Source organism: Paenibacillus sp. sg306046, from assembly GCF_059821225.1.
Genome location: NZ_JCAMRT010000015.1, coordinates 1 through 115,343, shown reverse-complemented (window position 1 = coordinate 115,343; position 115,343 = coordinate 1). Strand labels below are relative to the sequence as shown.

Annotated in this window: 98 protein-coding genes, 6 tRNA genes, 1 pseudogene and 1 riboswitch (1 of these 106 running past the window's edge); of the genes and pseudogenes, 19 read left to right on the top strand and 86 right to left on the bottom strand. The window is 56.7% G+C overall.

The genetic code is table 11. The features are described 5' to 3' along the window. Both AC6ROY_RS16495 and pdxR read right to left on the bottom strand, forming a co-directional pair. A protein-coding gene (locus tag AC6ROY_RS16495) for a 5'-nucleotidase C-terminal domain-containing protein (protein WP_500101665.1) crosses the window boundary here: on the bottom strand, positions 1–252 show its 5' portion. Its footprint begins 7,650 nt before the window's first position; only the first 252 of its 7,902 coding nucleotides appear in the window; its start codon is at positions 250–252; its stop codon lies beyond the left edge, outside the window. A 116-nt stretch (positions 253–368) separates the two neighbouring features. Continuing rightward, on the bottom strand, positions 369–1,835 hold the full coding sequence (pdxR, locus tag AC6ROY_RS16490; protein ID WP_500101664.1) for a MocR-like pyridoxine biosynthesis transcription factor PdxR: 1,467 nt from the start codon (positions 1,833–1,835) through the stop codon (positions 369–371). Between the two features lie 208 nt (positions 1,836–2,043). On the opposite strand from pdxR, the gene AC6ROY_RS16485 reads away from it, so the two are divergent. After that, complete coding sequence (locus AC6ROY_RS16485) at positions 2,044–2,559, top strand: GNAT family N-acetyltransferase (protein WP_500101663.1); 516 nt, start codon at positions 2,044–2,046, stop codon at positions 2,557–2,559. Between the two features lie 6 nt (positions 2,560–2,565). Continuing rightward, positions 2,566–3,186: a pyridoxamine 5'-phosphate oxidase family protein gene (locus AC6ROY_RS16480; RefSeq protein ID WP_500101662.1), complete on the top strand. Its 621-nt coding sequence runs from the start codon at positions 2,566–2,568 to the stop codon at positions 3,184–3,186. Between the two features lie 73 nt (positions 3,187–3,259). On the opposite strand, the gene AC6ROY_RS16475 is transcribed toward AC6ROY_RS16480, so the two are convergent. After that, positions 3,260–4,978: an ABC transporter ATP-binding protein gene (locus AC6ROY_RS16475; protein ID WP_500101661.1), complete on the bottom strand. Its 1,719-nt coding sequence runs from the start codon at positions 4,976–4,978 to the stop codon at positions 3,260–3,262. A gap of 244 nt (positions 4,979–5,222) precedes the next feature. Here AC6ROY_RS16475 and glsA point away from each other — a divergent pair, with 244 nt between their 5' ends. Further along, positions 5,223–6,170, top strand: a complete 948-nt coding sequence (gene glsA, locus AC6ROY_RS16470) for a glutaminase A (RefSeq protein WP_500101660.1) — start codon at positions 5,223–5,225, stop codon at positions 6,168–6,170. 72 nt (positions 6,171–6,242) lie between these two features. Here glsA and AC6ROY_RS16465 read toward each other — a convergent pair whose 3' ends face one another. The 3 genes from AC6ROY_RS16465 to kduI form a co-directional block, all read right to left on the bottom strand. Then, positions 6,243–6,365, bottom strand: coding sequence for an Rpn/YhgA-type helix-turn-helix domain-containing protein (locus tag AC6ROY_RS16465; RefSeq protein WP_500101695.1), 123 nt, complete (start codon positions 6,363–6,365; stop codon positions 6,243–6,245). 268 nt (positions 6,366–6,633) lie between these two features. Further along, positions 6,634–7,119: an Rpn family recombination-promoting nuclease/putative transposase gene (locus tag AC6ROY_RS16460; RefSeq protein WP_500101659.1), complete on the bottom strand. Its 486-nt coding sequence runs from the start codon at positions 7,117–7,119 to the stop codon at positions 6,634–6,636. Between the two features lie 52 nt (positions 7,120–7,171). Next, a complete protein-coding gene (gene kduI / locus AC6ROY_RS16455) occupies positions 7,172–8,005 on the bottom strand; it encodes a 5-dehydro-4-deoxy-D-glucuronate isomerase (RefSeq protein WP_500101658.1) in 834 nt (277 codons plus the stop codon). 400 nt (positions 8,006–8,405) lie between these two features. On the opposite strand from kduI, the gene AC6ROY_RS16450 reads away from it, so the two are divergent. Then, positions 8,406–9,713: an aminotransferase class I/II-fold pyridoxal phosphate-dependent enzyme gene (locus AC6ROY_RS16450; RefSeq protein ID WP_500101657.1), complete on the top strand. Its 1,308-nt coding sequence runs from the start codon at positions 8,406–8,408 to the stop codon at positions 9,711–9,713. A 164-nt stretch (positions 9,714–9,877) separates the two neighbouring features. Here the strand turns inward: AC6ROY_RS16450 and AC6ROY_RS16445 are convergent, their stop codons facing one another. The 7 genes from AC6ROY_RS16445 to AC6ROY_RS16415 form a co-directional block, all read right to left on the bottom strand. Beyond that, positions 9,878–10,372 (bottom strand): hypothetical protein, encoded by a 495-nt coding sequence (locus tag AC6ROY_RS16445; RefSeq protein WP_500101656.1) that lies wholly within the window; start codon positions 10,370–10,372, stop codon positions 9,878–9,880. Between the two features lie 181 nt (positions 10,373–10,553). Next, on the bottom strand, positions 10,554–11,069 hold the full coding sequence (locus AC6ROY_RS16440; RefSeq protein WP_500101655.1) for a hypothetical protein: 516 nt from the start codon (positions 11,067–11,069) through the stop codon (positions 10,554–10,556). A gap of 57 nt (positions 11,070–11,126) precedes the next feature. After that, a complete protein-coding gene (locus AC6ROY_RS16435; RefSeq protein WP_500101654.1) occupies positions 11,127–13,274 on the bottom strand; it encodes an ABC transporter transmembrane domain-containing protein in 2,148 nt (715 codons plus the stop codon). A 99-nt stretch (positions 13,275–13,373) separates the two neighbouring features. After that, positions 13,374–14,543: a Ger(x)C family spore germination protein gene (locus AC6ROY_RS16430; RefSeq protein WP_500101653.1), complete on the bottom strand. Its 1,170-nt coding sequence runs from the start codon at positions 14,541–14,543 to the stop codon at positions 13,374–13,376. After that, entirely contained in the window at positions 14,530–15,630 is a 1,101-nt protein-coding gene (locus AC6ROY_RS16425; protein ID WP_500101652.1) for a GerAB/ArcD/ProY family transporter, read from the bottom strand. The genes AC6ROY_RS16430 and AC6ROY_RS16425 overlap by 14 nt, the downstream gene beginning before the upstream one ends. Positions 15,631–15,650: 20 nt before the next feature. After that, entirely contained in the window at positions 15,651–17,279 is a 1,629-nt protein-coding gene (locus tag AC6ROY_RS16420; protein WP_500101651.1) for a spore germination protein, read from the bottom strand. A gap of 81 nt (positions 17,280–17,360) precedes the next feature. Next, complete coding sequence (locus tag AC6ROY_RS16415; protein WP_500101650.1) at positions 17,361–18,263, bottom strand: helix-turn-helix transcriptional regulator; 903 nt, start codon at positions 18,261–18,263, stop codon at positions 17,361–17,363. 126 nt (positions 18,264–18,389) lie between these two features. On the opposite strand from AC6ROY_RS16415, the gene AC6ROY_RS16410 reads away from it, so the two are divergent. Next, a complete protein-coding gene (locus AC6ROY_RS16410; protein ID WP_500101649.1) occupies positions 18,390–19,427 on the top strand; it encodes a Gfo/Idh/MocA family protein in 1,038 nt (345 codons plus the stop codon). A 210-nt stretch (positions 19,428–19,637) separates the two neighbouring features. On the opposite strand, the gene AC6ROY_RS16405 is transcribed toward AC6ROY_RS16410, so the two are convergent. The 3 genes from AC6ROY_RS16405 to AC6ROY_RS16395 form a co-directional block, all read right to left on the bottom strand. Beyond that, a complete protein-coding gene (locus AC6ROY_RS16405) occupies positions 19,638–19,847 on the bottom strand; it encodes a hypothetical protein (RefSeq protein WP_500101648.1) in 210 nt (69 codons plus the stop codon). 105 nt (positions 19,848–19,952) lie between these two features. After that, positions 19,953–21,206: a threonine ammonia-lyase IlvA gene (ilvA, locus tag AC6ROY_RS16400; protein ID WP_500101647.1), complete on the bottom strand. Its 1,254-nt coding sequence runs from the start codon at positions 21,204–21,206 to the stop codon at positions 19,953–19,955. A 143-nt stretch (positions 21,207–21,349) separates the two neighbouring features. Then, entirely contained in the window at positions 21,350–22,609 is a 1,260-nt protein-coding gene (locus tag AC6ROY_RS16395) for an S-layer homology domain-containing protein (protein ID WP_500101646.1), read from the bottom strand. A 307-nt stretch (positions 22,610–22,916) separates the two neighbouring features. Here AC6ROY_RS16395 and AC6ROY_RS16390 point away from each other — a divergent pair, with 307 nt between their 5' ends. From AC6ROY_RS16390 to AC6ROY_RS16380, 3 genes are all read left to right on the top strand, one after another. Next, positions 22,917–24,548 carry an FAD-dependent oxidoreductase gene (locus tag AC6ROY_RS16390; RefSeq protein WP_500101645.1) on the top strand — a complete coding sequence of 544 codons (1,632 nt, stop codon included), beginning with the start codon at positions 22,917–22,919 and terminating at the stop codon, positions 24,546–24,548. Between the two features lie 204 nt (positions 24,549–24,752). Continuing rightward, the gene (locus tag AC6ROY_RS16385) at positions 24,753–25,187 is read left to right on the top strand and encodes a MarR family winged helix-turn-helix transcriptional regulator (RefSeq protein ID WP_500101644.1); all 435 of its coding nucleotides are present in this window, start codon (positions 24,753–24,755) and stop codon (positions 25,185–25,187) included. A gap of 79 nt (positions 25,188–25,266) precedes the next feature. Beyond that, the gene (locus tag AC6ROY_RS16380; protein WP_500101643.1) at positions 25,267–26,781 is read left to right on the top strand and encodes a DHA2 family efflux MFS transporter permease subunit; all 1,515 of its coding nucleotides are present in this window, start codon (positions 25,267–25,269) and stop codon (positions 26,779–26,781) included. Between the two features lie 270 nt (positions 26,782–27,051). Here AC6ROY_RS16380 and AC6ROY_RS16375 read toward each other — a convergent pair whose 3' ends face one another. The 6 genes from AC6ROY_RS16375 to AC6ROY_RS16350 all read right to left on the bottom strand — a co-directional run bounded on the left by AC6ROY_RS16375 (position 27,052) and on the right by AC6ROY_RS16350 (position 32,269). Then, positions 27,052–27,600, bottom strand: a complete 549-nt coding sequence (locus AC6ROY_RS16375) for a hypothetical protein (RefSeq protein ID WP_500101642.1) — start codon at positions 27,598–27,600, stop codon at positions 27,052–27,054. Positions 27,601–27,647: 47 nt separating this feature from the next. Next, positions 27,648–29,153 (bottom strand): DEAD/DEAH box helicase, encoded by a 1,506-nt coding sequence (locus AC6ROY_RS16370; RefSeq protein WP_500101641.1) that lies wholly within the window; start codon positions 29,151–29,153, stop codon positions 27,648–27,650. Positions 29,154–29,190: 37 nt separating this feature from the next. Beyond that, positions 29,191–30,192: an alpha/beta hydrolase family protein gene (locus AC6ROY_RS16365; RefSeq protein WP_500101640.1), complete on the bottom strand. Its 1,002-nt coding sequence runs from the start codon at positions 30,190–30,192 to the stop codon at positions 29,191–29,193. Between the two features lie 27 nt (positions 30,193–30,219). Further along, a complete protein-coding gene (locus AC6ROY_RS16360) occupies positions 30,220–30,996 on the bottom strand; it encodes an SDR family NAD(P)-dependent oxidoreductase (protein ID WP_500101639.1) in 777 nt (258 codons plus the stop codon). Positions 30,997–31,090: 94 nt separating this feature from the next. Continuing rightward, positions 31,091–31,549 carry a chemotaxis protein CheX gene (locus tag AC6ROY_RS16355; RefSeq protein WP_500101638.1) on the bottom strand — a complete coding sequence of 153 codons (459 nt, stop codon included), beginning with the start codon at positions 31,547–31,549 and terminating at the stop codon, positions 31,091–31,093. Between the two features lie 273 nt (positions 31,550–31,822). Beyond that, positions 31,823–32,269: an NUDIX hydrolase gene (locus AC6ROY_RS16350; protein ID WP_500101637.1), complete on the bottom strand. Its 447-nt coding sequence runs from the start codon at positions 32,267–32,269 to the stop codon at positions 31,823–31,825. Positions 32,270–32,590: 321 nt separating this feature from the next. Here AC6ROY_RS16350 and AC6ROY_RS16345 point away from each other — a divergent pair, with 321 nt between their 5' ends. The 4 genes from AC6ROY_RS16345 to AC6ROY_RS16330 all read left to right on the top strand — a co-directional run bounded on the left by AC6ROY_RS16345 (position 32,591) and on the right by AC6ROY_RS16330 (position 36,720). Next, positions 32,591–33,283, top strand: coding sequence for a response regulator transcription factor (locus AC6ROY_RS16345; RefSeq protein ID WP_500101636.1), 693 nt, complete (start codon positions 32,591–32,593; stop codon positions 33,281–33,283). After that, complete coding sequence (locus tag AC6ROY_RS16340) at positions 33,276–35,117, top strand: sensor histidine kinase (protein WP_500101635.1); 1,842 nt, start codon at positions 33,276–33,278, stop codon at positions 35,115–35,117. Before AC6ROY_RS16345 ends, AC6ROY_RS16340 begins: the two co-directional genes overlap by 8 nt. Before the next feature lie 19 nt (positions 35,118–35,136). Continuing rightward, positions 35,137–35,931 (top strand): HAD-IIA family hydrolase, encoded by a 795-nt coding sequence (locus AC6ROY_RS16335; RefSeq protein WP_500101634.1) that lies wholly within the window; start codon positions 35,137–35,139, stop codon positions 35,929–35,931. 357 nt (positions 35,932–36,288) lie between these two features. After that, complete coding sequence (locus tag AC6ROY_RS16330; RefSeq protein ID WP_500101633.1) at positions 36,289–36,720, top strand: MarR family winged helix-turn-helix transcriptional regulator; 432 nt, start codon at positions 36,289–36,291, stop codon at positions 36,718–36,720. Between the two features lie 47 nt (positions 36,721–36,767). On the opposite strand, the gene AC6ROY_RS16325 is transcribed toward AC6ROY_RS16330, so the two are convergent. Beyond that, positions 36,768–37,625 carry a helix-turn-helix transcriptional regulator gene (locus AC6ROY_RS16325; RefSeq protein ID WP_500101632.1) on the bottom strand — a complete coding sequence of 286 codons (858 nt, stop codon included), beginning with the start codon at positions 37,623–37,625 and terminating at the stop codon, positions 36,768–36,770. Positions 37,626–37,782: 157 nt separating this feature from the next. On the opposite strand from AC6ROY_RS16325, the gene fabF reads away from it, so the two are divergent. After that, on the top strand, positions 37,783–39,021 hold the full coding sequence (fabF, locus tag AC6ROY_RS16320) for a beta-ketoacyl-ACP synthase II (protein WP_500101631.1): 1,239 nt from the start codon (positions 37,783–37,785) through the stop codon (positions 39,019–39,021). A gap of 750 nt (positions 39,022–39,771) precedes the next feature. On the opposite strand, the gene AC6ROY_RS16315 is transcribed toward fabF, so the two are convergent. Then, a complete protein-coding gene (locus tag AC6ROY_RS16315; protein WP_500101630.1) occupies positions 39,772–40,341 on the bottom strand; it encodes a PadR family transcriptional regulator in 570 nt (189 codons plus the stop codon). A 12-nt stretch (positions 40,342–40,353) separates the two neighbouring features. Continuing rightward, on the bottom strand, positions 40,354–41,919 hold the full coding sequence (locus AC6ROY_RS16310; RefSeq protein WP_500101629.1) for an MDR family MFS transporter: 1,566 nt from the start codon (positions 41,917–41,919) through the stop codon (positions 40,354–40,356). A 177-nt stretch (positions 41,920–42,096) separates the two neighbouring features. On the opposite strand from AC6ROY_RS16310, the gene AC6ROY_RS16305 reads away from it, so the two are divergent. Both AC6ROY_RS16305 and AC6ROY_RS16300 read left to right on the top strand, forming a co-directional pair. After that, positions 42,097–42,999 (top strand): LysR family transcriptional regulator, encoded by a 903-nt coding sequence (locus tag AC6ROY_RS16305; protein WP_500101628.1) that lies wholly within the window; start codon positions 42,097–42,099, stop codon positions 42,997–42,999. 8 nt (positions 43,000–43,007) lie between these two features. After that, positions 43,008–43,814, top strand: coding sequence for a histidinol-phosphatase (locus AC6ROY_RS16300; RefSeq protein WP_500101627.1), 807 nt, complete (start codon positions 43,008–43,010; stop codon positions 43,812–43,814). Between the two features lie 227 nt (positions 43,815–44,041). Here the strand turns inward: AC6ROY_RS16300 and AC6ROY_RS16295 are convergent. From AC6ROY_RS16295 to AC6ROY_RS16170, 26 genes and pseudogenes are all read right to left on the bottom strand, one after another. Further along, positions 44,042–44,185: pseudogene (locus AC6ROY_RS16295) on the bottom strand (SMR family transporter); the annotation flags it as partial. A gap of 85 nt (positions 44,186–44,270) precedes the next feature. Then, positions 44,271–44,369: riboswitch (guanidine-I (ykkC/yxkD leader) on the bottom strand. A gap of 133 nt (positions 44,370–44,502) precedes the next feature. Beyond that, positions 44,503–45,051: a hypothetical protein gene (locus AC6ROY_RS16290; protein ID WP_500101626.1), complete on the bottom strand. Its 549-nt coding sequence runs from the start codon at positions 45,049–45,051 to the stop codon at positions 44,503–44,505. A 127-nt stretch (positions 45,052–45,178) separates the two neighbouring features. Next, complete coding sequence (locus AC6ROY_RS16285) at positions 45,179–46,972, bottom strand: response regulator (RefSeq protein ID WP_500101625.1); 1,794 nt, start codon at positions 46,970–46,972, stop codon at positions 45,179–45,181. A gap of 19 nt (positions 46,973–46,991) precedes the next feature. Next, positions 46,992–48,704: an ABC transporter substrate-binding protein gene (locus AC6ROY_RS16280; RefSeq protein WP_500101624.1), complete on the bottom strand. Its 1,713-nt coding sequence runs from the start codon at positions 48,702–48,704 to the stop codon at positions 46,992–46,994. Next, a complete protein-coding gene (locus AC6ROY_RS16275; protein WP_500101623.1) occupies positions 48,701–50,479 on the bottom strand; it encodes a cache domain-containing sensor histidine kinase in 1,779 nt (592 codons plus the stop codon). Before AC6ROY_RS16275 ends, AC6ROY_RS16280 begins: the two co-directional genes overlap by 4 nt. 91 nt (positions 50,480–50,570) lie before the next feature. Next, on the bottom strand, positions 50,571–51,413 hold the full coding sequence (locus tag AC6ROY_RS16270) for a carbohydrate ABC transporter permease (RefSeq protein ID WP_500101622.1): 843 nt from the start codon (positions 51,411–51,413) through the stop codon (positions 50,571–50,573). Continuing rightward, the gene (locus AC6ROY_RS16265) at positions 51,413–52,351 is read right to left on the bottom strand and encodes a carbohydrate ABC transporter permease (protein WP_500101621.1); all 939 of its coding nucleotides are present in this window, start codon (positions 52,349–52,351) and stop codon (positions 51,413–51,415) included. The genes AC6ROY_RS16270 and AC6ROY_RS16265 overlap by 1 nt, the downstream gene beginning before the upstream one ends. Before the next feature lie 119 nt (positions 52,352–52,470). Further along, positions 52,471–53,808, bottom strand: coding sequence for an ABC transporter substrate-binding protein (locus tag AC6ROY_RS16260; RefSeq protein ID WP_500101620.1), 1,338 nt, complete (start codon positions 53,806–53,808; stop codon positions 52,471–52,473). A gap of 243 nt (positions 53,809–54,051) precedes the next feature. After that, a complete protein-coding gene (gene ptsP, locus AC6ROY_RS16255; RefSeq protein WP_500101694.1) occupies positions 54,052–55,785 on the bottom strand; it encodes a phosphoenolpyruvate--protein phosphotransferase in 1,734 nt (577 codons plus the stop codon). A 1-nt stretch (position 55,786) separates the two neighbouring features. Then, positions 55,787–56,053, bottom strand: coding sequence for an HPr family phosphocarrier protein (locus tag AC6ROY_RS16250; RefSeq protein ID WP_500101619.1), 267 nt, complete (start codon positions 56,051–56,053; stop codon positions 55,787–55,789). 40 nt (positions 56,054–56,093) lie between these two features. Further along, complete coding sequence (locus AC6ROY_RS16245; protein ID WP_500101618.1) at positions 56,094–56,549, bottom strand: PTS sugar transporter subunit IIA; 456 nt, start codon at positions 56,547–56,549, stop codon at positions 56,094–56,096. A 70-nt stretch (positions 56,550–56,619) separates the two neighbouring features. Continuing rightward, on the bottom strand, positions 56,620–58,014 hold the full coding sequence (locus AC6ROY_RS16240; RefSeq protein ID WP_500101617.1) for a PTS fructose transporter subunit IIC: 1,395 nt from the start codon (positions 58,012–58,014) through the stop codon (positions 56,620–56,622). 1 nt (position 58,015) lies between these two features. Then, the gene (gene pfkB / locus AC6ROY_RS16235; protein WP_500101616.1) at positions 58,016–58,984 is read right to left on the bottom strand and encodes a 1-phosphofructokinase; all 969 of its coding nucleotides are present in this window, start codon (positions 58,982–58,984) and stop codon (positions 58,016–58,018) included. A 1-nt stretch (position 58,985) separates the two neighbouring features. Continuing rightward, on the bottom strand, positions 58,986–59,765 hold the full coding sequence (locus tag AC6ROY_RS16230) for a DeoR/GlpR family DNA-binding transcription regulator (protein WP_500101615.1): 780 nt from the start codon (positions 59,763–59,765) through the stop codon (positions 58,986–58,988). A 212-nt stretch (positions 59,766–59,977) separates the two neighbouring features. Then, entirely contained in the window at positions 59,978–60,337 is a 360-nt protein-coding gene (gene cyoD / locus AC6ROY_RS16225; protein WP_500101614.1) for a cytochrome o ubiquinol oxidase subunit IV, read from the bottom strand. A 1-nt stretch (position 60,338) separates the two neighbouring features. Then, complete coding sequence (gene cyoC, locus AC6ROY_RS16220; protein ID WP_500101613.1) at positions 60,339–60,956, bottom strand: cytochrome o ubiquinol oxidase subunit III; 618 nt, start codon at positions 60,954–60,956, stop codon at positions 60,339–60,341. Next, positions 60,956–62,950 (bottom strand): cbb3-type cytochrome c oxidase subunit I, encoded by a 1,995-nt coding sequence (locus AC6ROY_RS16215; protein WP_500101612.1) that lies wholly within the window; start codon positions 62,948–62,950, stop codon positions 60,956–60,958. Before AC6ROY_RS16215 ends, cyoC begins: the two co-directional genes overlap by 1 nt. Positions 62,951–62,965: 15 nt before the next feature. After that, positions 62,966–63,916 carry a ubiquinol oxidase subunit II gene (gene cyoA / locus AC6ROY_RS16210; RefSeq protein ID WP_500101611.1) on the bottom strand — a complete coding sequence of 317 codons (951 nt, stop codon included), beginning with the start codon at positions 63,914–63,916 and terminating at the stop codon, positions 62,966–62,968. A 285-nt stretch (positions 63,917–64,201) separates the two neighbouring features. Then, complete coding sequence (locus AC6ROY_RS16205; RefSeq protein WP_500101610.1) at positions 64,202–64,462, bottom strand: hypothetical protein; 261 nt, start codon at positions 64,460–64,462, stop codon at positions 64,202–64,204. A 353-nt stretch (positions 64,463–64,815) separates the two neighbouring features. Continuing rightward, positions 64,816–65,898 (bottom strand): beta-galactosidase BglB, encoded by a 1,083-nt coding sequence (bglB, locus tag AC6ROY_RS16200; RefSeq protein ID WP_500101609.1) that lies wholly within the window; start codon positions 65,896–65,898, stop codon positions 64,816–64,818. Next, positions 65,895–68,426: a hypothetical protein gene (locus AC6ROY_RS16195; RefSeq protein WP_500101608.1), complete on the bottom strand. Its 2,532-nt coding sequence runs from the start codon at positions 68,424–68,426 to the stop codon at positions 65,895–65,897. The genes bglB and AC6ROY_RS16195 overlap by 4 nt, the downstream gene beginning before the upstream one ends. 7 nt (positions 68,427–68,433) lie before the next feature. Beyond that, the gene (locus tag AC6ROY_RS16190) at positions 68,434–69,249 is read right to left on the bottom strand and encodes a carbohydrate ABC transporter permease (RefSeq protein ID WP_500101607.1); all 816 of its coding nucleotides are present in this window, start codon (positions 69,247–69,249) and stop codon (positions 68,434–68,436) included. Further along, on the bottom strand, positions 69,249–70,097 hold the full coding sequence (locus tag AC6ROY_RS16185) for a carbohydrate ABC transporter permease (RefSeq protein ID WP_500101693.1): 849 nt from the start codon (positions 70,095–70,097) through the stop codon (positions 69,249–69,251). The genes AC6ROY_RS16190 and AC6ROY_RS16185 overlap by 1 nt, the downstream gene beginning before the upstream one ends. 175 nt (positions 70,098–70,272) lie before the next feature. Beyond that, a complete protein-coding gene (locus tag AC6ROY_RS16180) occupies positions 70,273–71,136 on the bottom strand; it encodes an AraC family transcriptional regulator (RefSeq protein WP_500101606.1) in 864 nt (287 codons plus the stop codon). 301 nt (positions 71,137–71,437) lie between these two features. Next, positions 71,438–72,739: an ABC transporter substrate-binding protein gene (locus AC6ROY_RS16175; RefSeq protein WP_500101605.1), complete on the bottom strand. Its 1,302-nt coding sequence runs from the start codon at positions 72,737–72,739 to the stop codon at positions 71,438–71,440. A gap of 244 nt (positions 72,740–72,983) precedes the next feature. Continuing rightward, entirely contained in the window at positions 72,984–74,975 is a 1,992-nt protein-coding gene (locus AC6ROY_RS16170; RefSeq protein WP_500101604.1) for an ATP-dependent DNA helicase, read from the bottom strand. A 238-nt stretch (positions 74,976–75,213) separates the two neighbouring features. Between AC6ROY_RS16170 and AC6ROY_RS16165 the strand changes: the two genes are divergently transcribed. Then, positions 75,214–75,744 carry a DinB family protein gene (locus tag AC6ROY_RS16165; protein WP_500101603.1) on the top strand — a complete coding sequence of 177 codons (531 nt, stop codon included), beginning with the start codon at positions 75,214–75,216 and terminating at the stop codon, positions 75,742–75,744. A 219-nt stretch (positions 75,745–75,963) separates the two neighbouring features. On the opposite strand, the gene odhB is transcribed toward AC6ROY_RS16165, so the two are convergent. The 29 genes from odhB to AC6ROY_RS16020 form a co-directional block, all read right to left on the bottom strand. Beyond that, positions 75,964–77,385, bottom strand: a complete 1,422-nt coding sequence (gene odhB, locus AC6ROY_RS16160) for a 2-oxoglutarate dehydrogenase complex dihydrolipoyllysine-residue succinyltransferase (protein WP_500101602.1) — start codon at positions 77,383–77,385, stop codon at positions 75,964–75,966. 5 nt (positions 77,386–77,390) lie between these two features. Further along, on the bottom strand, positions 77,391–80,303 hold the full coding sequence (locus AC6ROY_RS16155; protein ID WP_500101601.1) for a 2-oxoglutarate dehydrogenase E1 component: 2,913 nt from the start codon (positions 80,301–80,303) through the stop codon (positions 77,391–77,393). Positions 80,304–80,704: 401 nt separating this feature from the next. Further along, the gene (locus tag AC6ROY_RS16150; protein WP_500101600.1) at positions 80,705–81,634 is read right to left on the bottom strand and encodes an ABC transporter substrate-binding protein; all 930 of its coding nucleotides are present in this window, start codon (positions 81,632–81,634) and stop codon (positions 80,705–80,707) included. A 97-nt stretch (positions 81,635–81,731) separates the two neighbouring features. Continuing rightward, a complete protein-coding gene (locus AC6ROY_RS16145) occupies positions 81,732–82,751 on the bottom strand; it encodes a FecCD family ABC transporter permease (protein WP_500101599.1) in 1,020 nt (339 codons plus the stop codon). Then, positions 82,748–83,719, bottom strand: coding sequence for a FecCD family ABC transporter permease (locus AC6ROY_RS16140; protein WP_500101692.1), 972 nt, complete (start codon positions 83,717–83,719; stop codon positions 82,748–82,750). The genes AC6ROY_RS16145 and AC6ROY_RS16140 overlap by 4 nt, the downstream gene beginning before the upstream one ends. 215 nt (positions 83,720–83,934) lie before the next feature. Beyond that, a complete protein-coding gene (locus AC6ROY_RS16135) occupies positions 83,935–85,584 on the bottom strand; it encodes a helix-turn-helix domain-containing protein (RefSeq protein WP_500101598.1) in 1,650 nt (549 codons plus the stop codon). Between the two features lie 48 nt (positions 85,585–85,632). Then, a complete protein-coding gene (locus AC6ROY_RS16130; protein WP_500101597.1) occupies positions 85,633–86,472 on the bottom strand; it encodes a glycerophosphodiester phosphodiesterase in 840 nt (279 codons plus the stop codon). A 302-nt stretch (positions 86,473–86,774) separates the two neighbouring features. Beyond that, positions 86,775–87,299 carry a DUF420 domain-containing protein gene (locus tag AC6ROY_RS16125; protein ID WP_500101596.1) on the bottom strand — a complete coding sequence of 175 codons (525 nt, stop codon included), beginning with the start codon at positions 87,297–87,299 and terminating at the stop codon, positions 86,775–86,777. A 208-nt stretch (positions 87,300–87,507) separates the two neighbouring features. Next, positions 87,508–88,173 carry an HAD family hydrolase gene (locus tag AC6ROY_RS16120; RefSeq protein ID WP_500101595.1) on the bottom strand — a complete coding sequence of 222 codons (666 nt, stop codon included), beginning with the start codon at positions 88,171–88,173 and terminating at the stop codon, positions 87,508–87,510. Beyond that, a complete protein-coding gene (gene rpiA, locus AC6ROY_RS16115) occupies positions 88,170–88,853 on the bottom strand; it encodes a ribose-5-phosphate isomerase RpiA (protein ID WP_500101594.1) in 684 nt (227 codons plus the stop codon). Before rpiA ends, AC6ROY_RS16120 begins: the two co-directional genes overlap by 4 nt. A 176-nt stretch (positions 88,854–89,029) precedes the next feature. Continuing rightward, a complete protein-coding gene (locus AC6ROY_RS16110; protein WP_500101593.1) occupies positions 89,030–89,362 on the bottom strand; it encodes a cupin domain-containing protein in 333 nt (110 codons plus the stop codon). A gap of 126 nt (positions 89,363–89,488) precedes the next feature. Then, on the bottom strand, positions 89,489–89,884 hold the full coding sequence (locus AC6ROY_RS16105) for an RDD family protein (RefSeq protein WP_500101592.1): 396 nt from the start codon (positions 89,882–89,884) through the stop codon (positions 89,489–89,491). A gap of 174 nt (positions 89,885–90,058) precedes the next feature. Next, positions 90,059–90,826 (bottom strand): uroporphyrinogen-III C-methyltransferase, encoded by a 768-nt coding sequence (cobA, locus tag AC6ROY_RS16100; RefSeq protein ID WP_500101591.1) that lies wholly within the window; start codon positions 90,824–90,826, stop codon positions 90,059–90,061. Continuing rightward, on the bottom strand, positions 90,823–91,731 hold the full coding sequence (locus AC6ROY_RS16095) for a formate/nitrite transporter family protein (protein WP_500101590.1): 909 nt from the start codon (positions 91,729–91,731) through the stop codon (positions 90,823–90,825). The genes cobA and AC6ROY_RS16095 overlap by 4 nt, the downstream gene beginning before the upstream one ends. Positions 91,732–91,744: 13 nt before the next feature. Next, complete coding sequence (nirD, locus tag AC6ROY_RS16090; RefSeq protein ID WP_500101589.1) at positions 91,745–92,056, bottom strand: nitrite reductase small subunit NirD; 312 nt, start codon at positions 92,054–92,056, stop codon at positions 91,745–91,747. Positions 92,057–92,163: 107 nt separating this feature from the next. Beyond that, on the bottom strand, positions 92,164–94,596 hold the full coding sequence (nirB, locus tag AC6ROY_RS16085; RefSeq protein ID WP_500101588.1) for a nitrite reductase large subunit NirB: 2,433 nt from the start codon (positions 94,594–94,596) through the stop codon (positions 92,164–92,166). Positions 94,597–95,032: 436 nt separating this feature from the next. Then, positions 95,033–98,326, bottom strand: coding sequence for an OmpL47-type beta-barrel domain-containing protein (locus tag AC6ROY_RS16080; protein WP_500101587.1), 3,294 nt, complete (start codon positions 98,324–98,326; stop codon positions 95,033–95,035). Positions 98,327–98,413: 87 nt separating this feature from the next. Then, positions 98,414–99,316, bottom strand: a complete 903-nt coding sequence (locus AC6ROY_RS16075; protein WP_500101586.1) for a TIGR02452 family protein — start codon at positions 99,314–99,316, stop codon at positions 98,414–98,416. A 136-nt stretch (positions 99,317–99,452) separates the two neighbouring features. Further along, positions 99,453–99,947, bottom strand: coding sequence for a riboflavin biosynthesis intermediates N-glycosidase (gene ybiA / locus AC6ROY_RS16070; protein WP_500101585.1), 495 nt, complete (start codon positions 99,945–99,947; stop codon positions 99,453–99,455). A 55-nt stretch (positions 99,948–100,002) separates the two neighbouring features. Beyond that, positions 100,003–100,911 carry an NUDIX hydrolase gene (locus AC6ROY_RS16065; protein WP_500101584.1) on the bottom strand — a complete coding sequence of 303 codons (909 nt, stop codon included), beginning with the start codon at positions 100,909–100,911 and terminating at the stop codon, positions 100,003–100,005. Positions 100,912–101,093: 182 nt separating this feature from the next. Continuing rightward, on the bottom strand, positions 101,094–101,978 hold the full coding sequence (locus tag AC6ROY_RS16060; RefSeq protein WP_500101583.1) for an ADP-ribosylglycohydrolase family protein: 885 nt from the start codon (positions 101,976–101,978) through the stop codon (positions 101,094–101,096). Between the two features lie 209 nt (positions 101,979–102,187). After that, positions 102,188–102,676, bottom strand: a complete 489-nt coding sequence (locus AC6ROY_RS16055) for a NanQ anomerase/TabA/YiaL family protein (protein ID WP_500101582.1) — start codon at positions 102,674–102,676, stop codon at positions 102,188–102,190. A gap of 154 nt (positions 102,677–102,830) precedes the next feature. Next, entirely contained in the window at positions 102,831–104,534 is a 1,704-nt protein-coding gene (locus tag AC6ROY_RS16050; RefSeq protein WP_500101691.1) for a ribulokinase, read from the bottom strand. 108 nt (positions 104,535–104,642) lie between these two features. After that, positions 104,643–106,436 carry an L-fucose isomerase gene (locus AC6ROY_RS16045; RefSeq protein WP_500101581.1) on the bottom strand — a complete coding sequence of 598 codons (1,794 nt, stop codon included), beginning with the start codon at positions 106,434–106,436 and terminating at the stop codon, positions 104,643–104,645. After that, on the bottom strand, positions 106,433–107,395 hold the full coding sequence (locus AC6ROY_RS16040; RefSeq protein ID WP_500101580.1) for a dihydrodipicolinate synthase family protein: 963 nt from the start codon (positions 107,393–107,395) through the stop codon (positions 106,433–106,435). The genes AC6ROY_RS16045 and AC6ROY_RS16040 overlap by 4 nt, the downstream gene beginning before the upstream one ends. A gap of 417 nt (positions 107,396–107,812) precedes the next feature. Further along, positions 107,813–108,850: a LacI family DNA-binding transcriptional regulator gene (locus AC6ROY_RS16035; RefSeq protein WP_500101579.1), complete on the bottom strand. Its 1,038-nt coding sequence runs from the start codon at positions 108,848–108,850 to the stop codon at positions 107,813–107,815. 213 nt (positions 108,851–109,063) lie between these two features. Continuing rightward, a complete protein-coding gene (gene acpP / locus AC6ROY_RS16030) occupies positions 109,064–109,303 on the bottom strand; it encodes an acyl carrier protein (protein ID WP_500101578.1) in 240 nt (79 codons plus the stop codon). A 65-nt stretch (positions 109,304–109,368) separates the two neighbouring features. Further along, positions 109,369–110,595 (bottom strand): RtcB family protein, encoded by a 1,227-nt coding sequence (locus tag AC6ROY_RS16025; protein ID WP_500101577.1) that lies wholly within the window; start codon positions 110,593–110,595, stop codon positions 109,369–109,371. A 67-nt stretch (positions 110,596–110,662) separates the two neighbouring features. Continuing rightward, positions 110,663–111,502 carry a nucleotidyltransferase domain-containing protein gene (locus AC6ROY_RS16020; protein WP_500101576.1) on the bottom strand — a complete coding sequence of 280 codons (840 nt, stop codon included), beginning with the start codon at positions 111,500–111,502 and terminating at the stop codon, positions 110,663–110,665. Positions 111,503–111,648: 146 nt separating this feature from the next. On the opposite strand from AC6ROY_RS16020, the gene AC6ROY_RS16015 reads away from it, so the two are divergent. The 3 genes from AC6ROY_RS16015 to AC6ROY_RS16005 are packed head-to-tail and all read left to right on the top strand — an operon-like array spanning position 111,649 to position 114,459. After that, positions 111,649–112,995 (top strand): helix-turn-helix transcriptional regulator, encoded by a 1,347-nt coding sequence (locus AC6ROY_RS16015; RefSeq protein ID WP_500101575.1) that lies wholly within the window; start codon positions 111,649–111,651, stop codon positions 112,993–112,995. After that, positions 112,943–113,785: a WYL domain-containing protein gene (locus AC6ROY_RS16010; RefSeq protein WP_500101574.1), complete on the top strand. Its 843-nt coding sequence runs from the start codon at positions 112,943–112,945 to the stop codon at positions 113,783–113,785. The genes AC6ROY_RS16015 and AC6ROY_RS16010 overlap by 53 nt, the downstream gene beginning before the upstream one ends. A gap of 50 nt (positions 113,786–113,835) precedes the next feature. After that, positions 113,836–114,459 carry a TetR/AcrR family transcriptional regulator gene (locus AC6ROY_RS16005; RefSeq protein ID WP_500101573.1) on the top strand — a complete coding sequence of 208 codons (624 nt, stop codon included), beginning with the start codon at positions 113,836–113,838 and terminating at the stop codon, positions 114,457–114,459. 266 nt (positions 114,460–114,725) lie between these two features. Here AC6ROY_RS16005 and AC6ROY_RS16000 read toward each other — a convergent pair. The 6 genes from AC6ROY_RS16000 to AC6ROY_RS15975 all read right to left on the bottom strand — a co-directional run bounded on the left by AC6ROY_RS16000 (position 114,726) and on the right by AC6ROY_RS15975 (position 115,242). After that, positions 114,726–114,799, bottom strand: a tRNA-Pro gene (locus AC6ROY_RS16000). A gap of 8 nt (positions 114,800–114,807) precedes the next feature. After that, positions 114,808–114,882: transfer RNA gene (locus AC6ROY_RS15995), tRNA-Gly, on the bottom strand. 31 nt (positions 114,883–114,913) lie between these two features. Continuing rightward, a tRNA-Asp gene (locus AC6ROY_RS15990) sits at positions 114,914–114,990 on the bottom strand. 13 nt (positions 114,991–115,003) lie between these two features. Beyond that, a tRNA-Met gene (locus AC6ROY_RS15985) sits at positions 115,004–115,080 on the bottom strand. A 6-nt stretch (positions 115,081–115,086) separates the two neighbouring features. Then, a tRNA-Val gene (locus tag AC6ROY_RS15980) sits at positions 115,087–115,162 on the bottom strand. Positions 115,163–115,167: 5 nt separating this feature from the next. Further along, positions 115,168–115,242, bottom strand: a tRNA-Glu gene (locus AC6ROY_RS15975). Between the last annotated feature and the right edge of the window lie 101 nt (positions 115,243–115,343).

Genomic DNA, 115,343 nt, shown 5'->3' with positions numbered 1-115,343 from the left:
GCGCACCTTCCAACCGCTCAGATTAATCGGCGTACTCGTCGGATTATATAATTCGATGAAGTCGTTTTTGTACTCAGCCCCGGAGTTGCCCCCGCCGCCAAACACTTGTGAAATGATCACCTGGCTGCCATCCGGCTTCGCCTGCGCAACTGGAGCAGCCGGCAGAACGAGTCCTGCTACCAGCAAAGCCGACAGCATGACGCCCATCCATTTTTTTACTCTGTTCAAAGAGCCAAACATTACAGAAATCATCCCCTATCCCACTTTTTCAGATTCGGACACCGTTAATTAGCCTAGCATCTGATTGTTATCGGGATGTAAAATTTTCTATTAAAATCAGGTAAATGGTCGAAGAATGAAGAAAACATTCAACCTTCGTTCAATAGTTGGCTCATTCGTTCGATGCCGTCCCGCAGCTCCTCCTCGCTCACGTTCGAGAAATGGAAGTAAGCCCCGAGGCGTCCAGGCTGCATTCCGTCAGCCGCAAGCTCCGTATCGGCCCAAATCACGCCCGCTGCCCGGCAAGCCCCTCGATAGGCGACATAAGCTTCCGCGCTACCCTTCCACCAGCCGAACATATGCAGCCCGGCGTCGCTCGGCACCCAGTCGAAGCCGTCCGCCAGCTTCGCCTGCAGCAGCGCCGCAAGCAGCGTAAATTTGCGGCCGTAGCTGCGCTTCATCCGCCGCAGATGGCGCTCGTAGCCGCCGCTTGCCATAAATTCAGCCAAGGCCCGCTGCTCCAGCCCGTTGACTGCTTGCGGCTCATACAGCGCCTGCGCGCGCACAAACGGCTTCACCAGCGACTCCGGCAGCACGGCATAGCCGATCCGCACTGACAGCGGCATCGACTTGGAGAAGCTGCCGACGTAGACGACCCGTCCGTCGCGGTCCAGCGCCTTCAACGGCTCGATGCTCCGCCCGCGATGACGGTACTCGCTGTCGTAGTCATCCTCAACGATGACGGCGCGCTGCCGCATCGCCCAGGCCAGCAGCGCCTGGCGGCGCTCCAGGCTCAGCACCGCGCCGGTCGGAAACTGGCGCGACGGCGTTACAAACAAGGCTCGCGCCTCCCATTCGGCCGGTATAATCCCCGCTTCATCCAGCTGTGCGCCCAGCACAACGCCTCCCGCCGAGCGAATCGCCCGCCGCATGCCCGAATAACCCGGCGTCTCGGCTACCGCCGCGTCCCCCGGGTTCAAGACCAGCTGCGCGATCAGCGCGAGCGCCTGCATCGAGCCATGTACGATCGCAATTTGCCCGGCAGAGACACGCAGGCTGCGCGTACGGCGCATGTACAGCGCAATCGCCTCGCGCAGCCGGTAATCGCCCTGCGCTTCGACCCGCTCATTCGGGCCGTCCGCAGCTTGCCGAATTTGCGCATACAAGCACCGGTTCCACTCCGCATGCGGAAACAAACGCTCATCGGGCCTGCCGGAGGCCAGATCAATGAAGGCCGACGGCCCTGCTGCGGCAGGCGGCCGTTCTTCCAGAGGCGGGTCCGTCAGCCGGCTCGCCCAGCTCGACAAGCGAAAATCAGGGAGCGTCGCCGTCTCCGCTCCGGTCTGCTCCTTGACCGGCTGGACATGCCGGTAAGCGACGGTCGTGCCGCTGCCGACCGCTCCGACCACATACCCTTCGGCCGCCAACATTTCATAGACGTGATTGACCGTGCCGCGCGACAGCCCGTAAAGCGCCGCCAGCTTGCGCGTCGCCGGCAGCTTCATGCCAAACGTCAGGCGTCCGTCCAGCATCGCATCGCGCAGCGCCTCATACAGCGCCGTATGTTTGGTCGGATACCGTCCGACATAGGCTTCGTAAGGAATGAGAAACTCCAAGCCGTCTTCCCCCTTTGCAACTTCTAGATTTGTTCCCGATAATTTGGTTCCATCGAGCTTCATTTGGCAGGCTGTTAAAGCTCTTCTAGCAGTTGCCCTCGATTCTTCAAAATTGGTCTAATTAAAATTAACATAAGTGGATCTTTTCTCTATCCAATATATTCAGTATAGTACCACTATCCGCTAGTTTGGAAGGGGCTTGTTTGAAATGAACGATCGTGAAGCTGTAGAGTATCGACGGGCGGTGCTGGCTGATTTACCTGCGCTTGCGTGGTTGTTTGACGCCTATCGCCAATTTTACGATCAGGCGGCGGATCTTCCCGGGGCAGAAGCCTTTCTGCAAACCAATCTGGAGCAGCAGCGCTCCGTGGTGTACATCGCCAGCGCGCTGGTGAACGGCAGCGCGGACGCTGGGTTCGAGCTGGATGCGGGCAGCGGCGGCATCGCTTGCCTGGGCTTTGTTCAGCTGTATCCGACCTTGTCTTCGATTTCGATGAAGCCGGTCTGGACGCTGAATGACCTGTTTGTGCAGCCGCAAGCGCGTGGGCGCGGGATCGGCTCGCGGCTGCTGGCCGCAGCAGCCGAGCATGCGGCCCGTACAGGGGCGAAGGGGCTCCAGCTTTCCACGGCTGCCGACAACTTGACGGCTCAGCGGCTTTATGAGCGGGCGGGCTACGTTAGGGACACCGACTTTTTAACCTACTTTTTACAGGTGGAGGCATGATAAACGATGCGCAGAAACGAATTTGCAATGGATGAGCAGCAGGAGCTTGAACAATTTTTGGGAGAAATGAGCTTTGGCGTGCTTGGCACGCAAGGAGAGGACGGCTGGCCGGAGCTGACGCCGCTAAACTTTGTTTACGACAACGGAGCTATTTATTTTCATGGCAGCCGGGCTGGCCGGAAGATGGCTAACTTGAAAAAAGATACACGGGTCACCTTCTCCGTCGCACAGGAGTTCGCCCGCATCCCATCCTATTTCCTCGACCCGAAGCTGGCCTGTCCGGCAACTGCCTATTTCAAATCGGCGCTGGTCAAAGGGTACGGCGAGGTGCTTGACGATCTGGAGGAAAAAGCGTCCGCATTATCGGCTTTCATGCGCAAGCTGCAAGCCGAAGGCGGCTACGAGGTTATTGATCCGGAGGACCCGGATTACCTCGGTCAGCTCCGCGCAACCGCCGTCGTCCGCATCCGCATCGAGACGATCACCGGCAAGTTCAAATTCGGTCAAAATTTGACCGAGGAAAAACGCGCCAAAGTGACGGCCGGCCTCGAAGGCCGCGACGGTTCGCTGGACGCGGAAACACTGACGCTGATGAAGCAATATTGCCCGCATCACCGGGAGGGATAAACGTAAGGACCTCAAGCTCCACTGCAAAGTGCCAAGTGGAGGCTGAGGTCCTCTTTTTCAAGCAAAATCGGTCTTACGTAATGGCCGTTTGAGCCAGATGCAAGCGGCTGTAGGCGCCGCCGGAGGCGATCAAATCCTGGTGCTTGCCCTGCTCGGCGATGCCTTGCTCGTTAACGACAACAATGCGGTTCGCATTGCGGATCGTCGTCAGCCGGTGCGCAATAACAAGCGTCGTGCGGCCCGCCGACAGCTCGGACAGCGCTTGCTGGATCGCCGCCTCCGTCTCCGTATCCAGCGCCGAGGTCGCCTCGTCCAAAATAAGAATCGGCGGGTTTTTCAAGAACATGCGGGCAATCGAAAGCCGCTGCTTTTGTCCTCCGGACAGCTTCACGCCGCGTTCGCCGATGACGGTGTCCATCCCCTCCGGCAGCCTGCGGATCAATTCCTCCAACGACGCTCTCCGTGCGGCCTCCCAGATTTGCTCATCGGTCGCATTCAAGTCGCCGTAGGCGATATTCTCACGGATCGTCCCGGAAAACAGAAACACATCCTGCTGCACGATCCCGATATGCCGCCGCAGCGCATGCAGCTGGATTTGCCGGATATCCATGCCGTCCACCGTAATGCGTCCGCCCGTCACCTCATAGAAACGCGGCAGCAAGCTGCAGATCGTCGTTTTTCCCGCGCCCGATGGACCAACAAATGCAACCGTTTCACCGGCCCGGATGCTCAGGTCAATGTTGCGCAAAATATCCCGGCCCGGCTCGTAGCCGAACGTCACGCTCTCAAACCGGATATCTCCCTTCATGCCCTTCATATCCACCGCATCCGGAGCATCGGCAATGTCCGGCTCCGTGTCCATAATTTCCGTATAACGCTTAAAGCCAGCAATCCCCTTCGGATAGCTTTCAATTACCGCATTAATCTTTTCGATCGGCCGGAAAAATAGGTTGGATAGCAGCAAAAACGCCATAAATTCGCCCATCTCCAGCTTGCCCTGAATAAAAAACCAGGCGCCGCAGATCATCACAAACACCGTAATGAGCCGCATCATCATGTAGCTGACGGAAATGCTTTTGGCCATCGTTTTGTAAGCAAGCAGCTTGGTCAGGCGGAAGTTCTGGTTATCCACGGCAAACAGCTTCTTTTCATGCTGCTCATTGGCAAATGACTGAACAACGCGAATCCCGCCGACATTATCCTCGATTCGCGCATTGAAGTTGCCGACATCGCCAAACAGGCGGCGGTACGTTTTGGTCATGCGGCGACCGAAAAAAATGATCAGCCACGCCATCAGCGGAATAATAATAAAGGTCAGCAGCGCTAGCTCCAAGTTGATGTACGCCATCAGCGTAAACGCCCCGGCCAGCGTCATCACCGCAATAAACACATCCTCCGGCCCATGATGGGCCACCTCGCCGATATCGTTCAGGTCGTTCGTGATTCGTCCGATCAGATGACCGGTCTTGTGATTGTCGAAAAACCGGAACGAGAGCTTCTGAATATGCTCAAACATGTTGCGGCGCATATCCGTTTCGATATTGATGCCAAGCATATGGCCCCAATAGGTCACGATATATTGCAACGCCGTATTCAGCGCATAAATTGCCAGTAGCCCCAGGCAAGCCAGCACGATAATTTGCCAGTTCTGGCTCGGCAGCAGCTCATCAATAAATGTACTGACCGCCAGCGGGAACGCCAGCTCCAGCAGCCCCGCGATAATCGCGCAGGCGAAGTCCAGTATAAAGAGACCTTTGTACGGACGATAATACGAGAAAAAACGACGAATCATTATGAACTCCTTTCGAGGCTCGCAATCTGTATCTTTTATACTACGATATACTGCACGGCCGATTCAGGCAAGAACCTTTAGTCTGCATGCAGCTCAATCGCCTTAGCTCAACGCTTGGCAGACAACAACGCCGCGGCCCCTCGTAAGCGCTTGCTGTGTTTATCCACTTGGCAAGCGGCTTCCCGCAGGAGTATGCTATATAAGTTGAACAGACGACGACTCGATCGCGCAAGGAGGCTCCGACATGTTTGTACATAAGCAAGAATGGGCCACGCTGCAGGAAAAGCTTCCTTTGTGGCTGGAGGCTAGCCGCGCGCAGGCCGTTCACGGCGCCCCGGCTAGCTATATCCCGGAGCTGGCGCATGCCCAGGCCGACGCTCTAGGCATTGTCATCGTCGCGGCTGACGGCAGCGAGCTGACGGCCGGCGATGCGGGACTGCCGTTTACGCTGCAGAGCATTTCCAAAGTATTTACCTTAATTTTGGCGCTGATGGACCAGGGAGAAAGCCACGTGTTCAGCAAGGTCGGTATGGAGCCGACCGGCGATGATTTCAACTCGATGCTCAAGCTGGAGCTGGTCGAGCCGGGGATCCCGTTTAATCCGCTGATCAACGCCGGTGCGATCACCGTCTCTTCCCTGATCAGCGGACGGACGCCGACCGACAAGTTCGAGCGGATTCTGGCGTTTTTCCGCATGCTGACCGGCAATCCATTACTCGACTGCAACGAGCAGGTACGCTCCTCGGAAGCGGCCACCGCCAACCGCAACCGTTCGCTCGCTTATTTTCTCAAGGACAACCAGGTGCTGGAGGGCGATGTGGAGGAGGTGCTGGACGTGTATTTCCGGCACTGCTCCATCGAAGCCACATGCCGGGATGTGGCCCGGCTGGCGTGGGTGCTGGCGATGGATGGCATGGACCCGTTCTCCGGACAGCAGCTGATTCCCCGCCGATATGCGCAAATCGCCAAAAGCTTCATGGTGACATGCGGCATGTATAACGCGTCCGGCGAATTTGCCATCCAGGTCGGCATTCCGGCCAAAAGCGGCGTTGCCGGCGGTATTCTCGCCGTTTCGCCGCGCCGCTACGGAATCGGAGTGTTAGGACCTGCGCTTAACGACAAAGGCAACAGTATTGCTGGCGTCCATCTGCTGCGCACGATGTCGGAGGCTTGCAATTGGCATATGTTTTAACGTGAAAAGCGTCTGTGCCGGGAACCCTTCCCGCACAGACGCTTTTGTTCGCCGTTCGATTGCGCTTGACGACTACAGCTTGTGCTGCAGCTGTTCGACCTCAGTCAGGGTCAGACCTGTGGCCTCAGCAATGGTCGCAAGGTCCAGCCCTTTTCTCAACAGATTAAGCGCTACTTCGTTTTTCGCCTCACGCATGCCTTCTTGCTTGCCCTCCTGCTTGCCCTGACGTATTCCCAGCGCCAGCCCTTGCTCGATCCCTTGCTCGATCCCTTGTTCGATCCCTTGTTCGATCCCTTGTTCGATCCCTTGTTCAATGCCTTGTGCCACGCCTCGCTGCAGCACTTTGTCTTCAAAGCCCGCAAATTCCTTCTGGAATCTCGATATCATCGCCTTAACCTCCCCTGGCTGCTCGTAATGATCCATGATTTCCTTCACCCTCTCCCGGCTCACTTCCGACAGCCCTTCATAGGTGACAAGCCTGACCCACGAACGAAATAACGGATACAGCTCCGCATCCATCTGCTCCAGCACGTCTCCCAATTGCTCCAACTGCTGCACAAAACCTTGAATGTCCCTCGTCCGCTCCAAACATTTCCTCTCCAGCCAACGTTTTACGGAAGCTCCGTGCTGCTGTCCATTTGGCATCACCGTTATAGACCACCATCGGCACGACAGCAGGCAACTGAAACTCCTTGCGCGCCGCTTCCTGCCTGCTTGTGTTTTTCAGCACATCCCACCATATTTCCATCATATACTGCAGCAGCCTGTACGGCATCTGGTAATCTACCTTGGATTGCAGTTCCAGCAGCACATATGATTTATCCACCTTAGTCAGCTGAGCTTCGTCAATCTGGTTCACCCAGCTCTCATTAACAAAGCTTTGCAGCAGCTCAATAAGCAGCCGCTTGCTTGATAGCAAAAACATGTAGGCCTTATCAAAAAAAGCCATCTCTCCGGCCCCGTACAAACGAGTCCGAAGAGATGGCCGCAGCCGCGAAGGCTTAGCGGATATCAGTCATGGCAACGTGGTCCATATCGGAGAACTCCTGGTTTTCTCCGGCCATGGCCCAAATAAACGTATAATTGCTTGTTCCTACGCCGCTGTGGATCGACCAGCTCGGGCTGATGATCGCCTGCTCGTTGCGCACGACCAGATGCCGCGTTTCCGTAGGCTCGCCCATCATATGGAACACCACGCCATCTTCCGGCATATCGAAGTACAGATACACCTCAGAGCGGCGGTTATGCGTATGGCACGGCATCGTATTCCACATGTTGCCTGGCTTGAGCAGCGTCATCCCCATCACGAGCTGACAGCTTTGCACGCCGTTCAGGTGAATGTATTTATAGATCGTACGCTCGTTCGAGTTCGTGATCGAACCGAGATGAGCCGGCTCAGCTTCGCTGATCGCAACCTTCACCGTCGGGTAGTTTTTGTGCGCCGGCGTGGAGCTCAGGTAGAAGCGCGCCGGATTCGCGGCGTCTGCGCTTGCAAATTGCACATCCTGGTTGCCAAGTCCAACGTACAGGCAGTCTTTGCTTTCCAGCACATACTCCGTGCCGTCTACCGTAACAACACCGGCTGCGCCAATATTGATAATCCCGATCTCGCGGCGTTCCAGAAAGTAATCCGCGCCCATATCGTGCTTAGGCGCTTCCAGCTTGATCGGAGCGTCTGTCGGTACAGCGCCACCAGTAATGAAGCGGTCGACGTGGCTGTAGACAAGCTTCAGCTCGCCAGGTACAAACAATTGCTGGATCAAAAACTCCTGGCGCAAACGTTCCGTATCATAAGCTTTCGTTTCAGTCGGGTTAGTCGCGTAACGGATTTCCATGAACTTGTGTCCTCCTTAGACTTCTTGCGTTAGATTTGGATGGAACAACTGCGGAAGCTGGCAGCTTGTTCGCCCGCTGCTTGCGAGCGTCTGGGTAACGGGCAGCCCTTTAATTGCATTAAATTGAAACGTTTCAATCGGGTTTAAAACCCACTCCGCGCCAGCCCCGGATGTACCCTTATCGTATCACAGTTGACTCCGCCGTGCCAAGCTGGAAAATGCCCCTCAGAGCAATCGCAATGCTCTTGTCCGAAGCCGCTTTGGCTTTCCTAATCCACCTTTCGGACCCGCGGCCGCTCAAATGTCCGGTTTTGGAAAAACCACCGTGACGCTCCTGCTTTAAAGTGTTATAATATGGGCTGACTATGCAAGTAATGATTAGCTGGAAGGAAGGAATTCCATGAACCCTCTTGCTCAGAAACTGAACGAGACGATCAGCCAACAAAACCCGCACGTATACGAGATGCTGTCGGACATTGGCCGCCAGATTTATTTCCCTAAGGAAGGCATCTTGAGCCAGTCCGCAGAAGCGAAGGCCAAGGCGAAGAAATTCAATGCAACCATCGGCACGGCGCTGGAAAACGGCCAGCCGATGCATCTCAAGGTGATCCAAGACACATTGTCCGCCTACCAGCCCAAGGACATTTACGAATATGCACCGCCTGCAGGCAAGCCTGAGCTGCGCGCTGCCTGGCGTGCCAAAATGCTGGAGGAAAACCCTTCGCTCCAAGGTAAAAGCGTCGGTAACCCGCTTGTGACCAACGCGCTGACCCACGGCCTCAGCATTGTCGCCGACTTGTACGCCGGGCCTGGCGATGCCGTCGTGATCCCGGATAAAAACTGGGAAAACTATGAGCTGACCTTCGGCATCCGCCGCGGCGCCGAGCTGGTATATTACCCACTGTACAACGAAGAGCGCCGCTTCAATGCGCAAGCTCTCCGCGATGCGCTGCTGGCGCAGAAGGACAAGGGCAAAGCGATCGTTGTGCTGAACTTCCCGAACAACCCGACAGGCTACACGCCGGACGCAGAAGAAGGACGTTCCATCGTCGAGGCGATTCGCGAGGCGGCGGAAGCCGGCATCAACGTCGTAGCGGTTACCGACGATGCCTATTTCGGTCTGTTTTTCGAAAATTCGCTCCAGGAATCGCTCGCCGGGCATCTGGCTGAGCTGCACCCGCGTATTTTGTCCATCAAAATCGACGGAGCGACGAAAGAGGAGTATGTGTGGGGCTTCCGCGTCGGCTTCATCACCTATACGGGCCAGAGCGACGCCGTGCTTGCCGCACTGGAGCAAAAAACAATGGGGATTATCCGCGCGACTATTTCCAGCGGACCGCATCCGTCGCAGACCTTTGTCCTGCACGCGCTGCAATCTCCTGATTTCCAGGCGCAAAAGCAGGAGAAATTCGACATCATGAAAGGCCGCGCCAACCGTGTCAAGCAGCTGCTGGACAGCGGGAAATACGGCGAGGTGTGGGAATACTATCCGTTTAATTCCGGCTATTTCATGTGCCTCAAGCTGAATACAGTCACGGCTGAAGCGCTGCGTGTGCATCTGCTTGAGCAATACGGCATCGGCACAATCGCACTCGGCGACACCGATTTGCGCGTTGCCTTTTCGTGCATTGAGGAAGCGAATATTGACGAGCTGTTTGATACGATTTATCAAGGCGTGCTGGACCTGCAAGGTGTCGCCGCCAAGTAAATGTCAACTTCCCGGAGGGCGTAAGCCCTCCTTTTTTGTTGCCTAAGCTGCCCTCTGCCCGAACAGGCCGGGGAGCCGGGTTAACGCAAAAAGACCATCGCACGCAGCTCCGACGGCCTCGTTTTTTTAGAGCTTCCTGTGAGGACGCCCCGCTTCGCTTAACATCAAGTCTCTTCCTTTATGCCAAACCTTCTGCAATAGGCCTCCAGCTCAACAAAAGGAAGCTTGTACAACGCCAGCTTGTTCACGATCGTCCGGCTGCCCCCCGGCAGGGAGCTGAACTTGGCCAGCAGCCCGGTCAGCTTCCCCGATTCGGAAGCAGCCCAAAACTGGACGTGCTGCACCTCACAATTTTCCCGCCGGATCAGACAAACCAGCTCTTGCAGCATACGCAGAAACACACGCGGCCTCCGATGCTCGTTCGCAATAAAGACCGTTTCAATCTGGCAAATATGCCGATCCTCGTATTGCCCAGGGCCAGTACCGAGCACGAAACCGGCTGCACCAACAGGCTGATGCAGCTCCTCGTCGTAAATCAGCAGCGCCTTGCCAAACATGAGCGGACTGCTGAAAAAGCTAAGCTTCGTGGCAAACGGGTACGGCAAGTTTAATTCATCATGATGCGTAAGCATGTACTGCGTGTAAGAGCTGAAATGCATCTCCAATTCGCAGGGCCGAACAACATAAGTCATGATTGCGGTTGTACGCGAAGCGTATCGTTCAGAATCGAAATTTTCCCGAACCCGCTCCCCTTCTTCGTGTCCTTGCTGCCGAAACCGATTGGTGGAAACATCAGGATCACCTCCTTGTGTGTTTATGCAAAGACCTATCTGTCATTTATTATACGCGATTCCATTTTTGGAGGGTAGTCCTCAAGCTGTTAACTTTACCACAAAACACAATTTCTTCTCCCAGCTCACCTTGGCGGGTTCCATGCTTTTGCAAAAGCTTCCCGTACAATCGGCACAAGTACCCGTTTTCCGACTGCGCCGCCAATCGAATTTCCTGCACCTGCGGATGTTTCTTGACGATCTCCCTGGTCAGGTAGGATAACCCGTTCACAAACAGCCGCGTTCCGCGATACGCCTGGCCAAACAGCGCCATATCTAAAAAAGCGACATCCTTATCCGCAAACGCCTGCTCCCGTGTTCCGTGAAAATAAGCGGCGATTCCCATCATCTGCCCTCCCCTGTCCACAGCCTGCAGCAGATACCCCTCCGTCATATAGCTATACAGCAAGGCCACCGTATCCAACGTGTTGAAGGAAGGATGCAGATCATGCCGATGCTGCAGCATAAACAAGCTCGCCTGCGCCAGCTCCTCCTCGCTTTCACACCACATGAAGCGTGTCGTCATCGTCAATCGACTTCCTTTCCATACGTGGGTTGCCCTTCGAAATCGGTTCGCACTCGCTTATGACCGCAGCTCCAGTGTCCGTTTCAGCTCGGCCATCAGCTGCGGAGCCCGGGCCGTCAAGCTGTGGAAATCGTCCCTCCGCACCGCCAGCAGCACCGCAGGCCCCATCGCTTTCACCGTGGCATTGCGGGGAGCGTTGCGCAGCAGCGCCACTTCGCCGAAGTGATCGCCATCCTGCAGCACAGCCACACGCTGCTCCGCGCCCCCGGCCATTCGCTTGATCACCTCAAATTTGCCGCGCACGATAATATAAAACTTGCTGCCCTCATCGCCCTCGCGCACAATGGCTTCGCCGTCCTGACACTGCTCCGTCCCAAATAGCCCGGCCAGCTCATGAAGCAGCGGGAGCTCCACCTCGCGGAAAAATGGCAGCTTCGCCAGCCGTTCGACATCCACGGACGCATGCAGCCCGTCCCGCGACAATTGAAAGCCCTGTTGCTTCTCCCACAACTGTGCATACAGTCCCTGACGCTCCAGCAGCTCCGGATGCGTGCCGGATTCCACAATCCGCCCCTCCTGAAACACATGAATCCGATCCGCCTGGACAACGGAAGCAAGCCGATGGGTCACGGCTACAATCGTCTGCCGCCCCCGGATACGGTGAATCAGCGCATGGATATCCGCTTCGGACACCGGATCCAGCGCCGAAGTCACTTCATCCAGCAGCAGCACCTCCGGCTGCCGCAGCAGGGCGCGGGCCAGCGCCAGACGCTGCCGTTCGCCGCCGGACAACGTCGCCCCTTCCTGCTGCACCAGCGTGTCATAGCCCGCAGGCCAGCTGGCGATAACCGGATGAATCCGCGTCTTCGTCGCCGCCTCCACCAGCTCGGCCTCCGTCGCCTTGTCGTTGTCCAGCAGCAAATTATCCCGGATCGTCGCGTTAAACAGAAACGTATCCTGCGTCACCAGCACAGCCAGCTTGCGCAGCGAAGCTTCGCTTGCCTCACGAAGATCATGCCCGTTAACGGTCACCTTGCCTTCGCGCGGGTCGTAGAACCGGGACAGCAATTGAAGCGCCGTGCTTTTACCGGAGCCGCTTGGGCCGACAAAGGCGGTGTAGCTGCCCGCAGGAATGTGCAGACTGATCTGGCGCAGCTGATCGGCGGCTTCGGTATATCCGAATGTCACGCCGGTCATGCGCAGCTCAGCCACCGGCGGCTGCAGCGCAATCGGTTTCGCCGCCTCCGGAATATCCGGCTGATGCTCCAGCATATCGCCGATCCGCCCGAAGCTAACCTTTGATTCGATCAAGGCCGGGACCAGGTAGGACAAATTGGCGCCCGCCTGACCAACACTCATAAACAACGTAAAAAACGCTATAAATCCGCCGATTGTCAGCTGATCGCCAAAAATCAAGTAGCCGCCGAAGCCAAGCATCGTCCCGTTAAGCAGCATCAGAGAAGCCAACGGCACCCGCTCCAGCAACGAATTGGTCATATGCAGCTTGAAGCCCGCTTCCAGCAGCTTGCCGATCTGCCGGCCGGCCTGCTGGCGGAACCGGCCCTGCTGGTGCAAGCCTTTGATCGTCTTATGGCCTTTGATCATTTCATCAATGGTGTTGGCAAAGCGCTCCTGGGCCTCCTTGTAGGCTGTATTATCCCGCTCGGCCCGTCCTTGCAGCAGCCGGGGACCGACCAGCAGCAGCGCAGAACCGGCCACCATCACCAGCGTCAGCCTCCATTCGATCGACAGCAGCATGCCAAGCCCGAGCAGCACCGCCAGCGACTCCTTCAGCAGCAGCGGGCTGGAGCCGCGAATGACCCGTTCCACCGACGCCATGTCGGAGGTAAAACGGGTGACCACATCGCCGATGCGGTAACGCTGAAAAAACGGCAGCGACTGCCGCTGCACATGCGTCAGCAGCTCTGTCCGCAGGTAATAAATCACCCTGCTGCCGAGCAAGCCAAGCGCGTAATCGCCCGCAAGGCTGGCGCCGACCATCAGCAGACCGCCTCCGAGCAGGACACCGAGGATGAACAAAAACACTTGAAAATCCCGGGGCGTGAACGCTTCGTCCACCAAATATTTCAAGCTGAGCGGAGCCGCCACCCCATACGCGACCTCAATCAACGTGCCGATTAAAAAAACGCCGCCAAGCAGCTTATGCCGCTTCACATACCCGAGCATCCTCCGCGCCACATTCACGTTTGCCTACGCCCCCTCTGTAGAATTAAGCTTACAGCAGATCGAGCAGGCTGTAAATGCCGCGCCTGGACGCACGGCGCCAGTCGGTTCGGAGGGCCGTCACTCTGCCCGTTTTGTACCGCGAATGCCATACTCCACGATTTTGGCGTCTACGCTAACTTGCACCGGTACTTTACTGAACACGTCCTCCCAATTCGGCTTTATTTGCTTCCAAAGCTTCGGATAGGAAATCGCCAGCTTTTCACCAAACCCAAACACATCGGCCTTGTAGTTGCGCTGCGCCGCAGCAAGCGCTTGCTTCGTGTACCGCTGGATGGACGCCACTGTCGCCTGCTCCGCCTGCCTGACAAAGCTTTCCTCGAACGCATCGCCCGGGTTCACCCAGTCCTCCCGCAGCTTGCCCTCCAGCTGCAGCTTCACCTTAAACGAAATCCGTTCCCCGTCTACTTGCGGCGTAATCAAGCTCTTCAGCTTGCGTACCTCGTACGCCAACACCTGGCCGCTTTGCTCATCCGTTCCCTGAATGATGCCGGTCTGGTTTCTCGCGCCAGTTAACAGATTAGCTCCGATCACCTCGGCTTCGCTGAACCAGCCGATCATCTTCGTCGTCCGCCCCTTAATGACTGCAGCGCCGGACAGTTGATTATCCTTCTTTCCGAAGGATACGCCCACCCGTTGAACCAGAAAGCTGGTCCGCGCCGTGAGCTGCTCCGACATATTGCCCAGCTTCATGGGCGGCGGCATCAGCAGCGTTTTGCGATAGCCTTCCGTCATTCCCCTTAGCCGGATCGCGGGATTATCTACAATCCCCTTTTTTTCAAACATCGCGCCTGCTTTGCCTTCCGAGATCAGCACCCGAATAGAGCCTCTTGTCTGATTATTGCGCAGCACAAAATTAATGAGATTAGGCAGCTCGAAATGGCGCGCCACCTCCTCGCTGATCACGATCAGCTGCAAATGCTCATAGCTCGGCGTACGCGACAGCCGCGCAGACAATTGATTGATATTGTCAAAAATGGTCGTCCCTTCGCTGTAGGTGTTCAAATAATCATTTAACGCCAAACCGCCTTCCTTGGCCGTAAACCGTTTCGGTATCGCAAAATGATGCACCATCGCGATCCGCTCCCGTCCGTTCGCCGCTTCAGCCGGCTGCTCGAAGCCAATGCCGAGCACGATCCCTATCTCCTCGATCTCCGCACGGTCCCAGCAGCCGGTCAGAAGGGGAAGCAGCAGAAGCGGAACGAGCCATTTTGCGCTAGCCTTGCACAAGCCTTTCCCCCCTTATCCATACAATCGCCCACAGACAAAGCGGCATCACGACAAGAACCGTAATCGCGATATATCCGTTCATTTCTCCCAGCTTGAACACCCCGTTCAAGTCGCCTGGCAGCATCGCGATCAGGTATGTCACCGGCAGCAGCACGTAGGCAAATGCCTGATAATTTCGCTTGAACAGCTGGCCCAAGCCAAGAATAGCCGCATACTGGTAAGGGACAAACGCCGTATACATCGACAAAATCCACAGTACGGAAAACAACGACTCAAACCGTTCGAAAAATCCGCCCGGTACCTCCAGATTTTTGGCTACAGTCATCGTCGGCCACGTGACCGTTTTCACCTCTTCAACAGTCAACGTCCCGAAGGACACAACAATGACCAATGTATAAAAAACAATAACGGTTCCGACGCCCAGCAGCGCTGCTTTCATCGCTTGAGCCGGCTCCTTCATAAAGGCGGTTACCAGCATGACCATTTCAAATCCGCTGTACGCCAGCACCGAGGTTTTAAGCCCTTTCAACACCGGCATTATCCCTTCGCCAAGCACCGGCCGGATATGATCCAGATCGAAATCCTTGAAGCTGAATACGATCAGCAGAGCCAATATAATAAGGATGATCGGCACAAACAGCTCGTCCAGCCGGGCCAGCGCACCGATCCCTGAAATCGTTAAATAGACGGCCACACTCATAAACGTAATCATCGTCACGCTTATCGGCGTTCGATCCAGTAAATACATGCGGACAACCTCGCCCATCATCCTCAGCAAATAACTGGACGACAAAATGAAGTAGATCATAAATAACAAATTAAGCAGCAGCCCGACATAACGCCCAACGATCTCCTGACTGAACTGGTAAAACGTCTGGCGCGGAAATCGCTGACTCAATCGGACCATGATGTAAACCAGCAGCAGGACAATCAGTCCGCTTCCGATCACCGATATCCAGCCGTCCGGGGTCCCGACATCCTTGGCTTCACCTTGGGGCAAAATCAGAATGCCCGATCCAATCATGCTCTTGATGACGATCATTGCCGACTGGTTAGCCGTGAGCCTCTCTTGATGTGCAATGTCCATGGCGCGCCTCCCTGTGCGAGCTATTGTCGTTTGCGATCCTTCGGATCAAGCATCATCGGACGTCCCTTCAGCAGGCGGAGCGGCATCCGCAGCCATACGTCCTTCCACTGCGAAAGGCGAATCGGCACAAATGGCTCCATATAGGGAACGCCGAAGCTTTTAAGCTTGATCAGATGCACCGTAGTCAAAATAAACAGCAGCACAATGCCGTAAAGCCCCAGCACCGCTGCAGCCAGCATCATCGCAAAACGAAGCATCCGGATCGCAAGTCCGCCCGTATATTGAGGCAAGGCAAACGAGGAAATGGCAGTCAGCGCCACGACAATAACCATGATTGGACTGACAATCGCCGCCTGCACCGCTGCCTGACCGACAACCAGACCGCCGACGATGCCCACCGCCTGGCCGACCGGTCGCGGCAGCCGCAGCCCCGCCTCCCGCAAAATTTCCAGCGTAATTTCCATAATCAACGCTTCAATAATCGAAGGAAATGGCACCCCTTCGCGCCCCGCAGCCATGGAGATGACAAGCTTGGTCGGGATTAACCCGTGATGATAGGAAATCAGCCCGATATACAGCGCAGGCAGAAACAACGCAATAAATGCGGCCCCATACCGCAGAATGCGAATTAAAGAGGACGGAAGCCAGCGTTCATAGTAGTCCTCCGACGAGGTCAGCATAATCGACAGCGTAACCGGGATCACTAAAGCAAACGGCGTTCCGTCGATCAGCAAAGCAACCCTTCCTTCCAGAAGGGCGCTGGCCACCCGGTCCGGACGTTCCGTATTTTGCAGCTGCGGAAAGGGCGATAGCTCATTATCCTCAATCAGCTGCTCGATGTACCCGGACTCGGCGATTTCGTCGATATCAATCCGCTCAAGACGCTGCCGGACCTCAGCAACCAGCTTCGGGTCCGTCAGCTCGCGGATGTACAACAGGCTGACGTGAGTCCGGGAGCGGCGGCCAATCTGGTAGTCGCATATCGTTAGATCCGCATCCTTGATCCGATGGCGCACCAGCGCCGTATTGCTGCGGATGCTCTCGATAAATCCGTCACGCGGTCCCCGCACCACCGCCTCGGACAACGGCTCTCCGATTGACCTGCTAACCGGATGCGAAGTGCCCAGGACGATGGCTTCTGCCAATCCATCCAGCAGCAAGGCGGTATTTCCCTCCAGCAATTGTGAGACACATTTTCGCAGACAACGTACCTCGGAAAGTTGAGCAATCGGCAGGATAGATCGTGTCATTTGCTGCTTCAACTGCTCAAACGTCAAGGCATCACTAACGCGGGAATGATCCAAATCCTGCAGCAGAGGCTTGATCGCCTGCTCGATCAAGGTTGTCTTATCCACAAGCCCTTCGATAAATACAACAGCTGCTCCCAGCTGTGAGGGACCCATCTGGAAGCGGCGAAACACAACGTCTGAGCTATGTCCCAGCTTCTCTCGGAGAAACATCAAGTTAGGCTCCAGCTGGTCGGATAAAGGGACGGCCTCTACAGGAGCCGTATTGACGGGTCCTTCGGTCGTCCGGCGTCTGCGTAAATAACACGCTATACGAGACACGGAATAAGGGAGAAGAAATGCTCCCCCGGCTCCAAGCCAGAGCTGCCAGTCCAGCAGAGACAGTCTGATTGTGGCCCACATTGCCAAACCCCCTTCCGGAAATGGTCCGTTCGCCTTAGTATTCCTAAATTGCTACATTTTATTGTCGTTTCCGAAAGCTCCTTAGACCGGCCGCTTTCGCGCTTCGGACGGCGTCGTCCCCTTGTACTGCTTGTACAGCTTCGTAAAATAGTTCGGATTGTCGCAGCCGACGGCAGCGGCAATTTCGGCGATCGTCTGCGTCGTTTGCTGCAGCAGCCGCTGCGCTTCATTGATCCGGCAAACATTTACGTACTCCACAAAGGTGCGGCCCGTCAGCTTTTTAAACAGCTTGCAAAAATGGAACGGGTTCAAATTCACTTGACGGGCCGCCTCCTCGACGGTTAGCTTCGTTTGGAACTCGGACTCCAGCCGCCGGATCAGCTCCTTAAACCGCTCGCGGCTTGCCAGATGCGATGCGGCCTGGCTTTTAGCGGCAGGCTGATCATGGTCATGACCGTACCGGCGGGCGAGCAGCGCCAGAACAGTGTACAATTTGGATTTGACCAGCAATTGATGACACGGAAGCTTACCGTCCAGCTCCTCCGCCAGCTCCTCAAGCAGCCTCAAAACAGGCTCATCAGCCGGATCGCCTGTCAGCGGCTTGACCGGAAAGCGACGCGTCCCCTCCAAATAAGGAGCTACCCAACGGGCATGCTGCGGATCATGCACCCACTCGTTAAACAATGAAGCATTAAACACAATGCAATCAAAGCGAACATCTCCTTCCTGCAGCGCGTAACCGACATGCAAGCTGCCCCCCGGAACAAAAACCAGCTCGCCCGCACTCACCTCATAGGGACGGCTGTCAATATGCAGCACAGCGCTGCCTTCCCTGAACATAATCAGCTCAATGTGCTCATGCCAATGCAGAAACAACACATTCTCGTTAAGGCGCGCACCTGGACAGCGGTTATGAAATAGCTGAATCGGATACGATTTATGCGTCAGCCTCGTATTTTCCCATAGCTCTCTCGGATATGTCATCGTTCGCTCCCTCGACCACAAAATTAGACTAGTTTTGCGCAAGATTGTCTAGAGAAATCAACATATTCCCTCGATATAATGATTAAGACATCCTAACTATAAGCCAATATTGGAGTGATAGACAAGATGACAGCGAAATACCGGGTAATCGTCGCAGGCTGCGGCGGGATGGCGAATACGTGGGTGGACTATGCGAAGGAACGGTCCGATACGGAGATTGTCGGTTTGGTCGATATTAAGCAGGAGTTCGCCCAGGCGATGGCGGAACGCAAGCAGCTTGCCTGCCCTACATTTATAAATCTGGAAGAAGCGGTCAAGGCGACAGAAGCCAATCTGGTCTTTGATATTACGATTCCGGCCAGCCATCACGCAATCGCCAGCACGGCGCTGCGGCTAGGCTGTGATGTGTTTGGCGAAAAACCGCTCGCCGAGACAATGGCGGAATGCCTGGATCTGGTGCGCTTGGCGCAAAGCGTCGGCCGGACCCACGCCGTCATGCAAAATCGCAGGTATGACGGGCGGATTCGCGCGTTCCGCAAGCTGATTGCCGACGGGCAGATCGGCCAAACCGGATTTATCGGGGCGGATTTTTTTATCGGGGCGCATTTCGGCGGCTTTCGCGACGCGATGAGCAGCCCGCTGCTGCTGGATATGGCGATTCATACATTTGATCAAGCCCGTTATTTGTCAGACGCCAATCCAGTCTCCGTCTACTGTCACGAATTCAATCCTCCCGGATCGTGGTATGCGGGCAACGCTTCGGCGGTTTGTATTTTTGAAATGTCGGACGGCTCGGTGTTTAACTATCGCGGCTCCTGGTGTGCGGAAGGGGCGGCGACCTCCTGGGAGGCACAGTGGCGGATTACAGGGGAACATGGCACCGCCATCTGGGACGGCGTGGGCGAGCCTTACGCGGAACTGGTTAGCCCTGAAGACCAGTCCGGCAAATTTACCCGCAGCTACGTGCGGGTGGAGGGCGGGGTCGTCCAGTTGAACAACCAGTTTCACCGCGGCTGTCTCGACGACATGTTCGCGGCGCTGGAGGAGGGACGCAAGCCGGAAACCGATTGCAGCAACAACATCTACAGCATGGCGATGGTGCTCGCGTCGCTGGAAAGCGCCCGGCTCGGGCAAAAGGTGCAAATTGCGGATATGATGAAATAAATGTGCGTGTTGCGGACATTCACCTGCCGGGGGCCTTGGCGCCCCCGATCAGGATAAAAATTAACGACAACCTAATCCTGATCTTCAAGTTTGCTGGAGGCCACACGAATGTCTTTCCACGATTTTGTTCCACTGGGATTTTGCTCAGTTCGTTCAATCCGTTCAAGCAAGACTCGTTCATCGGCTTGTTGCTCCAGTTCAGGCAACTTCTCAAAAAGCGGACAGCCAATAAGGACGGGTTCCACGCACTTTCGATGCGATACAAGCCCAAACCGTCCCGCTGCGCTGCCGACTCCTCCCATTGCGGTCATACGTGCTGCCTGCCTCCGGGCGACTGCCCGGCTTCCAGCGGTCATCCTCGTCGTCATCGTCGTAGTCCTCCAGAATCGTATCGGTAACCGGCTGATCCTTCTCTTCCATTATAAGCCGTCTCCTTTCCGCCATCCAGGCAACGGGCCTTCGCATGGGCCGCGAGCAGCCGCGTCAAGCAACGCTTGCTTCCACAACGGTGGTCCCGTCATCCGCTCAGATCAGCAGGTTGAACAAATACGGATCCTTGTTAATTTCACTGTATTGCAAGCCGCGCTCATCCATACGCGCCAGCAGCGGGCCGTAGTCGTCCTTATGCTTCAGCTCAATGCCAACCAGAGCAGGTCCGTTCTCCTTGCTTGTTTTTTTCGTATATTCGAAACGTGTAATATCATCGTTCGGGCCGAGGACAAATTCGAGAAACTCCCTCAAGGCGCCCGCACGCTGCGGGAAATTAATCATGAAGTAATGCTTCAGTCCTTCATAAATGAGCGAACGCTCCTTGATCTCCTGCATCCGGTCGATGTCGTTATTGCCGCCGCTGATGATGCATACGACATGCTTGCCCGCAATCTGCTCGCGGTAAAAGTCCAGCGCCGCAACCGGCAGCGCGCCCGCAGGCTCGGCTACAATCGCATTTTCATTGTACAGCTCAAGAATCGTCGTGCACACCTTGCCCTCCGGAACGACAACGATATCATCCACAACCTCGCGTGCGATCGCATAGGTCAGCTCGCCGACCCGCTTTACGGCCGTACCGTCCACAAATTTGTCGATCTCACCGAGCGTCACGACGCTGCCCTGCTCCAGCGACTGGCTCATGGACGGAGCGCCCGTCGCTTCCACGCCGATGACGCGGGTTGCCGGGCTGATGCTTTTCACATAGGTGCCGACGCCCGCCATCAAGCCGCCGCCGCCAATACCGCCGAAAATAAAATCAACCGGCTCCCGCAAATCCGCGATCAGCTCCATGCCGACCGTTCCTTGCCCGGCTACCACCTTCGGATGGTCAAACGGATGAATAAAGGTCATTCCCTCCTGCTCGCCGCAAGCAACGGCCTCACGCAAGGAGTCGTCGAACGTATCGCCAACCAGCAGCACCTCGACATATTCGCCGCCGAACAGCTTGACCTGCGAAATTTTTTGCCGCGGCGTCGTGGTGGGCATAAAAATTTTACCGCGAATTTGCAGCGCCTTGCACGAATAAGCAACCCCTTGAGCGTGGTTGCCCGCGCTGGCGCACACGACGCCCTTGGCGAGCTGGTCATCCGACAAGCTGCGGATCATATGATAAGCGCCGCGAATTTTGAAGGAGCGAACGACCTGAAGGTCCTCTCGCTTCAAATAGACATGGCACCCGTACCGTTCAGACAAAATAAAGTTTTTTTGCAGCGGAGTATGCGTCACCACATCCTTGAGCATGTGGCTCGCCATCATGATATCCTCCAGCCTTACGCGGCTTTCACTCATACAGAGTTTTCCTCCCCAGCTGTCTCTCTTGTGCATCTCTCTATTATACACGCAAAACGGCTCTCTCCGATAGCCGCCAGGCTTCGAAAAGAACCGTTTGCACGTTGTAAAGCTAACCTTTTTCGCTCGTCAGAGCTTCTCTATTATCGAATAATAACGGTGTGTACGGATTGTTGCTTGCCGCGCAGCTCGATGGAGCGTCCTGCGGTCAGCAGGCTGACATCGCCGGAAATGTACACGTTCGGCGCGACATTGTAGACAGCCGTCTGCACGCTGCCGTCAGTGACGGACTGGTTAAGCGAAATCGTGCCCAGCGCGCCCTGCGAGTTAAGCGTATAGCCATTGAGCGTGCCCGCAACCACGAAATCTACCGCCTGCCCATTGTCCCCGGCTTGCTTCGTTACCTCGACGAAAATGGCTTTGCCGCCGTAGGTCCGCACCAGCACCTGATCACCGGCAACCAGCTGGCTGGCCTCTACACGTGTGCCATTGCGGAAAATATAAGCCGTTCCGTCCAGCTCGACGCTGATCGTTTCATTGTTGGACGCTTTGACGGACAGCAAATTGTTCGTCACCGGTCCTGCCACGGTTCCTTTGTAAGCGGTGTTGTCCGGCAGCTGGCTGCCTGTACGATCCAGCAGCGCGGCCAGCTCAGCGCGGGTTACCGGCTGGTTCGGACGGAAGCTGTTGTCATCATAGCCGTCGATCAGCCCCTTTTCCAGCGCCACCGCTACATAACCGACAGAACCGGCCGGAATTTTATTCGCATCCTTAAATGGCAGCTGGGCGTTCATCTTCGCCTTGGCTTCGTTCTGCAGACGAAGCGCCTTCACCAGCAGCGTCGTCGCCCACAGACGATCCGCTTCCTTCTCAGGCTGTACGGCCGCATCCGTCTCGGCGAACAAATCGTTTTGCAGCGCTACCGACACGTAGCCGACTGCCCAGCCATATTTATCTTTCACTTTCTCCGCATCGGTAAAGTTCAAATTCGCCTGCTTCGCTTCCGTCGACTCCGCCTGATCGCGCAGGCCCATCAGCCGGACGGCTGCCGTAATCGCCTCAATGCGCGTAATCGTCTTGCGCGGCTTGAAGGTGCCATCCTCATACCCCTCGAATACTTGCTTGGAAGCAAGACTCGCGATATAACGGGCCGCCCATTCCACATCGCTGCCCTTCAAATCGTCGAAGCTCAGCTTGATTTCCAGCTTGCCGCCTTTGTAGCCGGTTTTAACGTCGGAGTTGTAGTCGTTCCAGGAACGGGATTGCTCGGACTTGCGGTCGTCGCCGCGCTTGCTGTCGCGTCCCTTGTCCTTGCCGTCGGAGGCAAATGCCCCTGTCGTACCTCCCAGCATCATCACCAGCGCCAATCCGGATACAACGGTTTTCTTCAAAGTTGGGTTCATGTTCATATCTCCTCTGCGTGAAATTGTCAAAGATAAGCTTCAGAACCTTCGCGAAGGGTTTCTGGATTCACTAAAATACGTTCGCCCGATGGAAAAATTTTGAGGGGGTGCAGCTGTTAAGAAAAAATATCGCTTTCAGAATCAATCTCCTTCCATACCTCCGCTCCTCGCCCCGCTGACCAAAAGATGGTAAACTGGACAAGACGTTACGAAACCTCTATCCGAGTACCCGTGGCCATTCAAGGGTAACATCAAACGAAGGAGTGATCGGCTTTTTATGAAACGCAAAGGCAGGAGATTGTCCGCAATGCTAGTCATCGCGGCTCTCATCCTTATTGCAGGGATTTACGTAGGGTCCAACAAGACAGATCAGCCTAACCAGGCTTCGCCAAGCTCAGGAGCAGACCCTGGAGCGAGCCAGCAAGCCGCCGATGCCCCGGGGCAGCCAGCGGCGCAACCGTCAGTAGCAACGCGGACCAAAGCGGTGGCTCCTGCTGAACAAGTCGATGTGCTCGTCGTCGGCACCGAGCTGGAGGGCTTGTATTTAGCCAGAGCTGCCGCCGATGAAGGCTTGAAGGTCAAAATCATTGACCCGCGCGACGCGTTCGGCGGCCAGGTGCTGCAGGGCGAGATGCTGTTTCTTGATGAAACGCGGGACGATCAATACAGGCTGATGGTGCAGGGCCGGGCCAAAGCGCTGTTCGACGGCTTCCGAAACGGCAAAATTCGCAAGCTGAAGGAATTTGAAGCGTATTTCGCCGAGCTGGTCAAGGGCATTCCGCTGGAGCAGGGTGTCAAGCTGGACGGGATTGAGCTGCAGCCTGGGGTGTTCGGCAGCGGGCAGACCGGCAAGCCGTCGAATCAGCAGCAGGTGAAATCGGTACAATATACAACGAAGGACGGCCAGAAGAAAGCGATCGAAGCCGCCTACTGGGTTGAAAATACCGACTACGCCGCCTTCGCCAGCAAGCTGCAGGTACAGCGGCTGCCGGGCCTCGAAGCGTTCTACGGGCAATCCAATATCGAATACATGAGCTCCGGCATGATGATGAAGTTCAAAAATGTGGACTGGGCCCGTTTCCAGAAGCATTTCAACGAGCTGAGCAAGGAAGAGCGCAACGCCAAATACGGCTACGGCTCGGTTGATCATAACTTTGCGATCGGCTTGACCGGCATGACGAATAAATACAAGGCGACGAATGACCGCGTCTTCCTGCGCGGACTGAATGCCGTGTCGCAGCGAGACGGTGAAGTCATCATTAATGCTTTTCTGCTGTATACCGTCGATCCGGCCAATGATGCATCCGTGAAAGAAGCGATGGAGCTGGGCAAGAAGGAAATTCCGCTTATTCTGGAGCACTTCCGCAAAAACATCGTGGGCTGGGAAAAAGCGGAGCTGAACGGCTTCCCGAACTACCTGTACATCCGTGAGTACAACCACTATGAAACTGACTACGTGCTGAAGCCTTCGGATATGCTGGGCGCCAATATGTTCTGGGACAATGTCAGCATCGGCGGCTATCCGCTTGATCTGCAGGGCACCAGCGCCAACAAATGGGGCATCGAAATGGGCCGGCCGGACAAATACGGGATGCCGCTGCGCAGCTTCCTGCTGAAAAACTACGACAATGTCATCCTCGCAGGCAAAAATGTCGGCGCATCCGCCATCGCTTACGGGAGCGCGCGCATTCAACCGAACACCAGCCTCGCGGCTGAATCCATCGGCGTCATGCTCGGTCAGATTCAGGGCAAGAAAAAGCTGCGCGAGCTGAAGGAAGCGGACATGCCTGCGCTGCATGACTACCTGCAAAGCAAATACGCCATCAAGCTGACCGGCGTGAAAGGAAACAACAAGCTAGCCGGCTGGACAGCCGATGAGTTAGCCAAGCTGGACACCGGCGAAATCGTGTATGCCGCTTATGTGAAAAAGCGAAAATAAGCAACCGAACCCATCGTGAGTACATGTGATTCGAAGCACCTTGAACGATCCTGACCAAGCCCTTGGCTCTGTCAGCCGTTCAAGGTGCTTTTTCGATTGTTCGCCCGGCTTTTCTTTGACACGGAGCGATGAAAGGACTACAATAGGATAGTTCAAACATTGAATATTTCAATTTTAAAATATACATGAAGGTGAATGATTAAGATGTACCAGCCTAATGCTTCGACACCTTTGGAGAAATGGACGCGCCTGACGATGCGCCGCTGGCATGACGAGCTGACTGCGCGGCTGAAGCATACGCTGCCCCGCCAGCAATATTATTTGCTGGAAGCCGTGCGCGACGGTGAGCAGCTAACCTGCTCCGACATCGCCGAGGCGCTGCAGATTACGCTGCCTGCGGTAACGAATCTCACGCAAAGGCTCGTGTCCGGCGGCTACCTGGAACGAATCGGCAGCGAGAAGGACCGGCGGCTCGTTTATTTACGCTTGACGCCGAGCGGCCGCAGCATTTTGCAGGAGCTGGACGAAGCGGCCGCTGACATGGTGCGCAGCCTGTGGGGCGCTCTGGAGCCAGCGGAGCTGGAAGAGCTGAGCCGCTTGCTGCACAAGTCGCTGCAGCTTCCCGTTTCCCCGGTCTAAGCTGAAACCGCCCCATTCAGAGAGGCCAGTCAAGCAACGACCCACCACTCTAGGAATTAGAAAAAGGAGCAAACTACGTATGTCAGCCAATAAGCAAAACCTGTCCCCATCCGGGCTGCCGGCTGCGGAGCAAGGCGCAGTGGCCTTCTGGCCTGTGTTAATCGGAATTTTCCTCGGTTCCTTCGTATCGCTGCTCGGGATGAGCACGATTACGGTCGCCATTCCCGTCCTCATGCATCAGTTTCAGACCGATCTCGGCATGGTGCAATGGACGTTGACCGGCTTCATGCTTGCGACGGGCATTATTTCCCCCATTACCGGTTATTTGGGAGACCGATTCAGCACCAAATACTTATATGTCATCGCCCTGATCGGCTTCACGCTGATGTCCGGGCTGTGCGCGATGGCCTGGAACGTTGAATCGCTGATCGCCTTCCGGGTGCTGCAAGGTATTTTCAGCGGCATGGTCATGCCCGCTACGATGACGATCATCTACCAGGTCATTCCACGAGAACGGCAAGCGTTCGCGCTCAGCATGTGGAGCTTGTCCGCCATGCTGGCCCCTGCCCTCGGGCCGACGCTTGCAGGCTGGCTGATCGAGTCGCTGGACTGGCGCTGGCTGTTCATCATTAACTTGCCGCTGGGGCTGGCAGCCGTCTGGGTAGCCTCGCGCCTGATCCCTTATTACAGACTGACCACGCCGAAGTCCTTCGACCTGCTTGGCTTCGTCACCGTTATTATCAGCAGTGCTTCGCTGCTTGTTGCGTTCAGCGAGGCTCACCGCTGGGGCTGGCTCGGCTGGGAGACGCTGTCCCTGATTGCTGTTGGCGTGATTGGGCTGATCGTGTTTATTCGCCGCGAGCGCACAACCGCGGAGCCGCTGCTGAATTTGAGCGTTTTCCGTTATAAACGGTACACATTCACGCTCCTGATCACCTCGATGATCACCGTCAGCTTATATTCAGGCACCTATTTGACGCCCGTGTTCCTGCAAAATATTCAGCACGTATCGGCGTTTCACACCGGCTTGATCCTGCTGCCGTCTTCGCTGGCGATGGCGCTGTTTATGCCGATTACCGCGAAGCTGTACGCCCGGCTTGGCCCGGTTATCCTGATTGTGTCCGGTGTCATTCTGATTGCCGTCGGCACGTTTGCGATGGCAAATCTGCATGTCGGCACCTCCCAGACGTATGTCGTGCTGTGGATGACGGTCCGCAATATCGGCATCTCGCTGGCGATGATGCCTGCCTCCAACGCCGGGATGGAAGTGATCCCGCGCGAGCTGTCAGGCCACGCCTCATCGGCCAACAACTGGATTCGCCAGGGACTCGGCTCCTTCTCGATCGGCCTGTTTACGACGATGCTTGCATCACGCGTCACGACACATACGGCCGACTTGAAAGCCGCAGGCCAGATCACGGACAACAACCTGCTTGGCGCTACAGCCTTTACGAATAGCGTCAATGACGTCTATTTGCTCGCAACGCTGGTCGTGCTGCTCGGCATCCCAATTGCGCTGCTGATGCGCAAACGGGCCAAGCGGCAGCAGTCAGGCACTCCGGCCGACGAGCAGGGGGATTTGCAGCAAGCGTGATCCGGCGTCAGCCTTTCGACAGAGCTGGCTCAGCTAGCGCGCCGGCTGGAACGGAGGATGAGCGACCGCGCTTCCGGGGCAAGCCGTCTTGCTGTTGACCCTGCTCTTGCTGCTTACGACAAAAACGCCTTGGCTCCACCATGCAGGTGGACGCCAAGGCGTCTTTTGTAGGTTCAGGGTGACTGCTCCAGCCTGCCGGCTGCAACCGGCATCGCATACGAGGCGCGCTGCAGCGGAGAGGCGCAGATGAAGCTGTATCGCCGAGTCTGTCTACCGCAGCTTCAGCAGCAGCTTGAGCTGCGAGCCTTCGAACACCGCTTCGCGCACCTTGACCGGACCGGGCATATAGCTGTCGGGAGTCAGATGAAGCGGCCGCAGGCTAAGCCAGCTGGCTGGCACAGACCACCCGTGAACCGTCGTCTGCGTATGGCGGATCACCAGCTCCGGCGCTTCCCAGGCCAACTGGAAATATAGCGTAGCTCCCACCGGCCAGCGCTCCCGCAGCAGCAGGTTCACGTCGGCCTGCAGCTCGCCGTCCCGCAAAGTGAAGCGCGCTCCCGTCAGCTGCACGCCTTCACGGACCTCGCGCTGCTCGGCCAGCTTGAGCTTGATCAGCGAGTCCAGCTCGCGTTCGCTCAACACCAGCTCAAGCTTCCGGTTCAGCAGCATCTCCTTCACCTGATCTCCGATGCGCAGCGGCGTCCCATTCAGGTCCAGCGCCTCTGTCGGCTTTGCCAGCCACAGCGCAGACCCTGCGGCTGCCGCCAGCAGCACGATCAGACATCCGATCAGCCAGCCAAGCCGCTTCATCAGCTTCATCGCCAGGCAGCCCCCTTTGCGCTTTTCTCAGCTTGCGCAGCCGCGCTCTACGATTTGCCGGGCCGCGTCGGCTTATCCTTCAGCCAGCGCGGCGCGCCTTTGTTTTTGCGCTCCCGCTCAAGCTCAGCCTTGCTCTTGAGCGGAGCCTTCGCGCTGCGAGCTGCGGGGCTGCCCTTGGCCCCCGCAGCTGTGGCGCGCTGAGCCGCGCCGGACGCCGCTTCGCGTCCGGCGCCGGCCGGCTTAACGTCGCCGCGCTTCGGCAAGGCGGCGTCGGTTTGCCCGGCTCCGGCCGTCTGGCGCGGAGCCTCAGTCCGGGCTGGAGCCGACGCGATCCGCGCGTCCGGCGCAGCCGATGCCGCGCGGCGGTCGCTCGCCGCGCGCCGGGATGAGCCGGCCTCTGCAGGCGGCTTGGCGTCAAAAATTTTGCCGTGGGACATGTACTTGCGCTGAATGTCGATGCCCAGCGTCTTCGCAAACTTGTCCACGATAAACTGCTCCCGGTTCGTGATAATCGACACCGCGACGCCTCGTTTGCCCATCCGGCCTGTACGTCCGACGCGATGAACATAATGATCCGCATCAATCGGCGGGTCCAGATTAAATACATGGGTCACCTGCGGCAGATCAAGCCCGCGCGCCGCCACATCAGTCGCCAGCAGCAGCTGGAAGCGTCCGGCCCGGAAGCCCTGCATCGCCCGCGCACGCTCCTGCTTGTAGGAATCTGCATACAGCCCTTCGACGGATAAGCCGACATATTTGAGCTTGGCGACAGCTTCGCCGATATCGTCCGTTTCATTGATAAACACAATCGCCTGCTTCGGGTTCCACAGCCGCACCAAACGGCGCAGCGTGTCCACCCGCTCCCGTTCCTCGCAGACGACATACAGATGCTCCAGCGTTTCCGCCGTCCGTTGGGCAGGCTTGACCCGCACATAATGAGGCTCCTGCATCCAATGGTCAATGACCGCCTGCAGCTGCGGAGGAAGCGTCGCGGAAAAAAACAGCATTTGCCGCTGGCGAGGCATCCCCTTCAGCAACGCCTCCACCTCATGCATGGAGCCCAGCTCAAATACCTGATCGACCTCGTCCACCACCAGCGTGCGAATGCCGACCAGCTTGAGCTTGCGCAGCTTCACCAGCTCCTGAATGCGGCCGGGCGTACCGACCACGATATGCGGCTTCAGCTTCAGCTTGTCAATCTGACGGTCAATCGACGCGCCGCCGATCAGCTGCTGGACGCGCACCTCCGTCCCTTTCGTCAGCTGATCCAGCGTATGCACGATCTGCATCCCCAGCTCGCGGGTCGGCACAAGCACCATCACCTGCGTCTCCCGCAGCTTCACATCAAGCCGGTGCAGCGCCGGAAGCGCATAGGCCAGCGTTTTTCCTGTTCCGGTCTGCGATTGCGCCACCACATCGCTGCCCTGCAGCGCAACCGGAATCGCCTCGGTCTGAATCGGAGACGGCTCCACAATTTCCAGCTCAGCCAGCCGGCTCACATACCCTGCATTTACGCCTAGAGCGGCAAATCCGTTCATTGTCATGTTTATCATCCCTTTTCCTGCTAATCATGCTCCCAGTATACCAAATTCACCGGCTCCTTGCTCCCTCGGAAGCTGCGCGCCCGCACATTTCCTTCCGCTTCGCGCTGATCCAGGCCACCATCGCATCCAGCGCCCGCTCCTCCACCGGCTTCGGAAAGTGGTGACCGTATCCCTCGTACAGATCAAGCACAGCGTCCCGGCCAGCCGCCTGCATCGCCTCGGCCAGCTTCCAGGCATGCCCCACGCCCACAAGCGTATCGGCCGTCCCGTGGACGATCCGTACAGGCGTCTGAAGCTGATCCGCCCAGTACACCGGCGACCTGTCTTCATAAGCGGCCGGCTGCTTTTTCGGGTGCCCGACCACCCGCTTGAGCATGCGGCGCAGATCCACCCGCTCCTCATACGTGTCAAACAAATCGCTGACGCCGCCCCATACGACGACAGGTCCGGCATGCGCGCAATCCCGCGCCGTCCGCATCGCCATCATCGAGCCGCGCGAATAACCGATCAGCGCCACCGGCCCGGCGTCGGCTTCCGGCAGCGCGCGGACCAGCGGGATCGCCGCGTACACATCGTAACGGTCCTCTCCGGCAAAATCCTCACGGCCCTCTCCGCCTTCATTGCCGCGGTAAAACGGCGCAAATACCAGATAGCCGCGGCGAGCGAGCGCAAACAGCATCCGCTTGCGCACCATCCCGACCTTGCGGATGCCGCCACGGCAGTATACAACCGTGGGCAGCGGGCCGCTAGCGTCCGGCACAGCCAAATAACCTTTCACCCGCAAGCCTTGGGCTGCATAGGTCAGCCGGTATAAGGAAATGCCGGGCGCCAGATTTTTCAGCTGCCGGCGTTCGATTAACGTTCCGTCTGCGCCCGGCCAATCGGCCGGCGGCTCCATGTCAGCCCTTTGCCGCGTCTCGTCCGCACCGCCCGCCGTACGCTCAGACTGCTCCTCATCCTTCTTGTCCGGCTCCTGTCCAGGCTCCCTATGTTCTGCTCCACCAGGCACGCCGGCAAGCTGTGCCGCCTCCGTATCCTTCCGAAACACGCTACCCGCCACCCCGCTACGAACCGATTATTTTTTATTCAGCAGCCGGGCGCCCACGATATGAAACAACCCGGGAAACAATTGAAACAGCTTCACTCCGGCCGCTGCGGCAAACGGCAGATCAACCTCCGGCGTCCGCCGTTCAATCGCCTTCAGCACCCTTGCTGCGACAGCTTCAGGCTTGAGCATAAACCAGCGGACATTATTCACATAGCGGCCCGTCGGATCGGCCCGGTCGAAAAACGGCGTGTCAATGGGCCCCGGATTGACCGCGGTCAGCGATACCCCCGTACCGGCCAGCTCCTGCCGCAAGCTGTTTGTCAAGCCCAGCACCGCATGCTTCGTCGCCGCATAACCGCTCGATTTGGCGGAGCCGACCTTCCCGGCCATTGAAGCGATGTTGACGAGGTGGCCGCTTTGCTGTTTAAGCATGTAAGGCAGCACCGCCTTGAGACATCGTACGGTTCCGAGGTAGTTCACATTCATCATTTCCTCAAATTCACGCAGCGGCGCATCCACAAACCGTTCAAATACCCCGTAGCCCGCATTATTTATCAGCACATCAATCCGGCCGTATTGCTGGACAATCTGTGTCATCACGGCCTCGACCTGTTCCGAGCACGTCACATCCAGGACGAAGGTGCGATGCGGCCCCCGAATGCGGGCGGCAGCCTCGGCCAGTTTATCCGCCGAACGAGCGGTCAATACAGGAACAGCGCCCTGCTCAGCCAGCTGCTGCGCCAGCAAGGCGCCGAGCCCGCTGGAAGCGCCTGTAACGACAACCACTTTACCTTGAAAAAACATGCCCCGGCCCCCTTTTCCTTCATCCGTTCCTGGCCAAAAAAAAAGCGAAAGCCTGCTGCTCCGGACGGAACAGGCATAGCCCCCGCTTACCACTTTAAGCAATTAACACTTGAATGTCCAGTTCACCAATACCCTCCATAATGAGAGGGATCGTCAGCGCCCGTTTAGCGTCAAATCCGGCCAGCGAAGCCGAATGCATCAGCTTGGGCGGCGTAATATCGACGCGCACGCCTTGATTAAACAACATGGTGCTTGCGTTGCCGCTAATCATGTTGCCGAGCTCAGAGATCGCGCTTTTGCTCATGTCATCCATTTCTGTAACGAGGAACCCGCCCATCATCGCCGATACAACCTTCATAGCCACACTTTCATGGAGTCCGAACACGATATCTCCCTGCATTTGTCCGGTCATACCAATTTGGATCCATATGTAATTCTCGACAAACTTGACATCCTTAATACCCAGCTGACCCGTTGACGGTCTGATGTTGGCGACTTGTTCGATGACAATTCTAGCGGATTCGAGAAAAGGATTAATTAGCTCAGCTTTCATTCCGTGATTGGTCTCCTTTCGACAAAATCCTTTGTTTCCGTAGGACCCCGTGTTCCTTCATTATACCTAAAACCCGGTCTGCCGTATAGGATTTTTTACCGTAAACGTAACAAATTTCACAAAACTATTTACAATCATCGCTGCTTCTTTCCCGGTCGATCAAACCTGACGCCGAAATCTGACACGCTTTGACAGGTTGAGCCCTGGGCTGCGAACGAGTCAGCCTGCGCCTCATCCCGGCTCCGGGCGGCCCGTCCGGAGCCGACTTCAAGCTCAGGCATTGAACCCCAGACTGGTATACGTTCCGTCTTTGCGCCTGATTTTGTCGATTGCAAGCCGAACCGATCCGATCAAATCGTCCGGCAGCGCATCGAGCGGGAACCAGCCCATTTCCGAGCATTTATCCGGCTCCCGGTTCGACGGCTCTCCCTCCCAGGACCGCACCGTCAGGAAAAAATCAATCCACTCTCCCGTGTCCGAGTTCCGATGCATAACCAGCGCTACCTCCAGATGCTCCGGACGGACGATCAGGCCGCTTTCCTCATACGCCTCCCGCGCCGCAGCTTGCGTAACCTCTTCCCCGCCGTCCAGCTTGCCTGCGACCAGACTAAGCTTGCCGTCCTCATAACCCGTGTTGGCTCTGCGCAGCAGCAAAATCCGCTCATCCCGAATAAACAACACATATACGGCGCCGTGCAATTGAAACCAATTCTTTGCCATCCTTACGCCTCACCTTCCCCTTTTCCTCAACGCGGATATAGGTCTTGCGGATCATTTTGTCCATCTTCAAGGGACGATCACTGATTCCTCCCAGCAAGTCTCCCCTTGCTGCCGGTCCCTCCCCTCTTCACTTTATGCTCCTGACGTGTCTCCTGCAACTGATGTTGCACAGCGGCCGGGCTTGCCTGGTCCGGAAACCGGGATTTATTTAAGAATGATTTAAGAAACAGCCTCTGCACTTGTTAAGATTTACAGGCTATACTGAAGTCTGTCAGCAAGTCCGCAGCTTTAAAAATCAAGCAAGAAGGAGGCTTGCCCTTGATGGCCCAGCCAACCGTGTTATTGGTAGACGATGAACCGGAGATTATGGATTTGCTCGAAATTTACTTGAAAAATGAAGGCTACCGGCTGCTGCGTGCCGGAAACGGCGCAGAAGCGCTGACCGTGCTTCAGAACGAGACGGTTGACCTCATCGTGCTCGATATTATGATGCCGCAGATGGACGGGATTGAAGCCTGCATGAAAATACGGCAAAGTCAAAATATGCCGATCATCATGCTGTCTGCGAAAAGCCAGGACATGGATAAAATCTTGGGGCTTAGCACCGGCGCGGATGATTATGTATCGAAGCCGTTTAATCCGCTGGAGCTGGTCGCGCGGGTGAAGTCTCAGCTGCGACGCTACACGCGGCTCAACACGGGACTGCCGAACAAGGACCATGAGCTGGAAGTGGACGAATTAACGATTAATACAGCCACCCATGAGGTCAAGGTGGACGGGCGCGAAATCCGATTGACGCCGCGCGAGTTTGCCATTCTGGAGCTGCTGGCCCGCAATCGCGGCACCGTATGGAGCATTCAAAAAATTTACGAGACCGTCTGGAAGGAAACCTATCTGGACTCGGACAATACGGTCATGGTCCACATCCGGAAAATTCGCGAGAAGATCGAGGATCATCCGCGCAAGCCGAAATTTATTAAAACGGTATGGGGAGTGGGATATAAAGTTGAATAAGCAACCAATCTTTCAGAAGCCGCGAAAGCCGGTGCTGCAGCGTTTTCCATTTAACTGGTTTCCGTTTAATTTGCTGCGGGCGTTTCTTTACTTCCTTGCAGACCTGTATGCGATGGTTCGCCGGCATGTCGAGCAAAGCATCCGGCTGCAGCTGATCCTGACATTTGCGATCTGCTTCGGGGCAGCCGCCTTGTCCTATGGACTGAGCTCGGAATTTTTTGGCCAAATGAATAAAGGCACCGTCATCGACTACACCTCCGGCGTGCAGCATATTGACTCGCAAGCGCGGCAGCTCGTCTCCGACCTGGAGCCGCCCAACGAAGGGGAGCTGCGACGATTTATGCGTGATGAGCTGGAGCGTGAGCCGTCCCGGCCTGCTCGGCCGGTTGCTCCGCCAAGCGTGAATGGGGAAGTCGGCGCGCCCTCCCAGAACCAGGCTTCCTCTGCGCCTGCGGGCAGCAGCGAGGCTGGTCAGGCGGCAAGCTCCCCAGGCAGCTCTACCGGTCAAGCAGACAGCCATCAGACGCTTACGCCGACCACTGCTCCAGGCTACGGCAACACGTCAACTGAGCCGCTTTCCGATGAGCCGACCCCGACAGCCGAAACGTTGAGAACATATAACGAGACAAAGCGGCGCGACTTTCAGGAACGGGTCGAGCAGTTGGTCACCGGCGAAAAGTTTAAAGTGGTCATTACCAACCTGGAAGGCCGTGTTGTCTTCCGAAGTGAAAATGCGCCGGAAACCACTGTGGATGTACATAGCATCATCCGCAATGCGATGGATGCCCGCAGCAGCTACAGCCGTTACGCACGGACGGAATTTTCCAGCTTTTATCCGGTAACGTATAACAACCAGAAATCGTACTTGATTGTCAGCGCCATTCCCGAGCCGCATATCAGCTATTCCGAGCAGGACAGCCCCGTCGCTCTGCTGAGCGCGGTTGCCATTTTTATTTTCCTGTTCTACTTCCTGACGCAGCGCAAAATGCGCTATATCGAGGAGCTGGCGGGCGGTCTGCGCGTGATTGCCACCGGCAATCTGCACCACCGGGTTTTTGAACGTTCGCGGGATGAGCTTGGCTCGCTGGCCAGCGACCTGAACCGAATGATCGACCAGCTGCAAGCGACCATCGAAGAGGAGCGGCGCGCCGAACGTCTGAAAAACGAGCTGGTCACCAACGTGTCGCATGATTTGCGGACCCCGCTTACGTTAATTATGGGATACTTGCGGCTGCTGCACGACAAAAGCTATGACTCCCAGGAGCAGGCCCACTCCTATGTAACGATTGCCTACAATAAATCCGAGAAGCTGAAGGGACTCATTGAAGATTTATTTGAATATACGAAGCTGTCCAATCAGGATGTGCCGCTGTATAAGCGGGGGGTGACCCTCAATGAGCTGCTGGATCAGCTGCTGGAGGAATACGTAACGTTAAGCGAGGAGCACAACCTGGAGCTGATCCGCAGCCTGCCCGCCGAGAAGCTGACGGTGCATGCCGATATCGACAAAATGATCCGGGTGTTCGACAACCTGCTGAGCAATGCGATCAAATACAGTCCCAAGCCAGGCGCCATCGCCGTCGGACTGACGAAGGTCGGCCAGCATGCCGTCGTGCGAATCAGTAACAAGGCGGATGCGTTAACGCGGGAAGAGTTGGAGCAGCTGTTTGAGCGCTTCTATCGCGTCGATCCGGCGCGCGGCTCGGCAACCGGCGGCTCGGGACTCGGACTTGCGATCGCCCGCAGCATCATAGAGTCACATGACGGGCAGATTTGGGCCGAATCGGCTGACGGTGACATTCATTTTTATGTTAAACTGAAGCTGGTACTCTGAGGAGAGGAAGAATCTGCGCATGCCTGGCTATTTACTGGATCTGGACGGAACACTTTATCACGGCAATAAGCCGATTGCAGGCGCGGCGGAGTTTGTCCGGCAGCTTCGCGAGCGGCGCTCGCCCTTTATTTTCCTGACAAATAACTCATCCCGCACGCCTGAGGAGGTCGCCCATCATCTGCAGCTGACCGGCATCGAGGCGAATCCGGAGGAAGTGCTGACCACTTCGCAAGCCGCCGCCGCTCATCTGCAGCAGCTGCCACTTACCGCCAAACGTGTGTATGGCATCGGCGAGCTTGGATTGCGGTTGGCGCTGGAGCAAGCGGGCTTCGAGCTGGCCGGACCCGAGGACAACCCGGAGACGGTAGGAGCTGTCGTACAAGGCATCGACCGGTCGTTTGATTATGGCAAACTCATGGCGGCAACGTCGTACATCCGCAGCGGAGCGCTGTCGGTGATGACGAACCCCGATCATCTGCTGCCCTGGAACGGGGAATTAACGCCGGGCGCCGGTTCGATCGGCGCGTCGATCGAGCGGGCCTCCGGGGTGCAGCCGATTGTCATCGGCAAGCCGTCGCGTATTATTATGCAGGCGGCTGTGAACAAGCTCGGCCTGCCGGCCGCCGACATCTGGACCGTCGGCGACAACCTGGCGACCGACATTCAGGGCGGCCTGACCATCGGCAGCCGGACGGCACTTGTGTTAACCGGTCTGCTGACCGACCGGGCGGCGGCCGAAGCACAGATCGGGCAGACGGGGATACAGCCCGAGCGGATTTGCTCGCAGCTGCTGGAGCTGCTGGAGGTCGGCTAAGCGCTGCGTAGCTGCGGGTACGGCATGCTCTGCTACGCTGCAAGTACGGCATGCTCTGCTACGCTGCAGGTACGGCATGCTCTGCTACGCTGCAAGTACGGCATGCTCTGCTACGCTGCAGGTACGGCATGCGCTGCTACGCTGCAGGTATGGCATGCTCTGCTACGCTGCAAGTACGGCATGCTCTGCATAAACCTGCGTATGGCTGCGTAAAACGCAAGCAACATGCTTCTTCGTTCCGGCGAAGAAGCATGTTTGCCGTTGGCGACATTGACTATCCTGCATGTAAGTGATACATTTATTTTAATTACTAAAATATTTTGAACTGAAATTTATGCACAGAAAGGAATGAGTTCGATGTCCTCGCGCGAGCCTTACCTTGAACGCTTTGAACGTTCATTTTTCACGTTGTTTCGCAAGCTCGGCCCGGAGCTTGGACTGCCGGAGCAGCTGGCGCTGACAGGTCCGCAGACGATGATGCTGTACAAGCTGCGGACGATGGGGCCATGCCCTGGCGGCAAGCTCGCCCAGCAGATGGAAGTGACGCCGAGTGCGATCACAGTTATGATCGACCGGCTCGTGCAGCAGGGCCTTGTCGCGCGCAAGCATGACGAGCAGGACCGGCGTGTTGTGCTGCTGTCCATTACGGACAAAGGCAATGAAATGCTGGAGCAGCTTCGCGTCATCCGTGACGAAGCCCTGAAGCAATATTTGTCGGCGATCGAGCCGGATGAGCTGGAGCTGTTCCTGACCATCTTCGAGAAAATTGTCAAGAAAATCGAGGAGTAGCCGCTGACGCGCGGCTGCCCCCCGCCCTCTTTTCCCCGAATCCCTCCTCACCGGCCAAGCCGGTCCATGACATGCTTGAGCTTGACCGCCGTGTCCGAGCCGATGGATGGCGTATACACGCTCATCCGCAGCTCCGTCTGCCCCTGCACCTGAAGCGAGCTGAGATCAAATAACATTTTACCGCCCTTCGCATGCCGAAACTCAATGAATACCTCAGGAGCAGGACTTACGTCATTGCGATGCCAAATCGAAACGAAGTCGGCATGCTCCCGGCTCAGCCGCTCAATAAACTGCCCATACCACGGGTCCCCGACATACCGGCCGTAATAGTAGCGAAAAATCGCCAGAAAGCCGCGAGCAAAGTCACCCCAGTTCGCCGCCAGCGCGCGAAACTCCTTGCGGGTAAACAACAGCCAAATCAAGTTTCGCTCCTCCGGCGGAACGAGGCTAAAGTCCATAAACACAGCGGCAGCAGCATCATTCCAGCCCACGATCTGGCAGCGGCGGTCCGAAATAATCGCCGGACATGAGGTCAGCTCCTTCAGCAGCAGCTGCAAGGATGGAGGAATCGGCTTCCCTGGCGCAGCTTCGGCAGTATGTGCGGCCTGAGCCTGGATCGGCTGCTCGGAAGCCAACGCCAGCAAATAATGCCGCTCATCCTCATTCAATCGAAGCGCCGCGGCGATACAGTCCAGCACCTGCGGCGACACCGTAATTTCCCTTCCCTGCTCCAGCCATGTGTACCATGTTGTACTGACCCCGGCCAGCTGTGCGACCTCCTCGCGGCGAAGCCCCGGCGTCCGCCTGCGCGTTCCGGCCGGCAAGCCGACATCAACCGGCTGCAGCCGCGCCCGATGCGACGACAGAAACTCCGATAAAGCAGATAGGCGCGCATCTTTGTTCATCTAATGATCAACCTTCCTTACAACGGCGTAAATCACGCATAGGTGCATCCTATTGGTTATTATACCAGGATAATTGATAACTTGTAATAGGATAAAACCCATGGCATGATAAGCCTATAGGACCTGATCCTAAACATCAGCCAAGGAGTTGAGCCGCATGGGTTCAAGAGTTGTTGTAACCGGTATGGGCATTGTCAGCCCGCTTGGAAATTCGATAGATACGTTCTGGAATGCGCTTGTGGCGGGTACATCGGGCATCCGCCGTATTGAGTCATTTGATACTTCCGCTTATCGGGTGCAAATTGCGGGCAGCGTCCGCGGATTTGATCCGGAAACGGTCATAGACAGACGAGAAGCGCGGCGGATGGATCGGTACAGCCAATTTGCCGTTGGCGCAGCGAAGCAAGCGCTCGCCGACTCCGGTCTGTCAGTCACGGCGGAAAACGCCGGACGGATCGGCGTCTATATCGGAACCGGCGTTGGCGGCCTGCATACGATGCTGGACAATTACAAAACGCTGCTGGAGCGCGGACCCGGACGGGTCAGCCCGACTGTCGTGCCGATGATGATCGCAAATATGGCGGCCGCTCAGGTCAGCATTTTGACGGGAGCCAAAGGACCTTCGCTTGCGCCTGTCACTGCCTGCGCCACAGGCAACACGGCAATCGGCGAAGCCTTCAAGCTGATCCAGCGCGGCGGGGCCGACGCTGTGCTGGCAGGAAGCGCGGAAGCAACGACACACGGGCTGGCATTGGCCGGGTTTGGCAATGCCACGGCGGCGTCAACGCGCAATGAAGCGCCGGAGCAGGCTAGCCGTCCGTTTGACGCGGGCCGGGACGGCTTTGTGATGGCCGAAGGAGCAGGCGTGCTGCTGCTCGAATCGCTTGAGCATGCGATCGCACGGGGCGCGCATATTTACGCCGAGGTCATCGGCTATGCGGCAACATCGGATGCGTACCACATGGTCGCCTCCGATCCCGAAGGGCGCAGCTCCAGCGCGGCGATGACGCTTGCGCTCGCCGATGCGGGACTGCCTCCCGAGGCCGTCAGCCATATTAACGCCCATGCGACCGGCACGGAGGTCGGCGATCTTGCTGAAACGATTGCCGTGAAGGCGGCGTTCGGCAAGATCGCCTACCGCATCCCGCTGACGGCAAACAAATCCATGCTCGGCCACATGCTCGGCGCGGCAGGCGGCGCGGAAGCGATCGCGCTGATCCAGACGATCCGCCACGGGCTGATCCCGCCGACGATCAACCTCGATCATCCCGACCCGGCCTGCGATCTGGACTACGTCCCGCTGACCGCGCGCCGCGCCTCCGTCGAAGTGGGCATGTCCAATTCATTTGGCTTCGGCGGACATAATGCGGTACTGCTTATGCGAGCTTTTGGATGAGGCTGTTCCGCAGCCGCACGTGTACGCAACACAGCAACACCTTCCATAATAATAAGCAAAGCCGGACATTCCCATTTACAGGAACGTCCGGCTTCCGGCACATTCATTTTAAGTTCAGGAGCGGCAGCCTTGATTTCAACGTATCGCGTCGACCCGCTCCCTGCACACTGTCTTTGCTTGAAGCGCAGCGCCCCTCAATTCCTGCACACTGCTTTTGCTTCAAGCAGAGTCCCTCGCTTCCTCCACGTACACCAGCCAAGTGCAGCGAAACTCAGGTGCCAGAAAACGGTCACCGCTTGATGGGGCTATCAACTTCAATGACAGCCTATGACAGCCTTCCCTTCACCCCCGTCGCCGTCCGCCTCGATCCTCCGCTTCGATCCATCCGCGAACAGTTTTTCGCATCAATTATACGTCCACTTCATGTCCGTATCCAGTAGACACGTGTCTTTTAAAAGGTGGACATTACCCCCTGCTCACTTCCGCCCGTCCTTCGTCCATATTTAGGTACAAAACAGACTTGCAGCATCCAGATATAGATGTCCGGTTCATCCCATACCTGAGTAATTCAGGGTAATATTGTGTCCACCCTTTGAAAGACAAACCCTTTGCAAATGTCCTTGACTGGCGGACACCTGATCCCTTCCATCTCCCTCTGCCGAACAACGACCACACCCCAGCCAGCCAGCCAGCGGGCCAGCCGTAGCCAACACCATAGCCGCAGCCGCCGTCGCCCGCGCTCTGCATAAACTACAAGTCTTGAATCGGCAAGCCGCTCAGCTTCAGACGATCCTGCCTGGCATCATCCGCCAGCTGCTCCAGCCAGCGCAGCTCCACCCGCGCATGCTCCAGCCGGCCTTTCATCATATACAAAATGCTGCGCGCCACCCGGGGAATGTGCTCGGTATATTGCGCTTCATAAAATGCAACCTGCTTTCGCTGCTCGTCAAGCATCTTCTGCAATTGCTTGTACATACGCTGGTGATCCGCATATTTGGCAAATGCCAGCGCTGCATAAAGGGGATGGTACAGCAGCTTCGTATCCGCAAATTGATCATCCAGCAATTCCTGGAACAGCTGCTTGCCCATGGGTGTAATCCGGTACACCGTGCGGTCCGGACGGCTGCTTTCGCGCGGAGCCGATTCAGCCATCGGCTCCACAGCCCCCGACTTGCGCAGTTGGTCGATCGCGTAGTAGACCGAGCCTTCTTGCATTTTAATGTAATACAGCAATCCCTCATCCTTCATCCGCTGCCGCATCTCGTAGGGATGGCTATCCGCTTCCATCAGCAGTCCAAGAATGACCAGCTTCATCGACATAACGGTGCGGCCTCACATATGACCGTGCTGCGGAACAGGCGCATCGTCCTCGCCCGCTTGCCGGGACTGGCCTGCGCCCACCTTGGGCGGCAGCTCCAGCTTCGCTTTGCCGAGCAGAAGGACAAATATAAATCCTAGCACGGCGATAACAATCGAAACCTGGAACACGAAGGCGATTGACTCCGCCAAGCTTTGGATCAGTTTATCCATCACCGGCTGCGGCACGGCTTGACGGAATTGCTCGCTCAACAAAGCCTGCGGATTAGGAGGCGTCTGGGCCGCACTGCTTTGCGGCAGCAGTTCGGCAATACGGTGTTGCAGGGCATAGGATTGCACGGTGCCAAGCACCGTCACCCCTACAGCCGAGCCGATCGAACGGAAAAACGATACCAGCGACGTCACGACGCCGCGATATTCGAAGCTGACGCTTTGCACCGCGGAAATCGAAATAACCGGGAACTGCACTCCGATTCCGAGGCCAAGCATAATCATGTAGCTGGTAATCAGCCATCGCGGCGTCTCAACGGACACCGTCCCCAGCAATATCGTGGACACAAGCAGCAGCACAGCCGAAACCAGCAAAATCGTCCGATAAGGCAGCTTGCCCAGAAAACGTCCGCCGATTGCGCTGCTTGCAACGACCCCCAGCATCATCGGCGTCAGTACAAGCCCTGCGCTTGTAGCCGAGCCTTGAAACACTCCCTGTACAAATAAAGGAATGTAGGTCGCAGCGGCAATCATCAGCGTGCTGTAAAAAAAGCTGATGCCCATGCTTGCCGTAAACAGCCTGGAACGGAACAGCTTAAATGGAACAATCGGCGCGGATGCCCGGCCTTCAACGAAATAAAACAACACCATCAGCACCGCAGCGGCTACAAACATGCCGATAATCGGTACGGAGCTCCAAGCGAATTCCTTGCCGCCGAGCTCCAGCGCCAGCATCAGCGAAATGATCGCAGCCGTGAAGACGACGGTGCCGAGCCAGTCGATTTTCTGATTCGGATTTTTCGGCAGGACCGGGTGGTAAAACAACGTAATCAAAACAAGCGATAAAATACCAAGCGGCAGGTTAATGTAGAAAATCCATTGCCAATTCACGTAATCGGTAAAATAAGCGCCGGCGAGCGGTCCCAGCACGCTTGAAATGCCGAATACAGCGCCGAACAAGCCCTGCATCTTGCCCCGCTTCTCCGGCGGGAAAATGTCAAAGACGATCGCAAACGTAATCGGCATCATCGCGCCGCCGCCAATTCCTTGGATCGCGCGGTAAATAATAAGCTGCAGCATCGTATCCGAGGTGCCGCATAAAGCCGAGCCGATCATAAATACAACAAGCCCGATCAGGAAAAACAGCTTGCGTCCATACATATCGCCAAGCTTGCCGAAAATCGGCATCGCCACGACGTTGGCAATCAGGTAGGAGGAAAATACCCATACAAATTTATCAAGCCCGCCAAGCTCCCCCAAGATCGTCGGCATTGCAGTCGATACGATCGTCTGATCCAGTGACGCAAGCAGCAGCGCCAGCATCAAGCCCGTGACCGTCCAGGAAATCGTGGACTTTTTTATTTCTGCCATCTCCAAACCTCCGCAACACTAAATATTTTAACAATAAAATGATTATACTCAAATTTGAGTATAAATCAAGCAGAAAAATGCGCCGCTTCCCCCGTAGTTTGCCCTTCTCCCCCCATTATCATATAATTAAAAATGACCATACCCTGCACGTTCACACCTTTGGAGAGGAGGTACGACGTGAACCTGAATCAGTTGGAAACGCTTATTACGATTTCCAAAACGATGAGCTTTCGCAAGGCTGGCGAAGTGCTAAACTTGACTCAGCCTGCGGTATCCGCGCAAATCAAGAGCCTTGAGGATGAATTTAAAACGGTGCTGATCGACCGCAACCAGCCGGTTACGCTCACCGACAGCGGACTTGTCTTTCTGGAGCATGCGGAGATGATTCTGCAGACGGTGGAGGATCTCAAGCTGCGGCTCGCCGATCTGAGCCATACCCCGCAGGGACATATCCAGTTGGGTACGACGACCTCGATTGCGATGCAAATTTTGCCGCGGGTGCTGTCTTACTTTCAGAATCAATTCCCCCTGATCAAGACGACCATTCACTCGATGAGCAGCTCGCAAATTATGCAAAGCGTGGAAAACGGGACCATTGACATTGGCATCACGTATTTGTTCGATAAGCAATCGTCGCTCGAAAGCTCGGTGCTGTACTACGATACGTTCGAATTAACCGTTGCGCCCGAGCATCCGCTTGCCCGCTACGCGCACGTTCCGATTGAGAAGCTGCATGAGCTGCCGATCATTATGCTGTCCCCGGAAACAGCCGGGCGCCGGTTCGTTGATCAACTGTTCAAGCAGCTGAACATTGCCCCTCTGACAGTCATGGAGCTATCGAGCAGCGAGGAAGTGAAGCGGATGGTAGAGCTTAATCTGGGAGCGGCCATCATCTCCAAGCTGTCCATTCAGAATGAATTGCGGCTTGGAACGCTCAAGATGATTAAAGTGAACGAGCTGGAAATCAGCCATCCGGTCGGTGTTGTGTACAAGTCGGGCCGTTATCTGAATTCGGCGCTGCATCAATTCCTGCTCGATCTGAAGGGCATGCAGGAAATCCAATTCATAGGTTCGGAGTGAAGGAAGCCATGAAATTCGACTTACATACTCATCACGAACGCTGTGGTCACGCCGTCGGCACCATTCGCGATTATGTAGAGGCCGGTATCCGCCACGGCTTGCAGGTGATCGGCATCAGCGACCACTCTCCCTACTTTGCAAGCAGCGAAGACCAGGCCCAGCCCGGCATCGCGATGGCCAAAAGCGAATTCAGCCGCTACATCGACGAAGTGTTAAAGCTGAAGGCCGAATATGCCGGGCGTATTGATGTGCTGCTCGGCTGTGAGTCCGACTTTTTCCCGGAACATCTGGAGGTTTACCAGGCGATCTATGCGCAGTATCCGTTTGACTACCTGATCGGCTCGGTCCATCTGTCCGGAGGCGTCAGCATTTTTAACCGCAACCGCTGGAAAGGGCTGTCCGAGCAGGACCAGATCGCGCAGAAGGATTTGTACTACGACTTGATCGCCCAGTCTGCGCGCAGCGGTCTGTTTCAAATTCTCGGCCATATCGACGCGATGCGCGGCTTCTATCCTGCCTTCTCCGACATCAAGACGGAGGCCGTTGACCGCACCCTGCAAATCATCGGCGAATGCGGCGTGGCGATCGAAATCAACACGTCCGGCAAAACGAAGGACTGTGGCGGCTGGTACCCGGTCAATGACATTCTGGAGCGAGCGCTCCATTACGGGGTACCCGTTACCTTCGGCTCCGACGCCCATAAACCGGAGCGGGTCGGCGACGACTGGGATGAGGTTGCTGCGACGCTCAAGTCAATCGGCTACCGGGAATGGGTGTATTTCAAAGAAAAACGCCCATATGCTGTGCCGCTGTAACGGTGGACATGCAGTTTCCTGAATAAATACAGCAGCAGCCTTGGAAAAGAAAAAAGGCCAACTCGCCAAGTTGACCTGATCTTACGAAACTCCCGGGCTGCCGCTGTTTGATTAAGCTAATGTTTTGCGGACAACTGAATCCAAAACGTTCATCGCTGCACGAATCTAAGTTTAGTCGGTCAGCTTCAGCCCTGTAGCCGGGCCAAGGACCAGCCCTATGCACAGTATGCCCTTATCATTAAATAAAAGCTGATGTAAATAGCGATGGCCGTAAAGCTCCATTCCGCGAAGCTATCCGCATGCTTCAACCCGATCACCCAACCAACCTCAGACAATGCCGCGATCATCACCGAAATCCACGTTTTGTTCATACCCTGTTCCTCCCAAACGCTCTTTATGATTTGGGCCAAAAAAGAAAAAATAAAAGCCTGGGAGATAAACTGCGGCATGCAGCTTATCTCCCAGGCTTTTATCCCTCCGTGTCACAGCCAAATGGCTGTGTGTTTTCTCGGACCAGACCAGTCTGCTGACTGCGGAACCCTAGAAAACATCCCTATTCAATTAAGACAATACCAACACGCGATGTAACGTTCAGTCAACCCGCAAGCAGTTCCAACAAATCTCCGCGAGCAGGCACTGCATTTGGCAAACCGGGAGCGGCCCTTGGCTGTTCAACGCCTGGCTTTCCTCAGCGAGAGCTTTCCGTCCGCGCCGTGTGCTTCACCGCTCGCCTTGCACCGCGTGCCGATTTGCGGCGACCATTCGCCGGCATCCCGGACGGCCGTTTCCACGAGGCGGTTTTGAGCTGGCCGCCGAGGCCCAGTCCACCGCCCAATCCAAAGCCGCCGCCGAACAATTTAAACACAGGGCCGAACTGCTTGAAAATCGTCACCATCTTCTGCACCTTGCCCATCGTTGACAAGATGCCGTCCAGTCCGCCCATCCGGTTAAACAGCGCGAGAACATCACCGCCTCCTGCGGCCCCCGCCCCAAGCTCGGCCGCGCCAACTCTTCCCGCCGTGCCGTCCGCCACAGCAGACACGCCGCCGCCAAACGCCGTACCCGCTCCTTGCCCTTGGCCGAACGGAGAAAACAAGCCCTGTACCTCCGCCGTATTCAAGCGCGGCTGCGGACTTGCCAGCCGCGGCTTGCGGACCTGCCCGCTGCCGGCCGCCTTGCGTCCTGCTGTCGAGGAAGCAGCCCGATACAGCCCGGATGCGCGTTGTCGTTTGCTCATAAGCTATACACCCTTCCTTCCATCGCCAACGGCTCGCACCAGACCGGCATCCGATGGCTCTACCGTAGCATATGTCCGTACGGGCAGGTCCGTCTGGGTCGCTCACCCGCCTGCAGCGAAAAAAGGTTCAATCACGCTCGCCGGCCGCACGATGCGCTGTCCGGTATTCGGAAGGCGTTGCACCAGTCATTTTTTTGAACACCTGCGTAAAATATTTCGCATCCTGATAGCCGACCAGCGGCGCGATCTGATAAACCTTTACATCCGTGTTCCGCAAAATCGCGCAGGCCCGCTCCATCCGCAGCTTCGTCAAATACTCCAGAAACGTGTAGCCACTCTCCTTCTTGAACAGCACGCAGAAATGACTGCAGCTAAGTCCGATAAACTCCGACACTTCATCCATGCTGAGGTCATGATGGAAGCGGCCGGCCATATAGTCAAGCGCCGTACGGATCGAGCGCTTCTCCTCCTCGCCGGAGACAGCTCCCGGCGTATGGTCGATATAATCGGCGACAGCGCCGCGAAGCAGCAGCTCTGTCTCATCCAGCGTCCCGCAGAGCGGGATGCCCGTGATCAGCTCCTTCAACCGGCCGAGCGGCTCGCCGCATAAATCGGCCAGCTGGCGGGAGACGCCTACGACCAGCTCAACAATAGCCGCCGCCGCATCCTCCTGCGGGAAATCCGCCTTGCGCACCTCGTCGATAATTTGCTCGACGAGCAAGCCCGCGCCGGCCTTGTCGTAGCTGGCGATCATCCGGCACAGCCGCTGCTCCCAGCCGAGCAGCGACGGCAAGCCCGCGTCCGGCAACTGGCCCGGACCGCCGCTTGCGTGCCCCGCGTCCCCCGTCACGGACCGGGGGACCAGTCCCGCCCCCACGCTGCCGGTAAACCCGGCAGCGCCGTCCGGGCGGCGGATGCGGTAATCCGCCGCCGCACCCGAGCCAAGGTCCGCAGCCGCGGCGGCCTCCGGCAAGCCCGCGGCTGCGGACCGGCGGCCGGGCTTGTGCCCGGTATCGGTGTAGACGCCCTCGCGCCCGCCCGCGAAACGCGCCAGCAGCGCATACTGCGCGCTGCGGTAGCACGCATACAACGATTCCAGCCCGCGATGCGAGCGGCTGATCCCGACCGAGCAGGACAGCTTGGTGCACGTCTTCACCAGCGTAACGAGATCCAGAGCGATCCGCTCCGCGTCAATCGGATTCGCCTGCTGCAGCAGCATCACCCATTCGCCGCCTCGGAACGGAAACACCGTGAATGCGCCGCAGCCCTGCCCGTATTCGCTCAGCACATTGCCGACGGCAAAAAACCACAGCTTCCGGTCCTCCCGGCTCCACTGGTTAACCTCCAGCGTATCGTCAAGCGCGGCGACCAGCATCACATACGGATGCTCCATATCCCAATCCGGCAGCCAGTAAGCCGGGTCAAACGGCTTCTGCTCGCCCTCCAGCATGCTGCTGACGAGCCGCTCGCGCACCAGGCTGGACAGCGATTGCACCGAGCGGGTCAAATACTCGCGCTCTGAACGCTGCTGCGCCTCCTGCTCCAGCCGCGCCGCCGCCTCGCGCATCACCGTTTCCAGCTCCTCATGGTCCACCGGCTTGAGCAAATAATCGAATGCGCCGTGACGTACCGCCTCGCGCGCGTATTCAAACTCGCCGTACCCGCTCAGCAGCACAAATACAAGCGAGGAGCGCCGGTCAAGCGCGCCCTTCATCATCGTAATGCCGTCCATCACCGGCATCCGGATATCGCTGATCACAATGTCCGGCCGCAGCGACTGGATCAGCCGCAAGCCTTCCTCGCCGTTGGCTGCTTCCCCGACCACCGTCATATTCAGCTCATCCCAGGGCAGCGCTACCTTCAAGCTCCGCAAAATAATCGGTTCATCGTCCACCAGAAGCACGCGATACGCCGCAGCCATGTCCAGGCCTCCTCAACGTCTATTTCCCTACGAGCTCGTTGTACCGTTTGCGCTCCGTTTCCAGCTTCTCCAGCGCCTCCCGGGCCGTCAGACGCCCGCCGATCAACGCTTCGGACACCTCGAAAAACGTAGCCTGCAGCGCAGGCGGCAGCATGTTGTCATACGGGACGAAGGTCGATTCGGACGCATTGAGCAAATCGGTAATTTGCTTGAACACCGGACCGGTCCGCCGTTCATCCACCTCGATCCGCATGGCGGGCAAGCGGTACCCCTCATAGACGATCCGCCGCTGCACATCCGGTGAATAGATCGTCTTGAGCAGGTCCAGCGCCGCCTTCCTCCGCTCGCCCGACAAGTTCGCCGACAGCCCAATGCCGAACGTGTAGCCGCTCGCCAGGCCAAGCGACGTGTCCGCCGAAACGGTCCGCTTCCCTTTGGGCTCCGCCGCCTCAGCCTCCTTCGCCGCCCCCGATCCTTGCACGGCCCCTGAAGCCGGCGCGCCTGACTCAACGCCCCTTGCCGCGCCCGGAGCCATTGCCCGCGACCCGGCCTCCTGCTCCGTTCCCGCAGACGCTGCCAGACCGCCGCCGCTTCGCTTGCCAGCTCCTGCGCCCGTCAGCCCCGGGCGGGCTCTCGTCAGCCGCGGGAAATTAAACACGCCGACCTTGTCGCTGAACGCGTCGCCGCTCTGGAACAACGCCAGCTCCCAGCTGCCGTTTAAATACATCCCGGCCTTGCCGTCCAGAAACAGCCGCTCCGCCTCATACAGCGAGCGCTGCTCCGAGCGGCTCGGGAACGGCTCCAGCCGGGCGAATTCGAGAAACCGCTCTGTCGCCTGCTCGTAAGCAGGCTGGAGAAAGCTGCCGCCGCCTTGCACAATCTGGTCGATCGGGCCTGAGCCCGCATACCGCTGGAGAAAATAATGGTAGTGCATCGCACCCGGCCACAAATCCTGATTGCCTAGCGCCATCGGCACGATGCCAGCCGCCTTCAGCTTGCCGATCACGGCGACCAGTTCATCCCAATCCGTCGGTACGGTGATGTTCAGCTCGGCAAACAGCTCCTTGTTATAAAACACCGGCTCCGCAAACCCTTCGATCGGCAAGCCATAGACGCCTTGACCGAACTGCCACAAGCTCAGATCATGGAACTTGTCGAACAGCCCGTTTTCCCGCAGGAAGCCGCTCAAGTCCATCAGCCGCTCCGCCCGGACATACGGCTCGATTTCGGCGCCGCCGAACAGGACAAACACATCCGGCGGATTGCCGGTCACCATCTCGCTTTTCAACCGCTGCTCGCGGTGCAGCGTCTGGCCCAGCCCTTCGAAATCAACCCGGACATGCGGATGCTCCTGCTCGAACTGCTTCACGGCATCGGTAATAATCGTCTTCATCTGCGAATCATGATCCTGAATCCACATATGGCGGAAGCTCAGCCTGATCTTCTCCGCCTCCTGCACAGGAGTCCCGGCCGAGCAGCCAGCCGCTAGCAGCAGGCTGAGCGCGAGCAGCATAACCATCAGCCTGGTTCGTACCACTCGTCCTCGCGCCCCGCCTCGTCGGGTCAGCCGTTTCCGCAGGCCTCCTCCGCTTGCAGCGGACTTCAGCCACCGCCTTCCGCGTGCAAAGGACTCCTGCCTCACTCCTCTGCTTGCCAAAGACTTCGGCTCTCCTCGTCCGCCTGCCGTCGCCTTCCGGCCGGCGGAGCCTGTCTGCGCTGCGCTTCGACTCATAACAAGCTCCCTCCTCGCCCGTCGATTTCCTGCCGGGGCATGCGGATGCGGACAATCGTTCCCTCCGAAACGGCTGAGCATACCGTGATGCCATAGCGGCTGCCGAAGCGAATCCGCAGCCGGTCATGGACGTTTTTCATCCCGACGCCGCGATGCTTCGCTTTATTCGCCGGCGCGCTTGAACGGCGCTCGGCAAACAGCTCCTCCAGCCGCGCCCCTTCGATGCCGAGTCCATTGTCGGCGACCTCCACGATCAGATCGTCTCCGGCCACCAGCACCCGTATGGAAATAATGCCTTGCCCCTGCATCGGCTCAATGCCGTGGTAGAGCGCATTTTCCACAATCGGCTGGACGATCAGCTTGAGACTCAAGTACCGCTTCATCTCGTCCGGCAGCTCCAGCTCGTACCGCAGCTTGTCGCCGAACCGGCACGTCTGGATAAATAAATAATGCCGCACATGCTCCAGCTCCGTGGCAATCGGCACCAGCTGCTGCGTCTCGCTGATGCTGATGCGCAGCAGCTTGCCCAGCGATATGACGAGCCGGCTGATTTCCTTGTTACCCTGCAGCACCGCCATCGAATTAATCGTCTCCAGCGAGTTGTATATAAAATGCGGATTGATCTGCGCGACGAGCGCCTGCATTTCCGCCTCTTTCTTCCGCTCCTGTTCTTCCTCCACACGCCGGATCAAATCCTGAATTTGCCCGCTCATCCGGTTGAAGCCCTTGACCAGCAAGCCGGACTCATCGCGGTACAGCAGCACCCGCCCAGGCTCAACCTCCGTGAAGCTGCCCGCCTCGGCGCGCTTCATCGCCTTCACGACCGAGATGATCGAGAGCACCAGCTTGCGGATAAACAGACGGTCGAACAGCACGACGCTCAGCAGCGTCAGCGCTACCAGCCCGAAGGCCAGATTGCGCACGCCCTTCGACTCCTCCTGCATTTTGTCAAGCGGCGTCAGGGCGGCCAAATACCAGCCCTCCACCCGCGAAGGGTATGCCGTTATAAACGTCTCCACGCCTTCATACTCGTCCACATACGCCGGGGGCGGCTCCTCCGCCTGCAAAAACGGAAAAGAAACCGTTCGCCCCGGATTGCTGCCCGACTTGCTGAAAATAACGGTGCCGCCGCTATTTACAACCATCAATTCGCCTTCATTCACCGTGCCGGCTTCCCAGAAAATATGGTCAATCGCATCCGCCCTGACCGTCAGCACCAGCGTGCCGATATCCTCCAGCGAATAATAGTCCTTGATCGTCCGGACATGCGTCAGCTGCTGTCCGCCGATCAGCTTGTTCTCATACGGCCCGAGCCAGAGCGGCCGGCCCTTGAGCGCAGCGACGCGCGGATACCAGCTTTGCGCGCGCAGCGCCTGAATCGTAATATCCTTCTCGGTCCCCGAGCTGTAGACCAGCTCCTTCTGATTGTACAACGCCAGCGACGTAATGCGCGGATGGGACAGCAGCAGATTGTTCAGCTCCGTTTCGAGCTGGCGCGCGCCCGCCCCTTCCATCCGCCATTCCTGTCCGGTCTGCGAACGCTTCAGAAACTGCTGCACGACCGGCTGGGTAATGCTTACATCGGATACCCCGTTCATTTCGTTTAACGCGTATTGAATTTTGCGGTCCGTCTCCAGCAGACTGTTGGCGTAGAAGCGCTCGGTTTGCCGTTCGATGACAACAGAGAACAACTGGTAGGTGACACCGCCCATCAGCAGCACAGGGATACAGACAAGCAGGATGACTCCGATCATAATTTTGTGGCGCAGCGACATCGGTTAACCCTCCCGGCAGGCTGTGTAGGTCATCTGTATAAGGTTCGTACCGGAAGCCCGCGATTCCTGCTTGCTCCGCTGTCTGAATCGCCTAACTTTTTACAGCGCCGGACGTCAGGCCGGAAATAAACCACCTGCTGAACAGGATGAAGACGATCAGCAGCGGCAGCGTCGCAAGGAAGGTCGCCGACATAATCATTCCGTAGTCAATTGCATCGTTCCGGGCAAACAGCCCTTGCAGCGCAATCTGGATCGTAAAATTTTCGTTGTTTTTCAGCACGACCAGCGGCCAGAAGAAGTCATTCCAGGTGTTCAGGAAAGTCAGAATTCCGAGCGTTGCAAAAGCCGGTAAAATAATCGGCACAACGATCCGCCAATACGTATAGAAGTGGCTGCAGCCGTCGATCCGGCTCGCCTCCATCAGCTCCTGGTGAATACCGGCCGCGATATATTGGCGCATCCAGAAAATGCCGAACGCCGTTACCATCCCCGGCACAATAATCGCCTTGTACGAGTCGATCCAGCTCAGCTTGCTCATCAAGATGTAATTCGGCAGCACGCTCAGCTGCTGCGGTACAAGCAGCGTACCAAGGACGATGACAAACAGCACCTTTTTCCCCGGAAATTCAAACTTGGCGAACGCGTACCCGGCCAAAGAGCAGAAAAACAGGACGGATACCGTCGTCGTCCCTGAAACAACAAATGTATTCCACAACGCGCGGAAAAAAATGATTTTCTCCAGCGCATGCGACAGGTTCGTGAAAAATTCGCCGCCCGGCAAAATCGCCGGAGGCATGCTGTACGCCGCGTCCTTCGTCCGCGTTGCAATGACAAGCATCCAATAAAAAGGATACGCTGACAGGCCGGCTCCGATAACCAGCACGACATACGTCAGCAGACGTCCGATCGAGTTTTTATTTTCTCCGACAGGCATCAGGATTCGCCTCCGATCCGGCGCGACAGCCAGGAATTAAGCAGGGAGAACAAAATAGTGAAGAAAAACAGCACAACTGCGGTTGCCGCCGCGCTGCCGAAAAACGAGTTCCGGAACGCCTCGGAGTACAAATAGATAACCATCGTGACGCCTTCCTCGCGGGTCGAGCCGCTGCCGCCCTGACTCAGAAACACGTAAGGCTCGGTAAACAGCTGCAAGCTGCCGATCGTCGAGACAAGCGTCGTAAATATAATAAACGGCCGCAGCATCGGCACCGTAATGCTCCAGAACAGCTGGCTGCGGTTTGCGCCGTCAATGCGTCCGGCTTCATACAGATCCGTCGGAATGCTCTGCAGCCCGGACAGGAAAATAATCGCATTGTACCCGGTCCAGCGCCAGATGACCATGATCGCAATCGCAATTTTTACCGGCCAGTCCTGAACATTCCACGCATACGGTCCAAGATCAAGCAGCGACAGCAGATAGTTGGCCATCCCCTTGTTGGCGAAAACGGCGCTGAAGATCAGCGTAACCGCAACAATCGACGTAATATTGGGCAGAAAATAAATCGCCCGCAGCGTCTTGACGCCCTTAATAAACGCGGAATTCAGCGCAACCGCCAGCACTAGCGCAATCACGAGCTGCGGAATCGTGCCAAGCGCGCCCATAATAAATGTATTGCTGAACGCCACCCAGAAGGTCGGGTCGGTCAGCACCAGCTCGAAGTTGGTCAAGCCGACATACTTCATATCCCCCAGACCGTTCCACTTGTACAGCGACAAGTAGAAGGTGAAGAAGATCGGATAAATGCCAAACACCGAAAAAATAATGAAAAACGGGGAAATAAACAGATAAGCCGCAATGCGGCTGCGGCGCCGTTCTGTCAGCCATGGACCTGACTTGATCACTGCGCCGGGTGCTGCCGTATTGGTATTCATGCCGCTCCTCCTTTTCCGAATGCTGAATGTGTACAGACCTGCCCTGCGTGCTCCCCGAACGAAGCAAGGCTCACGTCCGCCCTACGGCAGCCGTGAACCTGCATCGTCCGAAGATCCGACTAGCTTCGTTTATTCAGCTCTTTAACTTTCTTGATCGAGCTATCCCATTCGGCTTGCGGATCGGCGTTTTTCTCCAGCACATTGGTCAAGCCTTCCTTGAACAGCGCATCTGTAGCATCGTGCAGCTTGCCGTAACGAATCGGCTTAACCGTCTTGGCCGCCTTGGCGAACTCGATGGAAACCGCTTGGTTCGCGAAGAACGGGTCCTTCAGCTCCTTGAACGCCGGATCATCATAGACAGCCGGGATCGACGGCATCAAACCGTTGCTGACGAACGACTTGAGCTGATTATCCTTATTCGTCAGCCAGGAAATAAATTCGTACGCTTCCTTCGATTTCTTGGATTCCTTCGGAATCGTCAGGAAGGAGCCGCCCCAGTTGCCTGAGCCTTCCGGCATTTGCGTAATCATCCATTTGCCGGACGTATCCTTCGCATTGCCCTTGATGACGCCGTTCATCCAGGCTGGCGCAAGCATTGCCGCAAAGCCGCCGTCATTTGTATCCTTGGCCCATTCCGGTGTCCACAGTCTGTTTTTGCCGACCCAGCCTTCTTTGATGCCGCGTACCGTGAAGTCATAAGCTTTCTTCACCTGCGGGTTTTTGTCGCCGATAAACTCATCGTTGTTGTTGTAGTAAATTTCGTTGCCCTGGTCGCGCAAGCCGTTGAAGACGAGGTCCGGCATATCCACGAACGTTTTGCCGGTTTTCTCCTTATACTTCTTCGCCGTCTGGGCGAATTGCTCCCATGTAGCGATTTCCTTGCCGAACGTGTCAGGCTGATTCGGGATGCCTGCTTGCTCCAGCAAGTCTGCGCGGTAGTAAACAACCGTCGGGCCTACATCGGTCGGCAGTCCCATCTGGAACTTGCCGTCCGTCGAAGAGGCTTGCTTCCATTTCCAGTCAAGGTAATTGCCTTTGATTTTGTCGGCGCCCAGGTCGTTCAGGTTGTAGAACTTATCCTTCGCTTCCATAAACTTCTCCAGGAACGCGATTTCCAGCATGAAAATGTCCGGTGCGCCCTTACCCGCGGCCAGTGCCGTCAGCGCGTTGTTGTGATGCGCCGTCTGGTCGGAGGTGTTCTGGATTTTAACCGTCACATTCGGCTTGACTTTCTTGTATTCCTCAGCCAACTTCTCGTAGCCGTTCGTACCGAGCGACCAGAACGTCAGCTCGACCGCCTGCTCCGTCTTCGTCTCAGGCTTGCTGTCGCCGCCTGTAGCTTTGGCCGGCTCTGTCGCCGCCGGTGCGCTTGCTCCCCCGCCGCTGCTGCAAGCGGTCATTGCCGTTGCCAGCAGTAACGCGGTTCCTGCCGTGGTCCATGTTTTCAACAATTTCATCTGTACATTCCCCTTTCGATCCGTTGCTTTTTTCCGATTCCGACAAATTCTGTCTTGTGGTTGCTTATTTATCGTAACGGATCGGCTCCGGTTTGCCGAGGTGACGATCTTTCGATCAAGGGTTGAAATTTTGACGGCCCATACCAAAAATCCCTGCCCGGCTTCTCCAGAGAGAAGCTGAACAGGGATCGTGAAGCTGCAGGTCCTTATATTCCGGCAACAGACGCCGCGGCGGGGACTATGCTATTCCGCTTGTTGAAAGGCTTGCACGGCTTGGCGTACCTCTTCGGTTGTATCCATCTCCAGCACGCGGGCGAGCAGCTCGCGGCTCGCCGCCTCGGTCAGCCGGGACAGCGTAAACTTCTGCTTGGCGACGGAAGCTGCATCCATGCTCCATTCATCCAGCCCCATAGCCAGCAGCAATGGCGCAGCCAGCGAGTCGCCGGCCATTTTGCCGCACATGCCGACCCATTTGCCTTCCTGATGCGCGGCCTCGATCAGCCGGTGAATGGAACGCAGCACGGCCGGGTGGAAGTAGTCATACAAATGCGCAACCTTCTCATTCATCCGGTCCACCGCCAGCGTGTACTGGACGAGATCGTTGGTGCCGATGCTGAAAAAATCGACTTCCTTGGCAAATCGGTCCGCGAGCTGGATCACCGACGGAATTTCGGCCATAATGCCGATCTCCAGCTGCTCGTCAAACGGGATGCCCTCCGCCTTCAGCTCGCGCATAATGTCCGATGTCAACGCCTTGGCCGCGCGGAACTCCGGCACTGATGAGACCATCGGGAACATCATTTTCACACAGCCGTAAGCGCTGGCCCGAATAATTGCGCGCAGCTGGGTGCGGAACAGCTCCGGCTCCTGCAAGCAAAGACGGATTGCGCGCATGCCGAGAAACGGATTGTCCTCATGCGGCAGCTCCCAATACGACAGCTTCTTGTCGCCGCCGATATCCAGCGTGCGGATGACGACCGGCTTGCCCCGCCATGCCTCCAGCATGCTGCGGTAGACGCGGAACTGCTGCTCCTCCGTCGGGAAGTCGGCGGCGTTCATGAACAGAAACTCCGTCCGGAACAAGCCGACGCCATGCGCCTCCTCGACGATGCCCTCACGCATTTCCTCCGGCATGCCGACATTAACGGCCAGCTCGATTTCCTTGCCGTCAGCGGTAAGCGCAGGCAAGCTTTTGTAAGCCTCCAGCCGCTGCGCCGCCTCCTGCTCCTGCCCCAGCTTCTTGCGGTATGCCGCCTCGGTCGCTGCCTCCGGGTGTACGATACAGACGCCTTCCGTCCCGTCGAGGATGATCCGGTCGCCATGCTGCAGACGGGCAATGCCGTCTCCGACGCCGACAACGGCCGGAATGCCAAGCGAGCGCGACAAGATCGCCGTATGCGTCGTCTCGCCGCCGATCCGGGTGACAAAGCCGAGAATAACGCTGCGGTCAAGCTGAACCGTCACCGAAGGCGTCAAGTCGTCGGCTACGAGGATGACCGGCTCGGTCAGCTTTTTCAGATCAGGATAGGCCACCTGCTGCAAATGCGACATCAGCCGCTCCGCCACATCGCGAACATCATGAATCCGCTCCTTCACATAGGCGTTGTTCATCTTCTCAAACATCGCGGCAAGCTGGGCGAGCACCACCTGCACCCCATGCTCGGGCGAGGTGCGCTTGCGCTTGACCTGGCGTACAATTTCGCCGTAGAAGGCCGGGTCATTCAGGAAGCTGCGCTGCCCCTGGATGATCGCGCTTTTTTCCTTGCCGAGCACCGCCTCGGATTGGGCGATAATGTCGTCCAGCTCGGCGAGCGACTGGCGCTTCGCTGCCTCCAGCCGGGCCAGCTCGCCCTCCACCGCCGCTTCGTCAATGCTCTCCGGGTAAGACGCCGCGGCGGTCGATTTCGCGTAAGCAAACACCGAGCCGAAGCGGATGCCCTCGGAGACGCCAATCCCTTGAATCCGGATTTCGCTCATTTTACTCACCGAAGCCTTGCTCGAACAGCCTGGACAGCTCCGCGAGCGCCTGCTCCTCGTCTGTGCCTTCCGTCGTCAGCTTGACCTGCGAGCCCTTCTCCAGTCCAAGCGCGATCAGATTCAGCACGCTTTTCACATTGGCCTCCTGGTTATCGGCCGTCTCCAGATAAATATCGGAATCAAAGCGCATTGCAGCATCGGCCAACGCTTGTGCAGGCCGAAGATGCATGCCTTCTTCATTGATAATCGTTAACGTAATTGTTTGCATCGTTACCCCTCCTGTTCGGTTTCTTCCCGCTTGGGCGGGCTTACAGCGCGCTCTCCAAAATGCGGACGACGGCTTCCTCCGTCTCTGCCTCCAGCAGCTCCTGACGGAAGCTTGCATGAATCAGCTTGCGGGATACCGAAGCCAGAATGCGCAGATGCTCCTTGCCCGCCGCTTCCTGCGGAATCGCCAGCAAAATCGCCATCGCAACCGGCTTGCCGTCCAGTGCATTCCATTCCAGCGGCTGCTGCACGCGGGCAAATGCAATGCCCGGCTTCGCAACGCCTGCCGACTTGCCGTGCGGAATCGCTACGCCGAAGCCGATGGCCGTCGAGGAGTGCTGCTCACGGGCCAGCACCGAGTCCAGAAACCCGTCAAGATCGGTCACATAACCGGCCGCTTGCAGACGCTCGCCCATTTGCCGCAAGCAAGCGTCGCGGTCTGTTGCCTGGCTGTCCAGGATGACAAGCCCGGAATGCAGCAATTGATTTTCGTTCATAAAAAGATCCCTCCATATGGTCATGTTCATATCTTGTTTGGCATATTTGGCTTTTTTGGGCTTATATAGCTTAGACGCCAAAGACATCCGCGTCCGGCTTATTTTTTTTCAGCAAAGCTACGCAAACGGCAGTAACAATCGTTCCGGCGACGATGGCAAGCACGTAAGCGGCCAGATGCGTCACCGCATTGGGAATCGCCAGAACGAACACGCCGCCGTGCGGCGCCTGAAGCGTAACGCCAAACATCATCGTCAGCGCGCCTGTCACGGCAGAGCCGATCATCGTCGATGGGATGACGCGCAGCGGATCGGCGGCTGCGAACGGAATCGCGCCCTCCGTAATAAACGCCAGCCCCATAACCGAAGCAACCTTGCCCGCTTCCCGTTCTTCCTTCGTAAACTTCCGCTTAGCGATGACCGTTGCCAGCCACAATCCGAGCGGAGGCGTCATGCCCGCGGCCATCACAACGGCCATCGGTCCGTATACCTGACTGGCCAGCAGCCCTACACTGAACGTATATGCCGCTTTATTCAGCGGTCCGCCCATGTCAAACGACATCATCGCGCCCAGGATCAGCCCGAGCACAATCGCATTGGCCGCATTCAAGCCGGTGAGCCAGGCGGTCAGCCCGTCCATAATTCCTTTGACCGGCGTGCCGATTACATAAATCATCAGCAGCCCGACAATCAGCGTGGACAGCACCGGAATAATGAGCAGCGGCTTGATGCCCTCCAGGCTTTTAGGCAGCTTGATGTACGTCTTCAACCACTTGGCTACATACCCGGCGAGGAAGCCGGAAATGATGCCGCCCAGGAATCCTGCCCCGAGCTGACTCGCCAGCAAGCCGCCGATCAAGCCGGGAGCAAGTCCGATCCGGTCCGCAATCGAGAAGGCAATGAAGCCGGACAACACCGGAATCATCAGGGCGAAGGCAGCGCCGCCGCCGATGCTCATCAGCGCGGCCGCCAGCGTGCCCTTTTCTTCGAACGCCTTGATGCCGAAAATGAAGGACAACGCGATCATAATACCGCCCGCCACAACAAGCGGCAGCATATTGGATACGCCGGTCATCAGATGCTTGTAAGCGCCGGAGCGCTGCGCATTGCGGCTGACAGACGGCGCGGCGGCCGTTGCGCCCGCTGTTGCTGCCGATGCCGCCGCTTCCTTCGCGAGTGCCTGCCCGATCAGCCCGGCCGGATTTTTAATCCCCTCCGCAACGCCAACCTTCACAATCGGCTTGCCCGCGAAGCGGCTTTCAGCCACATCGGTGTCAGCGGCGATAATGATCGCATGCGCCTCGGCAATTTCCTGCTCGCTGAGCTCATCCTCGATGCCGAGCGCTCCGCGCTTCTCCACCTTCAGCGGCACGCCCTGCTCCTCGGCCGTTTTCAGCAGCGATTCCGCCGCCATGTACGTATGCGCAATACCTGTCGGGCAAGATGTAACAGCCAACAGCTTCTTCATCTCATTTTCCTCCCCAATTCGCCTGATCATTCATCAGGTCCATTTGAACATGGCCGGCCATCTGCTTGATTTCGTCAAATGTACATACCTGGGTTCCCGCCTTGGATGCGGTAATCGTTCCGGCGGCCGTGCTCCAGCTCGCCAGCTCGGCAAGCGGCTTGTGCTCCAGCAGCGCATAAGCCATCACCGCGACCATCGAATCTCCGGCCCCGACGGTGCTCAGCGCCTGCACAGGGAACGGTTTGACGCGAAACGCCTGCTCGTCATTCATCGCAATCGCTCCATCGGCGCCCATCGAAATCATCACCAGCCGCACGTCTTGCTCCAGCAGCCAGCGGCCCGCAGCCAGCACCTCCTGCTCCGTCTCCAGCTTCTTGCCCACGAGCTGCTCCAGCTCGTACAGGTTCGGCTTCACGGCATACGGCGCAGCCTCCAGCCCGGCGGCCAGCGCCGGCCCGTCTGCGTCGAGAATCGCCTTGACGCCGCGCTTCTGAGCCGCGGCGATCCAATCGCGATACAGCCGATGCTCCGCTCCCTGCGGGAGACTGCCGCCAAGCACCAGCACCCCGGCGCCGTCCAGCAGCTGCATGATCCGGTCATTCAGCTCCGCCAGCGATTGCGGCGTAATCGTGAAGCCCGGCTCGTTCACCTCTGTCGTTACCCGTTGCGTCTGATCGACGAGCTTCAGATTTGTCCGGGTTTCACCGGGAATCGTGACAAATTCGGTGCGAATACCCAAGTCGGTGAGCGCCAGCGTAATTTGTTCGCCAAGGCTGCCCGCCATAAAACCGGTAGCCGCGACCGGAACCTGGAACGTTTGTAAAATGCGCGCAACATTGATTCCTTTTCCGCCCGGGTCGAGACGCATCTCCGTCACCCGGTTTAATCCGCCGACCCGCAATTCGCCAAGCAGCATCGTCTTGTCCATCGACGGATTCAACGTTACCGTAACAATCCGTTGCTGACTCATGTTATCCCTCTTTTCCTCGTTCCACTTGATGCAGCTCAATCCCGCGCGCCAGCAGCGCCTTGGTGAAATCCTGCGGCAGCCCGCTGTCGGTCACACAGACGTCGATGTCGCGCCAATCGGCGAATCGGGCAAAGCTGACCCGATTAACCTTGCTGCTGTCGCTGAGCAAAATGACACGGTCCGAGCGTTTGATCATCTTGCGTTTAATATCCGCCTCAACCATATTGGGCGTTGTCAAGCCTTCCGCCAAGTCCATGCCATTCGTTGCCATAAAGGCTTTATCAATTTTGATCAAATCCAGGCAGCGTTCCGTCATCGGCCCGACCAGCGAATGCACCCCGCTGCGGTAAGAACCGCCTAGCACAATAATTTCAATGCCTTGCGGCAGTTGCAGATCACGCGGCAGCTGCAGCGAGTTGGTCACAACCGTCAGCCTCGAAAATGCGCTCAGACACTCGAACATGTAAAACGTCGTGGTGCCCGAATCAAGCAAAATCGTATCGCCTTCACGGATCAGCTCAACAGCTCTCGCTGCAATCGCTTTCTTCTCTTGGGGCGACGATACTTCTTTTTCCGTGAAGCTTGGCTCGAAATTACCGTTTTTGACCGAAATGGCGCCGCCGTGCGTCCGCTTTACCAGCCCGGCCTCTTCCATTTCACGCAGATCGCGGCGGATCGTAGATTCCGAAACTTGGAACCGCTCGCATAATTCCTGGGAATCTACCCGCCCGCGCTCCTCAACCAAGCTTAAAATGAGCCCTTGTCTCTCTTCACTAAACATATTCAGGTCCCTTCCACTTGAACGTTTACGGATGATTACCTTCTATTAAATGACCGTTTGTGATCGTTTTGCTGATGATTGAATTATATTCGTTCAAAACGTTCATGTCAATGTCTATCTTATGGTTTCCAAAACGCAAAAAAACGATGCCGGGGCAAAAGCCTCAGCATCGTTTTGAGCGTAAATAAATCTTACTGCCACTGCCGCGCAGCTTAATGCGCAACGGCGTTATACGTCATAATCCAGATCGAGCCTGCGACGATGGTCACCAGAATAATCAGGCCGAGCAGCAGCGCCATGATGTTCCATCTGGCATTCGGACCTTCCTTCACGTGCATGAAGAACAGCAGCTGCACGATGAATTGCAGGATGGCCGCCAGCAAAATGACAAGCAGCGTTCCGGTCCGGTTCATCAGCCCGTTCAGCACGATCACCAGCGGAATAATCGTCAGCACGATGGACAAGGCGAAGCCGATGACATACGACTTGAGCGAGCCGTGGGAGCCGCCTGCGCCGTGCGAATCATGCCCGTGTCCGCCCGTATGCGGCTGGGAAGTTTTGGAGCCTGCCATCTTACATCACCCCCATCAGGTAAACGACCGTGAAGACGAAAATCCAGACCACGTCCAGAAAGTGCCAATACAAGCTGAGCACTTCAACCTTGCGTTTCGTTACCGGTGTAATGCCGCGCTTGCGCAGCTGCAGCATCAAACCGATCATCCAGATCAGACCGAGCGACACGTGAAGCCCGTGGGTGCCGACAAGGGTGTAGAAGGCTGACAGGAATGCACTGGTGCTTATCGTCGCGCCCTCGCCGACCATGTGAACAAACTCCGTCACTTCCAGCGTAATAAACGCTGCGCCGAGCAGCGCCGTCACGCCGAGCCAGCCGATCAACGCATTTTTCTTGCCTGCATGCATCGCCAGCACAGCCAGACCGCTCGTGAAGCTGCTCGTCAGCAGGATGAACGTTTCTGCGATAATGCCCGGCATCAGGAACAGCTCTTCCGGCGTCGGTCCGCCGTTTGTATTGCCGCGCAGCACCACATACGTAGCAAACAGCGTCCCGAACAGGATGCAGTCCGTAATCAGGAAAATCCAGAAGCCAAATGTCTTGAGCGATTCATGCTCATGCTCGTGATGCTCATCATGCCCATGGGCCGCATGTCCATGTGAAGTCGCCTGCGCCATTAGACATTCACCCCCCGTAAGCTTGCTTCCGTGCGTTTAACTTCATCCACCGGAATGTAGTAGTCGGTATTATAGGTAAACGAACGGACGATCATGCAAATCCCGACTCCCGCAAGCGCCGGAATCGCCATCCACATCCAGTTCCATACAAAGCCGAAGCCGACGAAAAACCATAAAAATGACATCACAAACGGGATGGCCGAGTTGCGCGGCATATGAATCGGCTCCAGCTTGGCCTTCGCCCGCTCCGCATACAAGGCCGCGATCGCCTTGTCGCCGCCGCCATGCTTCTCCTTGCTCTCCCACCAGTCATCCGTTGCCTTTACATCCGGCAGCACGGCAAAGTTATACAGCGGCGCCGGCGAAGGAATGGACCATTCCAGCGTCCGACCGCCCCATGCATCGCCTGTTGTGTCGCGCTCGTGGTTCTTGATGCTGTAGGCGATCTGCCACACTTGGAAAATAAAGCCGATCCCCATCATAAAGCCGCCAATGGTCGAAACCATGTTCAGCGGACCCCAGCCCATATCGAAATCATACACATAGACGCGGCGCGTCATTCCCATCAAGCCGAGGAAATATTGCGGCATAAAGCAGACGTAGAAGCCGATATTCCAGGTCCAGAACGCCCACTTGCCCAGATGCTCATTCAGCTTGAAGCCGAACATTTTCGGCCACCAGTAGTACAGCCCTGCGAAGAAGCCGAACACAACGCCGCCGATCAGCACCTGATGGAAATGCGCAATCAGGAAGTAGCTGTTATGGAACTGGAAGTCAGCCGGAGCGACGGACAGCAGCACGCCTGTCATCCCCCCGACGACGAAGCACGGAATAAACGCAATCGTCCACATCATCGGCGTCGTAAACCGGATGCGACCTCTGAACATCGTAAACAGCCAGTTAAACACTTTAACCCCGGTCGGTATGGCGATCAGCATGGTGGTGATGGCAAAGAAGGCATTTACATTCGCCCCCGATCCCATCGTGAAGAAGTGATGCGCCCAGGTAAAGAACGACAGGACGCTGATACTGATCATAGCGAATACCATTGATGTGTAGCCGAACAGCTTTTTCTTCGAGAATGTCGAGACAACCTCGGAGAATATACCGAAGGCCGGCAGGACGACAATGTACACCTCCGGATGTCCCCACATCCAGATCAGGTTAATATACATCATCGGGTTGCCCCCGCCGTCCAAGGTAAAGAAGTGAGCGCCCATAAAGCGGTCAAGGAACAGCAAGGCAAGCGTGACCGTCAAAATCGGGAAAGCAAAGATAATGATGATACAGCTGGAAAAGACAGACCAGGTAAACATTGGGATTTTCATCAGCGTCATACCCGGCGCGCGCATCTTGATGATCGTTACAATAAAGTTGATCCCGGTCGCCAAGCTCCCGATTCCGGATACTTGAATCCCCCAGATGTAAAAGTTTTGCCCGACGCCCGGACTGTGGGACAGCTCGGACAACGGCGGATACGCCAGCCAGCCTGCGTCAGGCGAGCCGCCGATGACAAACGAAACGTTGAACAACATCGCCCCGAAGAAGAATAGCCAGAAGCTGAGCGAGTTCAGGAACGGATAAGCGACGTCGCGCGCTCCGATCTGCAGCGGCACCACGATGTTGAACAAACCGAACATCAGCGGCATCGCCATAAATAAAATCATAATGACGCCATGCGTCGTAAAAATCTGGTTATAGTGATCGGCTTGCAAAAACTCCATATTCGGCATCGCGAGCTGCAGCCGCATCAGCAGCGCGTCCACGCCGCCGCGGAACAGCATGAGGATCGAACAGATGATGTACATAATGCCGATCCGTTTATGATCGACGCTTGTCAGCCATTCGCGCCACAGCCAGCCCCATTTTTTGAAGTAAGTCAGTACAAAAACGATGGCAACCATCGCAATCGCAATACTTACCTGCGCCCCGAGGATGAGGGGATCGCCCGTCACGAAAAACTCGGACGAGAACTGTTTGATCTTATCCAGCATGGGAGGACTTCCTTTCTATCGTTTAGTTTCCGAAGCAGTCGTACCTGGCGCCGTCGCCGGAGCGGAAGACTTGCTCTCCGCTGCCCCGCCGGCATGCGCGCCGTGAGAGCCCCCAACCGCATATTTGCTCACAATTTGATTAAACAGTCCTTCCGGGAAGCCGGAGAACAGCTGTGGCGTCGATTTGCCCGGCAATACGAGCTGCTCGTAGCCGGCCTTGCTCAGCGGAGGCGTCGAACGCTTGATCTCGGTTACCCATCTCTGGAATTGCTCGTTTGTCACGGCATCAACCTCAAAGTTCATATCGGCGAAATGCTCACCGCTGAAGTTCGCGCCGGTGCCATAATATTTGCCGACATGGTCAGCCTGCAGGAACAGCGTCATCGCCATCCCGGACATCGTGTACATCTGACCGCCGAGCTGCGGAATCCAGAACGAATTCATCGGCGCATCCGAGGTCAGCTCAAACTTGATCGGCACACCTTCCGGAATTTGCAAATAGTTGACCGTCGCAATACCTTGCTCCGGATACATAAACAGCCATTTCCAGTCGAGCGACGTCACCTGCACCGTGACCGCCTTCTTGTCGGACTCAATCGGCTTGGAAGGCTCCAGCGCATACGTATACTTAACAGTCACCACAGCCAGCACGCCGATGATGACAATCGGGATTCCCCACCAGATTGTTTCCATCAAGGTACTGTGGGACCAGTTAGGCTTATAAGCCGCTTTGTTGCCCGGCTTGTCCCGGTATTTCCATACAATAAACGCAGTAAGCAGCAGTACAGGCACCAGAATGATCCCGCACAGCACAGACGAGATGATGATCAAGTCTTTCTGACTTTGTCCGATTGGCCCTTTCGGGTCCATCACAATGACCTGCTCCCCACAGCCCGCCAGCAGCAGCAGCATCGTCACGATCAACAGCGGGAAAACAGTCCGAAGCGCCTTTTTCGGATTTGGCATGGTGTACCTCCTGTTCGTTGTTCAACAACCTTAGGTATGAGAATCGCAAACATGCCCCTGTGATTTTGATCACATGTGATTTAGTTCACTTTCTCCTATACAGATAACATACCAAAATTCCGCCGTTTGTGAATAGGGTTAACAAATAAGTCATGCATTCGCCATCTTCCCGTAAAACAAATGTCACCGATTCGACATTGACCAATCGCAAAAGGTATGAAAAAACAGCAAAAAGCTTCCGCCGAACCTCAGTTCAGCAGGAAGCTTTCTTCTTGGGCATCCAGGTTATTCCTCGACTGACGCTGCGCGGGAATTGACCAGATGAATAGCTGTACGAATCACGTAAACGAACACGCTGCCGACCATAAAGCCGATCCCGATCATCAACGACGGATTTTTGTCGCTGAAATGATGCAGATTGAGCAGGCTGAGCAGCAAACCGAATCCAAGGAACACCCATGCCGCAGCCGTCATCATCGTGACCAGACGACCTACATCACGTCTGATTTCATTCCTATTGTTAGCCGAGATTGTTTTTGTCGTCATGCTAATCACTCCAATCATGCTGAAAGTGCTTTCTTATCTATAGTATATCATAAAACCATCCGTTTTGTTCAAACTTTTTTCACATTATAGCCATAGTTCGGACAAAATCATTGAAATTCTTCATCCTTTCCTTATAGGATGCCCGGAAAAATCATGAAACTTTTTTGGAAACTACAGCAGCGGCAGCCAAGGACGAGAACATCATGTCCTGGACTACCGCCGCGTGCGCGCTCTATATCGAGTTGTACACCTCTTCTGTAGATAAGTGGTTCTGGTGCTTGCTCAAGTTTACTTGGCGTAATATGGAAGGGCGCCATTCCGGAAGCATGGAACGACGCCCGCCTTATCCATTTTCAGTTCGTTGAATAGCTGGAGTTGCGCAAACCTTCCATCAAAATCAGAAGCGCTAACGCCTGGCCGTAAGTCATCGGAGAGATCGGAATGTCTTTGTAAAATTGCTCGTCAGGACCAACAGGCGTCCCGTAGGAAACCTCCTGCACCACACCGCTTGCATCAATCCGCTCCAAAACCGCCTGCAGCGCTTTTTCTCCGATAAGCCTATACCCTATAGGCAAGTAGCCCTTGCGCACCGCCTTCAATATGCCATAGCCGAAAGCGGCCGTGCACGACGTTTCTTCGTAAGAGAGCGGATCGTCCAAGACAGTCCTCCACATGCCATTCTCCGCTTGAAGCATGGCCAGCGCTGCGACCTGACTGCGCATCGTATCGAGCAAATACTGCTTGATCCCGTCCTCCAGCCCCACCATATCCAGAAAATCTACGATTCCGCAGGTATACCAGCCGTTGCCCCGCCCCCAGCGGACTGCCCCGTAGTTATGCCTTCCGTTGAAATCCCATCCGTGAAAGAACAATCCGGAGGAGCGATCATACAGATATTTAATATGAATAAGAAATTGCTTCTTCGCTTCCTCAACATATTCGGGATGCTGAAAAAATACCCCCGCCTTCGCCAGGAAGAGAACGGTCATAAATAAAGTATCAATCAAAATTTGTCCTTCATTCGGGTCGCCTGTAATCATATGCTGGAAAGCCTGATCTCCTGTCCTGATCAATCCGAGCTCACCGTCCATGATCCAATGGCTCCATTCCTCGCATACCTTCATGTAAGCCTCGTCACCCGTCAACTCGCACAGGGCTATCAGCGTCAGCAGTGGAGAGCAGGTATTGACGTTTTTTTCCGGCAGTCCTTCCCGAATGCGAGCGTCAAACCAATCCCGCAGAAACTGAAGCGTAGCCGCATCCTTCGTCTCCTCGTAATACTGATACATGCCGTACAGACCGACGCCTTGAGGCCACTCCCATAGATGAATATCAATAAGCCCAATCGGATAAATTTCGTCCATGCCTTCATTTTTCATCGATTTCATCGCATTGGATACACTACTGATCGCACTTAGCATTGTCTCCCGTCTCACTTGCAAGCAGCCACCCTTCCTTGTCGTACCAAACGGCCGTTTACTCCGCAGTCCTTGATTTGTACAGTCTCTCCGTTCACGATAACGGGCTCCTGCCAGCCAAAGCTAATGTCGCCGAAGGCGTAATCGACCGCTCTCACCTGCAGAGATTCCGTCTTCACCTCCAGCGGCATCCTCAGCACGTTGTCGATAAACTGCTCGAAGGTTCCGCATTCCTTGCGATCGGCTGCTCGGACCAGCCAAATATTGCGCCGTCCCATCGAAACCAGCTCGCGCCCCCGGTTTATGCCTGTCGGCGTAAGGGCGAGTCCGTTCGCCGCATAAATGGCCGTATAAGCGCCGTCCCTTTCGCCGAAAAACCAGGAGCCCCGGCTTACAACGCGATCGAACGCATAGGTCGGAAAGTAAGCATGCGTATAACCGGCGTCGTGATTCGGGTCAATATCAAACAGCAGGAGGCCCAGTCCCTTGTATTGCCCGACCTTCGGCAAGCAGCCGTTTCCTGCCCAGAAGCAAGGCCGTCCTGCACCGTGAGCGTAAATCTCCCCGGGGTGATTCACCCACACCTGGGCTTCGGGAGAAAAGGCCAGATGCAGCACATGCTCCTGGTACCCCTTCAAACCCGGCCGGAAGTCAGAGATGCTCGACATGACGAAGGAGTTGGTCCGATAATGAATGAGCTTGGCATAGCCGTCTTTGCCTTGCTCCAGCGAAAACTCCAGCTCCTCCCCGGAATTCAGCTCCAGCAGCTCCGCCAAATTCTCAGGAGGCGTATATTCCGACAAGTACAGCGACACATTAAAGCTGGCGCTGTTCACATTGCCCGCCCCATAACCGACCCAGATCAGCGAGGTCGTCCCAGCCGCATGATTGCCGATCAGCTCTTTCTCATAGCTGCGTCCAAACGTCGAGGTCAAGTATCCGCCATGCGCCTCGGCGGCCATGTACGCATACAGGAGATCCATCGCCTGTCTGGCCTGCTCCCGCAATGCCGGCAGCTCGGCCAGATCATACAGCTGAATCAGCCCCAGGAAATCAATCGGGATATAAGCGCTGGAGTTCCATTCGGCCAACCCTTCAGCGAAGAAGCGTTCAAACCAGCCCATCAATTGCTGCTCGGCCTTAGCCTGCCTCTGCGCTCCGGTTTCGCCGCTGTTGCCGAATTTCTCCTCAGGGAACAGCTGGCCCGCTAACAGCTGGCAGCTGTGGAACAGCAACGCATGATTTTCGCTGAAAAACCACATCACATCGTCGCCCGGCTCATCGATCCAATACCGGAAGCCGAGGACCGTTTCCTGAATCTGCGCCCAGAAGTCTTCCTCAAACAGACCGCTATCGCGATAATCCCGCCAAAAACGGAACAAGGCAATCAAGTAAAAGTCGGCGCAGTCTCTTCTCTCCCTGATACCGATGAGCCCTGCCAAAATCATGTCTCGCGTCGTCGCGGGGTCGCCACCGGTTTTCAGCTTGGCAATGGCCGTATGAATATTCGGAATTCCCAGTGCCGCTACACATTCCAGCGCCACCCGCTTGCGCTCATCCACTGTCATGGCCTTGCTGTCGCCAGGCTGGAAGCGAGTATTGTACAGCTCCAGTCCGAACCGCTTGCGGATCGAGACCTTATCCACCTGTACCACCAGCTCGAAGTACTTATAGTCCACCCCATAATCGTCGGTGTGCCCCAGCACCAATCCTTGCTGTCCCTGTTCAAGCTCCAGCTTCATCGAATATTGACCATCGAAAAAGCTGCTATAGTTCACAACAAACCCGATGCTGCGATCAAAAGGCTCCTCGAACAGGATCTGCAGCTCTTCGTCCGTTACACTGTCCTTCGGAAAATAAGCCCGCTCCAGAGCTTGCTCCATGCCTGATACCGTCTCGGCAGCTTCGGAGTCCGACAGGGGCAGCCGAATGGCTATCGCTGCGTGACCTGTGTATTCCAGCGTAAAGTGATAAAGCGTATCGCGCTCGGCCAGATCCTCGTGACAGACGAAAAACTCATTGACCCCCTCCCGCAGTTCAACATCCACCTGTGTCTGTTGTTCAATATTTCTGGTAAACGGCGTGAAATCACATACGAGGCGACCATTCACCCATAACGCTGCCCCGCCGCAGGTCTTCAAGTTAAACACAGCTTTATGCGCGGCCGGACTGACAATAGCCGTGTAAGCATATCTCAGCATATGGGTAGGCACATAATAAAATCCAGATTCTTCCACGCGGGAGTTCCCCCATGGGAAATAGACATCCCAGCCCACTTCTGAATCCCCTAACGATACCCGGTCTCCTGGAGCCGGAGGAGCAGTGAATGGAAGTTGGGGAACGGCAGAGCGGCGCTCCTGCACAAATTCCTTGCGACACGGATTTTCATGAATGGAGAAGCCCTTGATCAGCCAATCATTGATGTCTCCTTCCATTGTCATCGGCTCAAAGCGCACATTCCGGGTTAAAATCCCGCTAAGCAGCCAGCGGTTTATAACACGATGCTGCAGATGCAGGGGAGAATAGGTTAAATAGCTGTTTGTCATCTTGTCGTCATCCTTTCATGCCTGATGTGGCAATCCCTTGTATAAATTGGCGCTGGAAGATCAGGAATACCACCAATACTGGTATCATCGTAATCGTGGACATGGCCAGCAAGCTTCCCCAATCTACATTGTACTCCCCGATAAAATTGGATAGCGCCAGCTGAATTGTGTATTTGGAAGGATCGCTAATCACGATAAGCGGCCACAGGAAATCGTCCCAGCGCCACATGAACGAGAAAATCGCGAGAACAGAGATGATGGGCTTCGCAATGGGCAGGATGATCCGCCAAAAAATTTTCCATTCGCCCGCTCCGTCCATTCGCGCCGCTTCCAGCAGCTCGTCCGGCACAGACAGCAAGTACTGGCGCACCAGAAACACGCCGGTCGGCGTAGCCGCTGGAGGAATAATGATGCCAAGCAGGTTGTTGTACAGCCCCAGCGTAGAGATCACTTTAAAGATCGGAATCATGATTACTTCTAGCGGAATCATTAACGTGGAGATGAAGCCGACCAGTAGAATCGTATCGCCCTTAAAGCGATATTTCGCCAAGGCAAATCCGGCCATCGTGTTGACCAGAAGCAGCAGTAAGGTGGACGTAACCGTAACTACGGTGCTGTTGAGGAAATACGTTCCAAAATGCCCTTTGTCGAACGCGGCGATGAAATGCTCAAGCGACCAGTTCGCAGGCAAGATGACAGGCGGCCAGCTGTACAGCTCCTCCTTCGTCTTAAAGGACGACAATACGGTCCACAGGACAGGGAAAATCCAGGTCAGGGCCAGCGCCATCAGGAGGACGTAGGTGCCCAGTTTCGCTTTTCTCATCAATTTTCCCCTCCTTTAGAAAGACGGAACTGCAGGGCCGAGAACAACCCGACAATGACAAACAGAAGGACAGACATGGCGCTGGCCATGCCAAGCTCTTGCTTGGCAAAACCGGTTTCATAAATATACTGTACGATATACGTGGTCTCCTTGCCGGGACCGCCGCCAGTCAGAGCATACATAAGCGGGTACGCCTTGAAGGCGTCGATGAGCGCCACCATCAGGACAAGAACGCTCGTCGGCTTGAGCATCGGAAGCGTAATATCCCAGAATGTCCTCCAGCGGGACGCGCCGTCCAGATTGGATGCCTCGTACAGATCGACGGAAATCGATTGCAGTCCGGCGATAAAAATAACCATGAAAAAACCGACTCTGGACCATAAGGTTGCAATGACGACAGACAGATTGGCATAGAACGGATCGGTCAGCCAACCTATCGGCTCAAGCCCTGCCGCGGTCAGCATATAATTCAAAATGCCGAACGAATCTCCGAAGATCCACTTCCACGTCAAGCCGACAATAATGTACGAGATCATCGTCGGCCAATAGATGCTTGCCCGGAACAGTCCCTTCATCCTCACATCACGGATCAACAGCAAAGCGATGCCGAGAGCCGCAACGTAAATGCCAGGTACAACAACGGCTGCATAAAGTCCCGTGCGGCCAAGCGAGGCCCAAAATTCGCTGTTGCCAAGCACCTCGGCGTAATTGGCAAAGCCGAGAAATTTCATTTCATTCAGACCATCGTAGTCGTGAAAGGAATAGATGAACCCGACGATGGCGGGAATCACAATAAACGTTGAAAAAATGACGAAGTTGGGCAATATAAACAAATACGGCGCGAGCATCCGCGCCCACTTTTCCTTCTTCCATGAGGACTGCGGCTTGCTCCCTTGATTGACCCCTGCTTGAGACACCGTTTCCTCTCCTTCCATAGAATATGACTTAACCCAAGGCCTCGTTCGATGACGCTTTGCCGAACGCATAGTCCAGCTTGGGGCTATACTTGCATTCATAACGTGTTTACTGATGGGTCTTGCGATATGTCTGCGGAGAAACCCCCGCGTATTGCTTAAACATGCGGCTGAAGTGTATCGGACTGCTGAACCCAAGATACTCCGACATAATGCCGACGGGCTCGTCCGACAGCCGCAGCAGCTTCTTCGCCTCATCAATCCGTTTGCGCGTAATATAGTTGTTGATGGAGATGCCTGTAATCTCCTTGAAGCAGTGGCACATATAGTATTTGTTCAAATGCATGTAGCTTGACAGCTCTTCCAGAGTGACCGAGCTTTTGTAATGCCCGTTCAGATACATCAATATCCGTCGGACATTCGTCTCCTTTTGCGATTGAGCCGGAGAGGTCAGCAGCGAATAGACATCCTTGGATTTACGGTAAATTTTAAGCAGAAGTTGAACCATCAGGCTTTGTATCATAAATTCGTGTCCAATCGCCTCCTTCTCTCTCTCTCGAAACATCGTGAGAAAGTGGCTGTCCAACTCCTCCTTGCTTTTCTCATCCCACCGCAGCAGCAAGCCGTTCGGATTAGCGAACAAATCGAGCAGCTTCGCCTGCAAATCTTCTCCAGCCAATTCCTGAATGTAGTCAGCCGTAAAGTTGATATAACTCCTAATATACGGGAAGTCCTTCGAAGGATTTGGACGGTGCAGCACATCTCCGCTAAACAGCAACATATCGCCAGGCTGAAGCTGATAAACTTCATTGCCGATAATGAGATGGGCGTTGCCCTGAAGAAAAAAATAAATCTCAAACCCATCATGTGTGTGAAGCGGCCAACTGTTCTGCCATTCTGAAACCTGATGTCGAATGTATATGCGCTCCAGCTTCAATGCCTTGTTAGTGGGAAAATGGGCATTATAAGCCATAGTTGGCTCCCTCCCGTTCGCATGATCTTGTCTTGCGGTTGATGTCATTTTTGAAAACGCTTTAGTTAAATTCTATCATAGTTGCTTCTTTTGATAAGTATGAAAATTGTTTAACATTTAACATATATTGCTGTAGAAAAGCCGGAGTTCCGCCTGCTACTATTCCCTCATTTCCTAACCTAATCCCGCTTAGCATGGCCTCTGCTAAACTGCTTATTCAGACGCTTTACGGGGTCCGCATCCTGACATGAGGAAAAAGAGCCGCCTCTGGGGCGACTCTTAGCTTCTTTACGAACTATGATTATTTACCTTGCTCGCTGATGGCTTTGTCGATGAGCTTGGCCGTTTTATCCAAAGCGTCTTTGGCCGTTACCTTGCCGGATATCGCCTCGACGATATTATTTTTCAAGTCGGTGGAGAATTTCGGCACGATTTCCTGTCTGGACCAGTCATTGGCCGCGAGCGGAGACGTGTTGGCCAATTCGTTGGCGAATACTTCGAACATTTCTTTGCCGAACGCGTAATTCAGCTTCGCGCTATCCTTGCGAGGGCTGATAAATAACGATTCCTGATTGAATTTACCATTTACTTCTTTGGAGGATAAGTATTTGATAAATTCCGCAGTTTCCTTTTCTACGCCCGAGCCTTTGAAGGCCATGACATATTTGCCGCCCGGCACAGACGAACGGATCTTCTGCTTCGGCATATAAGTAACGCCCCACTCGAAGTTGGAAATGTCCTTGTAGTTGCTAAGCATCCAGTTGCCTGACATATGGACGGCTACCGTACCGGAGCGGAATAGATTGTTCGGATTCTCCGAGCCTAACCATACGGATTGCGGAATAATGCCGTCTTTATGAAGCTTGACGAAATAATCCAGAGCCTGAATGCCTTCTGTACTGTTGACGGCTGCTTTCTTCCCGTCTGCGCTGATCATGCTGCCTCCAAATTGATAGAGCAGGGTGCTCCATCTGTGCGGCGAAACATCCCACACCATGCCGTATTTGGCGCCGCCTTTTTCCATGACCTGCTTGACAGAGGATACAAATTCATCCCATGTCCATACGTTGTCGGGGGAAGAGGGTACCTGTACGCCCGCTTTCTGGAACAACGTCTTGTTGTAAATGATCCCGTTCGCCGTAACGTCCATCGGGGCCGCGATAATTTTATTATCAACCAAATAATAAGGCTTAATCGAGTCCATAAATTGAGAGGTAAAACTGTCCGTATTGCCTACATAAGGAGTTAAATCAAGCGCCTGATTCGCGAAGGCTCCCGTATCCGTCATTCGCGCCAGCGCCGGCGGTTTGCCGCCAGCAATCATCGTTTTCAGCTTCGTCTGTAAATCTTTGTAGGCGACTTCAATCAAATTGATCTTCACATGAGGATTTTCCTTTTGATAGTCCGCGATGATTCCTTTCATTACATTGCCTTCGATCCCGTCCGTAAACCACACATAGTCGAGAGCAACCTCTTTCGGCGCTGCCGCTTGCTGGCCTCCCGATTTCGGTTCCCCGGCACTGCCTTTGGAGCATGCGCCTAGACTTACAGTCAAGGCGGACGCAAGCAGCAGCAGCATCGTAGACTTTATGTTTCTGTTCATTTGAACACTCCCCTTTTTATATTGTCAGCGCTTTCAAACGAATCATAACATAGATTCTCTCTGCCGTTATATCGATTATTGCTGGTATTTTAACGTTTTTTGCTGTTTCTCAAGCCTCCATGGCCCAATAGCCCCACATCATGGGGCCGTGCGTCCATCCTGAGCAGAGGTATTATAGACCCAAAGGCCATCCTTTGCAGAATGACCTTCTAGCCGTACGTGGATGTTGGTTCTGCTTGCTCTCCTACCTTAAACCGGCGGGTTCATCCGCCATCACGAACTCCAGCTCATCCCATCCCTTCAGCCTCACTCCTTCCGGCAGCAGCCCTTCGATGCTCGCGCGCAGCGCAGCTGACGTATGCAGCTCCTCGCTGAAAATCGCCACGATGCCCCGGTCCTCGCGCGAGCGGACCAGCCGGCCCATCCCCTGCTTCAGCCGCAGCAGCATGTACGGCAAATCGACCTCCTCGTACGGACGCGCCGCCGCCTGCCGCCGGGCCTCAAACACCGGGTCCTGCGGAGGAAAGGGCAGCGACCAGACGATCACATTGGAAAGAGATGGCCCCGGCACGTCCAGCCCCTCCCATAAGCTGGAGGCGCACAGCACACTGCATTCCTCCTGCTGGAAGGCTGCGATCAGCGAGCTGATTTCACGGTCGCCTTCGAATAAAAAACACAGATGCGCGCATTCGGCGTAATGGACGATCTCATGCTTGAACCGCTGCAGCTCATCCTTGCCCGGGAATAGCAGCAAAGCTCGGCCTCCTGTCCGGGCCAGCAGCGAAATCGCTGTTTTCATTTTCTCGGAGAAAGCAGCCCGGTACGCCCAGGTCGGCGCAGCGACCTCCAGCTGTCCCGCATAGTCATAAGGCGAATCGACGGAAAACGATAAATAATCACTGGTGCCAAGGCTGTCCGCGATGTAATCAAAGGAGCCCGCCACCGACAGTGTCGCGGAGGAAAATATAATCGGCATCGACTGGCCGAATACCCGCTCGCGCAGCACCTCTTTCACAAGGCGCGGCATCATGACCAGCGTCAGCCCGTTCACGCTGTCCGTCGCCCAGCAGATCAGCCCGTCCGTCTGGCTAAACAAGCCAAGCGCCTTCTGCATCATTTCCAGATGCTCCTCGACGATGCGCAGCTGGTAATCATTCAGCGTAAACAGCTCGCTTTCGAATACAAGCTCATCTTCGATGCTGGTCAGCAGCGCCTGAAATTTGCTCACCTCATCCAGCAGTTGCCCGTTAACGGCAATTCCTTTGCGGTCTGAGCCTGGAATCGGGCTGGACTGACGTTCGATCACATCAAACATCGCCTCGCTCTGGGCAATCGCGTCCTCGATCAGCAGCGCAAACGACTCCCTTACCTCACCCTTGAGCAGCCGGGTAATCAGGTCCTCGAAGACGACATGCTTGAGCTTGTAGGTCAGCGCCTTCTGCGCCGCCGATTCGAGCAGATGCCCCTCATCAAACACAACAGCGCTATGCTCCGGCAGCAGCGGGAGCTGGCCTTCGCGCTTCCGGCCCTCATACGTCCACACATGCTCCATATAGAAGTCGTGCGAGCATACAATCAGGTCGGCCGAGCGCCGATAATGATCACGCGACAACGTCTGCCCGCAGCGATGCCGCTGGTCGCATACAAAGCAGTCCTGGAATGCATCCCAGCTGATCCGGCTCCACTGCTCATCGTTCAGATGGGGGTAATCCTTGCGGTCGCCGTAAGCATGAAACGACTGCAGCGCCTCGCGCATATGCACGAAGTCCGGCAAGCTTTCGTACAAGTCGCGGTACAGCGGCGCTTCCTGGTAACCAAGCCTTGCCTCGTCAAGCTTGTTCAGACAGGTATATTGATCAGGCGACTTTGCCAGTCGCGCGTCTATGTCCAGATTCAGATGCCGGGACAGCTTGGCGATATCGCCCTCCGGCTTCACCAGCTGCTCAATCAGCGACTCGTCGGCACAGGCGATGATCACCGGCTTGCGGTGATAGCGGGCGTAACAGACAGCGTAAAGCAGATACACGAGCGTCTTGCCCGTCCCTACCCCCGCTTCCGCGAAAATAGTCCGCTTATCGGCAAAAGCGCGCTCCACCTGAAACGCCATATAAATTTGCTCATCGCGCACTTCAAAGCCCGCTTCGGGCAATGTATCGTAAAACACATCGGCAATCCACTCCCCGGCTTGTTGAACGAACGGCCTGGAATGATCGTAGGCGAAAGGATATCGGCTCACGGCGTATAGCCTCCAGTATTGAATTTGGATGAAGATTCGAATCTTGAATTATCGCATACTGTGACGGGAAAAGCAATGGGGTTGCTGGAGGCAAGGCAAGCGTCGGTGGGAAAAGGAAACGCAGGCAGAAGGCTTGCAGGTTAGCGGCGCTCCGGCGTGGCTTGCTTCTGAATCCATCCCTTCTCAGCAGCTCAACTGTTGTATAATCAGAATGAATGAATAATGGGAGGTTATGTGAATGGAAATGAACCATATTATTCTAAATGAAATGAACAAACAGTTAGCACGGATCGAAACCTGCTTAAACCGTTTGTCCGATGAGCAAGTATGGCACAAGTTTAAACCAAACATGAACAGCATCGGCAACTTATGCTTGCATTTGGCCGGAAACGAATATCAGCATGTTGTGAGCGGCATTGGCAAGGCTCCTTTTAATCGGGCAAGGTCAGAGGAATTTACTACAAGCAACGGGATAACCGGAGAGCAATTACTAGTACGGCTCAAAGACGTAAGACGACAGTCTTCAAGCATCCTTGAAGGTATAAAGGAAAGCGACCTCACAGCAACCATCACCATCCAGTATTCATTGGAGGATTGGAATACCATGCTTGTCCGTTCCGTCCACGACACGACGCCCAGCTATACGAGGATTTTAGGAGCCATGCTGATCCAAGTTTGCGAGCATTATAGCTATCATGCCGGACAAGTGGTCGTTCTGACCAAATTACTCATCGACAATGATGACTCCATAACGGGAACCTTTCATTAAAAAAACGCCCCCTTACCCAGCTGCACGCGGGTTAAGGGGGACGTAGTGCGTTGTGGCATTGGCAAGAACAACGAACGATCACGCTCTACGGCGTATGAGCTTGCGAATCCGGACTTTGCCTCCCAACCAAACTGATCAGGACCAAATTCGACAGCTTGCTAACGCCCCGCTACAACGTTTATCCAGCACGCCATCCTGTTCGGAGCTGATTTTTAGGCGTCAGCCCTCAAGCAGCAGCGTTTCCGGGTCTTCCAGCAGCTCTTTCACCTTGACCAGGAAGCTGACCGCCTCGCTGCCATCGACGATCCGGTGATCGTATGAAAGCGCGATATACATCATCGGGCGGTTTTCCATCCGCTCCGCATCAATAGCGATCGGCCGCAGCTGGATTTTGTGCATCCCGAGAATGCCGACCTGCGGCGCATTCAGGATCGGCGTGGACAGCAGCGAGCCGAAGACGCCGCCATTTGTGATGGTGAAGGTGCCGCCCTGCAGCTCGGAAATATCAAGCGAGTTGGTACGCGCTTTACCGGCCAGCTCGACAATTTTCTTCTCAATTTCGGCAAAGCCGAGATGATTCGCGTTGCGGACGACCGGCACGACCAGCCCTTCCTTCGCCGACACCGCAATACCGATATCGTAGTATTGCTTGACGATAATATCGTCGCCTTCAATTTCGGCGTTCAGCAGCGGGAATTTTTTCAACGCGCCGACGACGGCCTTTGTGAAGAAGGACATAAATCCAAGTCCGACATCGTTTTTCTCTTGAAACGATTGCTTGCGGCGCTTGCGAATGTCCAGAATGGCCGTCATGTCCACTTCGTTAAAGGTCGTCAGCATCGCCGCCGTGCGCTGCGCCTCGACCAGCCGCTTCGCGATTGTCAGGCGGCGGCGGGACATGCGCTTGCGCTCCGCCGGCTTGCCCGGCTGCGCGGAGCTTGTCTGAGCCGCGGCAGCTGGCTGGCGGCTCGCTGTAACCGCCGGCTGGGCTGCGCCTGCAGCCGGTGCGGCCGGCGCAGCGCTTTGCGGCGCTGCGGCGGATTGACCGCCGGCAGCCGCGCTGCGCACATCGGCCTCGTACACGCGGCCGATCGGATCGCTGGCGGACAGCTGGCCGACGTCCAGCCCTTTCTCGCGGGCGAGCCTGCGGGCTCCCGGCGAAGCAGGACGCTGGCCGACGCCGTCAGTCGGCCCGGCTGCCGGAGCCGAAGCAGTGCCTGCACCGCCGGCGGCAGGCGCCGAGCCCGCTGCGCTTGCGAACGCTGCGGCAGCTCCAGCCGAAGCTGCCTGCTGCTCATTTGCGCCAGCGCTGCTCCCGGCTACAGCGTCTGCCTGCTGCCCATTTGCACCAGCGCTGCTCCTGGCTACAGCAGCAGCCTGCGCATTTGCGCTTGCGCCGACCCCGCCGCCTGCATGAATTGTGCCGATCACTTCCCCGACCTGCACGGTGTCGCCTTCCTGCTTCAAACGTTTATCCAGCACGCCATCCTGTTCGGCGCTGATTTCCATATTCACTTTATCTGTCTCCAGCTCCAGCAGCAGATCGCCCTGGCGAACAGACTGGCCTTCTTGTACAAGCCATCTGGAGATCGTTCCTTCGGTAATGGATTCGCCCATTTCCGGTACTTTGATTTCGCTCACTTGTGTTACCTCCCGATGGTTGTGATGACTTGCTGGCTTTGGCTAAGCGCCACCGACAAAATGCGCTGCTGCTCGTAGCTGTGAACATTTTGATAGCCGCTTGCGGTGCTGGAGCGCTCCGGACGGCCAACGTAGTCGATCTTACTGACAGTCACAGGCGCGATCGCCCGGATGCGCGGCTCCATGTAGCTCCACGCCCCCATGTTTCGCGGCTCCTCCTGTACCCAGAGCAGCTCCGTTACATTCGGATAGCGGGCCAAAATCGCGCGGATTTCGTCAGCCGGGAACGGGTAAAGCTGCTCCGTACGAATCATATGCAGCCAATCCCAGCTTTTCTCGTGTTCCTTGTCCAGCGCTTCCTCCAGATCAATGGCTATTTTGCCTGTGCACAAAATAATACGCTCCACGCGCTCCGGGCGGTCTCCCCGATTCCGCTGCTCCAATACCGGACGGAAGGAGCCCTCGCTCAGCTCGATCCCCTCCGACGCGACGCGCGGATTGCGGATCAGGCTCTTGGGCGCCATCAGCACAAGCGGACGGGCGCGTTCGCTCTCCGATAGAGCAGCCTGACGGCGCAGCAGGTGGAAATATTGCGCGGCGCTGGTCAAGTTCGCCACCGTCCAGTTGTCCTCGCCCGACAGCTGCAAAAACCGCTCCAGCCGGGCGCTGGAGTGCTCCGGACCTTGACCCTCATACCCGTGCGGCAGCAGCATGACGAGGCTGGACGCCTGCGACCACTTCGAGCGGCCGGCCGTAATAAACTGGTCGATGATAACCTGCGCCGCATTCGTGAAGTCGCCGTATTGCGCTTCCCAGATGACAAGCGTTTCCGGCGCGTATACATTATAGCCGTATTCAAAACCAAGCACAGACGCCTCGGACAACGGGCTGTTGTAAATGGCAAACGACGCCTTCGCTTGCGGAAGCTGGTGCAGCGGGCTGTACACCCCGCCGTTTTCAACATCATGCAGCACCAGATTGCGGTGAGCAAATGTCGCCCGCTCCACGTCCTGCCCGCTGATCCGGATCGGCTTCCCGTCCGCCAGGATGGAGGCGAAGGCGAGCGTTTCCGCATGGCCCCAGTCTACCTTCTCGCCTTCATTTAATGCATTCGCCCGGCGCTCCAGTATTTTTTTCAGCTTCGGATACATATGGAACGACTCCGGCCAGCTCAGCAGCCCTGCGTTGATCTCGCGCAGCTTATCCAGCGATACGCCGGTGCGGAGACGCTGTACTTCCCCGTTCAAGGCCTGGCTCGCCTGCGGAGCCATCGTGTCCTGGCCGTCGCGCTGCTTGACCTCGTCGTAAGCTTCGCGCAGCTTATCCTGCACCTCCTGCTTGATGCCGTCCTTCTGCTCCGCGGTCAGCAGCCCTCGCGCGATCAGCTTTTCCGCATACAGCGTGCTGACCGTCGGATGGCTTCTGATTTTCCGGTAAATGAGCGGCTGCGTCGTCTCCGGATCATCCGATTCATTATGTCCGTAGCGGCGGTAGCCGATCAGGTCAATCAGGAAGTCCTTTTTGAACAAATGCCGGTACTCAATCGCCAGCCGCGCCGCGGCCACGCATGCTTCCGGATCATCCGCATTCACATGCACGATCGGAATTTCGTAGCCCTTCGCCAGGTCGCTGGCGTAATGCGTCGAGCGTGAGTCCTTGCTTTCCGTCGTAAAGCCAAGCCGGTTGTTGACGATAATGTGGATCGTGCCGCCGTTGCGGTAGCCGGTCAGCTGGTTGAAGTTCAAGGTCTCGGCGACGATTCCTTCGCCCGGGAAGGCGGCATCGCCATGCATCAGCACGGCGGCGGCGCGCGCCACATCCTGAACCGGATAACCCGGCTGCTGCCGGTCATCCTGGGCGGCGCGGGTGAAGCCTTCGACGACCGGATTCACAAACTCCAGATGGCTCGGGTTATTCGCCAGCGTCAGCCGCGTCTCGACCGTTTCACCCCATTTGACCGAGCGGTTTGCGCCGAGGTGGTATTTGACATCGCCCGTCCAGCCGTAATTGATGCCCATCGAGCCTTCCGACGGAATCAGATTGCGGTTCACCGAGTGATGGAATTCGGAGAAAATTTTGCTGTACGGCTTGCCGAGCACGTGAGCCAGCACGTTCAGACGGCCGCGATGAGCCATACCCATCAAAATATCCGTAGCGCCGTCATAAGCGAGCTCGCGGACAATTTCATCAACCAGCGGCACCAGCGCATCCGTGCCTTCGACAGAAAACCGCTTTTGTCCGACAAAGGTGCGGTGCAGAAAATCCTCGAACTGCTCCGCCTCCAGCAGCCGCTTCAGCAGCGCTTGCCGTTCTTCGGCATCCAGCCTGAGCTGGGGCAGCTTAAATTCGGCTTGCTCATTCAGCCACTTGCGCTCCTGTTCGTCATGCACGTGGCTGAACTCATAAGCGATCGACCCCGTGTAAGCCTTGCGCAGCAGCTGGACAGCGGCCCAGCCGTCGCTAACCTCAGGATGAGGGCCGTCCCAGACAAGCTCTGTCGGGAGCGAAGCAAGATCGGCAGGCGTAATCCCGTAATAGTCCGGCTCCAGCAGCCGCACATCAGCTTTCGCACTGATGCCAAGCGGGTCAATATTGGCCGCCAGATGCCCATAGGTGCGGATGTTCCAGACCAGCTTGCCGGCGGCTACCGCTTTTTGCAGCAGCTCGCCGGACATTGCCGCAGGGGCGGCTGGACGCGCGGCCGCAGCGGCGCCGTCAGCCTCTACCCCTTGCCCGGCAAATTCGGCTTCCGAAGAATAAACGGGCGGCTCGCCCCATTGATCGAACAGCTCGCGGTAATCCGCGCCTACGGATTCCGGATGGGTCAAATACTTTTCGTATTGCTCTTGCAAGTAACCAAGATTAGGCCCATAGTACGCTGCCCACGGGTCCCAGGCTTGCGGATTGATTGATGACATGGCTGCTTTCCCTCCGTCTGGTTTATGTGATGAGGCATGGACGGATTTCATTGTAGATGAAATGGTAAATCCTAACCTTATTATAAGCTTCCCCTCCTTGATAACTTAAATAACCATTTTAGTTGAATTCGATCTATTTTCGAGATCATTTCACTATCGAATGATTCACTACGCCAGCAGTTCGCCTAAATGATGCCAGCCAGCAGCAAAAAAGCGAGGACACGGTGAGTTTTCCACCACGCCTCACTTGGCTTGTCTTATTGTTAATCCAATCCATTTACATAATAAAGCTTCGCTTCCATTCAATTTTTACATAAGCTTCGTTCCGGCGCCGCGCCAACGTTTCCGGCTTCAACCAAGCTTCGGTGCGGCAGGGCTTGGCTTTTGCGCCAACTCGGGCTTTATTTCTTAAACAGCTTCTCCGCATTGTCCAGCGCCAGCTTATGGCCGAGCGAGGAATAATCCAGCCAAGGATTGCCTTCTACAACATATACATGCTTGTTTTTGACGGCCTTCAGTCCGAGCCAGAGCGGGTTCGCTTCCAGCTGCTTGAACACCTTCTCCGCTTCCCCGTCCTTGTTCACGACGACAAAGATCGCATCTGCATCAAAGTCAGGAAGCACTTCCTGCGAAATTACCTCATACGCCTTGTCGATTTTCTCCACGCCTTTGGCTGGCGTCAGCTTCAGATCGTCGAACATGATCGGACCCATCGGACGCTTCATCCCCATGACCCGCAGCTCCTTGGCCGTCACGCGAATGGCCATGACCTTGGCATCTGCGCCAAGCTGGTCGGTGATCTGCTTTTTCACACGCTCAGCCTGCGCTTCGTAATCCTTGATGAACGTCTCGGCTTGGGCATCCTTGTTCAGCAGCTTCGCGACCTTCTTCAACGTGTCCCGCCATGTCCCGTCATCCAGATTGAACACTTCGGTTTTGGCGATTTTCTCGTATTTCGCTTTATCGGTTCCGGCATATTTTTCATCAACATAAACGGTATCCGGCTTCAGCGCCAGCACAGCCTCCATGTCAGGATCGGTGACGACGCCGAGCTTCTGCACGCCGTCCAGACGGTCCTTCACATGCGGGAGGAAGTCCTTCACATCGCCGCCGATGACGGAGCCGACCGGCTTGACGCCGAGCGCCAGCAGGTGGTTTGTCAGATGGATCGACATCGACGCGATCCGCGGGTCTTTGGCCGCAGGCTTGTCAGCCGCAGCGGCAGGAGCCGGCTGGGCCGGCGCGCTCGGAGCGGCAGGCTGTGAGCCGCAGCCAATAGCGGCCAAGGACAAGCAAGCCACGGTGCATAAGGTCATCCAGGTTTTTTTCATGAAGTTCGGTAGCTCCTCTGTTTTGTATATAGTTGGATCGGTATGCCCGGCACGACACGAAGCTAAACCGAGCTAAGCCAAGTGAGGCTCCGTTCCGTCAGGTTTTCGTTCTTGCCAGCAAATACAGAAAATACGGTGCGCCCACCGCGGCAACGATGACGCCTGCGGGGATCGCGTTAGGCTGAAACCAGGCGCGGCCGATCGTGTCGGATATGACGAGAAGGACGACGCCGATCAATGCGGCGACCGGCATAAAATGCCGATGCAGCGGCCCGACAAGCCGACGCGCCAGATGCGGCGCCACTAGTCCAATGAAGCCGATTCCGCCGGCCATCGAGACGCTCGCGCTGGATAGCGCCACGGCCACGGCAAGCAGCCGCAGCCGTTCGCTGCGTACAGCTGCGCCGACGCCGACCGCTGTCTCGTCGCCTAACGTGAAGGCGTCCAGGCTGCGGGAGCGGCTCAAGGCGTACGGAACAAGCAGCGTAATCCACGGGAGCAGCGCCACGACATGCTCCCAGCTCCTGCCCCATACGCTGCCGACCAGCCAACGGGCTGTGAAGGCGTAGGTCGTGTCGTCCAGCTTCAGCGACAAATACAAGGTAACCGCGCCGAAGCCTGCCGCAACCGCAATGCCGACCAAAATAAGCCGAATCGGCTGCAGGCCGCGGTAACGGTCGTAGGCAAGCAACACAATCAGGCAAGCCGTCAGCACGCCGCCCGCAAACGTAAACAGCGGAATAAGCAGAGACAAGCTGCCCTTCATCGTGTGGAAAAATGAAACAAACACAATCAGGCCAAACGAAGACCCCGCATGCAGCCCCATAATGCCGGGGTCAGCCAGCGCATTGCGGGACAAGCCCTGCAAAATTGCCCCCGACAGTCCGAGACCGATGCCTGCCAGCACGGTCACGCAAATACGCGGCAGCCGGTAATCAAACAGCACAAGCTGCTCATCGGGCGTTCCATGACCGAGCAGCGTCTGCAGCACGGACCAGGGTGCGATGCGAATCGTGCCGGTATTCAGGCTGTAGATGATAACCGCTGCGGCCAATACGGCCAGCGCCAGTCCAACGACGACTGCCTTGGAAGCTCTCCCCGAAGCTGTGGCCTTCACGACAGCTGCCTCCCTTCCTTGCGCGCCAGATAGAGGAAAAATGGAACGCCGACCAGCGCAACCATCACCCCGATCGCCAGCTCGCGAGGCGGGTTGATCGTGCGGGCTGCCAAATCAGCGAGCACAAGCAGCAGCGCGCCAAGCAGCGCCGACAGCGGAATGATGTGCCGGTAATCGACGCCAACCAGCCTGCGGGCGATATGCGGAACGACCAGTCCGACAAAGCCGATGCCGCCGACCGCCGATACGGACGCACCGGCCAGCACAACCGACAGAATCATCCCGGCGGTGCGTACTTTTCGGGTTCGAATGCCGAGATTAACGGCCGTCTCGTCGCCCAGCGCAATCAGCGTAACCGGCCGTCCCAGCGCGATTGCTGCGGCAATTGCGATGCCGATGACCGGAGCCAGCAGCTCCAGATGCAGCCACTTCACGCCGGCCACGCCTCCCGCATACCAGAACGCCAAATCCTGGCTCAAGCCGTAATAAATCGCAATTCCGGTGCTGAAGGCATGCAGCATCGCCGCGACCACCGCGCCGGCCAGCGTCAGCCGCAACGGCGTCAGTCCGCCCGGCGACAGCGAGCCAAGCATGAAGATCAGCAGTGTGCTGAGCACGGCGCCGCCAAACGACAGCGCCATCAAGGCCGCATAGGGCAAATTCGGCATAAAGGCAAAGCTCAGCGCAACTACCAGCGTCGCTCCGGCGTTTACCCCCAAAATACCGCTGTCCGCCAGCGGATTGCGGGTGACTCCCTGCATCAGCGCCCCGGCGACGGCAAAGCCCGCGCCGATGACGGCTGCGCCGAGCACACGCGGCAGCCGAAACTCATGAATGATCTGATGTGTCGTCAGCGCGGGGTCATAACGCATTACCGCCGACCAGACCGTCGCAAGCGTAAGCTCCTTCGCCCCATAGGAGACAGCAACAAACATCGCCGCCAGCAATGCGCCGAGCGCAAGCGGCATCGTCCAGCGGTACGGCAGGCCCTTCCATCGACCGAACGATTTCCAATAAGCAGCTATTCTGTCGATAATGGGCGAACCCCTCCATGTTAACATTGATAATCATTATCAATGGTTATTATAAAAAAACAGCCGTCCACCGTCCATGTCCTAATTATTACAATTTTACATGGACGATTTTTAATCGTTCCTCACAGCAGGGACGACATTCGCTGCTCTTACAGCTCAGAAAGCCAGGCTGCGGCTTTCTGCAGCTGCATATTGACGGACAATGGGGCGTACGTCATCCAGAGGTCGAATTGACGGGTAACCAGAAACCGGCCGGCGTGAATCGCGGGATGCGACTGCCAGGCCGCCGTGTTCAGCCGCTCATGGATGCGCTCCAAATCCTGCGCGCTATGCGCAACAAACAGCAGCGCATCACACGCCTGCTGCGGCAATGCTTCCGGCTCCAGCGCCACCCAGGTCACACTTGTGCCTGCCGCCTGTCCGGCCATCGCAGCCGCCACTTGCTCAGGCGGCCGCAGCTGCAAGGAGCGGTAAAATACATGACCGATATTGCGATCCGCATACAGCCTGAACTCTCCGCGTCTCACCATACATAATCCCACCGTCAGACTGCCGACCCGCGCATGCAGCCGCTTGCGGGCAAGCTCCGCCTGGCGCTCATAGGCGGCCAGCCATGACTCGGCTTGCCGTTCCCGGCCAAGGACAGCCGCCGTATAAGACAGATGGCCGAATACATCGAGCGTTTTCCACGGCACGGCAACGATTGGAGCAACGTCTCCGATGCTGGCTTGCGCCTTCACCAGCACGTTGTTTTTGCAGAGAATCAGATCGGGGGAAATATCCAGAAACGATTGCCGGCCGATTTCCCAAGGATCGGAAGCATGCTGCGGCAGCGACAGCGTCCGGGTCGCTACCGGCAGATGCGTACGGCTCTGGGCCGCTTCCGGAACAATGCCCAGCGTCAACAGATGGTCGGTACACGGATACGACAAGGAAATTACCTTGAGCTCCTGCTCCCGCCGGATATATACGGTAGGAGCGCAGCCGTTCTGCGCTTTAAAGCGGCGGCTGAAATAAAATTCATCCCGGTAGCCGACGCTGCGCGCAATGTCCCGGATATTCGGCTTGTATGCCGTAAGCAGCTGCTCCTTGGCCCGATTCATCCGCAGGTCGGTCAGAAACTCGATGGGCGTTTTGCCCATCTTTTGCTTGAAGCGCTGGGAAAAATAAGAAAGCTGCATCCCTGCCATGTCGGCCAGCCGGTCCATCTTAATCTCGACGGGATAATGCTCCAGCATGTGCGACAAAACGTTTTCCAGCCACTGCTCCGGCTGAACCGACAGTCCAGCCGCTGCGCCCTCGGCCTCCAGCGCCGTTTCCAGCAGCCGCAGCAGCCACTGCTGACGGCGCAGCCGATCGCTGGCCTTCCCCTGCGGGCTATCCGAGAGCAGCAGCAGCATAAGCCGCTGCATCGTGCGGAAGCCATGCTCCAGCAAGCCCTGAACCGGAAAGGACAGCTCCCGCTCATAGGTGCGGCGCTCTCTGGATGTCCCTCGCTCCGGCCCAATGACGCGAAACAGCTCAAATTGAACACGGCATACGTCCATCGTTTGCCCGAAGACTGCGGAGAGCTCCAGCTTGGTGTCCGGCGGCAGCAGCAGCAGCGTGCCCTGGGCGATTCGCGCAGGCGCTCCGTTCACCAGCAGCTCGCCCCGTCCTTTCATAAACAGCAGCAGCGTATGGTGCTCCAGCGCATGCGGCTCCCGCAGCCAGTGGCGGAAATCGGAAATCATCTCCGCCCCGACCAGCTCCAGCAGCGCCTGCCGCCAATATTCGTCCTGCTCCCGCACCTCTTCCATCCGGATCGCTCCCTCTTCCCCGTCCTTCGCGTTACGGGTTCTGTAGAGCTAGTGTACCACATCTTCCCGCTCGCGCATCACCTTGGCCAGCAGCCGGGGCTTGTCGGTAATGATCCCGGTCACGCCCAGCTCCAGCAGCCGACCCATCGGGACCGGATCATTGACCGTCCAGACGTAGATGTCCTTGTCATAGCGGCCGGCCAGCTTCAGCAGCTCGGGCTTAGCCAGCGGATGAGCGATACTGAGCGCATCGTAGTCGGGATTGGCCAGCAGCTTCTCCAGCTCTTCCGCTCCGCTGAGCTTGTCAACGATCAGCCCTGTGCGCAGCTTCGGATCAGCCTGCTTCACCGTATGCAGCAGCTTGCCGTCGAACGACGTAAACAGGCAGTCCCGCTCAAACTTGTGGCGCTTGACGATGTCCACCGATTTTTCGGCAAGCTGTACTTGATGACCGTTATTTTTCAGTTCAATATTCAGCTTCAGTTTTCCTTGAGCCGTGCGGAGCACCTGCTCCAGCGTCGGAACCCGCTCGTCGGCGAAACGCTGGCCAAACCAGCTGCCGGCACTTGCGCTCATCAGCTCAGCCGAAGTCACCTGCCACATCGGCTTATCAATGCCGGTCGTCCGTCCTGCCCGCTCGTCATGCATGACCATCACAACGCCGTCAGCCGTCTCCTGCACATCCAGCTCGGCGTACCCGGCGCCAGCCTGGATCGCAGAACGGAAGGCGCTGAGCGTATTTTCCGGCGCCGACTCCGAGTCTCCACGATGCGCGATAACCTGCTCTCGCGAAGACGAAGCGTCCGAGCCGGAGGTGACGGGCAAACCGGGAATCATAGCGGCATTGACGACAAGGAGACAAAGCAAGGCCCGGATAAAGGTTGGCATGTGGCGGTTCCTCCTGTGGCTTCTGAATGTAGCCTTAACGTACCACAAGTTCGTTAGGAAATGATCAGCCTCACGCCATCACTTTTCCCCCGCTCCAAACATTTTCCTAATACGCTCCGCCAGACCGCGCCTCAGCGCAGCGCCGTGACCTATCCTGCACACGAACGACGCTTACTGCCGAGCCGGAACTGGGCGGGAACTGGGCCGGAAGCGGGCGGAAAGCGGCGATTCGGCCCACACCCACATAAAATAAGCCGGAGCATCGGCTCCGGCCTATAGCGCGCGCCAGTAAAGGCGCAGCCTCAGTAATACGGGGAAATCAGCACGTACACGATGACGCCCGTGGCGCTTACGTACAGCCAGATCGGCATCGTCCAGCGGGCGATTTTGCGGTGGCGCGCCACCTTGCCGGACAGCCCGCTCGCCATCGTCATCAACGCCAGCGGAACGTTGATAATCGCCAGCAGGACGTGCGTGATCAGCACGAAGAAATATAAATACTTGAGCCAGACCGGACCGCCGAACTTGGTCGGCTCCGTCAGGAAATGATAGGTCACATACGAGACCAGAAACAACGCGGTCGAACCAAACGCCGCGAACACCCAGTTGCGGTGCACATTAATTTTTTTCCGCTTGATCGCCACCAGCGACAGCATCAGAAAGGTGAACGTAAAGCAATTGAAAATTGCGTTAAGCAGCGGGAAAATCGTCACATCGAAGCCGACATCCCCCTGGTACGCCGGTAAAAAAAACAAACAGGCGATAATCAAGACCAAAACAAGCGAAAACACCGAGATTAACCCGGTAAAATTACGCGATTGCTTCATAACACAGCCCCTTCTGGAAAGTAATCGGTCTTGCCTTGTCCCTTCAAGGATAGGGGGTTTTGCGGGCAAATTCAATCCGCTCCCCGCGCCGCTTTGTTACGGTTTCATGAATAGTGCGGCCGCGCAGTATGCCGATCACCGGCCGGTAATCTCGTGCTTGCCTTCAGGGCAGCTTGATCACTTTCGTATGGGAGCCAGGCTGCAGGATTTAGACATGGCCGCGCGCATCTCCCTCCGGCAGCAGCTCGCCCAGCTCGGACAGCCGCTGCACATACGCAAGCGCGCTTACTCCTTTGGCAGCCATCGCCGTCGGACTCGTCTTATAGCTAACGAAGGGAATACCGGCGCCTGAGGAGGCTTGACCGTCAATCCAGGAATCCCCGACGGATAGCCAGCTTTGCGGCGGCATATGCGGAAACTGCTCCAGCACATAACGGAATCCGGATGGGGACGGCTTGAGCGCCGTCATTTGCTCCCGGCCCGCGATCAGGTCGAAATACTCGGCCACCTGCGTCAGCTCCAAAGCCTTGACAGCAGCAGCCCGCGTATTGTTGGTCACCACGACCAGCACATATGAACTGTGCAGCGCCGCCAGCAGCTCCCGCGCTCCCGGCTCCAGACCCGCCCCCTCCATTCCGATCAGCTCATGCCGGGCCGCAATCGCCATGATCTCGTCCAGCATGTCCGCTGTCAGCCCGGCCGTTTTGGCCTGCTCGATCATCGTCGAAGCCGTATGCTCGTGCAGCGGAAACTCCGGCGGCAGCATGTTTTTCCCGGATAAGTACGTATACATCTGCCGGCGCATGGCAGCGAAATCAATCCTTGACTGCAGCAGCGTGTTGTCCATGTCGAAAATAATGCCCTGAATGGTCATGGCTGTTCCTTCTCCAGCACCTTCACGCTTCCATCCTGATAGCCGACGATAACGTTTCCGGCCATGCCGACAAATAGTCCGTTATCCACAACCCCGACAATCCGGTTGATCTGGTCATGGAGCTGCAGCGGATCGGCAATCGCTCCGAACTCGCAATCGGCGATCCGGTTTCCATTATCCGTTACATAGGGACCGTCCCCGGATGCCGTCTGCCGCTGCGTCACCTTGCAACCAAGCGCAGCCAATTGCTTGACGATCAGCTCATGCCCATAATCCACAATTTCCACCGGCAGCGGAAATGCACCCAATTGCCCTACCTGCTTGCTTTCATCCACGATAATGATCAGCCGCTTGCTGGCCGAAGCTACGATTTTCTCCCGCAGCAGCGCGCCGCCGCCGCCCTTGATCACATTCCACGCCGGGTCCACTTCATCGGCTCCGTCGATCGTCAGATCAATCTGCTCCAGCTCGGCAAAGGAAGCCATCGGAATCCCCAGCTCCCGTGCCAGCTTTTCCGACTGGCTGGAGGTCGCGACTGCGCTGATCCGTAATCCTTCCCGCACCCTGCGCCCGATGTGCTGAATCGCCCAATACGCGGTTGAGCCGGTTCCCAGCCCTACAATCATCCCATCCTTGATCTCTGAGACGGCTTTTTCGGCCGCTATGCGCTTGGCATCCATCCTGTAACCTCCGCACGCTGTGACTTGTTTTTATTTATTTTACCGGAACTAAACGGCAAAAAGCTATCCCCCGAATCAGCTCTGATCCGGAAGACAGCTTGATCCCGCAAGCGGGCTGCATATCGTGCTTGCCGACTCCATTGGCCTGCAGCGCGACTGCAAGCAGCCCCCGCCGCCTAATTGCCGTTGATTTCGTTTTCCGCCTTCTCGAAGCACAGATTCACAGTTCGGCCATTGGAGCGGGTACGGTGCAGTACCCCCGCTTTCACCGTGTAGGTATCGCCAGGCCGCAGAGCCACCGTCTCCCGAGTCTCGAAATCAATCAACAGCTCGCCTTCAAGCACTAGGAACAGCTCGTCGCAGCCGTCATGCTTATGCCAGTGAAACTCCCCGTCGATGACAGCTGCGCGCACCACATGATCATTAACCTCGCCTACTACAAAATTCTTGTAAGTAGTAATCCCCTCTGTCATTGCAAAAATGTTGATTTTGCCGTTCTCCCTGTCCATCAGCTCATCCCTCTCCCCAGTCGTATGTCTCCGCCTTTTGTATGCTATATCATACATTTCGAGCAGGCTTCACCCGTCTGAAGCTCGCAATCATGCCCCTCGCAAAGCTACACAGCCCGCCAGCCGTTACACCTTCATAACCTCAGTGCCGGCGATCAGGTCATGCAAGGAACGCTTATCTTCCCTCACAATCACCATGATGCCGCTGACAATCACGGCAATGCCCAGCGTAACGCCATACACGAGACCGCCTGCAACATAACGCAGCAGCATCGTGCCAAAGCCCGGGGCAGAGCCGTTCAGCCGCTGAATCCGAATACTGCAAATTCGTTTGCCCACGGTAAAGCCGTTCCAGAAAGTCGGAACAAGTACCGCGTACAGGAGCCATACCAGATTCGTAAACACCTGTTGAGCCTGCTGACTATCAAACAGAAAAAAAGAGATAAGAGACAGCGGCAGCCCCCAAAGAATTAACCCGTCCATCAGTGCAGCGCTAAATCTGATCCAAAAGCCTGCTTGCATGAACTTATCTCCTCCTTTGTCTTTTTCCATCATTACCCTATTTATGGATATTGTCAATACCTTTGTTTCCCTAAAGCTTATTCAAGCCCCAGCAAAGACAGACGAGCAAATCCGCTGCAAAACGGCTTTGCTCGTCTGTTTCTATGCTCGCCACACACCATCCGTGTCGTCTCTCTATACGATTTTCCGGTCGGCTTCTGCCGCCATCCGCATCAATTGCTCCCGTACCCGAACGACTTCGCCGATAATAATAATCGCCGGATTTTTCAGCTTGATCGCCTGGGCCAGCTCGCACATGCCGCCCAGCGTCCCCGTTACCGTCCGCTGCTTGCTCATCGTGCCCCGTTCGATCAAGGCTACCGGCGTCGTACAGTCACGCCCGTGAAGCAGCAGCTGCTCCTGAATATGGCGAAGCTGACTGACGCCCATATAGACAACGATCGTATCCACACCCGTTGCCAGCTGATCCCAGCGCACCGGCTCCTCGTGATCCTCGCTCCGCGTGCCCGTCACAACCGTAAACGAAGCCGCCAGCCCCCGATGCGTCAGCGGAATGCTGCTCGCTGCCGCCGAGCCGATCGCCGAAGTAATGCCGGGAATTACCTCCACGGGGATGCCCGCCGCCGCCAGCTCCAGCATTTCTTCGCCGCCCCGTCCGAATACAAACGGATCGCCGCCCTTGAGCCGGACAACCTGCAGCCCCTTGAGACAGTAATCAACAAGCAGCTTATTAATTTGCTGCTGCGGCATCGCATGCTGTCCCGGCGCCTTGCCGCAATAGACCAGCAGTGCGCCCGGCTTGGCGTAACCCAGCAGCTCTTCATTGACAAGCCTGTCATAAAGGATGACATCCGCCTCCTGCAGGCGTCGCAATGCTTTGAGCGTAATTAATTCCGGATCTCCCGGTCCCGCGCCTACAATGAAAGCTTGTCCTCGCTTCATGTTCTCTCCTCCGATATGACGGGCTCGAAGCCTGCCTTCGATTTTCGTGCCGCCGCTCCGTTCGCGGCGGTTTCATTCGCTGCTGCCGCTCCGCTTGCTGCCGTTCCTTTGAACGTAGCCCGTAACCCTTTGTACGCAATGGAAAATAGCAGCCCTGTGCCAAACATCCCGCCGATCAGGTTGCCGAGCAGCACCGGAAGCTGGTTCCACAGCCACCAGTCGCCGAGGCTGATCTTCGCCCCCAGCAGCATCCCTGCGGGAATGACAAACATATTGACAACCGCATGCTCGAAGCCTTGGGCAAAAAACATCACAACCGGCAGCCACATCGCCACGATTTTCCCGGATGTCGACTTGGACGTTAGCGCCATCACGACACCCAGCGTCACCATCCAGTTGCACAGAATCGCCTTAATGAACACAAGCCCGAGTCCCTGACCGCCCATACTTTTGTAAGCAAGCGTCTTGGCTTCGCTGGTACTGATCAAGGTCTGTATCGTCGGATGGGTCAAGTCCGTGCCCATTTGGGTCGCCGCCAGCAGGTACAGCCCCGCATAGACGATACACCCGAGCAGATGACCCAGAATGACCAGACCGAAGTTGCGCAGCATCTGCAAGGCGGATACCTTGCGCTCCAGCATAGCCAGCGGCACCAGAGCGAAATTTCCTGTCACCAGCTCAAGTCCCAGCAGTACAATGACCACAAAGCCTGCCGGAAAAACAAGGGCCCCGATCAGGGGCGCCTTTGTCTGAGCATTTGCCGTAAATGCCAGCGTCGTCGCACAAGCCAGTATAGCGCCGGCCATCGTGCCGCGAGTCAGCAGTCCGACTGAGGTGAGCTTCGCTTTATTGACCCCGGCATCCACCATGGCCTGCAGCACCTCAGCCGGCTTGATATACCCCATAATGAAGGCCTCCCTAAACCGTTACATAAACCGAGCCGCTGTTCGGATCAATTTCGACCGGGAAGGTAACGACGCAGCCATGATCGGGTTCCTGCACGTTGCCGCTGCGCAGATCAATTTTCCAGTCATGCATAGGGCAGTGGACAATCGCTCCGCATACCATGCCTTCAGACAGCGTGCCGCCCTTGTGCGGACACTTATTTTCGACCGCCAGCACATCGCCATCGGATAACCGGAACAAAGCAATTTGCGTCTCCTGAACCTGCAGCGTGCGGGAACCTTTGTGATCGATCTCGTTGATATGTCCGATATGAATTTTATGCATGCGAATGACCTCCCATGAAATTGTCGATTAATCTCTGTCCGGTTGTAAATTCCGGTTTGCCAAGCATCGGTTGTGTCGGTTATTTCGGTCATATGAATAAACGTAATTTATGATTTCGCTGCCGTTTCAACGGCTTGAAGCCCCTCGAAATTTTTGCGAAGCTCCGGCTCGTTAATAATTTGCTTCCACGGATCAACCGTCAGGCTAAGCGTGTGCTGGATACGGGACTGCAGCGCCAGTCGCTCCTCTTTGCTTTCCAGCGCCTGCTTGACGCTGTCCACGCCAACCCGGTCGATCCACGTTGAGGTACGCTCGTTCCATTGGGCGTTCTCACGGTAGTATTGCAGGAAGGCGCTCGACCACTCAATGACCTCGTCTTCTGTTTTGACAACGGTCAGCAGATCCGTTCCGCGCAGATGGACACCGCCATTGCCGCCGATATGCAGCTCCCAGCCGCCGTCGATCGCGATAACACCGAAATCCTTGATCGTCGACTCCGCGCAGTTCCGCGGGCAGCCCGATACCGCCAGCTTTACCTTGGACGGGGTGTTCAGCCGCTCGAATTCCTTCTCCAGCCGAATGCCCATCGCGATGGAATCCTGCGTCCCAAAGCGGCAGAAGGTGGAGCCGACGCACGTCTTCACCGTCCGGAGCGTCTTGCCGTAAGCATGGCCGGAAGGCATATCCAGCTCCTCCCACATCTTAGGCAGGTCTTCCTTCTTGACGCCGAGCAGGTCTAGCCGTTGTCCGCCGGTAAATTTGACCAGAGGCACCTCAAACCGCTCCGCCACTTCGGCGATTTTCTTCAGCTCAGTCGGCGAAGTCACGCCGCCATAGATGCGGGGTACGACCGAATACGTGCCGTCCTTCTGAATGTTCGCGTGGTAGCGCTCATTCGTAATCCGCGACTCCTTCTCATCCACATACTCATCCGGCCACAGCATGCCCAGGTAGTAGTTCAGCGCCGGGCGGCACTTGGAGCATCCTTCCGGCTGCTGCCATTCGAGCACATTCATAACTTCCTTGACGGTCATCAGACCCATTCGTTTAATTTCCGCTACAATTTCATCGCGGCCCAGCGTCGTGCAGCCGCAGATGCCTTCCTTCACATGCTGGACGTTGTCGCCCGCATACAGGTGGAGCAAGCCTTCGACTAGCGGTTTGCAGCCGCCGCAGGAAGCCGATGCTTTGGTACAGGCCTTGATCTGTGAAACGCTGGTGCAGCCTTCATTGCGAATCGCTTCGGCAATGCGCCCCTTGGATACCCCGTTACAGCCGCAAATGATTTCATCGTCGCTCATGCCTTCCAGCCTGCTGCCGGGTGACGAGCCGCCGGAGGCCGGAGCCAGGCCAAGCAATTCTTTTTCTTGTCCGGCGATGTTTTCGCCCTTCCGGATCAAGGAAAACAGGTGCGAGCCATCGCTTGTGTCACCGAACAAGACAGCGCCGATCAGCTTATTGTCCTGGATGACGATTTTCTTATAGATGCCGTCGATCTCATCCTGGAACCGCATCGAACGCGAGCCTGCCGGTTCGTCGAAGCGGCCTGCGGAGAACACATCCACCCCGGATACTTTCAGCTTGGTCGAAGTGACCGAGCCCTCGTAGCCGCCTGTTTCCACCTCGGCCAGCCGCTTGGCGAGAATGTTGCCTTGCTCATACAGCGGAGCGACCAGCCCGTATGCGATACCCCGGTGCTCTGCGCATTCGCCGACCGCGTAAATGCCGGGAATGTTTGTTTCCAGGAAGTCGTTGACCACGATCCCGCGGTTAATTTCGATACCTGCCGAACGCGCCAGCTCAATGTTAGGCTTGATCCCGACCGCCATCACGAGCAGGTCCGCTTCTACCGTACTGCCGTCGGCAAATTGCAGCGCCTGTACCCGCTTCTTACCGAGAATCGCCTGCGATTGCTTGCTGAGCAGAAACTTCATGCCCTGCGCCTCCAGCTCCTTCTGCAGCATCAGCGCTGCCGGCTGGTCAAGCTGCCGTTCCATCAGGTAGTGATGAATATGCACAACGGATACGTCCATTCCGAGGTTAAGCAAGCCGCGCGCCGCTTCGAGACCGAGCAGACCGCCTCCGATGACAATCGCGTTTTTGTACTCGCGGGAAGCCTCGATCATCGTCTCGCAATCCTTGATATCGCGGAAGGCGATAACCCCTTGCTTATCTGCGCCCGGCAGCGGAAGCATGAACGGATTCGAGCCGGTTGCCAAAATCAGGGCGTCATATTCGACCTCCACACCGCGATTCGAAACAACTTTACGGCGCTCGGCGTCAATTTTCGTAATCGTTTGGCCGGTATACAGCTTGATTTGATTGTCCTGGTACCATTGCAAATCGTTAATGACGATATCCTGAATCGTAGCGCCGCCGGCCAGCACTGAAGATAGCATAATCCGGTTATAGTTCGGATGAGGTTCAGTACCGAATATCGTGATGTCATACAGCCCTGGCGCAAGCTTCAGCAGTTGTTCGACCGCCCATACCCCTGCCATGCCATTGCCCACCAGAACCAGTTTTTTGCGATCTGCCATACTTAATCTCCCCGTTTCTGCTCCATAATGAAAACCAAAAAGGCAAAGATGCGCTACATGCCATACAGAGACTTCCTTGTTCCTCTGCATAAACACATTCGTAGGCTTCTTTGCCGCTTCAACCAGATACGCCATTGTACTGGATCGCTGAAGTTATTAAAGTTATTGACATTACTATACCTCAGCCGACTACAACATGTCAACTACTATGACATAAAAAATGAAAACGACCATAAATAGCTCCCATCGCCTTCATAAAGTAAGCTAACATTACATGAACGAGAGGATTCGGTTGCTTTTGCCAACCATCCACCCTCTGTACGAGCAACAGCCGCAGGAGAGCAAGCCCCTGCGGCTGTGTTTTGCTGCTGTGCGTCCTGTTATTAAGCGTATTGGGCCACGGCTTGCTTCACGAACCTTACACATCTGCCGCTCGCTACTTCACCACGCTGACCGTAACCGGTTCGCTGGAGGTGCTGCCCGCCGCATTGACCAGCTCCGCCCGGTACTCGTAGCTGCCCGGCGCACGTCCCTCAATTGCCGTGACCGCTTGCTGCGCCACAGGCGAGCCTGCCTCCAGCTGTTTGGACTCAATCAGCTGGCCGTTTTCATACAGCCGGTATTCGGAGCCATTGGTGCCCCACCACATATTCATCGTCACCCGGTAAAATCCGTCGCCGTCCCAATTATCCTGCGACAGCACCGGCTTGGCCGGAGCCGCATCCGTTACCTGAACCGTATGCGGCTGGCATGGCGTCGAGCCGCTGTCATTGATCAGCTCGCAGGTGTACGTATACGTACCGTTAAGACGCCCTGCAACGGCCACCTTCGCCGTTTGCGCCGCCGGCGTCGCCGCAGCCAGCTCGCTCGTATGAATCAGCTGGCCGTTTTCGTACAAGCGCAGGGTAGAGCCGTTGTTGCCCCACCACATGTTCATCGTGATCGCATAGCTGCCGTCACGCAAGCCGTCCTGACCGTTATCATCCGACAGCACTGCCTGTCCAGGCGCGCCTGCCGAGGAAACCGGCTGCTTCGTTACCTGAAAGACGGCGCTGCTCTCCGCCATGTTGCCGGCCGCATCTGTCACCCGAGCTTGCACCGTATGCTCGCCAAGGCCCAGCTCTTGCGCAGACAGCGAAGCGCCGCTGCTGATTTCCTGCCCGTCCAGCAGCAGCTTCTGCTCGGCTACGCCCGATCCGGCGTCTGTGCTTGCCAGCTCAAAGCGCAGCGTGTCCGTATTTCTGACATCGCCGACCGGCTTGCCGGACTGCGTCAGCGTAATGACAGGCGCCGTCTTATCCAGCCTCACCGTGGCCGACTTCGCAGCCTCCTGATTGCCCGCCTGATCCTTCGAATAATAACCGATCAGCGATACGCCTTCCGTTTCCAGCAAAAATGGACCCGTATACAGCACAGCCGGTCCTTCATTTATCGTGTAAAACGTGCTGGCGGGAGCAGAGCCGGACTCCTCCGCCGTCAGCGTGACCGTTGCATTCCGGTTTATCCAGCCGCCCGCATTTGGCGCTTCCGACAAGGAGATCGTCGTAACCGGGGCCGTTGTATCGGCCGGGGCGGCAAAATCCTGCAAGCCGCGCGGCTTGATCTGGTATACTCCCCTATAAATGGACGCAACGCCCTTTATCGTGACGATTTGTCCTTCCTGATAAGGAAAGCCTGCTTGCTGCAGGCCCGTCCGGGCATCGACGCGCACATGATTGCTGACATCGCCCTTCACAGCGTCAAATTCGAAGGAGCCGGTTGGCGCCGCGCTGACAAGGCTGCGAATCGTGACATCACTCAGCTCGATCAGTTGTCCCTGATTGACGGCAGTTACGGCTGCCGCCGATACAGCAGCGGGAAGCGAAGCGCTCCCCGTCTTTTCAATCGCCACCGGGTCCACCAGCTCCAGCTCGGTGTTGAACAGCGCCAGCGGCGCCGTAATCTTTACCACATCGCCTTGATGAAACCCGCTCAAGCTCTGAAATACGTACAACCCGCCAGTCGCATCCTGCATATAAAAGGCTTGTCCCCCGAAAGCGCCCGGCTCTGTCGTGACAACGCCCTCCACCGTAACCACCTTGCCCTCAGCCTGGCTGCGCGCTTCCGCAATCGTCACTTTCGCCGGAATCGGCCCCTCTTCATCAGGCAGCGGCTCTGCCGGGACATTCGCCACCGTAACACTGTTCGTCAGCAGGTTGGACCCATTTTGCCGCAGGCGCAAATTCGCGGAGCCGCTCGTTCCCGGCTTGAGCCGGATTGTCAAATCCTTGATCGCCTTGCCCTGGCTGTCCGAGGTTACGCTGAACGCCGTGCTGTAGCCATACGCGGATGGCCAGGTGCCATCGGCATTTTGGACTTGAGCGACCTGTGTGCCGCCGGCCAGGTAAATGCCCGCGCTAAAGCCCGACACCGTCGTATGGGCAGGCAAATTGTTGACGACGACCCGAAGCTGGAACGGCTGCGCATTCGGCAGCTGCGCCTGATGCACAAAGCTGTATGCCGCATTGTTCGTATCGCCCGGACCGCCATAGGAGCCCGGCTTGAACGTTGAGCGGTCCCACCATTTGTAACCGGCGGCCGGCGCCGACCACGGCTCGGCCTGCGGCTCGGTCGAAGCTTCCGGAGCTTCAAACGGCAGCAGCGCCGTCGCCTGATCCAGCTGCAGGCCGCTAACCTGCGTCAGGCTTGTGTAGCTCTCCTTTTTCGCCAGCCAGTTGACCATATTGATCAGCAGCACCGCATCGTCCTGCTCCTTGAACCCGTCATAGGTCCGCTTGGTCGCCCCGGTCTCCTCGCGCAAATATTTCGGCGTCGCATCCTCAACAGGGGACGAATCGCCGATAAAGCCGGCTTTGCCCGCGCCCACCTTGCTCACCGCGACATACGGCCCTTCGGCAACGCCTCCGCCGTTATACACGCCCTGATCGACCGCGTTCGGCCATGCGGCGTTCGTCTGCGGCAAGTACACGATCCCTTTCGCTTTTGTCGGATCGGTAATCGCAAGCGTTGACCCGGCGTGCATCGCCACAGCAGACACCCCAGCCGTAATGCCAAATGCTTGCGCCGGAGGCACAATATGATTAGCGGTCACATCGCCAAGCGCATTATAGCGGAAGCGCACGCCAAATTTCGTGCCCAGCCAGTCCGAGCTGACGACGCCCTGCATCGCAGCCGAATTGCGCTCCTCCACGCTCATCCCCTTCGCTGGATCGGTCCATGCGCCGCGGCGATAGCCGTTGATCGACTCGGAGCCGTCCCAGCGATTTTTATTGCGGTCCGCATTATAGTGGTCTCCGATGAAAAAGATGGCGCCGCCCTCCTGCACATACTGCTCCATCGCCTGCTGCTCGGTTTGCTTATACGGAATGTTCGGCTCGGCAATGACAAACACATCATAGCTCCTGAGGTCGTCAATCGTAATCGGCGTTGTTTTGCGCAGCTCCTTCACATCGTACCCGTTCGCCGCAAGCGCCTGTCCGAAATCCGAGAAGCCGCCGTCAATGACCCAATCGGCTGCGCCGGCGGTCTGGGCGTGCGTATTGTCGAACAGCACCTTCTTGCCCGCATTCTCATTGACAACCTTGGCCTGGATAAAGGGAGCCTGGTCTGTCGGCCCTTCGGCCAGTGCAGACGGCGCACTTCCCAGCAAACCTGCGTGGAGAGGCAAAGCCAGCGACAACGCCAGCAAGGACTTCATCCATGTCGTCTTGAAAACAGCAAACTTTTCCATGATATTCCTCCCTAGCAAAAATAATGAATACTACTCTATTATTCTAGCACAGGATTCAGGGAAGAAATGATCATTTTTTGTAAATTTTTAGGATGTTGACATTAGCTTGGAACGGAAGGCCATTTCTGCCCGTTTATGAGGGGATGACTCGTAGACGGCAAACACAATACGGTCAAATAAAGCCTCGTAGCGCTCGCCGGCCAGCACTTGCTCGAAATAGCCGGCCACTTCGGCAGGCTCATTACCGAATACGCCACATCCGTAAGCGCCAAGCACAAGCGCCTTGTGTCCATGGCAGGCGGCAACCGACAGGATGTAGCGGATGCGCTCCAGCATAACGGGAGCGATTCGGCCGGCTTCTCCTTGCTCGGCTTCCCGCTCCCGTACAACCCCGGCGTTCACGGCCGGCGCCGTAACGAAGGCCGCCAAATACGGCTCCTCCAGCAGCATGCCGCTGTCTTCGCGCAGCACCGGGACTCCCGGGGAATAAATCATATGATGCGAGTACAGGCAGGACCGCATCGCCCGGTTATGCGCATACATACTTGTCATCTGCGCAATGCACGGGTATAGCGCGGAGGATCGCGCCAAGCTTTCCTCTTGGGCCTGGCTCCCGCCGAGGAAGCCGCCGCCCGGATTTTTTGCGGATGCAAAGTTCAGGCAAAGCGTATCCGCACGCCCTTCGTCCACGACCATACGGCGTGCGGCCTGCAGCGTCGTTTCGCCTGTCAGCTCCAGGCGCGGACGGCTGGACGGGCCTTCTGCAAGCCGGTCCGTCGCCTGCTGCTGCACGCCGGGCAGCATGTCGGGTGTATACAACTGCGAACCGGCAATCGCCCGCCGAATCGGCTCGCTTAGCTCAATTTGTTTGCCTGCCGGTGACGTGTACGCCCCGCGCTCCAAAATGTCCAGCGTATCCTGGGCAATCCGGCTTCTGCCGCCTCGGCCCCTATCGTGCCCCTGCTTACGCGTCTGTTTATCCCTGTTCATGTTCGTTCACCTCGAATTTGCTTCGTCTTCATCATGATTCATCCTTCGCGCGAGGGCACCTTTTCAAGCGCGCCCGCGGCCGCTGCGCTTTTCAAATGCCCTGTCCTTCGCCGCTTTTGTTGCGCCGCTCCTGCGTTTAACCCTCCCGAGTGCCCGTCTCCCGCAGCACGTCCTCCCGAAGCAGGGTCAGCACCTCGCCGAGCCAGTTTAGCCCTCGCCACTTCGCACGCTGGTAAACGTGAGGATGCTCCTCCGCCAATCCGACACCCCAAATCCGATCCGTCGGGCTGGCCTCGACCAGCGTCGTGCCCTTTGTCGCCAGCAGCGCCTGAAGCAGGTCCTCATGTTGGGTAAACTTCGCATAATTTGCGTTATATACGATCGTTCTCGCCTGCCGCTCCCACACCGTCTGGTCAAAATGGCGCACGCTGCGGCCCAGAGCCTTCTGCTCCCTTGGCGTAGCTGCAAGCAAAATGCGCTGCTCCGCCTCCTCATCGCCGAACAGCCGGGCTTTCTGAACCATCATCTCTTGCTCCGCGCAATTGTACGTCACGCCCTCATTCGTATAAACAACCGGATACCACTGGGAAAATGGCGAGCTTGATCGGTAAAAGGCCGTAAATCGTTCCATATGAGTCACCTGTGAGTCACCTGCTTTCTGTGTTCAACGTATGCCCAGCGTCCCGCTACCAGCCCCGTTCCCAGCGCGGGCGGTATTTGTACAGCTTGGACGGACGATGTCCTGCATCCTTGGTCGACTCCTTCGTTTCCATCACCACATCTGCGATTTTCCGGCGGAACGCCGCTGCCAGCAGCTCCTTGCCAAGAATGACCTCATATACCTGCTGCAGCTCCGACAACGTAAAAAGCGGCGGCATCAGGTTGAAGGCAATATCGGTATATTCGATTTTATTGCGCAGCCGTTCAACCGCATATTCGATCATCTGCGCGTGGTCGAAGGCAATCCCGTCCCCCTTCACAATGTCGCGCGTGACGGTGCTGGCGCTGCCAACCATGGACTCCACCACCCGCACCGTCGCAGCCAGCTTCTCCTCGCCCCGGGTCAGCTCGATGTCCACCAGCTTCTCCAGCTCGCAGCCCGACCCGGTTACCGTCTTTGTCTCCTGTGCCACCCGGTAGCCAAGCTCCCACCAGGCGGCTTCCGCCGCATCATCGCCGGCCCGCACCTGCAGCGAGGTCCGGTCGACGAGCGCCATGTACGAGCTGCTGATGACACGTGTTCGCGGATCGCGGTCAGCCGCCCCCCATGTAAATAGCTGCTCCATATACACATCGTCGATGTTCGTTTCGCTGTACAGCTCCCGCCGGGCCGCGTCATCCACGCTTTCCTTCACCGACACAAATCCGCCCGGCAGCGCCCATTGACCGAGAAACGGATGCGCACCGCGTTTGATCAGCAGCAGCTGCAGCGCCTTGTCCGGCAGCTTGCGGTAATTGTCCTGCTCCTTGTTCACTACCGTAAAAATCAGCATATCCACCGTAACGGACGGACGCTCAAATCCGCTTGCATCGTACTGGTGCAAAAATTGTTGCTCTGTCAAGCCCTGCGCGTCCCGCAGCAAATCATCGCTCATTTGGATTCTCCTCAGGCGTGAAGGTATGGATTCTCTTAATTAGTTTATCTCTTGATAATAACAATTAGTTTTTATCAATAAGTAATTATATATCATACCCGAGCTTTCGAGTCAATCCAATTCGGGCAGCAGTTCCCTTTTTTTAAAGGCACGCCTCAAGGTTCCGTCTCCTCTGCCGCTCCTCACCGTGCCCCCGTACGCAGCTCCCAGATATGCTGTGCGACCGCGTCCAGCTCGCTGCGAATGAGGATGACGTCGCTATAGGTGCGCGGGATGCCCGCAAATCCGTAATAAACCCCGGCCAGCCCTCCGGCAATCGCGCCGATCGTATCGCTGTCGCCGCCCAGATTAGCTGCCTGCTGCACCACCTCGGCAAACGTCTGCTTGTGCAGCAGCAAATACAGCACCCAGCGAAACGTATGCTCCACGAACCCGCTTGGCTCGCAATCCGGCTCGCCGGTCAGCGTCAGCACATCTGCATAACGCGTGCCGCTGATTTCCGCCGTGATCGCCGATTGCAGCTCCTCGCCGCGCAGCAGCCGCCACGCAATCCGGTTGTAGCTGATGCACGCCTCGGCGCAGCGTTCATCATAATGAGTCATCTTCGATTGCATCCGCGAAACCTTTTCCAGCTGGGCAAGATCGCCATAAGCCAGTCCGACGGGCAGACAGCGCATCAAGGAGCCGTTGCCGGCGCTCAGTCCGATATCATGATGAGCGACCAGCGCCGCCTCAAACCAGCTTTGCTCATATCTGCGGAATACTTGCAGAATGATATTGCCGATGTCCTTCGGATTGGACCGGTACCAGTCCAGAAACTGTTCTCCAATCGGCGGTATCGGGTCCTGCGGATTTGCCAGAATTCCGTGGGCTACACCTAACGTCATCTGCGTATCATCCGTAACTTCCCCCGGGTCCAGCTCCCAGACGCCGCCGCCGATGATTTCGGTCAGCACGCCGTGTCGCTTCACAACCTCCTTACGGGTCATGAATTCCGTCGTACCGCCCAGCGCATCGCCGACAGCTACTCCATACAAGCCGCCCTTAATCCGGTTCAATAGCTCCATACTTGCGTCTCCTCCTTGATTTATCAAGCTTTCGTCGATTTATCAAGCTCTCGTCCGGTTAGACGGACCATCGGCTCCAGACACCAGGCCACCCCGCTCTCCGTTCAGAGAAACCGGAAAAAGCCCGGTACCCGCGCTGCCGCTAGCGGCGGCATCGGGGCCAGGGCCTTGTCCGGTGCTTCTCTTTCCGTGCCGGGGCAGCCCGCGGATTACTCCGCAGAAGCCGACGCCCACAGCTGCCGGTGAATTTTAATAACAACCTTTTTAACAGCCTGGTCCGACTGGACCGAGCAGCATGGCTTATGCACATCCCACGGGTAAAAGACCGCAAACTGGCCAGGCTTCAGCACCAGGTCGGAAGCGTCCCCCAGCTCGGCGTAAAACGCCACGTCCCGCTCCTCCAGCTTGTTGTCGGTAACAGGCAAGTCGGCCGCATGCCGTACGACCTGCATCTTTTCCTCGCCGCTGACCACATACTGGATGTCCAGATGCTGCACATGCGACTCGTATTTCTGCTCGGCCTCCGGCTTCGTGACGATCTCCTGCACAAGCGCAAACATCACGCCTGCTTCAATTTCGTAGCGGCCGGCCGGCCGCTCGGTCAGATTAAGCTGCTTGATGCTTTCCAGCCCCCGGCGGATAACTGCCGGATACGTGTGGCTTTCCTCTTCATAATGACGAATATCGCCGAAAATCATCTAAATTCCTCCTAGAATGGCCACGCTGACAAGCCGGTCGGCCGACGAGACGGCCCACGGCAGGCGCTTCCGTCTGCTGTTTGCCCACAGCTTCCGCGCTCAAAGACCGTGCGCCGCCGCGCGGCTGCCTTCCGCTCATCCGCGTTTGTTCGGCTTAGTTCGAGGACGCTGCAGCGGCCCGCCGTTCCTGCTCCAGCTTTCGCTGCTTGAGCTGCTTCATGACAGGCGTTGCGCCGCGCCCAAACTGTTCATGCAGTTGATTATACGCCTCGTAAAGCTCCTTGTATACCACGGCATGCTCCCGATTGGGCGTATAATGCTCCTCGCGCAGCCGCGCCATCTGTGCAGCAGCAGCCTCCACGCTGGCGTAGCCTCCGCGCTGCTCGCCCGCTGCCACCGCGCCAAGCATCGCCGCGCCGACGGCCGGCGTCTGCGTCGATGCCGCGATCCGGATCTCGCGTCCCGTCACATCGGCGTAAATCTGCATCAGCAGCCGATTGCGCTGAGGAAGCCCGCCGCACGCAAACAGCTCGCGCACCTCGACACCCGCCTCCTCGAACGTTTCGATCACTTTGCGGGTGCCGAATGCCGTCGCCTCCAGCAGCGCCCGGTATATATCCGCCGGCTTCGTCTGCAGCGTCAGGCCAACGATCAGGCCGCTCAGATCGGCGTCCACCAGCACCGAGCGATTGCCATTCCACCAGTCGAGCGCGATCAGGCCGCTTTGCCCCGGCAGCTGACGGGCAGCCAGCCGCTCCAGCCAGCTATGCACGCTGATGCCTTCCTGGTCGGCGGCCAGCTTCACATAACCCGGCACCTGCTCGTCCACGAACCAGCCGAACAAATCACCGACAGCCGGCTGCCCGGCTTCATAGCCGAACAGTCCCGGAACAATGCCATCCTCCACCACACCGCTGATGCCTTCAACCGCAACCTCCCGGTCGCTAAGCAGCATATGGCACAGGGAGGTGCCCATCGCCATCACCATTTGCCCGGAATGGACTGCGCCCGTACCCGCTACGCCGGCATGGGCATCGATAATTGCAACCGCTACGGCCGTGCCGGGGAGCAAGCCCGTCAAAGCTGCGGCATCCGCCGTCAGCTCCCCTGCTTTTGCGCCCAGAGGCAGCACGTCGCCGGCCAGCTTGTCCGTGAAAAACCCGGAGAGCCGGGGATCAAGCGCCTGCAGAAAATCGTCTGAGGGATACCCTTCGACCTTGTGCCACATCGCCTTGTAGCCTGCGCAGCAGCTGCTGCGCGTCGCTTGTCCCGTCAGCTCGCCGACGATCCAATCCGCCGCCTCCACGAAGCGGTCGGCCGCCTCATAGAGGTCAGGCGCCTCATTCAGCACCTGCCAGGCTTTCGCCAGCAGCCATTCCGATGACGTTTTACCGCCATAGCGGCGAAGGAAGCCTTCGCCGCGCGCCTCCGCCTCCGCATTAATCCGGTTTGCTTCCTCCTGCGCGGCATGATGCTTCCACAGCTTCACATACGCATGCGGCTCATCCCGGTAGGCGTCCAGCTTGCACAGCGGTATTCCGTTCCTGTCCACCGGCAATACGGTGCAGGCTGTAAAATCAATGCCGACGCCGATCACCTGCGCGGGAGCTGCGCCCGAGAGGCGCAGCACCGCCGGAATCGACTCGCTCAGCACTAGCCGGTAGTCGTCCGGATGCTGCAGCGCCCAGTCCGCGCCCAGCAGTCTGCCCGAGCCTGGCAGCCGCTCATCCATCACGCCGTGAGGATACGGCGTCACATGTACCGCGACCTCCTCGCCGGTAGCGATGTCAACCAGCACCGCCCGGCCCGATTCGGTTCCGTAATCGACGCCGATGGCATAGGCTTTGACCGGCTGCAGCCTTTGCCCGTATTCCGCCAGCCCGTCCCGGCTTCCGGTTGTCTCGCTGCTTGCCTCCTGCTGCTGCTCCGGATTTTGTTCCTTCCTCACAAGCGATGTCCCCCTGTCTTAGCCGTACAGCGGCCCGAACGCCGCGCAAGCGCGATAATCGGCACCTGTAGGCTCGTTGACGCCAAAAGCCGACCAGACGCTCGGACGGAATACCCGCTCCTCCGGCACATTGTGCATGCTGACCGGAATCCGCAGCATCGCGGCCAGCGTAACCAGATCGCCGCCTACATGGCCGTAGCTGACTGCGCAATGGTTGGAGCCCCAGTTATTCATGACGGTATAGACATCCTTGAAGGCGCCGCTGCCTGTCACATTCGGTACAAACCAGGTCGTCGGCCAAGTCGGGTTGGAGCGCTGGTCCAGCACATCGTGAATAGGGTCCGGCAGCTCAACCGAATACCCTTCGGCGATTTGCAGCACCGGTCCGATTCCCTTGATCAAATTGATCCGGGCCATCGTCATCGGCATGCCGCCGCGGGTCGTGAAGTCCGTCGAGTAGCCGCCGCCGCGGAAGAAATCGACAGCCGGGCACCAGCGGGTCGCTTGCAGGCATGCCGCGGCTTCCGCCTCCGTAATTTCCCAGAACGGCTTCATCGCAGGCTGCCCGTCGCGCGTCTGCTCTCCGGTGCCGTCCAGCGCCGCCGGGCCGGAGTTGATCAGATGAATAACGCCGCCTGACGCCGCGCCGGTCAGTTGGGAGCCGGTAACGCGCTCAACCGCTTCCGGACTCCAGTACGTCCGCACATCGGCGAAAATTTGCGCGCTATCCGTCAGCAGATGGCCGAACAGCATCGTCACCGCGTTCAAGTTATCGTTTTCCGTCGCCAGCATAAACGGTTCGCGGATGCCGTTCCAGTCGAACGAGCTGGTCAACATCGCCTCCATGAAGTCTCCGTTCGGGAAATGATCCGTCCACGCCCGCTGTCCCTGGAAGCCTGCCGCGATCGCATGATGTCCGACCGCTTCCTCCTCATAGCCGATTTCCGCCAGCTTCGGATTGCCGATCATCAGATCGCGGGCGATCAGCGTCATTTTCACAACCGTCTCCCAATCCTGCTCCTTCTGCTCCGCCGTTCGGGTCAGCTCAGGCGGATTCACCTCAGCGCCGGGCACACAATTCGCTTTCGTCCAGGCGAGCGCATGCTCGTATTCCGCCTGATCGTAGATGCCGCGCTCCATCCGCCGTATAAACTCACTCATGTCCACATATTCATTGCGCATCCCTAGGTAGTCCTGGAAGAAGCTCTCATCCACGATGCAGCCCGCAATGCCCATCGACACGGTGCCCATCGCCAAATACGACTTGCCACGCATCGTCGCGACAGCCAAACCCGCCTTGGCGAACTGCAGCAGCTTCGCCTGCACGTCCGCCGGGATGACCGTATCGCCCATATCCTGCACATCTTTACCGTAAATGCTGAATGCAGGCAGCCCCTTCTGGTTATGCGCGCCGAGCGCTGACGCCAAATACACTGCGCCCGGTCTCTCCGTACCGTTGAAGCCCCAAATCGCCTTCGGCATTAACGGATCAGTGTCAATCGTCTCCAGCGGGTAGCACCAGGACGGCGTGACGGAAATCGTCAGCCCAACGCCTTCCTTACGGAATTTCTCCGCCGCGCGCGCCGCTTCGCCCACGCCGCCGATCGTCGTGTCGGCGATGACGCATTCAACAGGCAGGCCATTGGCATGACGCAAGTTTTCGCTAAGAAACGCCGCGCACGCCTCCGCCATTTTCATCGTCGGCTCCTCCAGCGACTCGCGGATGCCGCCGCGGCGGCCATCGACGATCGGGCGAATCCCGATTTTGGGCATATCCCCTTGCAGACGGTTAACATGGACAGATGAACTCATTGAACAGCCTCCTCACGTTGATAAGCTTCGGTCATCGCCTTGGACAGACGACGCAGTTGCGCAACCTCCTGATGATTGGTTACAGTAAATTCCAGATGATTTTTCGAGCGGCACACATAGCCGTCCAGCACGTCCTCTTGGGTCAAATACACCTTCGCGTTTGTCGGGTACATCTGCTTCTCGATCAGCGAGGTCATGCTCAGAAAGTCGCTGAGCTGCTCCGCCTTCTCCGGCTGCTTGCTCCACTCCTGATGCAGCCAAACGTACAGGTCAGGATGGAAATTCGCCATGACCCCGCTGTAGCCGGCTGCGCCCAATTTGAGCGTGTCCAGCAGCGTCGCCGAGTTCGCATTAAACAGCTTCAGACCGGTTCCCGCAACTGCGTCCAGCTTCGCCTGCATGTTGGCCGTATCGCAGCTTGTATCCTTCAAAAACTGGAACCGCCCCGTTTCCGCGCACCAGCGCAGCGCCTCCGGCGAGATGAGCCGCTTGTACGGGTACGGACATTCATAGAAGCCAAGCGGCAGCTCCTCAGGCAGCTCGCGCAGCAGCCGCTCCAGCCGGCTCAGCCACACCTCATCCGACTCCTCCGGACCGGCCAGCCGGTTGGTGATCAGCACCAGTGCGTCGATGCCTGTAGCGGCAATCGCCTGCAGCTCCTCCACCTGGGCTTCGAAGTCATCCGAAATATGTCCGGAAGCAATGACCGGAACGCGGCCTGCCGCCTTTTCCTTGACGAAGGCAGCCAGCTTCACCCGCTCCTCCAGGCTCAAATAAAACATCTCGCTCGATTGGCAGACGGCAAACAAGCCGTGTACGCCTTGCGCGATATACCAGTCCACGAGCCGCTCCAGCGCGGCGTAATCGACCTTATTGTCAGCTGTAAACGGCGTAATCATCGTCGGCCAAACTCCTCCCGGAATTTGCCGATTGTTTCCTGCCGAACGATCCATGCTCATAAAAGCAGCTCCCTTGCCATTTAGTGTTGATACGTACCTTTAGTCTCTTGAAGCCTTCTGATGAAAACGACTGCTCTTCAAAAGCTAAAACGTTTAGCTAAAACGTTTTTTCTACACAAGCTCAGTATATTTTAGAAACGCTTTCACGTCAATATCATTATTAATACGTTTTAGCAAAAACAAAGGGTTGCCCGTATGTTCTCAACCTACAGGTAATGTTCCCGTCGCTATGTGCTTGGCTTGCCAAGCTTGCGCCGCCCCATTGCGAGATTGGTTCTGCATTGAAGACGACCGCAGCAGAACGCATCCCTCGCACCGATCCCCGCTGCCCCTTTTCCCAAAAGCCGGGTCAATACGCAGCCAAGCTCTGACAAAGGATGCATCGTAATCCTTCATCAGAGCTTGGCTGTTATTCATTCAGTTTTCTTGCCGCATCCCTGCCGCTGCACCGCAGGAGCCGCGGAGCGAAATATAGGTGTCCAGCAGCCGCTCAGCCGGAACGACCGGCTTATGCTGGATCAGATCCGTAATCATCCGCACACATTGCGCTGCCATTTCTTCGACAGGCAGATGGACCGTCGACAATGTTGGAATCGTAAACCGCGCTACCTCGTCATCGTCATGCCCGACGATTTCGATGTCCTGCGGCACCCGTGTTCCACTGTCATGCAAGCCTGACAACGCGCCGACCGCCATCTGATCGCTGATCACAAATAACGCCGTCGGCAGCGCCTCCTCCGCCTGTGCCAGATTACGAATCGCCTCATAGCCGCCTCGCTCGGAGAAGTCAGCGAACACCAGATGCTCCGGCTTCAGCGCCATGCCCAGCTCCGCCGCTTTGTCCATAAAGCCTTCCTTGCGCAGCCTCACCGCCCTCGATGACACATCGGGCACCAGCACCCCGACGCTGCGATGCCCTCTGGCGGCAAACAGCTCTGCCACCGCCTGCCCGCTTGCATAGCTGTCCACATGCACCGAAGCATACTTCCCGGAGCTGCGCTGGTATAACACGACAGGCACATTCAGCTGCGCCTGCTCCAGAAACTGTTCATCCTCCTCGGTTGGATTCGCGATGATCGCTCCGTTGAAGCGCGTGCCTGTCACCAGGCTCCGCACCTCGCTCAGCGCCGAGCCGACAAACGGCTGAATCAGCAGCTCGTATTCCCCCTCCACCTGCGCCAACTCCTTCTGCAGCCCTTGCAGAAATCGGCTGATCAGCACGGCGCGGGTATCGAGCGACCAGAACAGCGCTATGATCGGCAGCACCGTCTCGCCGCCGCTGCGGAGACGCCGGGCGGATATATTCGGCTGGTAGTTAAGCTCCCTGGCCGCCTCCAGCACCTTTTGCTGCGTCGCGGCGGATATCCGGTACTGCTCCCCTTTACCGTTCATCACCAGCGAAGCCGTGCCTTGGGACACATTGGCCAGGCGGGCAATTTCTTTAATACTGGACATCTGCAGACACCCCGGTTGCTTCTGAAATAACGTGCCGGATGATAAACCATCCGCTTGCTAATACGTTTCAACCATCTTACTTGCTGCACGTTTTCCTGTCAACCGCCTGCAGCCGTCCTCCAAAGCAATCACCGTAGGCAATTCCGCGCGGCAAAGCAGCACTACAGGCACAAGCTAGCTTCCCGGCGCTCATTGCGGTACCGTGACGGCCATCTAAACGTGGACTTCAAGATAAGCTATCATATCTCCAACCGTCCGAATCTTGTCTGCGCTATCATCCGGGATTTCAATATCGAATTCAAACTCAAGCTCCATGACAATCTCAACAACATCCAGAGAATCGCCGCCGAGATCACCTATAATGCTTGAATCCAGCCTGACATCTTCAGGGGGAACATGCAGACAATTCACAATAATAGCTCTGACCTTATCAAACAATTGAGACCGCTCCACTCTCATCGCTCCTGAAATTGAATTTTGGCTTCAAAACCAACGCTGCGCTTGACTGCATGGCATGTCTAATCCTTATACGGGTCCACTTCATCCGCTCCGGCCATACAAACACCGATCGGGCGCAGCACATGCAGCACCTCGACAGTTTCAGCATGCGCGTCAAGCACCTCCTGCAGCTTGCGGTACACAAACGGGCTCTCATCGGTCCCCGCGCCGCGCAATTCAACGCCGCAGCTGCGAACCGCTTCTCGCATCTGCTCCTCCCCGATCAGCCCGCCGGAGCGGGTACGGGTTTTCCAGTTCATTTTCCCGGCAGCCTTGGTTCGGCTCATAATCCGCCCTGCTCCATGTACCGTGCTGTAGAAGGCGTCCCGGTTTTCCGCCGTATCCTTGCCCCGCACGATCACAGACAGATCGCCCATGCTGCCGCCGATAAAACCGAGCTGTCCGGGACCCGAAGGCGTCGCCCCCTTGCGCACAACCATCACCTCGCGGCCATTATGCGTCTCCTGCCAGGCAAAGTTGTGGTGATTGTGCACCTCCAGCTCCGCCGTTGCCCCGAGTATGGCAAGCACCTCGTCCATCACAATATCCCGGCCTGCATAGGCGTACCGTCCAGCCAGCTTCATCGCGCGCACATACAGCTCGCCCAGCTCGCTGTCCAGACCCAACAGCACCGGTGGCTGCTCCATGCTTTCGCCCGGCGCCTTGCCGAGAAATTCCCGGCCGGCCGCCACATTCATAAACCCGCTCGCCGTCTGATGCCCGAAGCCCCGGCTGCCGAAATGATTGCCCACCCACAGCCGCCCGGTAGCCGGCTCTTCAAACAAATCGACAAAATGGTTGCCGCTGCCCACCGTTCCCAGCTGCGCTTGCGCCCGCGCCTTCAGCTTCGTATGCACCGTTCGGCCGAACTCGCGATATACGTTCCAATCCGTATCGTCAAACAGCTCATGATCGACCGGCTGCTGATTCGCCCGCCCGATGCCAAATGAAAGCTGACCGGCAATCCGGTCCATCAGCCCGGACAGCTGCGGCCGAATATCCGCCGCCAGCAAATTTGTGCGCACCGCCTTATTGCCGCAGCCAATGTCATAACCAACGCCCGACGGCGAAATTTGCCCTTCGTACACAACCACGCCGCCGATCGGCTGACTGTAGCCTTTGTGATGATCCGCCATCAGCAGCGCCTGCACCACCTGTCCGTGTGCAGCGCATGTTTTCGCCTGCTCCAGCGCCCCCGGCTGCGGCTCCCCCCACACCCGTACACCATCTATCGTTCGATACGCCATCTTGTTCTCACTCCTCTGTCCTGATCTGATCCTATTCGTGCAACTGACTGCGCTTTTGCGCAATGCTCTAATCCCGCTTCATCTCTTCGTTCTCGTCCGCCGTGCTTGCATCCTGCGGCCCCGTCTGCGCCCACACGACCCTCAGCGCAGCCCGAAACAGCTCATCCAGCTCCTCATCCCGGTTGCCGCCTGTACCTGCAAACTGCTGGGCCACCTGCTCCAGCCGCTCCAGCTCCTCCCTTATGAACCGGTTGATCGGCTGAAGCGCAGGCTCCATATCCAGCTCCTCGCCCGCCTTCTTCCGCTCTACCAGCTGCGCAATCACACGCCCCAGCTCGCTTGCTTCCGGCACAAAGGCTTGCACCAGCTCCTCGAAGCGGATTGGCGGCATAGCGTTGAAGCGTTCGATCCAGGCGCAAGCGAGCAGCGGACGCAGCACGTAAAAATATTTTTTAACCCTGACCTGCTCCCCCTGCAAATAATCGCGGTAGTTGCCCTTGGCCATATGCAGGTAATGGTGCATACATGATTTCGGCGAAAAAACAAACGACGACACTCGCCTGATTTGCTCCGCAACCCCGTATTGCTCCTCGTAGACAATAGGTGATTGCAGCCATTCCAACAGCGGCGGATTCGACTTGTGGAACAGCTGCAGCGCCTTGCGCAAATCCCATCCGTTGATATCCAATTGCTCGCTGATCGGCCGTTCAATGACATCCCGTTTGCTCCAGATCGACAAGTAATGATCCACGGTTCGGACATACAGAAACCGCACATCGTAATCACTGTCACGCGACGGAAATCCCCATGCCCGGCTGCCCGATTCGCATGCGTATAAAATACGCACCTGTTCCTCCCGTTCGATTCTGCGAAGCTCCTCTTGTATACGCGTTCGAGCATCCTGCATAACGCTTCCTCCTCGCCTCTCTGCTGGACTTATCTTCTCATGCCGCTGCCCGCGCGAACATGGCAAAAGTATGACGATCTGCAAAAGTCTGATACAATGGAGTGCATGAAAAGAGGAAATAAACGCCACTTGAACGGAGGACGCGCATGGCCAGAGAAAGCTTCGATAAGGAAATTCAATTTCTAAGAATGCTTGTTCTGACAAGCGGAGCGTACAATCGGCAGCAATTTGCCCGGCGGCTCGGCATCTCCGTCCATACCTTTGACAAAACACTACGTCGCCTGAAAGATATCGTCAGCTCCGTCCAGCGCCAATTGCCTGAGGAGCAGGGGCGGGAATTTGCCGAAACGCTGCGGTTTCAATACTTCGAATCGGCCGATCCGATGCTGCTGTTTCTGTTCCGCGCCAAGTCGTTGAAGGAATCCGAAAGCGAGCGGCTGGCTTTGCTGCTGTCTTCACTCAATAACCGCAGCTGTACCGCGCTGGAATTGCTGGACGCGTGCTGCGCTCAGCTTCCCGGCGAGCTGCCGCTGCCTGACGAGAAGACGATCCGCTCCGATCTGAAATATCTGGAGGAGCTTGGCGTCATCTGCAAGGAGCCGGGCAAACGTCCATACCGGTACCGGCTGCACAATACGTTTGTCGAAGGACTGACAGCTGACGAGCTGACCGACCTGTACGATTACGTCGATATTATGGCCAATACCAGCGTCCCGTCTCTGCAAGGGTATTTATTACGCGATAACCTGAAAAAAGCGCTGCTGCCCGAGCAAATCGAGCCAGCCGAGGTTTTTCTCTATAAATATCATTACTACTCCCGTATTCTTGATGAAGCGCATTTCCATTCACTGCTTCAGGCGATCAAGCGCCGGCGCATGGTTTCGTTTCTGTACTTTTCCCCCAAAAGCGATCAAAGCTACGGGTCGGCCAACTCCAATCCGCTGTTTGAACGGGAAACGCTGGGACGCAAGGAGAAGGTTACTCCGCTGCAAATCGTCTATGATCATCAATACGGACGCTGGTATTTGATCGGGCACAACGCCCGCCAGCGATTGATCAAGTTCCGGATGGAAGGACTGACTCGCGTTCAGGAGGAAGAACAGGTTCCTGAAGAGCTTTGGCAGGCCAGATTCGCCTATTGGGAGAAGAAAAGCCTCCATAGCTGGCTCGTCGATACAGGGGAGCCTGTCACTGTGCGGGCCCGTTTTTTCAACCCGGAAGGCTCGCGCGTCAATTTTGTCAAGGAACGAGTGCTGCTGCAGGGCCAATGGGGTGTTATTACGGAGGAGCTGTCCGACTCGTTTATTTATGAAATTACCGTCAACGGCACAACGGAAATCAAGCCTTGGCTGCGAAGCTTCGGATCAAGCTGCGAGGTGCTGGAGCCTGCCCGGCTGCGGCTTGAACTTATCGCCGAATGGAAGGAGATTCTGAACTACTATGAACCCGTTCGAGAAAGTCTTCAATTACCAGGTCATGACACGACTGCATGAGTCAGGCACGTTCACCGTAACCGCCCATGAGCGGACCTGGCTGCGTACGATGCTGGAGCTGCCGACCGCGGAAGCCGCCTTCAGCGCCGATACGCTCGCCAAGCTGCGTCAGCTGCTGGAGTCTGAGCCGCTGCTGGAGCATAGAGGCTATTTCGTGGAGAAGGCTCGCAGCACACGCCGTCAGGTGTATCACCCGCTGCTGCGGACATTGCGCTGCCTGATCGCATCGGCCACCGGCATTCGGCTGACGTGCCGTACCAAGCACGGTCATGAATTTCGGGCACAGAACGGTTTCCCCTACAAGCTGGAGTACTCCATGGTCAAACAGGAGTGGTACTTGATCTGGTATCACCTGCGGCAAAAATCGCTGATGCACACGAAGCTCGCCCATCTTGTCGCCATCGACGAGCAGCCGCTTGCGCCTGATCAGCTAACTACTATACGGAATGCCATCGCCGAGCGGCTGGAGCAAAAAAAGCGGTCCGCCCTCATTGAAGTTGTGCAGCTGTACAACAAGGAGCTGTCGCGTATCCTGTACGCCTTCTCCTGCTTCGAAAAAACAGTCACTTATGAGGAAACCATGGACCGTTACCTGATCCGGCTGCAGTTTCTCGATGACGAAAGCGAATACGTCTTATCCAAGCTTCGCTTTCTCGGCAAACGCGTGCGTGTCGCGGATAATCCCCGGATGCAGCAGCGCATGAGCGAATCTGCACAAAAGGCGCTGGCCCGGTACGGCATAGAGCCTTTCGAAGCGGAAGAGGCAGGCTCCGGACAAGCGATCAGCTAATCCGCCCTCTTCCTCGATGTCTAACGAATGAATGAATAGGAGTTTGAGGCATGAATAAAAAACAAATTCAAAGCGAGCAGACGAAAAAAAAGCTGGCCGAAGCAAGCCGGGCTTTATTTGTACAAAAAGGGTATAAGGCAACCTCAATCGAGGATATTGTCGCCGCGACCGGCAGTAGCAAAGGAAATATTTATTATCATTTTCAAAGTAAAGAAGGTCTCTTCAAGCATCTGCTGCAAGAATGGGATCGGGAGTGGAAAGCCCAGTGGGACGAGAAGGAAAATTCGTATACGACCGTAGAGGAACGGTTATATGGCCTGGCTGAGCATCTGGTTACCCACGATTTGAACCACCCGCTTTCGAAGGCAACGGATGAATTCATGGCCAGCGAATGGGAGCGCAGCGACGTACACGAGGATTTCGCGCGTTATATTGCCACACATATCGAATTCAACCGGCAGATGCTTCAGCAGGCGATGGATAGCGGCGAGCTCAAGCCGGATAACGCGCGAACGCTGGGGATTGTCCTGGAGGCTCTGCTTATGGGGCTAGGTGAAATGTCCAAGCGCGCCTTGAAGGATGAAACGCTGGACATTTACCGTAAAGCGCTTCATATTTTTCTGCATGGCACGGCACAGCGCGACCAGCCGAACTCGGAGCAGCCAACTCGCTAAGCAACGCAACCTACACGATGCCACAAGACAATCTACACGATCCAACAAGTCAACCGACACGAAGCCACAAGATCCGAGCGCAATGCTCCATGCTCTCCATCCAATCCGCACCGCGCTGACTGGACGATTCGTAGCAAATTTAGCCTTGGCTCAGATGCAAACTGGGCTTTTCAGGCTATGTTGGTGTGTATATGCTTGTAGTCATAAGAAAAAGTCCGCCAACTTATACATGTGTATAAGTGACGGACAATCGTTTGTCATTCGGATCGGGATGACACGATTTGAACATGCGACCCCCTGGTCCCAAACCAGGTGCTCTACCAAGCTGAGCTACATCCCGATATTAAATGGAGCGGAAGACGGGAATCGAACCCGCGACCCTCGCCTTGGCAAGGCGATGCTCTACCGCTGAGCCACTTCCGCATAACAGCATAACTAAACTTCAATGATTATCTGGCGGAGCCGACGGGATTCGAACCCGCGGTCTCCTGCGTGACAGGCAGGCATGTTAGGCCTCTACACCACGGCTCCACGTCGATAAAGTTGGTTGCGGGGGCAGGATTTGAACCTGCGGCCTTCGGGTTATGAGCCCGACGAGCTACCGGGCTGCTCCACCCCGCGGCAATATGGTGAACGCTGACGGGATCGAACCGCCGACCCTTACCCTGTCAAGGTAATGCTCTCCCAGCTGAGCTAAGCGTTCATAAATGGTGACCCGTAGGGGATTCGAACCCCTGTTACCTCCGTGAAAGGGAGGTGTCTTAACCCCTTGACCAACGGGCCATACGAATAAAAGTGTTAAATCCATACAGGCTTGGCGACGTTCTACTCTCCCAGGACCCTGCGGTCCAAGTACCATCGACGCTGGAAGGCTTAACGGTCGT

Bases quoted from the DNA above. Each gene is read 5' to 3' on its own strand.
- AC6ROY_RS16485 (WP_500101663.1), top strand. From the start codon at position 2,044: ATGAACGATCGTGAAGCTGTAGAGTATCGACGGGCGGTGCTGGCTGAT.
- AC6ROY_RS16480 (WP_500101662.1), top strand. From the start codon at position 2,566: ATGCGCAGAAACGAATTTGCAATGGATGAGCAGCAGGAGCTTGAACAA.
- AC6ROY_RS16475 (WP_500101661.1), bottom strand. From the start codon at position 4,978: ATGATTCGTCGTTTTTTCTCGTATTATCGTCCGTACAAAGGTCTCTTT.
- glsA (WP_500101660.1), top strand. From the start codon at position 5,223: ATGTTTGTACATAAGCAAGAATGGGCCACGCTGCAGGAAAAGCTTCCT.
- AC6ROY_RS16465 (WP_500101695.1), bottom strand. From the start codon at position 6,365: ATGCGTGAGGCGAAAAACGAAGTAGCGCTTAATCTGTTGAGAAAAGGG.
- AC6ROY_RS16460 (WP_500101659.1), bottom strand. From the start codon at position 7,119: ATGGCTTTTTTTGATAAGGCCTACATGTTTTTGCTATCAAGCAAGCGG.
- kduI (WP_500101658.1), bottom strand. From the start codon at position 8,005: ATGGAAATCCGTTACGCGACTAACCCGACTGAAACGAAAGCTTATGAT.
- AC6ROY_RS16450 (WP_500101657.1), top strand. From the start codon at position 8,406: ATGAACCCTCTTGCTCAGAAACTGAACGAGACGATCAGCCAACAAAAC.
- AC6ROY_RS16445 (WP_500101656.1), bottom strand. From the start codon at position 10,372: ATGCATTTCAGCTCTTACACGCAGTACATGCTTACGCATCATGATGAA.
- AC6ROY_RS16440 (WP_500101655.1), bottom strand. From the start codon at position 11,069: ATGACGACACGCTTCATGTGGTGTGAAAGCGAGGAGGAGCTGGCGCAG.
- AC6ROY_RS16425 (WP_500101652.1), bottom strand. From the start codon at position 15,630: ATGGACATTGCACATCAAGAGAGGCTCACGGCTAACCAGTCGGCAATG.
- AC6ROY_RS16420 (WP_500101651.1), bottom strand. From the start codon at position 17,279: ATGTGGGCCACAATCAGACTGTCTCTGCTGGACTGGCAGCTCTGGCTT.
- AC6ROY_RS16415 (WP_500101650.1), bottom strand. From the start codon at position 18,263: ATGACATATCCGAGAGAGCTATGGGAAAATACGAGGCTGACGCATAAA.
- AC6ROY_RS16410 (WP_500101649.1), top strand. From the start codon at position 18,390: ATGACAGCGAAATACCGGGTAATCGTCGCAGGCTGCGGCGGGATGGCG.
- AC6ROY_RS16405 (WP_500101648.1), bottom strand. From the start codon at position 19,847: ATGGAAGAGAAGGATCAGCCGGTTACCGATACGATTCTGGAGGACTAC.
- ilvA (WP_500101647.1), bottom strand. From the start codon at position 21,206: ATGAGTGAAAGCCGCGTAAGGCTGGAGGATATCATGATGGCGAGCCAC.
- AC6ROY_RS16395 (WP_500101646.1), bottom strand. From the start codon at position 22,609: ATGAACCCAACTTTGAAGAAAACCGTTGTATCCGGATTGGCGCTGGTG.
- AC6ROY_RS16390 (WP_500101645.1), top strand. From the start codon at position 22,917: ATGCTAGTCATCGCGGCTCTCATCCTTATTGCAGGGATTTACGTAGGG.
- AC6ROY_RS16385 (WP_500101644.1), top strand. From the start codon at position 24,753: ATGTACCAGCCTAATGCTTCGACACCTTTGGAGAAATGGACGCGCCTG.
- AC6ROY_RS16380 (WP_500101643.1), top strand. From the start codon at position 25,267: ATGTCAGCCAATAAGCAAAACCTGTCCCCATCCGGGCTGCCGGCTGCG.
- AC6ROY_RS16375 (WP_500101642.1), bottom strand. From the start codon at position 27,600: ATGAAGCTGATGAAGCGGCTTGGCTGGCTGATCGGATGTCTGATCGTG.
- AC6ROY_RS16370 (WP_500101641.1), bottom strand. From the start codon at position 29,153: ATGATAAACATGACAATGAACGGATTTGCCGCTCTAGGCGTAAATGCA.
- AC6ROY_RS16360 (WP_500101639.1), bottom strand. From the start codon at position 30,996: ATGTTTTTTCAAGGTAAAGTGGTTGTCGTTACAGGCGCTTCCAGCGGG.
- AC6ROY_RS16355 (WP_500101638.1), bottom strand. From the start codon at position 31,549: ATGAAAGCTGAGCTAATTAATCCTTTTCTCGAATCCGCTAGAATTGTC.
- AC6ROY_RS16350 (WP_500101637.1), bottom strand. From the start codon at position 32,269: ATGGCAAAGAATTGGTTTCAATTGCACGGCGCCGTATATGTGTTGTTT.
- AC6ROY_RS16345 (WP_500101636.1), top strand. From the start codon at position 32,591: ATGGCCCAGCCAACCGTGTTATTGGTAGACGATGAACCGGAGATTATG.
- AC6ROY_RS16335 (WP_500101634.1), top strand. From the start codon at position 35,137: ATGCCTGGCTATTTACTGGATCTGGACGGAACACTTTATCACGGCAAT.
- AC6ROY_RS16330 (WP_500101633.1), top strand. From the start codon at position 36,289: ATGTCCTCGCGCGAGCCTTACCTTGAACGCTTTGAACGTTCATTTTTC.
- AC6ROY_RS16325 (WP_500101632.1), bottom strand. From the start codon at position 37,625: ATGAACAAAGATGCGCGCCTATCTGCTTTATCGGAGTTTCTGTCGTCG.
- fabF (WP_500101631.1), top strand. From the start codon at position 37,783: ATGGGTTCAAGAGTTGTTGTAACCGGTATGGGCATTGTCAGCCCGCTT.
- AC6ROY_RS16315 (WP_500101630.1), bottom strand. From the start codon at position 40,341: ATGTCGATGAAGCTGGTCATTCTTGGACTGCTGATGGAAGCGGATAGC.
- AC6ROY_RS16310 (WP_500101629.1), bottom strand. From the start codon at position 41,919: ATGGCAGAAATAAAAAAGTCCACGATTTCCTGGACGGTCACGGGCTTG.
- AC6ROY_RS16300 (WP_500101627.1), top strand. From the start codon at position 43,008: ATGAAATTCGACTTACATACTCATCACGAACGCTGTGGTCACGCCGTC.
- AC6ROY_RS16290 (WP_500101626.1), bottom strand. From the start codon at position 45,051: ATGAGCAAACGACAACGCGCATCCGGGCTGTATCGGGCTGCTTCCTCG.
- AC6ROY_RS16285 (WP_500101625.1), bottom strand. From the start codon at position 46,972: ATGGCTGCGGCGTATCGCGTGCTTCTGGTGGACGATGAACCGATTATT.
- AC6ROY_RS16280 (WP_500101624.1), bottom strand. From the start codon at position 48,704: ATGAGTCGAAGCGCAGCGCAGACAGGCTCCGCCGGCCGGAAGGCGACG.
- AC6ROY_RS16275 (WP_500101623.1), bottom strand. From the start codon at position 50,479: ATGTCGCTGCGCCACAAAATTATGATCGGAGTCATCCTGCTTGTCTGT.
- AC6ROY_RS16270 (WP_500101622.1), bottom strand. From the start codon at position 51,413: ATGCCTGTCGGAGAAAATAAAAACTCGATCGGACGTCTGCTGACGTAT.
- AC6ROY_RS16265 (WP_500101621.1), bottom strand. From the start codon at position 52,351: ATGAATACCAATACGGCAGCACCCGGCGCAGTGATCAAGTCAGGTCCA.
- AC6ROY_RS16260 (WP_500101620.1), bottom strand. From the start codon at position 53,808: ATGAAATTGTTGAAAACATGGACCACGGCAGGAACCGCGTTACTGCTG.
- ptsP (WP_500101694.1), bottom strand. From the start codon at position 55,785: ATGAGCGAAATCCGGATTCAAGGGATTGGCGTCTCCGAGGGCATCCGC.
- AC6ROY_RS16250 (WP_500101619.1), bottom strand. From the start codon at position 56,053: ATGCAAACAATTACGTTAACGATTATCAATGAAGAAGGCATGCATCTT.
- AC6ROY_RS16245 (WP_500101618.1), bottom strand. From the start codon at position 56,549: ATGAACGAAAATCAATTGCTGCATTCCGGGCTTGTCATCCTGGACAGC.
- AC6ROY_RS16240 (WP_500101617.1), bottom strand. From the start codon at position 58,014: ATGAAGAAGCTGTTGGCTGTTACATCTTGCCCGACAGGTATTGCGCAT.
- pfkB (WP_500101616.1), bottom strand. From the start codon at position 58,984: ATGAGTCAGCAACGGATTGTTACGGTAACGTTGAATCCGTCGATGGAC.
- AC6ROY_RS16230 (WP_500101615.1), bottom strand. From the start codon at position 59,765: ATGTTTAGTGAAGAGAGACAAGGGCTCATTTTAAGCTTGGTTGAGGAG.
- cyoD (WP_500101614.1), bottom strand. From the start codon at position 60,337: ATGGCAGGCTCCAAAACTTCCCAGCCGCATACGGGCGGACACGGGCAT.
- cyoC (WP_500101613.1), bottom strand. From the start codon at position 60,956: ATGGCGCAGGCGACTTCACATGGACATGCGGCCCATGGGCATGATGAG.
- AC6ROY_RS16215 (WP_500101612.1), bottom strand. From the start codon at position 62,950: ATGCTGGATAAGATCAAACAGTTCTCGTCCGAGTTTTTCGTGACGGGC.
- cyoA (WP_500101611.1), bottom strand. From the start codon at position 63,916: ATGCCAAATCCGAAAAAGGCGCTTCGGACTGTTTTCCCGCTGTTGATC.
- AC6ROY_RS16205 (WP_500101610.1), bottom strand. From the start codon at position 64,462: ATGACGACAAAAACAATCTCGGCTAACAATAGGAATGAAATCAGACGT.
- AC6ROY_RS16195 (WP_500101608.1), bottom strand. From the start codon at position 68,426: ATGACAAACAGCTATTTAACCTATTCTCCCCTGCATCTGCAGCATCGT.
- AC6ROY_RS16190 (WP_500101607.1), bottom strand. From the start codon at position 69,249: ATGAGAAAAGCGAAACTGGGCACCTACGTCCTCCTGATGGCGCTGGCC.
- AC6ROY_RS16185 (WP_500101693.1), bottom strand. From the start codon at position 70,097: ATGCTCGCGCCGTATTTGTTTATATTGCCCAACTTCGTCATTTTTTCA.
- AC6ROY_RS16180 (WP_500101606.1), bottom strand. From the start codon at position 71,136: ATGGCTTATAATGCCCATTTTCCCACTAACAAGGCATTGAAGCTGGAG.
- AC6ROY_RS16175 (WP_500101605.1), bottom strand. From the start codon at position 72,739: ATGAACAGAAACATAAAGTCTACGATGCTGCTGCTGCTTGCGTCCGCC.
- AC6ROY_RS16165 (WP_500101603.1), top strand. From the start codon at position 75,214: ATGGAAATGAACCATATTATTCTAAATGAAATGAACAAACAGTTAGCA.
- AC6ROY_RS16155 (WP_500101601.1), bottom strand. From the start codon at position 80,303: ATGTCATCAATCAATCCGCAAGCCTGGGACCCGTGGGCAGCGTACTAT.
- AC6ROY_RS16150 (WP_500101600.1), bottom strand. From the start codon at position 81,634: ATGAAAAAAACCTGGATGACCTTATGCACCGTGGCTTGCTTGTCCTTG.
- AC6ROY_RS16140 (WP_500101692.1), bottom strand. From the start codon at position 83,719: ATGCCGCTTGCGCTCGGCGCATTGCTGGCGGCGATGTTTGTTGCTGTC.
- AC6ROY_RS16135 (WP_500101598.1), bottom strand. From the start codon at position 85,584: ATGGAAGAGGTGCGGGAGCAGGACGAATATTGGCGGCAGGCGCTGCTG.
- AC6ROY_RS16130 (WP_500101597.1), bottom strand. From the start codon at position 86,472: ATGCCAACCTTTATCCGGGCCTTGCTTTGTCTCCTTGTCGTCAATGCC.
- AC6ROY_RS16125 (WP_500101596.1), bottom strand. From the start codon at position 87,299: ATGAAGCAATCGCGTAATTTTACCGGGTTAATCTCGGTGTTTTCGCTT.
- AC6ROY_RS16120 (WP_500101595.1), bottom strand. From the start codon at position 88,173: ATGACCATTCAGGGCATTATTTTCGACATGGACAACACGCTGCTGCAG.
- rpiA (WP_500101594.1), bottom strand. From the start codon at position 88,853: ATGGATGCCAAGCGCATAGCGGCCGAAAAAGCCGTCTCAGAGATCAAG.
- AC6ROY_RS16110 (WP_500101593.1), bottom strand. From the start codon at position 89,362: ATGGACAGGGAGAACGGCAAAATCAACATTTTTGCAATGACAGAGGGG.
- AC6ROY_RS16105 (WP_500101592.1), bottom strand. From the start codon at position 89,884: ATGCAAGCAGGCTTTTGGATCAGATTTAGCGCTGCACTGATGGACGGG.
- cobA (WP_500101591.1), bottom strand. From the start codon at position 90,826: ATGAAGCGAGGACAAGCTTTCATTGTAGGCGCGGGACCGGGAGATCCG.
- AC6ROY_RS16095 (WP_500101590.1), bottom strand. From the start codon at position 91,731: ATGGGGTATATCAAGCCGGCTGAGGTGCTGCAGGCCATGGTGGATGCC.
- nirD (WP_500101589.1), bottom strand. From the start codon at position 92,056: ATGCATAAAATTCATATCGGACATATCAACGAGATCGATCACAAAGGT.
- nirB (WP_500101588.1), bottom strand. From the start codon at position 94,596: ATGGCAGATCGCAAAAAACTGGTTCTGGTGGGCAATGGCATGGCAGGG.
- AC6ROY_RS16080 (WP_500101587.1), bottom strand. From the start codon at position 98,326: ATGGAAAAGTTTGCTGTTTTCAAGACGACATGGATGAAGTCCTTGCTG.
- AC6ROY_RS16075 (WP_500101586.1), bottom strand. From the start codon at position 99,316: ATGAACAGGGATAAACAGACGCGTAAGCAGGGGCACGATAGGGGCCGA.
- ybiA (WP_500101585.1), bottom strand. From the start codon at position 99,947: ATGGAACGATTTACGGCCTTTTACCGATCAAGCTCGCCATTTTCCCAG.
- AC6ROY_RS16065 (WP_500101584.1), bottom strand. From the start codon at position 100,911: ATGAGCGATGATTTGCTGCGGGACGCGCAGGGCTTGACAGAGCAACAA.
- AC6ROY_RS16060 (WP_500101583.1), bottom strand. From the start codon at position 101,978: ATGGAGCTATTGAACCGGATTAAGGGCGGCTTGTATGGAGTAGCTGTC.
- AC6ROY_RS16055 (WP_500101582.1), bottom strand. From the start codon at position 102,676: ATGATTTTCGGCGATATTCGTCATTATGAAGAGGAAAGCCACACGTAT.
- AC6ROY_RS16045 (WP_500101581.1), bottom strand. From the start codon at position 106,436: ATGAGTTCATCTGTCCATGTTAACCGTCTGCAAGGGGATATGCCCAAA.
- AC6ROY_RS16040 (WP_500101580.1), bottom strand. From the start codon at position 107,395: ATGAGCATGGATCGTTCGGCAGGAAACAATCGGCAAATTCCGGGAGGA.
- AC6ROY_RS16035 (WP_500101579.1), bottom strand. From the start codon at position 108,850: ATGTCCAGTATTAAAGAAATTGCCCGCCTGGCCAATGTGTCCCAAGGC.
- AC6ROY_RS16025 (WP_500101577.1), bottom strand. From the start codon at position 110,595: ATGGCGTATCGAACGATAGATGGTGTACGGGTGTGGGGGGAGCCGCAG.
- AC6ROY_RS16020 (WP_500101576.1), bottom strand. From the start codon at position 111,502: ATGCAGGATGCTCGAACGCGTATACAAGAGGAGCTTCGCAGAATCGAA.
- AC6ROY_RS16015 (WP_500101575.1), top strand. From the start codon at position 111,649: ATGGCCAGAGAAAGCTTCGATAAGGAAATTCAATTTCTAAGAATGCTT.
- AC6ROY_RS16010 (WP_500101574.1), top strand. From the start codon at position 112,943: ATGAACCCGTTCGAGAAAGTCTTCAATTACCAGGTCATGACACGACTG.
- AC6ROY_RS16005 (WP_500101573.1), top strand. From the start codon at position 113,836: ATGAATAAAAAACAAATTCAAAGCGAGCAGACGAAAAAAAAGCTGGCC.